Source organism: Polaribacter sp. (assembly GCF_039939415.1).
In the GTDB taxonomy this organism is placed as follows: domain Bacteria; phylum Bacteroidota; class Bacteroidia; order Flavobacteriales; family Flavobacteriaceae; genus Polaribacter.
Genome location: NZ_JBDVJE010000052.1, coordinates 1 through 83,792 on the forward strand (window position 1 = coordinate 1; position 83,792 = coordinate 83,792).

The 83,792-nt window shown below is 28.4% G+C and carries 69 protein-coding genes and 2 tRNA genes; 26 read left to right on the forward strand and 45 right to left on the reverse strand.

Features of this window, described 5'->3' with window-relative positions; all coding sequences use genetic code 11:
* Positions 1–451: 451 nt before the first annotated feature.
* From ABJG40_RS08470 to ABJG40_RS08490, 5 genes are all read right to left on the reverse strand, one after another.
* Positions 452–538: transfer RNA gene (locus ABJG40_RS08470), tRNA-Ser, on the reverse strand.
* On the reverse strand, positions 537–1,061 hold the full coding sequence (gene rimM / locus ABJG40_RS08475; RefSeq protein ID WP_348024155.1) for a ribosome maturation factor RimM: 525 nt from the start codon (positions 1,059–1,061) through the stop codon (positions 537–539). The genes ABJG40_RS08470 and rimM overlap by 2 nt, the downstream gene beginning before the upstream one ends.
* 21 nt (positions 1,062–1,082) lie before the next feature.
* A complete protein-coding gene (locus tag ABJG40_RS08480) occupies positions 1,083–1,619 on the reverse strand; it encodes a 30S ribosomal protein S16 (protein ID WP_348024156.1) in 537 nt (178 codons plus the stop codon).
* Positions 1,620–1,756: 137 nt separating this feature from the next.
* Positions 1,757–4,783, reverse strand: a complete 3,027-nt coding sequence (locus ABJG40_RS08485; protein WP_348024157.1) for a hypothetical protein — start codon at positions 4,781–4,783, stop codon at positions 1,757–1,759.
* 64 nt (positions 4,784–4,847) lie between these two features.
* Positions 4,848–5,597: an outer membrane lipoprotein-sorting protein gene (locus ABJG40_RS08490; RefSeq protein ID WP_348024158.1), complete on the reverse strand. Its 750-nt coding sequence runs from the start codon at positions 5,595–5,597 to the stop codon at positions 4,848–4,850.
* A gap of 393 nt (positions 5,598–5,990) precedes the next feature.
* Here ABJG40_RS08490 and ABJG40_RS08495 point away from each other — a divergent pair, with 393 nt between their 5' ends.
* From ABJG40_RS08495 to ABJG40_RS08520, 6 genes are all read left to right on the forward strand, one after another.
* Positions 5,991–6,437 carry a PA2169 family four-helix-bundle protein gene (locus ABJG40_RS08495; RefSeq protein WP_348024159.1) on the forward strand — a complete coding sequence of 149 codons (447 nt, stop codon included), beginning with the start codon at positions 5,991–5,993 and terminating at the stop codon, positions 6,435–6,437.
* Positions 6,438–6,591: 154 nt separating this feature from the next.
* Complete coding sequence (gene dnaE, locus ABJG40_RS08500) at positions 6,592–10,929, forward strand: DNA polymerase III subunit alpha (protein ID WP_348024160.1); 4,338 nt, start codon at positions 6,592–6,594, stop codon at positions 10,927–10,929.
* Positions 10,930–10,949: 20 nt separating this feature from the next.
* Positions 10,950–12,800, forward strand: a complete 1,851-nt coding sequence (locus tag ABJG40_RS08505; protein ID WP_348024161.1) for a hypothetical protein — start codon at positions 10,950–10,952, stop codon at positions 12,798–12,800.
* A 1-nt stretch (position 12,801) separates the two neighbouring features.
* Entirely contained in the window at positions 12,802–13,485 is a 684-nt protein-coding gene (locus ABJG40_RS08510; protein ID WP_348024162.1) for a hypothetical protein, read from the forward strand.
* Positions 13,486–13,504: 19 nt separating this feature from the next.
* Positions 13,505–14,818: a D-arabinono-1,4-lactone oxidase gene (locus tag ABJG40_RS08515; RefSeq protein WP_348024163.1), complete on the forward strand. Its 1,314-nt coding sequence runs from the start codon at positions 13,505–13,507 to the stop codon at positions 14,816–14,818.
* The gene (locus tag ABJG40_RS08520) at positions 14,818–15,471 is read left to right on the forward strand and encodes an HAD family phosphatase (protein WP_348024164.1); all 654 of its coding nucleotides are present in this window, start codon (positions 14,818–14,820) and stop codon (positions 15,469–15,471) included. The genes ABJG40_RS08515 and ABJG40_RS08520 overlap by 1 nt, the downstream gene beginning before the upstream one ends.
* A gap of 10 nt (positions 15,472–15,481) precedes the next feature.
* On the opposite strand, the gene gldA is transcribed toward ABJG40_RS08520, so the two are convergent.
* The 5 genes from gldA to ABJG40_RS08545 all read right to left on the reverse strand — a co-directional run bounded on the left by gldA (position 15,482) and on the right by ABJG40_RS08545 (position 21,847).
* Positions 15,482–16,378 (reverse strand): gliding motility-associated ABC transporter ATP-binding subunit GldA, encoded by an 897-nt coding sequence (gene gldA / locus ABJG40_RS08525; protein WP_348024165.1) that lies wholly within the window; start codon positions 16,376–16,378, stop codon positions 15,482–15,484.
* Between the two features lie 52 nt (positions 16,379–16,430).
* On the reverse strand, positions 16,431–17,195 hold the full coding sequence (locus ABJG40_RS08530; protein WP_348024166.1) for a hypothetical protein: 765 nt from the start codon (positions 17,193–17,195) through the stop codon (positions 16,431–16,433).
* Positions 17,196–17,314: 119 nt separating this feature from the next.
* Positions 17,315–20,026 carry a TonB-dependent receptor gene (locus tag ABJG40_RS08535; RefSeq protein WP_348024167.1) on the reverse strand — a complete coding sequence of 904 codons (2,712 nt, stop codon included), beginning with the start codon at positions 20,024–20,026 and terminating at the stop codon, positions 17,315–17,317.
* Positions 20,027–20,060: 34 nt separating this feature from the next.
* Entirely contained in the window at positions 20,061–20,915 is an 855-nt protein-coding gene (locus ABJG40_RS08540) for a GLPGLI family protein (protein WP_348024168.1), read from the reverse strand.
* A 113-nt stretch (positions 20,916–21,028) separates the two neighbouring features.
* Positions 21,029–21,847: a GLPGLI family protein gene (locus ABJG40_RS08545; protein WP_348024169.1), complete on the reverse strand. Its 819-nt coding sequence runs from the start codon at positions 21,845–21,847 to the stop codon at positions 21,029–21,031.
* A gap of 118 nt (positions 21,848–21,965) precedes the next feature.
* Here ABJG40_RS08545 and ABJG40_RS08550 point away from each other — a divergent pair, with 118 nt between their 5' ends.
* The 3 genes from ABJG40_RS08550 (at position 21,966) to ABJG40_RS08560 (ending at position 24,982) form a co-directional block, all read left to right on the forward strand.
* Positions 21,966–23,633 (forward strand): HAMP domain-containing sensor histidine kinase, encoded by a 1,668-nt coding sequence (locus ABJG40_RS08550; protein ID WP_348024170.1) that lies wholly within the window; start codon positions 21,966–21,968, stop codon positions 23,631–23,633.
* Entirely contained in the window at positions 23,626–24,303 is a 678-nt protein-coding gene (locus ABJG40_RS08555; RefSeq protein ID WP_348024171.1) for a response regulator transcription factor, read from the forward strand. The genes ABJG40_RS08550 and ABJG40_RS08555 overlap by 8 nt, the downstream gene beginning before the upstream one ends.
* Positions 24,304–24,367: 64 nt before the next feature.
* Entirely contained in the window at positions 24,368–24,982 is a 615-nt protein-coding gene (locus tag ABJG40_RS08560; RefSeq protein WP_348024172.1) for a deoxynucleoside kinase, read from the forward strand.
* 121 nt (positions 24,983–25,103) lie between these two features.
* Here the strand turns inward: ABJG40_RS08560 and ABJG40_RS08565 are convergent, their stop codons facing one another.
* The gene (locus tag ABJG40_RS08565) at positions 25,104–25,292 is read right to left on the reverse strand and encodes a hypothetical protein (protein WP_348024173.1); all 189 of its coding nucleotides are present in this window, start codon (positions 25,290–25,292) and stop codon (positions 25,104–25,106) included.
* Positions 25,293–25,297: 5 nt separating this feature from the next.
* Positions 25,298–25,864: a sigma-70 family RNA polymerase sigma factor gene (locus ABJG40_RS08570; RefSeq protein WP_348024174.1), complete on the reverse strand. Its 567-nt coding sequence runs from the start codon at positions 25,862–25,864 to the stop codon at positions 25,298–25,300.
* Positions 25,865–26,063: 199 nt separating this feature from the next.
* On the opposite strand from ABJG40_RS08570, the gene ABJG40_RS08575 reads away from it, so the two are divergent.
* The 3 genes from ABJG40_RS08575 to ABJG40_RS08585 all read left to right on the forward strand — a co-directional run bounded on the left by ABJG40_RS08575 (position 26,064) and on the right by ABJG40_RS08585 (position 29,276).
* Positions 26,064–26,927 carry an RNA polymerase sigma factor RpoD/SigA gene (locus tag ABJG40_RS08575; protein ID WP_018942691.1) on the forward strand — a complete coding sequence of 288 codons (864 nt, stop codon included), beginning with the start codon at positions 26,064–26,066 and terminating at the stop codon, positions 26,925–26,927.
* 336 nt (positions 26,928–27,263) lie between these two features.
* Complete coding sequence (gene rpe / locus ABJG40_RS08580; RefSeq protein ID WP_348024175.1) at positions 27,264–27,920, forward strand: ribulose-phosphate 3-epimerase; 657 nt, start codon at positions 27,264–27,266, stop codon at positions 27,918–27,920.
* The gene (locus ABJG40_RS08585; protein WP_348024176.1) at positions 27,921–29,276 is read left to right on the forward strand and encodes an exonuclease domain-containing protein; all 1,356 of its coding nucleotides are present in this window, start codon (positions 27,921–27,923) and stop codon (positions 29,274–29,276) included. It begins immediately after the preceding gene.
* 38 nt (positions 29,277–29,314) lie between these two features.
* Here ABJG40_RS08585 and ABJG40_RS08590 read toward each other — a convergent pair whose 3' ends face one another.
* The 3 genes from ABJG40_RS08590 to ABJG40_RS08600 all read right to left on the reverse strand — a co-directional run bounded on the left by ABJG40_RS08590 (position 29,315) and on the right by ABJG40_RS08600 (position 31,984).
* The gene (locus ABJG40_RS08590; RefSeq protein ID WP_348024177.1) at positions 29,315–29,731 is read right to left on the reverse strand and encodes a CBS domain-containing protein; all 417 of its coding nucleotides are present in this window, start codon (positions 29,729–29,731) and stop codon (positions 29,315–29,317) included.
* Positions 29,732–29,826: 95 nt separating this feature from the next.
* Entirely contained in the window at positions 29,827–31,023 is a 1,197-nt protein-coding gene (gene kbl / locus ABJG40_RS08595) for a glycine C-acetyltransferase (RefSeq protein WP_348024178.1), read from the reverse strand.
* A 10-nt stretch (positions 31,024–31,033) separates the two neighbouring features.
* Complete coding sequence (locus ABJG40_RS08600) at positions 31,034–31,984, reverse strand: NAD-dependent epimerase/dehydratase family protein (RefSeq protein ID WP_348024179.1); 951 nt, start codon at positions 31,982–31,984, stop codon at positions 31,034–31,036.
* Between the two features lie 167 nt (positions 31,985–32,151).
* Between ABJG40_RS08600 and ABJG40_RS08605 the strand changes: the two genes are divergently transcribed.
* Positions 32,152–32,613 carry an Lrp/AsnC family transcriptional regulator gene (locus ABJG40_RS08605; RefSeq protein ID WP_348024180.1) on the forward strand — a complete coding sequence of 154 codons (462 nt, stop codon included), beginning with the start codon at positions 32,152–32,154 and terminating at the stop codon, positions 32,611–32,613.
* Between the two features lie 41 nt (positions 32,614–32,654).
* On the opposite strand, the gene ABJG40_RS08610 is transcribed toward ABJG40_RS08605, so the two are convergent.
* From ABJG40_RS08610 to ABJG40_RS08625, 4 genes are all read right to left on the reverse strand, one after another.
* Positions 32,655–32,728, reverse strand: a tRNA-Arg gene (locus tag ABJG40_RS08610).
* 15 nt (positions 32,729–32,743) lie between these two features.
* Positions 32,744–33,193, reverse strand: coding sequence for a GatB/YqeY domain-containing protein (locus ABJG40_RS08615; RefSeq protein WP_348024181.1), 450 nt, complete (start codon positions 33,191–33,193; stop codon positions 32,744–32,746).
* 15 nt (positions 33,194–33,208) lie between these two features.
* A complete protein-coding gene (locus tag ABJG40_RS08620; protein ID WP_348024182.1) occupies positions 33,209–33,658 on the reverse strand; it encodes a retropepsin-like aspartic protease in 450 nt (149 codons plus the stop codon).
* Between the two features lie 53 nt (positions 33,659–33,711).
* Positions 33,712–34,491, reverse strand: coding sequence for an alpha/beta fold hydrolase (locus ABJG40_RS08625; protein WP_348024183.1), 780 nt, complete (start codon positions 34,489–34,491; stop codon positions 33,712–33,714).
* Between the two features lie 696 nt (positions 34,492–35,187).
* Here ABJG40_RS08625 and ABJG40_RS08630 point away from each other — a divergent pair.
* Both ABJG40_RS08630 and ABJG40_RS08635 read left to right on the forward strand, forming a co-directional pair.
* Entirely contained in the window at positions 35,188–37,356 is a 2,169-nt protein-coding gene (locus ABJG40_RS08630) for a sensor histidine kinase (protein WP_348024184.1), read from the forward strand.
* Positions 37,357–38,025 (forward strand): response regulator transcription factor, encoded by a 669-nt coding sequence (locus ABJG40_RS08635; RefSeq protein ID WP_348024185.1) that lies wholly within the window; start codon positions 37,357–37,359, stop codon positions 38,023–38,025.
* Between the two features lie 112 nt (positions 38,026–38,137).
* Here the strand turns inward: ABJG40_RS08635 and nqrF are convergent, their stop codons facing one another.
* The 6 genes from nqrF to ABJG40_RS08665 are packed head-to-tail and all read right to left on the reverse strand — an operon-like array spanning position 38,138 to position 44,143.
* Positions 38,138–39,448 carry an NADH:ubiquinone reductase (Na(+)-transporting) subunit F gene (nqrF, locus tag ABJG40_RS08640; protein ID WP_348024186.1) on the reverse strand — a complete coding sequence of 437 codons (1,311 nt, stop codon included), beginning with the start codon at positions 39,446–39,448 and terminating at the stop codon, positions 38,138–38,140.
* Positions 39,448–40,185 carry an NADH:ubiquinone reductase (Na(+)-transporting) subunit E gene (gene nqrE, locus ABJG40_RS08645; RefSeq protein WP_348024187.1) on the reverse strand — a complete coding sequence of 246 codons (738 nt, stop codon included), beginning with the start codon at positions 40,183–40,185 and terminating at the stop codon, positions 39,448–39,450. The genes nqrF and nqrE overlap by 1 nt, the downstream gene beginning before the upstream one ends.
* 6 nt (positions 40,186–40,191) lie before the next feature.
* Entirely contained in the window at positions 40,192–40,839 is a 648-nt protein-coding gene (locus tag ABJG40_RS08650; RefSeq protein ID WP_348024188.1) for an NADH:ubiquinone reductase (Na(+)-transporting) subunit D, read from the reverse strand.
* Between the two features lies 1 nt (position 40,840).
* Complete coding sequence (locus tag ABJG40_RS08655; RefSeq protein WP_348024189.1) at positions 40,841–41,587, reverse strand: Na(+)-translocating NADH-quinone reductase subunit C; 747 nt, start codon at positions 41,585–41,587, stop codon at positions 40,841–40,843.
* A gap of 2 nt (positions 41,588–41,589) precedes the next feature.
* Complete coding sequence (locus ABJG40_RS08660) at positions 41,590–42,789, reverse strand: NADH:ubiquinone reductase (Na(+)-transporting) subunit B (protein ID WP_348024190.1); 1,200 nt, start codon at positions 42,787–42,789, stop codon at positions 41,590–41,592.
* Between the two features lie 4 nt (positions 42,790–42,793).
* On the reverse strand, positions 42,794–44,143 hold the full coding sequence (locus ABJG40_RS08665; RefSeq protein ID WP_348024191.1) for a Na(+)-translocating NADH-quinone reductase subunit A: 1,350 nt from the start codon (positions 44,141–44,143) through the stop codon (positions 42,794–42,796).
* A gap of 204 nt (positions 44,144–44,347) precedes the next feature.
* Here ABJG40_RS08665 and ABJG40_RS08670 point away from each other — a divergent pair, with 204 nt between their 5' ends.
* The 4 genes from ABJG40_RS08670 (at position 44,348) to ABJG40_RS08685 (ending at position 49,958) form a co-directional block, all read left to right on the forward strand.
* Positions 44,348–45,565 (forward strand): DUF5103 domain-containing protein, encoded by a 1,218-nt coding sequence (locus ABJG40_RS08670; protein ID WP_348024192.1) that lies wholly within the window; start codon positions 44,348–44,350, stop codon positions 45,563–45,565.
* A gap of 49 nt (positions 45,566–45,614) precedes the next feature.
* On the forward strand, positions 45,615–46,001 hold the full coding sequence (apaG, locus tag ABJG40_RS08675; RefSeq protein ID WP_348024193.1) for a Co2+/Mg2+ efflux protein ApaG: 387 nt from the start codon (positions 45,615–45,617) through the stop codon (positions 45,999–46,001).
* 323 nt (positions 46,002–46,324) lie between these two features.
* Positions 46,325–47,122 carry a hypothetical protein gene (locus ABJG40_RS08680; protein ID WP_348024194.1) on the forward strand — a complete coding sequence of 266 codons (798 nt, stop codon included), beginning with the start codon at positions 46,325–46,327 and terminating at the stop codon, positions 47,120–47,122.
* A 163-nt stretch (positions 47,123–47,285) separates the two neighbouring features.
* Complete coding sequence (locus tag ABJG40_RS08685; protein ID WP_348024195.1) at positions 47,286–49,958, forward strand: chondroitinase-B domain-containing protein; 2,673 nt, start codon at positions 47,286–47,288, stop codon at positions 49,956–49,958.
* Between the two features lie 89 nt (positions 49,959–50,047).
* On the opposite strand, the gene ABJG40_RS08690 is transcribed toward ABJG40_RS08685, so the two are convergent.
* Positions 50,048–50,755, reverse strand: coding sequence for an NRDE family protein (locus ABJG40_RS08690; protein WP_348024196.1), 708 nt, complete (start codon positions 50,753–50,755; stop codon positions 50,048–50,050).
* A gap of 152 nt (positions 50,756–50,907) precedes the next feature.
* Between ABJG40_RS08690 and pruA the strand changes: the two genes are divergently transcribed.
* On the forward strand, positions 50,908–52,533 hold the full coding sequence (gene pruA, locus ABJG40_RS08695; protein WP_348024197.1) for an L-glutamate gamma-semialdehyde dehydrogenase: 1,626 nt from the start codon (positions 50,908–50,910) through the stop codon (positions 52,531–52,533).
* 77 nt (positions 52,534–52,610) lie between these two features.
* Here the strand turns inward: pruA and ABJG40_RS08700 are convergent, their stop codons facing one another.
* Positions 52,611–53,294, reverse strand: a complete 684-nt coding sequence (locus tag ABJG40_RS08700; protein ID WP_348024198.1) for a hypothetical protein — start codon at positions 53,292–53,294, stop codon at positions 52,611–52,613.
* Positions 53,291–57,037 (reverse strand): zinc-dependent metalloprotease family protein, encoded by a 3,747-nt coding sequence (locus ABJG40_RS08705; RefSeq protein WP_348024199.1) that lies wholly within the window; start codon positions 57,035–57,037, stop codon positions 53,291–53,293. Before ABJG40_RS08705 ends, ABJG40_RS08700 begins: the two co-directional genes overlap by 4 nt.
* A gap of 71 nt (positions 57,038–57,108) precedes the next feature.
* Between ABJG40_RS08705 and lipB the strand changes: the two genes are divergently transcribed.
* Complete coding sequence (gene lipB, locus ABJG40_RS08710) at positions 57,109–57,816, forward strand: lipoyl(octanoyl) transferase LipB (RefSeq protein WP_348024200.1); 708 nt, start codon at positions 57,109–57,111, stop codon at positions 57,814–57,816.
* Positions 57,817–57,822: 6 nt separating this feature from the next.
* On the opposite strand, the gene ABJG40_RS08715 is transcribed toward lipB, so the two are convergent.
* From ABJG40_RS08715 to ABJG40_RS08725, 3 genes are all read right to left on the reverse strand, one after another.
* Positions 57,823–58,209, reverse strand: a complete 387-nt coding sequence (locus ABJG40_RS08715) for a hypothetical protein (RefSeq protein ID WP_348024201.1) — start codon at positions 58,207–58,209, stop codon at positions 57,823–57,825.
* Positions 58,210–58,261: 52 nt separating this feature from the next.
* Positions 58,262–59,314, reverse strand: coding sequence for a nucleoid-associated protein (locus tag ABJG40_RS08720; RefSeq protein WP_348024202.1), 1,053 nt, complete (start codon positions 59,312–59,314; stop codon positions 58,262–58,264).
* Positions 59,315–59,486: 172 nt separating this feature from the next.
* Positions 59,487–60,086 (reverse strand): ribonuclease HII, encoded by a 600-nt coding sequence (locus tag ABJG40_RS08725; RefSeq protein WP_348024203.1) that lies wholly within the window; start codon positions 60,084–60,086, stop codon positions 59,487–59,489.
* An 83-nt stretch (positions 60,087–60,169) separates the two neighbouring features.
* Here ABJG40_RS08725 and ABJG40_RS08730 point away from each other — a divergent pair, with 83 nt between their 5' ends.
* Together ABJG40_RS08730 and ABJG40_RS08735 are read left to right on the forward strand one after the other, a co-directional pair.
* Positions 60,170–62,143: a putative porin gene (locus tag ABJG40_RS08730; protein WP_348024204.1), complete on the forward strand. Its 1,974-nt coding sequence runs from the start codon at positions 60,170–60,172 to the stop codon at positions 62,141–62,143.
* 27 nt (positions 62,144–62,170) lie between these two features.
* On the forward strand, positions 62,171–62,407 hold the full coding sequence (locus ABJG40_RS08735; RefSeq protein WP_348024205.1) for a hypothetical protein: 237 nt from the start codon (positions 62,171–62,173) through the stop codon (positions 62,405–62,407).
* Between the two features lie 3 nt (positions 62,408–62,410).
* Here the strand turns inward: ABJG40_RS08735 and ABJG40_RS08740 are convergent, their stop codons facing one another.
* The 3 genes from ABJG40_RS08740 to ABJG40_RS08750 all read right to left on the reverse strand — a co-directional run bounded on the left by ABJG40_RS08740 (position 62,411) and on the right by ABJG40_RS08750 (position 65,714).
* Positions 62,411–62,869 (reverse strand): GNAT family N-acetyltransferase, encoded by a 459-nt coding sequence (locus ABJG40_RS08740; RefSeq protein WP_348024206.1) that lies wholly within the window; start codon positions 62,867–62,869, stop codon positions 62,411–62,413.
* Positions 62,869–64,353 carry a Na+/H+ antiporter NhaC gene (nhaC, locus tag ABJG40_RS08745; RefSeq protein ID WP_348024207.1) on the reverse strand — a complete coding sequence of 495 codons (1,485 nt, stop codon included), beginning with the start codon at positions 64,351–64,353 and terminating at the stop codon, positions 62,869–62,871. The genes ABJG40_RS08740 and nhaC overlap by 1 nt, the downstream gene beginning before the upstream one ends.
* 161 nt (positions 64,354–64,514) lie before the next feature.
* Positions 64,515–65,714: an aminotransferase class I/II-fold pyridoxal phosphate-dependent enzyme gene (locus ABJG40_RS08750; protein WP_348024208.1), complete on the reverse strand. Its 1,200-nt coding sequence runs from the start codon at positions 65,712–65,714 to the stop codon at positions 64,515–64,517.
* 156 nt (positions 65,715–65,870) lie between these two features.
* Between ABJG40_RS08750 and ABJG40_RS08755 the strand changes: the two genes are divergently transcribed.
* Together ABJG40_RS08755 and ABJG40_RS08760 are read left to right on the forward strand one after the other, a co-directional pair.
* Positions 65,871–66,329 carry an Lrp/AsnC family transcriptional regulator gene (locus ABJG40_RS08755; RefSeq protein ID WP_348024209.1) on the forward strand — a complete coding sequence of 153 codons (459 nt, stop codon included), beginning with the start codon at positions 65,871–65,873 and terminating at the stop codon, positions 66,327–66,329.
* 14 nt (positions 66,330–66,343) lie between these two features.
* A complete protein-coding gene (locus ABJG40_RS08760) occupies positions 66,344–66,970 on the forward strand; it encodes a CPBP family intramembrane glutamic endopeptidase (protein ID WP_348024210.1) in 627 nt (208 codons plus the stop codon).
* 3 nt (positions 66,971–66,973) lie between these two features.
* Here ABJG40_RS08760 and ABJG40_RS08765 read toward each other — a convergent pair whose 3' ends face one another.
* The 11 genes from ABJG40_RS08765 to ABJG40_RS08815 form a co-directional block, all read right to left on the reverse strand.
* A complete protein-coding gene (locus tag ABJG40_RS08765; RefSeq protein ID WP_348024211.1) occupies positions 66,974–68,932 on the reverse strand; it encodes a DUF3857 and transglutaminase domain-containing protein in 1,959 nt (652 codons plus the stop codon).
* 5 nt (positions 68,933–68,937) lie between these two features.
* Positions 68,938–70,857 carry a DUF3857 domain-containing protein gene (locus tag ABJG40_RS08770; RefSeq protein ID WP_348024212.1) on the reverse strand — a complete coding sequence of 640 codons (1,920 nt, stop codon included), beginning with the start codon at positions 70,855–70,857 and terminating at the stop codon, positions 68,938–68,940.
* A gap of 97 nt (positions 70,858–70,954) precedes the next feature.
* Entirely contained in the window at positions 70,955–71,593 is a 639-nt protein-coding gene (locus tag ABJG40_RS08775; protein ID WP_348024213.1) for a YceI family protein, read from the reverse strand.
* Between the two features lie 116 nt (positions 71,594–71,709).
* Positions 71,710–72,162: a D-aminoacyl-tRNA deacylase gene (gene dtd, locus ABJG40_RS08780; RefSeq protein WP_348024214.1), complete on the reverse strand. Its 453-nt coding sequence runs from the start codon at positions 72,160–72,162 to the stop codon at positions 71,710–71,712.
* Between the two features lie 3 nt (positions 72,163–72,165).
* Entirely contained in the window at positions 72,166–73,131 is a 966-nt protein-coding gene (gene rsgA, locus ABJG40_RS08785; RefSeq protein ID WP_348024215.1) for a ribosome small subunit-dependent GTPase A, read from the reverse strand.
* Positions 73,132–73,340: 209 nt separating this feature from the next.
* Positions 73,341–74,423, reverse strand: coding sequence for a bifunctional 3-deoxy-7-phosphoheptulonate synthase/chorismate mutase type II (locus tag ABJG40_RS08790; RefSeq protein ID WP_348024216.1), 1,083 nt, complete (start codon positions 74,421–74,423; stop codon positions 73,341–73,343).
* 22 nt (positions 74,424–74,445) lie between these two features.
* Entirely contained in the window at positions 74,446–75,297 is an 852-nt protein-coding gene (locus tag ABJG40_RS08795; protein WP_348024217.1) for a prephenate dehydrogenase, read from the reverse strand.
* Positions 75,298–75,300: 3 nt separating this feature from the next.
* Positions 75,301–76,443 carry an aminotransferase class I/II-fold pyridoxal phosphate-dependent enzyme gene (locus ABJG40_RS08800; RefSeq protein WP_348024218.1) on the reverse strand — a complete coding sequence of 381 codons (1,143 nt, stop codon included), beginning with the start codon at positions 76,441–76,443 and terminating at the stop codon, positions 75,301–75,303.
* Between the two features lie 43 nt (positions 76,444–76,486).
* A complete protein-coding gene (locus ABJG40_RS08805; RefSeq protein ID WP_348024219.1) occupies positions 76,487–77,314 on the reverse strand; it encodes a prephenate dehydratase in 828 nt (275 codons plus the stop codon).
* 302 nt (positions 77,315–77,616) lie between these two features.
* Positions 77,617–79,104, reverse strand: coding sequence for an aminotransferase class V-fold PLP-dependent enzyme (locus ABJG40_RS08810; protein WP_348024220.1), 1,488 nt, complete (start codon positions 79,102–79,104; stop codon positions 77,617–77,619).
* Positions 79,105–79,109: 5 nt separating this feature from the next.
* Positions 79,110–81,542 (reverse strand): protein-disulfide reductase DsbD domain-containing protein, encoded by a 2,433-nt coding sequence (locus tag ABJG40_RS08815; protein WP_348024221.1) that lies wholly within the window; start codon positions 81,540–81,542, stop codon positions 79,110–79,112.
* Between the two features lie 380 nt (positions 81,543–81,922).
* Here ABJG40_RS08815 and xerA point away from each other — a divergent pair, with 380 nt between their 5' ends.
* A complete protein-coding gene (xerA, locus tag ABJG40_RS08820; protein WP_348024222.1) occupies positions 81,923–83,074 on the forward strand; it encodes a site-specific tyrosine recombinase/integron integrase in 1,152 nt (383 codons plus the stop codon).
* Positions 83,075–83,792 lie beyond the last annotated feature (718 nt).

The window sequence follows — 83,792 nt, forward strand, 5'->3', positions numbered from 1 at the left end:
ATCTGTAAATGATGTCCTTAAAAACACTTGCCAAATTGAACACTCTAGACATAGATCTTTTGATAATTTCATAACAAATATGATCTCTGGGCTAATTGCATATTCTTTTTTACCTAAAAAACCTTCTATAAAAATCCCGAAGATGTTACCTAATAATGCTATTGCTTAAGTCGAACTCACGTTGTATTTATTATATTACTTGGACTCAATATTAATAAAAGCCTCCAAATACCATATGTAAACATTCCAGGAAGCATTATAGTAACTAATACCCATAAATTCTTTGCTATAGAATCAATCATAATCCCAATATTTTTGAACGCACTCTCAAAGTTAACTCTCTGAAAATCAAAAAAACAAATTAAAACCTATATTTATACAAGAGTATTATAAAACAAAAAAACTTTCAATATTATATTGAAAGTTTTCTAATTATTTATTTTTAATATTGCAGAAAGGAAGGGATTCGAACCCTCGATACCGTTGCCAGTATACTACCTTTCCAGGGTAGCTCTTTCGACCACTCAGACACCTTTCTAAATATACAAAGCTATCAACCCTTCTGGAGCCTCAACTTGTATTACTTTGTTTTCTCTATCTACTTTTTTAATGAAATCATCAACCATAGGAATAAAAATTTCAGTTCCATCTCTGTCAATCTCAAAAAGTGGTTGTGCAGCTTTATCATTAATATGAACAATTTGTCCAACTTCTCCAAAATTAGCATCCACAACAGTAAAACCTATCACTTCATGATAATAAAATTTATCACCAGTTAGTTTAGGCAACATTGTATTTGGTAGATAAACATTACTTTTTAAAATAGCATCTGCTTCTTCTTCAGAATATACATCTTCAAACTGAACACGTAATTGATTTCCTTTATGAAGCGAACTTTTATCAATAAAAAATGGAACCAAATTTGCGCCAAACTCGACGTAAACTGATTCCATATTTTTGTACAACTCAGGTTCATCAGTATCTAATTTGATAATAACTTCACCTTTAAAACTATATTTAGTTACGATTCTGCCTAAATAAAAACAATCTTCTTTACGCATGTGTTCGTAGTAATTTATAATTTACTCTGCTGCTTTTTCTGCTGCCTCATCAATAGTTTCTGCTGCTGCTTCAACTTCTTCAGACGCTTCTTCAGCAACTTCTTCCACAACTGGTTTAGCTGCTTCAATTCTTGCTTCGTTTACTGCTTTTTCTGCTGCTAAAGCTGCTGCTTTTGCTTCAGATTGAGCTTTAGATAATCCAGCTTCTTTATCAGAAATTTTAGCTGCTTTTTCTTCTAACCAAGCTGCAAATTTAGCATCTGCTTGTTCTTGTGTTAAAGCTCCTTTTCTTACACCTCCAGCTAAATGATTCTTTAACATTGCACCTTTATAAGATAAAATGTTTTTTGCAGTATCAGTTGGTTGTGCACCATTTTGTAACCATTCTACAGCTTTATCAACGTTTAAATCAATAATTGCAGGGTTTACATTTGGGTTGTAAGTACCTATTTTTTCTAAGTATCTACCATCTCTTTTTGCACGAGCATCAGCAGCAACTATCCAATAGAAAGGCTTACCTTTTTTTCCGTGTCTTTGTAATCTAATCTTTACAGACATAATTTGTTAATTTTTTAAGGTTCTCGACCTTGATTATTAATAATCTTACCATCTCGTAGTAAGTGGGCGCAAAAGTACTAACTTTTTTTTAATTTTAAACCACTAATATTCTTTAAATTATATAGTATACTCGTTTTTTATTTTTTAAACTCTTCAAAAGTTTTTAATTTTAATTCGTCTAAAAATCTAACCTTCTTTTTAATTTTTGCATAGTCTTTTTTAGCTTGTGTAAAACGTTCATTTATTATTGATAAACTTTCTAATTCAGAACTAGATGGTTTATCATAACTCGTTGCAATTTTACTATATAAATCAGTCATTTTTTCTCTTAACTGAGGTTCAGCAGAACCAACATAATTATCTCCAGTTGTAATGACCAATGTTTTTTTAAGTTTTGTAAGCTTTTCTATAATTTTTCTCTTTTTAAACTCTTTTGATTTTTGTAAAACAGCATCTAATTCATATACCATATATGCTAATTCCTCTATCATGTTATACATTTTCATAGTAGTCTTATGCTTAAATACTCTATTTTCTTTTGTTAATTTAGATTTAGGATCATAAATAAGTTTAATCTTTTGAGTATATGTATCTTTTCCTTTCTTTAAAACAACATTGTAAGCTCCTGCTTCTGCTAAAGGAGATGTAAATCCTCCAAAACTAAATGTTTTTCCTTTGGCTACTTTAGGGTTTTTTAATCTGTAATTCCAATTTACAATATTAATTCCTTTAGATTTTCCTGGTCCTAACTTACTTATAGTTTTTCCATTTTCATCCTGTATCTCCAATGTCATTTTACCAAAAGTATGACGCTTACTTAAATGATATTTAATTTGCGCTGCTCTACTTGGATTTGCCCCAACAAATTGAGTTTCCGCTCCAAAACCTCCAGAGAAACTCCCTTCTTCAAAAATTACTGTAGGTTTTGTTTTAAAAAAGTGAACTTTTTTCTTTAAAACCTCTTTATTTATTTCTCTTAATGGTGAAATATCATCTATAATAATTATTCCTCTACCATGAGTACCCATTACTAAGTCGTTAGTTTTCTTTTGTAAATCAATAAAATGAACAGCTACCGAAGGCATGTTATTCATAAACTTATTCCAGTTTTTCCCCCCATCCATGGTAATGTATAAACCAAACTCTGTTCCTAAAAATAATAAATCTGGATTTACATAATCTTCTTGAATATTTCTTACGAAACCAACAACATCATCAGTAATTATACTTTTCCAAGTTTTACCAAAATCTGTAGTTTTATAAGCGTAAGGCTTCATATCATTCATTGTATGACCATCAAAAACAGCATATGCTGTTCCCTTATTAAAAACACTTGCTTCTATATGATATGTCCAAGTATTTTTTGGTAAATCAGGTATATTCACAGAAGTGTTTACCCAAGTTTTTCCTCCATCTTGAGTAACTTGCACATTTCCATCATCTGTACCCACCCAAATTATATTTTGGTCTAACGTTGACTCTGCAATTGTAAAAATAGTTGTGTGATTTTCTGCACCAGAATTATCCATAGACAATCCTCCAGAACTACTTTGATCTTGTTTTAACGGATCATTTGTTGTTAAATCTGGTGAAATAATTTGCCAAGTATCTCCCATGTCTTCAGATTTATGTAAGAATTGACTTCCCATATAAAAACGATCAGGTTGATGTATACTAATAGCCATAGGAGCATTCCAATTAAAACGTAATTTCGGAAATCCTTTTTGAGGCAAAGGCTGAATTGTTTTTACTCTTTTAGCATCTACATCATATCTCCAAACATTTTCTGCACCTTGCATTTCCGAATAAATAATATTCTTGGTAGGATGTTTTAAAACCCTAAAACCATCACCAGCTCCAATAGAATTCCAATCTCTAGCTTCGATTCCACCAGGAGAAGAAGAAGGTCCATACCAAGAACCATTATCTTGTAAACCTCCATAAACATTATATGGTTCTGCATCATCTACACTTATATGATAAAACTGTGACAGTGGTAAGTTTTCAACTATCTCCATAGTTGTTCCTCCGTTTAAAGAACGATATACACCTCCATCTGTACCTGCATACATTCTATCTGAATCATTAATATCAAAAGTGATATCGTGAATATCACTATGCATATTTCCTAAATTTTTAAATGTTTTTCCACCATCTCTAGAAATCGAACCTGTTAAACCTCCTTTTACAACAACATCAGGGTTTTTTGGATCTACAACAATTCTTGAAAAGTAAAAAGGTCGAACTGTTATACCAAAATCGTTATTTAATTGTTTCCAATTTTTACCTGCATCATCACTTCTATACAATCCTTTTCTTTCGTTTTTTTCTGCTTCAATTACTGTATATAAAATATTAGAATTAGAAGGCGCTACTGCAATTGCCAATCTTCCTAATTTTCCTTTAGGAAAACCATTATGAATTTTATTCCAAGTTGCCCCTCCATCAACAGATTTATATAATGCACTATTTTCTCCTCCAGATTCAAAAGACCATCCTGTTCTCCTAAATTCCCACATAGAAGCATACAAAATATTAGGGTTATTTGGATCCATTGTTAAATCTGCACAACCAGTTTTTTGGTTCGTATATAAAATTTTATTCCAAGTAGCACCTGCATCAACAGACTTGTATACACCTCTCTCTTCACTATCACCCCATAAAGCACCTAAAACTCCTACATAAATTTCTTTTGAATTTTTAGGGTTTACAATAATATTTGCAATATGTTCAGATTTTTCAAAACCAATTCTATTCCAAGAAGATCCACCATCTATAGATTTATACATACCATCTCCAACAGAAATACTGTTTCTTGTCCAAGTTTCTCCAGTACCAACATAAATAACATTATCTGGATTGTTAGGATCTACTTCTACAGCACCAATAGACTGACAATAATCATCAAAAATCGAATTAAAAGTTACTCCTCCATCATTAGATTTCCATACACCTCCACCTGCAGTTCCTGCATAAATAATTCTATTATTTGTTGGATGGTTTTCTAAATCATTAATTCTTCCACTCATTAAGGCAGGGCCAATATGTCTTGCGCTTAAATCTCCAAATAATTGTTTCCCTTTAAAATTATTTTTTTGTTGAGCACTTACTTCCATTTGAAAAGTAAATAGTACAAGTGCTATTAATAAAAGTTGTTTTTTCATACTGTTTGGATTTATTGATTAAAAAAACCTCTAAATAAATTTGAGGTTTTAGTGAAAAATATAATTATTTTTTTTCTTCAGGAAATAAAAATGCTGCTGCATCAACCTTAGGGCTTAACTCTATTTTAGTAATAGTGATTGGTTGTCCTCCTGGTTGTCCTTTTATGCCCTGAGTCATAGAAAAAGGAAAATACAACCCATCAACTTCCTGGTAATCACTCATTATAACCTGAGATATCATTCCTTTTGCTTGACCAGATTTTATTTCTGTTTGTATTGCTATTGGCACATAATTCTCTGTATCAAAGAAATAATAACTAACATCATCTTCTTTTTTACCATCTACAGTAACTGGTTCTTTAGTTAGCTTTATTTTAAAAGTTTCTGCCCCATCAATTGTTTCTTTTCCTAAAAACTCTACTTTATAGCCTTTCTTTTTGTAATCTATAAAAGAATCTGGAAAATCATTCATATTCAATTTCATATTTTCAGTTGCTTCTGCATCGCTTTTCTCTGCTTTCATTGTCATAAAATTATGCCCCCACAAAGTTTCACCATCAAAAACACCTTGCTTAATTTCTTTTCCTTGGAAATTAATAATAGTCATCTGTTTACCATCAGATAATTGATAAATTTCTAATGGAATTTCCATTCCTTGTTGGTTAACACTTGCAGTCATTTTAACTCCAGTAATCTTTTTTAAATTTTCTACTCCTCCAATGTTTTCATAATAAGTAGATAAAATTTCATCTACAGATTGAGCATTTGTAACAAAGCCAAAAAACATAACAGTAACTAATAATATTTTCTTCATTTTTAAACATTTTAAGTAATAATTCTTTTATATGTATGCCAATTTACAAAAATGTTACAGTTTATTTAAATTAATTTTTTTCTAATGTTAGAACAGGCTTTCATTACTCGCTTTTTTTTTAAACTAAATTTAGTTTAGTATCTGCTCAATTTTAAGGTGGAATTAAATTTTTATAAAAGATACTGAAAGTTTCACCACTTGAACTATTAACATCCGCTTTTAATTAAAAAGCAAGCAACTCATGAAATTAGATTCAAATAGCAAATGAGCTAAAATTCAAATCTTTTGCATCAATCAAAAATACTAAACTACTATAGTTTTGTGGTATCAGATAGATGTGAAACAATACGCATCTCAAAATAATCTATTGAAATTTAAAATGAAAACGATACCATGAAGTACACAGAAAAAATTTCGAACAAATTAAACGAATTATTAGAAAAAAATTATGATGCAGAAAAAGGTTATCTTAATTCCGCAGAAAATGTAGATAGTACTACATTAAAAATTTTCTTTAAAAGAAGAGCTTCAGAAAGAAGTCAATTTGCAAAAGATTTAAGAACAGAAATCTTATCTTACGGTCAAATACCAGAAGATAATGGTTCTTTTAAAGGTACAATGCACAGAAATTGGATGTCTTTAAAATCTTTGTTTAGCTCTAACAACGAAGAAGCAATTTTAGAGGAAGCAATTAGAGGAGAAAAAGCAAGTTTTGATGAATATGAGGAAATTTTAAAAGAAGATTCTTTTGCTCCATCAACTAGAAAAATGTTAGAACAACAAAAACAAAAAATACAAGCTGCTATTAATACATTAATTGTAGAAGAAGAATTATCATAAATAGTTGTAATTTAAATACAGTTAATTAATTTAAAGTCAGCCCTTAATTGGGTTGACTTTTTTTTATTTAAAATTCTACTCATTTTATCAATATAATCCTCTGATGTTTTTGTATTTTTAACTTTCCAAATTTATTACCCAAAAAGTCTCTTTTATGTACTTAATTTTTGATACAGAAACTACCGGTTTACCAAAAAGCTGGAATGCTCCAATTACAGATACAGACAACTGGCCTCGATGTATTCAAATTGCATGGCAATTGCATGATGAAATGGGAAATGTATTAGAACACAACGATTTTCTTATACAGCCAGATAATTTTAACATTCCGTACGATGCAGAAAGAATTCACGGAATTTCTACTGAATTAGCAGAAGAAAAAGGAATTTCTTTAGACAAAGGGTTACAACTTTTTAACGAAGCTTTAAAAAAAACCAAATTTATTGTTGGACAAAATGTTGGTTTTGATATTAATATTATGGGATGTGAATTCCATAGATTAGGTGTAGAAAACAATTTAACTACGCTCCCACTTTTAGACACTTGTACAGAAAAAACGGCTACCATGTGTCAAATTCCTGGAGGTCGTGGTGGAAAATTTAAATTACCAACTTTAACAGAATTACACAATCATCTTTTCGGTGTTGGTTTTGGTGAAGCGCATAATGCAACTGCCGATGTTGAAGCTACAACAAGATGTTTTTTAGAGTTAATTCGTTTAAGAGAATTTACCAAAGAACAATTAGATGTTGATGAAGATTATTTTAAAAATTTCTCAGAAGCGAATCCGAAACCAATTCAGGTAATTGGTTTAAAACACATCAATCTAAAACAAGAAAGTAACAAAATTCGTAAACGCCTAGAAAAGTTAAAAGGTGTTGAAGAAACAAAATCTACTTCTGATGGTTTAGCTGAATTAAAAAATGTTCAGTTTGCGCATTTACACAATCACACACAGTTTTCTGTCTTACAATCTACCATGCAAATTGGCAATATTGTAAAAGCTGCAGCTAAAGATAATATGCCAGCAGTTGCCATGACAGACACTGCAAATATGATGGCTTCTTTTCATTTTGTAAATGCCGTTTTAAATCATAATAAGAATGCCGAAACTCCCATGAAACCAATTATTGGTTGTGAGTTTAACGTGTGTGAAGATCATAAAAACAAATCTCAAAAAGACAATGGATATCAAGTTGTTTTGTTAGCAAAAAACAAAAAAGGGTATCATAATTTAGCTAAAATGTCTTCCATTGCTTTTGTAGATGGTTTTTATTATGTACCAAGAATTGATAGAGAAATCATCAAAAAATACAAAGAAGATGTTATTGTTTTAACGGGTAATTTATATGGTGAAGTTCCTAGTAAAATTTTAAATCTCGGAGAAAAACAAGCTGAAGAAGCTTTACTTTGGTGGAAAGAGCAATTTAAAGATGATTTTTATATTGAGTTGATGCGTCATAATCAACAAGATGAAAAAATTGTAAATGAAACTTTATTAAAATTCTCTAAAAAGCACGATATTAAAATTGTTGCCACTAACAATACTTTTTATTTAGAGAAAAAAGACGCAAATGCACACGATATTTTATTGTGTGTAAAAGATGGAGAAAAACAAGCGACACCAAAAGGTAAAGGTCGTGGTTACAGATATGGTTTACCAAATGAGGAATATTATTTCAAATCTTCGGATGAAATGAAAACCTTGTTTGCAGATTTGCCAGAAGCCATCATCAACATACAAGAAATTGTAGATAAAATCGAAATTTTTACGCTTGCAAGAGATGTTTTATTACCTGCTTTTGATATTCCTGATGAATTTAAAGACGTAAAAGACGAAGAAGATGGAGGAAAGCGTGGAGAAAATAATTTCTTAAAACACTTAACTTTTGAAGGTGCTAAAATTCGTTATGGAGAAATAACTGAATCCATTAAAGAACGTTTAGACTTTGAATTATCAGTTATTGAAAAAACGGGATACCCTGGTTATTTCTTAATTGTAGAGGATTTTATTCGCGAGGCAAGAAAAATGGATGTTGCTGTTGGTCCTGGTCGTGGTTCTGCTGCAGGTTCTGTAGTTGCCTATTGTCTTTGGATTACAAATATTGATCCTATTAAATACGATTTACTTTTTGAGCGTTTCTTAAATCCAGAACGTGTTTCCATGCCAGATATCGATATTGATTTTGATGATGAAGGTCGTGGTCGCGTAATGGATTATGTAATTGATAAATATGGCGCAAATCAAGTTGCACAAATTATTACATACGGAACAATGGCAGCAAAATCTTCTATTAGAGATACTGCCAGAGTTTTAGACTTGCCGCTGTTTGAAGCCGATAGAATTGCAAAATTAATTCCGGGAATTAAGTTAAAAAATATTTTTGGAGACGACCCAAAAAGTAAAGGTAAAGTTGATGGTTTACGTGCCGAAGAAAAACAACTTGTAGAAGAATTAAAAAACATGTCTTTCGGTACAGATTTAGTTTCAGAAACGATTAATAAAGCAACTATATTAGAAGGTTCTGTTAGAAACACAGGTATTCATGCCTGTGGTGTAATAATTACTCCTGGTGATATTACCAATTACGTACCTGTTGCTTTGGCAAAAGATTCTGACATGTATGTTACCCAATTTGACAACTCTGTAGTAGAAAATGCAGGTTTGTTAAAAATGGATTTCTTAGGATTAAAAACGCTGACTTTAATTAAAGACACCGTTAAAATTGTAAAAGCAAAACATGGTGTAGAATTAGATCCAGAAAATTTTTCTTTAGAAGATGAAAAAACCTACGAATTGTTTCAAAGAGGAGAAACTGTAGGTGTTTTTCAATATGAATCTCCTGGGATGCAAAAACACATGCGTTCTTTAAAGCCTACTGTTTTTGCAGATTTAATTGCAATGAATGCATTGTACAGACCTGGTCCAATGGAATACATTCCTAGTTTTATCAACAGAAAACACGGTACAGAAGATATTGAGTACGATTTACCTGCCATGGAAGAATATTTGGCAGAAACCTACGGAATTACAGTCTATCAAGAGCAAGTAATGCTTTTATCGCAAAAATTAGCAGATTTCACCAAAGGTGAAGCCGATGTTTTGCGTAAAGCCATGGGTAAAAAACAAATTGCGGTTTTAGATAAAATGAAACCAAAATTTATAGAACAAGCAGGTAAAAATGGTCATGATGAAGAAAAATTAGAAAAAATCTGGAAAGATTGGGAAGCATTTGCTAGTTATGCTTTTAACAAATCGCATTCTACTTGTTATGCTTGGATCGCATACCAAACTGCTTATTTAAAAGCCCATTATCCTGCAGAATATATGGCTTCTGTACTTTCTAATAACATGAATGATATTAAATCTGTTTCATTTTTTATGGAAGAATGCAAACGAATGGGATTAGAAGTTTTAGGTCCTGATTTAAATGAATCGTATTTAAAATTCTCAGTAAATAAAGAAGGTGCTGTTCGTTTTGGAATGGCAGCTGTAAAAGGAGTTGGTGCTGGAGCTGTAAGAGCCATTATTAAAGAAAGAGAAGAAAACGGAAATTATAAATCTATTTTTGATTTAGCAAAACGTGTAGACTTAAGAGCAGCAAACAAGAAATCTTTTGATAGTTTGATAAAAGCAGGTGCTTTTGATTCTTTTACAGACACTCATAGAGCTCAATATTTTGCGACAGATGAAAAAGGTTTGACCTTTTTAGAACGTGCCATGAAATTTGGAAGTAAACATCAAGAGAACCAAAATTCTGCACAAGTTTCTATGTTTGGAGAAGCTTCTACCGTTCAATTTCCAGAACCAGATATTCCAGAATGTGAAACTTGGGGAACTATGGAGCTTTTATCACAAGAAAAAGAAGTAATTGGAATTTATATTTCTGCACACCCATTAGATGATTTTAAAAATGAAATGATGTTTTGCAACGCATCTTTAAAACATTTTAAAGATGATTTATCTAAATATGTGGGTGCAAATTTAACTTTTGCTGCAATTGTTACAGATGTACAACATAGAGTTTCTAAAGCAGGTAAAGGTTGGGCAATGTTTACTATGGAAGATTATGGAGACAGCAATGAATTTAGAATTTTTGGTGAAGATTACCTTAGAATGAAACATTTTTTGGTACCCAATTCATTCTTATATGTTAGAGCAACTATTCAACCTGGTTGGACAAATAAAGATGGTGTTACTGGTGAACCTAGGCTAAAATTTACTGAGTTTAAGCTGTTACATGATATTATGGATGAGTTATGTAAAAAAATAACCATAAAAATGCCATTACAAGAAATAAAAGTAGAAACTATTTTAAATTTAGAAACTATTTTAAAAAATAATCCTGGAAAACAAAGCTTGTACTTTACAGTTTGGGATGCTAAAGAAAAAATTGAAGTAAGTTTACCTAGTAGAAATACCAAAATTAATATTTCTAATGAATTGTTAGCTACTTTAAAAAGTCAGGATATTGATTTTAAGTTGAATTAAATTACATTTGAAAAAAAAATATGAAAAAGCTTTACATTAAACCCCTATTACTTTCTATACTACTTCTTTTTTCTACTTGTGAATATAAATTTTCTGAAGATTTTTTTAATGAAATAGAAATAATAGACCCTTCTATTTCTTTTGTTTTACCTAATTTTTCTAATGGAGAAACATTAACAAAACCAAAATATATAGAATACAATTTTAGTTCTGAAAACAATCCATTAAACGTTATTAATTTTTATATTAATAATGAATTAATCACACAAAGTTATAACGAAAAAGATTCTTTTTTCTTAGATATTTCAAATTTATCAGAAGGAAATCATACTTTAAAAATTGAATTAATTATTAGCTCTAACACTGGAAGTTTAGCTGAATTATCAGGTGGTGAATTTTATATTGCTTCTGATGAGTTTAGTTTTAATGTTAATAAAGATGCTACCCCTTTAATAATTGAATCTGTAGAACATGTAGATGGTTCTATAAAAGTTAATTTTAACCCTTATGAGTTAGTAGATGAAATAGAAGACTCTATTTCACCCTACTTAATTATAGTAAGTGATGGCAGTTATAATAGCATAATGTTATCTAAACAAGATGTTGCAAATGGGTATTATTTAGATACAAATACAATTGGAACAGATATTGAATATAAAACTCTAATTGAAAATTATTATAATAATATTTATAGTGAAACAAAATCTATAAATATACCAGATACTTTTAATTTACAATTTGAATTTATTGACAAAAATAACACAAAAATAACTTGGTCAAAACATGCTTTATATAACAATATAGGTAGTATAGAATTCTTTTTAGATAACTCACATTTTTATTCAACTCTTGATACTAATGGAGGTGAAAAATTATTGACTACTTCTATTAATTTTGGTATAGAAGTAGATTACTCCTTAAATTTTAACTCAAAAAACGGATATTCTTCTAAAAACCTTTATAATAAAATACAAAGAGGTCAAAAATTTGAAATTCCAGAATATTATTCTTACAAAAAATTTGTTTACTTACCTCTGTCAAATAAAATTTATGCTTTATTAATTGAAACAAAACAATATTACCCTGGTAATAATCCTGTAAAAATTATTGAATTTAATCCAGATACTTTTGAGATTATTAATACTACAACAGTAACAACCACAACAAACTATTTTGGAGATTTCACTGTAGATAAAGACGAAAACTTAATCTTAGATTTAAATTCTAAATCTATTGTTTTAGATGGTATTTCTTTATCAATTTTATCTGAACATCATATTTCTGATTATGCAGATAGAGAATATGGAAGCTTAGTTAGATATAGAGAAAACACAATAGTTATAGACAATACACAATCATACAGTACTATAAAAATATACGATGTAATTTCTAAAAAAATGCTCCTATCAGAAACAAAAATAGAATATTTTGGTATTTCTTTAGATGGAGGTTTTTTTAGTTTAAATGATAAAATTTACAAAAAAGAAAATGAAGTGCTAACACAAGTTTATCAAAACCCTACAAATTCAAATATTATTAGTTTTCAAGAAAATCCTCAAAACAATTCAATTTATTTTAATACTTATAATAGTAAATTAAGCAAATTTAATACGCAATCTAACGCAGTAACAGAACTTTCTATTTTTGATGATTTAAACCCAAGGTATTTTAATTATTTACAAGACCAAAACAAGTTTTTAGTTTATACTAAAACTTATGGCTCTGACACAGAGCTCCACATTATTGATGAATTTACACAAGAAAAAAAATCAATTAACCTTTATAATTCACTAATAAACGGGCAAGACTACTTTTATTTTAACAATACACTTATTTCTATAAGGGGTTTTTACTTAAAAGATTATTTTTAATATGAAAAACATAATTATCTTATTTGCATTTATTGTATCAATCAATATATATTCTCAACAAGGAAAAATATTTATTGAAACAAATTACAACACATTTTCTCATTCGAGTTTATCTAATTTTCAACAAGAATTTAAAAATGATTTAGCTCCTATTCAATTAAAAACGGTTGATGATTTCCCTGCTAATATTGGTTTTACTATTGGTTATGAAATTGTAGATTCTAGTACTGCACTTTTTTTAAGTTACAATTCTACTGGAGGAAAATTATCGTATTCTGATTATTCTGGAAATATAAAAATCGAAGAATCACTTAATGCTATTACATTTGGAGCTATCTACTTTTTAAATCTTACAGATAAAAAAGATTTTAGAATTGGATTTAGAGGGTTTTCAATGTTTTCTCAATTAAATTTAAATAGCTTTTCAGAAATTTCTAATAATATCCAACAAGATAATTTCGACTTTCAATCTACTGATCTTGGATTTGGAGCTCAACTAAATTATGAATATCCTTTATCTTTTTTAATCTTAAAAGCAACTATTGGTTTTGATATTACTTTTGGAGGAAAACTAGTATTTAAAGATAATAATGAAGCTTATTTAACAAGCAATTCTAACAACAAAGTTACAACAGGTTGGTCTGGTTTAAGAACAGGTTTAGGAATTATAATACCTATAAATTGATTCTCGATTATAAAAATAAATGAAACAAAATAAAAGCGGAGTTTGGACAAGTTGGAATGAGAATTTATCTTATGATTACAAATCTCTCTATAAGGTATCTACTGAAGAAGAGCTGCAAGAAGTTGTAAAAAATTCTGAAAAAATAAGAGTTTTTGGTAACAAGCAATCTTCTGCAGATATTGCTTCTGGTGTAGAAACATTAATTGATATAAAATCATATAACAAAATACTTTCTTATAACGATTCCGAAAAAACGATTACGGTTCAATCGGGTATTATTTTAGGTGATTTTATAGAAGCTGTAGAAGCAAAAGGTTGGTGTATTCCATGTTTACCAGACATTAACACCATTACAATTGGTGGTGCTTTAGCAACAGGTACACATGGTACAAGTGGTCAATTATTATCAGAATATATTACAAAATGTAACCTTATTTTAGCTGATGGTTCTGTTAAAGAAATAACAGATAAAGATGATTTAATAAATGCTGTTAGAGTTTCTTTAGGTGTTTTAGGAGTTTTATCAACCATAACTTTTAAATGTGAATCTATTTATACTTTACATGTAAAAGAAGGTCCAGAAAACGACAGTGTTTGGTTACCAAAAATTAAAGAACGCTTAAAAAAACACGATTTTTTAAGAATTCTATGGATTCCTCACACAGACAATGGCTACGTAATTACAGGTGATAAAATACACCCTGATAAAGAAATTAATGAAAACTTGGGTGCAGAATTTTTAAAACACCGAAGAAAAGCTTCTAAAATATTATACAAATACACGCATATTTTTCCGTGGTTTACTTCTATTGCAAATAAAATTTTATACAGAGGTTTTTTTAGCGGAACTAAAGAATACAAAGGATCTTTATACCAAGCTACGGTTACAAAATCTAGAGGTTCTACTTTAGAATTAGCAGAATGGACAATTGGTTTAGATGATTTTCCTAAAGTTTTTGAAGAGCTAAAAACAGAAATCAACAAATGGTCTAACAAATCTTTTATACACATTCCTATGGATGTTCGTTTTGTATATAAAGACAACACTTGGTTAAGTTATGCTTACAAAAAAGATGTTGTTACTATGGGTTGTGTTTCTAGAAACGCTACTACTGCAGACACCTATGAAGCATTTAAAAGTATTGAAAAAATATTTTTAAAATACGGAGGAAAACCACATTGGGCAAAACGTTTTATGGCAAAAGATGCCGAACTTACTAAAGTATATAATAAATGGGAAGATTTTAAAACTTTAAGAAGAGAATTAGACCCAACCAACAAATTTCTAAACCCATATTTAACAGAATTATTCAACGAAAAAACATACAATTAATGGAATTACCTAAAGGATTTTTATTTGATTTTGACGGAGTTATAGTAGATAGTTTTAACAGTCATTATTCAGCTTGGAGTTCTGCTTTTAGAGAATTGTTTCATACAGAAATTGCTCCTTTTCCTAAACATCTTTCCGGAAAATCGCCAATGATAATTGCCGAATATTTTTGTAGTGTTATTGGTAAAGAAAAGCAAACTGCAGACTTATATCATTTAAAAGACGATCATTTAGATAAATACTTTACAGTGCCTAAATTATTACCTGGTATTCGTGAAATTACCCAATTTTTATCCGAAGAAAAAATTCCTTATGGAATTGCTAGTAATGCTACAAAACAGTTTTTAAAAAACAGTATTCATCATTTAGATTTAAACTTTACCACCGTTTTTGGGTTACAAGATTACATAAAACCAAAACCTGCACCAGAAGCTTATATTTCTTTAGCAAAAGCATTGGATTTTAAAGAAGAAGAGTTTAAAAATCTTTGGGTTTTTGAAGATAGTTTAACAGGTACTAATGCCGCTAAACTAGCAGGAATGAAGCCTATTGGAATTACAACAAATTATTCTGTAGAAGAACTAAAAGCTGTAGGTAGCATTTTAACATACCCTAGTGTTTTAGATGCTTATCAATATTTAACAAACAACTAATATCTGTAACTTAATCAGATGTTACTTCTCTAAAAAGGGTCTCTAAATTCTTGTTTTCTGTATTTAAACCAAGAATTTTTAGACCGTTTTCTTGTGCAAAATCAAAAATTATTGGTCTCATATCTTTATCACTTTCAAAAGTAATATACCAAGTATTGTCATAGTTATTCTTGTATGAAACTATGTTTGGTAATCTATTAATAAACTGCTCTTCTATCTTATAATCAAAAGTAACAATTATTGTTTGTTGGTTATTTTCTTTCAATTCAGAAAGCTTTTTATCTACCAATAATTCTCCTTTTTTAATAATGATTACTCGATCACAAACAGCCTCAACTTCTTGCATAATATGAGTAGAAAAAAGCACTGTTTTATCTTTACCTAATTCTTTAATCAACTCTCTAATTTCTACTAATTGATTTGGGTCTAAACCAGTTGTTGGTTCATCTAAAATTAAAACGGAAGGATTGTGTAAAATTGCTGCAGCTAAACCTACTCTTTGTTGATATCCTTTAGATAATTGATTGATTTTTTTGTGCGCTTCAACAGTTAAACCAACTTTTTCTATACAAGTTTCTATTTGATTTTTATCAATTTTAAAAATTGATGCTTGAAACTGCAAATACTCTCTAACATACATATCTGCATATAAAGGATTGTGTTCTGGTAAGTATCCTATGGTTTTTTGCGCTTCAATTGGATTTTGTAAAACATCAATTTTATCAACTAAAACATCACCTTCATTAGGTTTTATAAAACCTGTTAGAATTTTCATCATAGTTGATTTTCCTGCGCCATTTGGACCTAAAAAACCTATAATTTGTCCTTTTTCTGCAGAAAAAGACACCTCATTTAATGCTTTTTGAGTATTATATAATTTAGAAACTGATGTAACTTTAATAGACATAGAACAAAAATAGTTTGTTTTAAATTGATAACGAATTTCTACCTAATTTAGTTTAAGATTTAAAAGTGTTTAATCTTATTTTTCTAACATTTTTCATTCTTTTCCAAGCAATTTTATGCCTTTTTTTATAAAAATACAAACATCCTAAGTCTAATCCGAAGTAAAAAAAACTTATTCCACTTGGTGGATTTGCACTTGGTAAAAAAGAAAGATTATTCCATGCAGTTGTTGGCCACCACCAACACTCGTAACTTGTGCCAATAATTTCTAAATATACTACTGCTAAAAACATTGTTAGATAAAACATTCTTTCTCTTGGTTTTTTCATTAATATTAACAAGGTTAAAATTGCTAAAACAAAACCAAAAACATCATTTTTAAAAAATAAAAAATAAGAAGAATATAAAATAATAATGGATGTAAATATTTTTTCTAATAGTTTGGTGTTATTCTTTACATAAGAGGTTTTTGTAAAGTACAAAACACCTGCATAAACCAAAGCATGTCCCATAGGAATGTAATGTGGTATGTTTTCTAATCTGTATGTATACATACCCATACCCAAAGAAAAAGCATACTCTCCTGCAATTGCAATAAGCACTGCATAAACCATTTGTTCTCTTATTCTTTTATTTACTTTAAAGAGTGTAATGCCAAAAATAATTACCATGATTAAGTTTGCCAACCACTGTAAATCTTGATAATTATCTACTACATAAACACTATCAATAAAAAGGCCTATGAAAATATATAAAAATAGAATTCCTAATGTTTTTAAAAATGCGGGAAAAAATATTTTTGTTGTAGAAACACTCATAAATTAAGAAAAGTTGCTTTTTTTTTTACAAATATATTGTTTAAAAATGATAATTATTTGAGAATAAAAAAACCTTTCAATAAAATGAAAGGTTTTTAATATTTAATAGGTATTCTTTATTAAAGTTGATAAATCATTCTTAAAGTTAAGAACCTTGGTTGTATATAATAATCTACAGTATTTACAGAAAAGCTACCAATGCTGGCATTACTTTGAGTTCTAGTATCTAAAATATTTGTTGCTTTTATTTGGTATTCCCATTTGCTATCTTTATTAGTTCTATATATTAAAGAAGCATCCCAAAAATCGAAACTATTTAAAGTATCTGTTCCATCTGATAGACTAGAATATTCATATTCTGTTCTAAATGTTAACTTTTCCCAAATATAGGCATCAAACTGAATTGATGGTGTATTTGTGTACCTTTTTGTATTTCTTTCTCCTAAATCACTGTCTTGTAATCTAAAAGTGTAATTTAAAGTTACGTTTGGTGCTTTTGTAAAGTTTGTTCCAAAACTAGATTTATAAGTTTGTGTAAAACTTTCGTTGTTAGAAACAATGTTGTTTAATTCTTGTGAATATTTACTAAAAGATAAATTTGCATTTACAGATGCTCTATATTTTCTATATGTTTTTTGAAAACGACCACTAAAAGTTAAAGACTCATTAGCAAATTGAGAGTTTTCTGGAGAACGAACACTTACTACACTTCCTGGGCTAAATTGAGCATTTGTAGTAACTTGATCCATTCTTTTATTATAATTAATAAATGCAAAAACATTGGTATAATTAAACATATTAAAACTAAAATAACGAAGATTTACGTTATGAGAAAGTGCATTTTCTAAATATGGATTACCTGAAAAAATTGAATTATAATTATTTAAAACTAGTCCTTTTGCAAACTGATTTACATCTGTAAATTGAGTTTGCATTTTGTAAGTAAAAGAAATATTTTCACTTTGTTTTAAACTAATTCTCATATTAAAATCTGGCAATAATCTAAAGAAATTATCTGTAGTATTTTCTCCAAACTGATCATTCTTTACATTATAAAGATGTGCTGTAAAACCTGGGGTAATTGTAAATTTTCCTGTTTTAAACTGATAATGAGTACCTAAATATAAATCTGTAAACCTATAATCTATATCATTAGAATCTAAGCCACTATTTATTGTTGGTGTAGCATCATATACGGTTTCATTATCTAAACGCTGAAAGATATCTGATTCAAAATTTTGTTTACTATAAATAGTACCAAAAGTTAAGTTGATATTACTTTTATCATTTAATACATTCCAATAATCTAGTTTTGCATCTATTTGATTTGTTTTTACTCTTTTTCCTTGATTAATATCATATCCTGTTTGTAAATCATCTAAACCTAAAGCGTCTCCTGTATCTGAATAACTAACTTTATCTTCTAAAATAGCATTATATAAAGGATCTTCATCTTGTATTAAAGATTGTGCAGAAATCGCAAAGATATTTTTCTCATTTAAAGTATAATAATAGTTTAGGTTTTGACTAACACTAAAAGGTGTTGCTTTTTCTGTTTGTTGAATAACCCCTAAATTAGAAGAGAAAAAATCTTGATCTTTAGCATCATTAGAAGTTCTTGCATAAACATCATACTCTAATTGATTATTTAAATTAGGCTTATAATTAGCACTAAGTTTAAATAAACTTGTTTTGGTGTCTTGTATTGTATTATCTGTTGTAGTTTCATCTGGTATACCTAAACTTGGATCAGTGTATAAAACAGAACTATTTTGCAATGTTTCTACCTTGCTACTACTAAAAATTGCAAATCCACTTAAATCTAAAGTAGGTTTTGGCGAATAACTAAAATTTGTTGCTAATAATTTAGAATCTATAGAATTTGCTCTATTATTTTGAAGCGTTAAAAAACCGATATCATTATTTCCTAAACTGATATTAGTTCCACTATTTGCACTTGGGTTTCTAAAACCTCCAGAAAAATTTCTTGCATCACTTCTATTAAAAACAACCTCTCCAATATTATTTAAGTCTCCAATTACATTTATACTATATTTAGGACTGTAATAAAATAACTTTGGCTGAACAACATATAAAGATTCTCTTTCAGAATTTCCTCCACCAACAGTAATATCTCCAAACCAAAAATTCTTTTTTCCTTTCTTTAATTTTATATTTAAAGCAATATTATCTTCATTGTTTTGTACACCTCTCAATTGACTTACTTCTCCATAATTTTTTAAAACTTCTACTTTATCAATAGCATTTGCAGGTATATTTTTGGTTGCAAGCTTTGTATCTCCATCAAAAAAATCTTTACCATCTACCATTAGTTTTCCAACCGTTTTTCCTTCTACCTCAATTTCTCCATCATCATTTACTTCCATTCCAGGAATTTTCTTCAAAACATCTTCTAATTTTCTTTCAGAACCATTTTTAAAAGAATCTGCATTATAAATAATTGTATCTCCTTTTATGGTTACAGGCATTTTAGACACAATGTTAATTCCGTCTAAAGCATTATCAAAATCTAAGGTTACATTCTTTACAATATCTTCAGACTTAGTTTCTACTTCAAAATCTGCAGATTTCATACCTACATAACTAATCTTAATATTAAAAACTCCGTTTTTATCTAAGTCTAATTTATATCTTCCTTTTGAATCTGTAAAACCATATGAAGCCATTTTTTTTGTTGTTTTATTAATAGCTAAAACATTGGCCATTTCTAATACATCTCCTATACTGTCTTTAACAACACCTGTAAGTTTTACTTGTGCATTAGAAATAATTGTAACCATAAAAATGGTTAGTAATAGTATTTTTTTCATAAATGTAATTTATTATTTTGCTTTTATAATAGCTCTAGTTACGTCTACCTCCACCACCATTTCTTCCTCTACCTTGAAATCTTTCTCTCATTTCTTCCATCTTCTTAGTAATAGTTTCTGTGTATTTTTCTCTTGTTATTTTTTTACCTTTTGTTGGTTGTTTAATTTCTTCTTTCTCAGAAGGATTGATTACAATTTCTGTACATAGTATAGTTGTTCTGCCAGAATTTACTTCTAATATTAAACCTGGTAACCCCCAATATTCTGCAGGACCATTACTAACAGGTATTTGTGGTGTATACCAAGCTGTAATTTCTATTTGTTTTGGTTTTTTATCTTTTTCTGTTTCTTGCTCTTTTTTATTATTATTGTCTCTTCTTCCTCTAAAGTTTGAAAAATCTAATGGATTTACATCTTTCATTAATGTAGCTTTAAAACAAGTATAGTTCCCTATTTGCTTTGTTTCGCTACCTAATTCCCATTTTGGTTGCTCCATTGTATCTGAAATCAAAAACTTTTTACCAAAAAACTCAGTAGCTTCTAAAGCTACTTTATCTTTTGTGTTTTTATACTTTGTACCACCACTAGAAAAGCCACCAAACCTTGGACCTCTTCCTGTAGAAACTGAAGGTGCTGCCAATTTTGCATCTTCTTTATAAATAGATGATGTTTTATTAAAGTCTAGAATAAATGTTTTCTCTAACTGAGATTTCATTCTTTCCATAAATTGTTTTTTTTGAGCTTCAGATATTTGTCTTCCTCCTCTATTTCCAAAGTTTGTCATGTCTATAGTAGTTTTAGACATATAGGTTGCTTTTCCTTGAAAATCTTTTTGGCCAAAAGTTGTAATAGTTATTAAAGCTAATACTAGTGTAAATAATGATTTCATATTGTTTTCTTAAGTTTTTCTATCAATTGTAATTATTAATTACATTAAGACTTAAAACTAAAACAAAGGTTTAATCTAAAATCGTAAAAAAATAGTTAAATTTATTTCTACTATTATCCACCTATATTTATTTCAATCCCTTTACCATCTTTACTTCTAAAACGCTCTAACATTTCTTTTTCTTTCTGCGCACTTATCTCATTGTACTTAACCTGATTTACAATCTTACCTTTTTTGGGTTCTTCAATCTTATTTTTTTCTGAAGGATTAATTACAATTTCTGTACAAACCATTGTTGTTGTTCCGTCATTTATTTCTAAAATTAAACCAGGCAAACCATAAAAAGTACTTGGACCGTTACTAACTGGTATTTGTGGTGTGTACCAAGCAGTGGTATTAATTGTTACTTTTTTCTTTACATTTTCTAATTTTCCATCAATAAGTTCTATCTTGTTTTTATCTATTTCTTTAGAAAAAGTGGCTTTATAACAAGTATAATTACCAATATTTTTTGTTTCTGATGATAGCTGCCAATCATAATTTTGTAAAGAATCTTTTATTAAAAAAGCTTTTCCCATAATTGATGTTTTATTCGCAAATCTTTTTTCTTTAATATTTTTGTAATAAACACTATTTCCTCCAGAGCCAGTATGTATCATTATACCTCCACTTGCTTTTGGTTGAGGTGCATTCAATTTTGCTTCTTGTTTATAGGTTGATGTAGATTTATCAAACTCTAAAACAAATGTCTTTTGATTCATTTTACGCATTCTTTCTTCAATCTGTTTCTTCATTTTATCATTCATTGTAGACTTTCCTCCAAAGCTAATGCTAGACTTTCTGTTTGTTTTATAAATTGCTTTCCCGGTAAACTCTTGTGCATTTACTAAAACAATAAAAAATAAGGCAATTGTAGTTATAATTATTTTCATTCTAAATTTTTTAATTTTATTAGACAAAGATGTAAAACCTTTTTATTTTTTAAAGTTAACGAGTGTTAACGAATGTTAACCAACTGATTTTATAATTTTTACTGATTATCTTTGATGCATGAATACCAAAAAGTACAAGTGGATTTTTTACTTAATAACTGCAACAATTATAAGTACAATTGCGGTTCAGTTCTATTGGAATTATAAAAACTACAAAGAAAACAAGCAACTCCTTGCCAATGAAATTCAATTAAGTTTAGACAATGCTATAGAAGAGTATTTTTCAACTTTGGCAAAAAATGATTTTCTAACCATTATAAAGTCTAACAATAACGACAAAGATGTAAAAGATTCTGTTGACAATTCTTTTAATGCAATAATTAGAAAATTAAATAGTGGTACTGACACTAAAGACCAAGCAAAATTTACCATTAATAGTATTCAAATTTCTTCTGATGAAGATTTTTCTAAAAAAAAGATAGATTCTATAATATTAAACACAAAAGAACTGATAACTAACTTTAATGATAAACAAGATTCTATTATATATAATTTAAAAAGCAAAAAAATAATAGGAGATTTTAACAAACAAGATTCCATTAAATTAACAGAATTTAATACTGGTAAAACTGAATCATTTACCCAATTTATAGATAATGAAAACGGAGTTCATTTTGATGAAAATGGCAAAAAATCTTCTGTAAAATACTACAAAGGAAAAGCTGCTGCAGATAGTTTAAAACTAATTACTAATCTAAAACCAATTTTTATTTCTTTTTTAGACCAATCTTTAGATTACTATAAAATTGATTCTTTAATAGAAAATCAATTAAGCACAAAAGGCATCAACTTAAAAACAAGCTTTTATCATTTAAAAAAAGATACTATTTTTAAAAGAACAAAAGATACTATTTTAGTTGATGAAAATTTTTCTGTAAACTCAAAATCTACTTATTTAAAAGACAATCAAGCATATAAATTATATTACAGCAACCCAAGTTACGAAGCTTTAAAAAGAAGTTTTGGAGGTATTTTTCTATCGTTAATTTTATCTCTTTTAATTATTTCTTGCTTGTTCTATTTGTTAAAAACAATTAATCAACAAAAAGAATTAGCTGCCATAAAAAACGATTTAATTAGCAACATTACACACGAATTTAAAACACCAATTGCCACAGTTTCTACAGCCATAGAAGCTATAGAAAATTTTAATGTTTTAGATGATAAAGAAAAAACAAAAAAATACCTTTCTATGTCATCAATTCAGTTAAAAAAATTACATCAAATGGTAGAAAAATTGCTAGAAACCGCAACTTTAGATAGCGAACAATTACTATTAAAAAAAGAAACTATTGATGTGGTAGAAATGACAGAGAAATTAGTGCATAAACATCAATTACTAGCCAACAAAAAAACGCTTAACTTTTCATCGAACTTACAACCTATTTATTTAAATGTAGATGTTTTTCATTTTGAAAATGTAATTTCTAATCTTATAGATAATGCTGTAAAATATGGTGGAAACACAATAGACATCAATATAAATTCAATTTTAAACTCAACAGAAATAACAATTGCTGATGATGGAAATGGCATTGAAAAAAATCAGCAAGAAAAGATTTTTGATAAATTCTACAGAGTTCCAAAAGGAAATACTCACGATGTAAAAGGTTTTGGAATTGGTTTGTATTATTCTAAAAAAATCATAGAAAAACATACTGGGAGTATTTTTCTTTCTTCGGATAAAAACCAAACCATTTTTAAAATAACCATACCCAATGTCTAAAATAAAAGTACTTTTAGCAGAAGATGAAGCTAGTTTAGGAATGATTGTAAAAGAAAGTTTAGAGACTAGAAATTTTACAGTCTATTTAGCTAAAAATGGTGAAGAAGCTTTTGAAATATATCAAACAGAAAATCCAGATATTTTAGTTTTAGATGTAATGATGCCTTTAAAAGATGGTTTTACATTGGCAAAAGAAATAAGAGAAGATAATAAACATATTCCTATTATTTTTTTAACAGCAAAATCTCAAACTGCAGATGTTTTAGAGGGTTTTAATCATGGTGGAAATGATTATTTAAAAAAACCTTTTTCTATGGAAGAATTAATTATTAGAATTAAATCTCTAGTAAATAGATTTGAATTGAACCCTAATTTTAATGCGATTAAAATTGGTAATTTTTCTTTTAATTACACAAAACAAACTCTTCAATATTCAACAGAAACACTACAACTAACACATAGAGAAGCACAATTACTGTTTTATTTACATGAAAAGAAAAACCAGGTATTAGACAGAACTTATATCTTAAATAAATTATGGGGAAATGATGATTTTTTTAATGCAAGAAGTATGGATGTCTTTATAAGTAAACTTAGAAAAAAATTAAAACAAGATTCTAATATTCAAATTATAAATGTAAGAGGTTTTGGATATAAATTAATCTGCTAACCCATTTCTATCTATTATTTTTACTATTTTAGCAACCCTTTTTAATCTTATTAGAATTTAAAATATGCACGTTGCAATTGCAGGAAACATTGGCGCAGGTAAAACTACGCTAACCAAACTTTTAGCCAAACATTATAAATGGAAACCTCATTTTGAGTCTGTTGATGAAAATCCTTATTTAGATGATTTTTATACAGAAATGGAACGTTGGTCTTTTAATTTACAAGTTTATTTTTTAAACAGTAGATTTCGTCAAATTTTAGAATTAAGAGAATCTGGCAATAAAATAATACAAGACAGAACGATTTATGAAGATGCTCATATTTTTGCACCAAATTTACATGCAATGGGATTGATGACTAATAGAGATTTTAGTAATTACAGTTCTTTATTTGAGTTAATGGAAAATTTAGTAAAACCACCAGATTTATTAATTTATTTACGTGCAGATATTTCTACATTAGTTGGTCAAATTCATAAACGTGGTAGAGATTACGAAAACTCTATAAGTATAGATTATTTAAGTAGATTAAATGAACGTTATGAAGCTTGGATATCTAAATACACAAAAGGAAAATTATTAATTATAGATGTAGACAACTTAGATTTTGTAGACAACCAAGAAGATTTAGGATATATAATAGATAGAATTGATGCTCAAATTAACGGGCTTTTCTAACAAAATAAAAAAGAGTATAAAATTTAAAAGAGACCGTAAATACGGTCTCTTTTTTTGTGATATAAATATCACTAATGATAGATTGTCCCCCAACTCCCTATCAAATATTTATCAAATCAATTTAATTATTTACTTGCTTAGATATTTCTTCGCGTATATAAAAATCAGATAGTGTATTAGGATATTTCATTAAAAACAAATCAGCAATATCAAACGTTTGTCTAATCATGCTAATATCTTCTAATATTTTATTTTTTACAACTTTTGGAACCTCATGGGTAGTGAGAATTTTCTTAAAGGGATTTTTCATTTTTTTTACAGATCATCATATATTTTAATCACTTTAGCCTTTGCTCTTTTAATTCTCATTTTAACTGCACTTTCACCAACTTGTAAAGCTTCCATAATTTCTTTAATTCTCATATCATCTTGATATTTCATTAATAAAATCATTTTTTCATCTGGTTCTAATAAAGTTAAAACTTTTGCTAATTTATCAGACTTTAATTCGAATAAAGTAGCATCATCAATTTCTTCAAAAGCATCATCTTTTATTTGATCTGTAACAACCGTAATTTTTTCTTTCTTCTTATAGGCATTTCTTTGAACATAATTTACACAGAAATTATACGTAAAAGAATATAACCAAGTAGAAAACTTAGAATTACCTTTAAAGGTTCTTAGTTTCACAAATAGCCTAACAAAAACATCATGTGTTAAATCTTCTGCTTCTTCTTTATTTTTAGAAAAACCATAACATTTATTAAAAACAATTTTAGAAAATCTGTCATACAATTCAGCAAATAATTTATCATTATTTGTTTCAATAATTTTAAAGACTAAATCTTCGTCCGTAAGTTTTTTTAATACAAGTGTTTTCAATTTCGGTTATATTTATGACACAAAGAAATATAATAAGTCACATTAAAAAGAAATAAAAAGATTAGTAGTCATTTTAGTTCGTTGAATGGTAAAAAACGAGCTTTAAAAAAAAATATACTTTTTTGTAACATTTACTTAAACTCTTACGTATAATAAAATGTGACATCATATTAATCCTTAAATCTATATAGATAATTAAATGAGACAACTTAAAATTACCAAGCAGGTTACCAATAGAGAAACTGCATCATTAGACAAATATTTACAAGAAATAGGTAAAGTAGACTTAATTACTGCAGATGAAGAAGTAGAATTAGCACAACTAATTAAAGCTGGAGATCAAAGAGCATTAGAAAAGTTAACAAAAGCCAATTTAAGATTTGTGGTTTCTGTAGCAAAACAATACCAAAACCAAGGATTAACTTTACCAGATTTAATTAATGAAGGTAATTTAGGTTTAATTAAAGCAGCAAAACGTTTTGATGAAACTAGAGGTTTTAAATTTATATCATATGCTGTTTGGTGGATTCGTCAATCTATATTACAAGCATTAGCAGAACAATCTAGAATTGTACGTTTACCTTTAAATAAAATTGGTTCTATTAATAAAATTAACAAAATGTACGCTTTCTTAGAACAAGAAAATGAGCGTCCTCCTTCTGCAGAAGAAATTGCTAAGAAATTAGACATGACTGTTAATGACGTAAAAGAATCTATGAAAAACTCTGGACGTCATGTATCTATGGACGCTCCTTTAATTGAAGGTGAAGATTCTAACTTATATGATGTATTAAACTCTGGAGAATCTCCAAACCCAGATAGAGTTTTACTACACGAATCTTTACGTATAGAAATAAACAGAGCTTTAGAAACACTTACTCCAAGAGAAGCAGATGTGGTAAAATTATACTTTGGTTTAGGCGAGCACCAACCAATGACATTAGAAGAAATTGGTGAAACTTTCGATTTAACTCGTGAGCGTGTTCGTCAAATTAAAGAAAAAGCAATCAGAAGATTAAAACACACTTCTAGATCTAAAATATTAATGACATACTTAGGTTAGCAATCTCAGATTGCATTAGGTATATCACTCATGCTTCATAAAAGTATGAAAAACTTAAAACTCTCAAATTTAATTTTGGGAGTTTTTTTTATTTGAAGCTATTTCCTGCTTTCACTACTCGCTTTTTTTATCCTAAAAAGGAATAAAAAAGAGCTCAAACAAACCGTTCAATCAGGGCTAAACCTATTTATATACTTTTTGCTTTACCACAAACACTCTATTTTCTATGTACCTATGTGGTCAAAATTTATTATTATATTTAAGAGATTGCTTCATACCTCACAATAACAATTTAATTACCTTTGCAACCTAAAATAACAACACAATATCTAACTAATGAGTAATTTAATTGCACCTTCAATTTTAGCAGCAGATTTTGCTAACTTACAAAGAGACATAGAAATGGTAAACAATAGTGAAGCAGATTGGTTTCATATTGATATTATGGATGGTGTTTTTGTACCAAACATTTCTTTTGGAATGCCTGTTTTAAAAGCAATTGCAAAACATGCTACAAAAACAATAGATGTACATTTAATGATTGTAAATCCAGATCAGTACATACAAACTTTTGCAGACTTGGGTGCAGATATTCTAACAGTACATTATGAAGCCTGTACTCATTTACACAGAACCATACAAGCAATAAAAGCTACAGGAATGAAAGCAGGTGTTGCGCTAAACCCACATACACCAATTGCAGTTTTAGAAGATATTATTGCAGATTTAGATGTAGTTTGTATTATGAGTGTAAACCCAGGTTTTGGCGGTCAATCTTTCATAGAAAACACCTACAAAAAAGTAGCACAATTAAAGCATTTAATAGATTTTACAAAATCTGAATGTCAAATAGAAATTGATGGAGGTGTTACAAATAAAAATGCAAATAAATTAATTGAAGCTGGAGCAAATGTATTAGTTGCAGGTAGTTATGTTTTTGGAGCAGAAAACCCAACAGAAACAATTGCAGATTTAAAAAATATTATTGCATAATTGCTATATACAGTTATAGACATAGAAACCACAGGAAATGGATATAAAGGTTCTAAAATAACCGAAATATCCATTTTTGTTTTTGATGGAAAAACTGTTATTGATGAGTTTACTACTTTAGTAAACCCAGAGCAAAACTTACCTCCTTTTATTACAAATCTTACAGGCATTACAAATGCCATGGTTAGAAATGCACCAAAGTTTTATGAAATAGCAAAAAAGGTAGAAGAAATTACAAAAGATACTATTTTTGTAGCTCATAATGTAAACTTCGATTACAATATTATTCATGAAGAATTTAAAAATTTAGGGTTCGATTTTAAACGTAAAAAATTATGCACTGTTCGTTTATCAAGAAAAATTATACCTGGTTTAAATTCTTATAGTTTAGGTAATATTTGTACTATAGAAAATATTCCTATAAATGGAAGACACAGAGCAAAAGGAGATGCAGAAGCTACCACAGAATTATTTAAAAGATTGATAGAAAGAGATGATAATTTTACAATCAATTCTTTTTTAAATCCAAAATCTAGACAAGCTACATTACCACCACTTTTAGATAAAAAAGTAGTTGACAATTTACCTGAAACTTTTGGTGTTTACTATTTTAAAAATTTAGCAAAAGAAATTATTTATGTTGGTAAAGCCAACAATATTAAACAACGTGTAATTAGTCATTTTTACGATAAAAAGAAAAAAGAACAAACCATGTGTTTAGAAACTGCAGATATTTCTTACACAGAAACTGGTAGCGAATTATTAGCACTTTTACATGAATCTGCAGAAATAAAACATCTTTATCCTAAATTTAATAGAGCTCAAAGAAGATCTGGAGAAGCTGTTGGTTTATTTTCTTATGAAGATCAAAAAGGAATTATTCATTTAGCTTGGAATCGATTAAAATTGATTTCTAATCCGTTAATAAAATTCTATTCGGTTGCAGAAACTAGAAGCTATTTAGAAATCATTTGTAAAGAGTTTCAACTTTGCCCAAAATATTGTCATTTACAAACCAATGTTTCTAGTTGTTTTCATTATCAAATTAAAGAATGTAAAGGTGTTTGTTGTGATAAAGAATCTATAGAAGATTATAATTTAAGAGTACAAAAAGCAATAAAATCAGTAGGAATTGGAGCTGAAAATTTAGTACTTAAAGAAAAAGGAAGAACAGAAAATGAAATTGGTTTTGCTTTAATTTTAGATGGGGTTTACAAAGGTTTTGGGTATGTAGATACTCATCAATCTCAACAATTAGAAAATCCAGAAGATTATCAATTTTATGTATCACCTAAAAAGGATAACAGAGATATTCAACGAATAATAAATTCATACATAAAGAAAAGAGAGGCCTAACATACCTCTCTTTTACTAACTAACCAATATAAAAACCACTATAATTTCGCGACCAGATATTTTACTAAATCCCTTGTAGTAACTATTCCTACTAACTCAGAATCTTCAACAACTGGTAAAGCGTGAAATCCTTTTTTTGTAAGCAATTCTCCAGCATCTTTTATAGATGTGTAAGGAGGTACTGCAATAATATTTTTTGCCATTACTTGTTCTATAGTAAATGTATTATATACAAAACTATCAATAGATTTTTCATCTTCACTTACATCAGAATAACTAACTCTCTGTAGATCTGTGTAACTCAACATACCTATAATTTCTTTCTCTTTAACTACAGGAATGTGCTTAATTTTTTTTTCGATAAATAATTTCTCTGCAGTCACTAAATTATCGGTAACACATAATGTAACTAAATCTGTTGCCATTATTCTTGATATAGGTTCTTCTTTTCTCATAATCTATGGCTTTAATTATAGTACAAATTTCAACATCTTTTTAGGTTAAAAAGATGATTTTTGTCATCTAATTAAAATAATACTTATTTATTTTTTTAATCTATAACTCCTAAACTTTTCCCCACTTTTTTAAAGGCTTCAATAGCCTTATCTAAATGTTCTTTTGTGTGTGAAGCCGATAATTGAACTCGAATTCTTGCTTTTTCTTTTGGCACTACAGGATAAAAGAAACCAATTACGTAAATCCCTTCTTTTAACAATGCGTTAGCCATGTCTTGAGATAATTTGGCATCATACAACATTACAGGCACAATTGCAGCATCTGCTCCCACTAAATCAAACCCAGCTGCTTCCATATTTGTTCTAAAATATTTTGTATTCTCTTCTAATTTATCACGAAGGGAGGTATCTTTTTCTAATATTTCAAATACCTTTAATGAAGCTCCTATAATGGCTGGTGCTAATGAATTTGAGAACAAATAAGGTCTAGAACGCTGACGAAGCATTTCTATAATTTCTTTTTTACCTGTAGTAAAACCTCCCATTGCTCCTCCTAAAGCTTTACCTAGAGTTCCTGTAATAATATCTACTCTACCTAAAACATTTTTTAGCTCAATAGTTCCTCTTCCTGTTTTTCCTATAAAACCAGAAGCATGGCATTCATCAACCATAACAAGTGCGTCATATTTATCTGCCAAATCACAAATTTTGTCTAATTGAGCCACAACTCCATCCATAGAAAAAACACCATCAGTAACAATAATTTTAAAACGATGATTTTGTTTATTTGCTTCTATAAGATTTGCTTCTAGAGCTTCCATATCATTATTAGCATATCTATAACGTGCGGCTTTACACAAACGTACACCATCTATAATTGATGCGTGATTTAAAGAGTCTGAAATGATAGCATCTTCCTTTGTTAAAAGCGGTTCAAAAACACCTCCGTTAGCATCAAAAGCAGCAGCATATAAAATAGTATCTTCACAATGAAAAAATGAAGCTATTTTTGCTTCTAAATCTTTATGTATATCTTGCGTTCCACAGATAAAACGAACAGAAGACATTCCAAAACCATGCGTATCCATTGTATCTTTCGCTGCTTGAATAACTTCTTTATTATCTGATAATCCTAAATAATTATTTGCACAAAAATTAATCACCTTTTCTCCTGTAGATATTTTAACTTCTACATTTTGTGATGTTGTTATAATACGTTCTTCTTTAAATAAACCATCATTTTTAATGGTTTGAATTTCTTTTTTTAAAACTTCTTTAATATTTCCGTACATACTATTTATTTTAAATGCTTAGTAAGCTATAGTGTTTATTTAATTTTTTAATCATTTCTTTAGACATTGCATCTAAATCATATGCTGGTTTCCAACCCCAATCTTGTTTTGCTTGAGAATCATCAATACTTTTTGGCCATGAATTTGCTATTTCTTGTCTAAAATCTGGCGTATACGTTATTTCAAAATCTGGACAAATACTTTTAATAGACTCATAAATTTGTTTAGGATTAAAACTCATTCCTGACAAGTTGTAAGAAGTTCTTATTTTAATATTTTCTTCTGGCGCATCCATTAACTCTAAAGTTGCCCTAATAGCATCATCCATAAATATCATTGGTAAAGTTGTAGAAGGCTCTAAAAAGCAATCAAAATCTTTATTTTTCACTGCATTATGATAAATACTTACAGCATAATCTGTTGTTCCTCCCCCTGGTAAAGATTGATAACCAATAACCCCTGGATATCTTACTGAACGGATATCTAAACCATATTTTTTATAATAATAATTTGCCCAATTCTCTCCTGCAGCTTTACTCATACCATACACCGTTAATGGCGTTAAATTTGGCGATTGAGGTGTATTTATATATTCTATTTCTTCTCCAAAAACAGCAATAGAACTAGGATAAAAAACTTTTTTTACACCATTTAATCTAGAAGCTTCAAATACGTTAAACAACGTATTCATATTCACATTCCAAGTATTTAAAGGTTCTTCCTCTCCTTTTGCTGATAAAATTGCAACTAAATGGTAAACTTGTGTTATTTTATGTCTAGAAATACAGTTATGAACAGCATCGTAATTTGTAACATTTAAGGTTTCAAAAATACCATCAAAACTATCATTTTTACTGATATCTGAAGCTATTACATTTTCTATTCCGTACTTTTTTTGCAACGCTTTGGTTAATACAACACCTAGTTGACCACTTGCTCCTGTTATTAAAATTTTCTCCATAATAAAGATATATGAGAACAAATTTAAAAATAAGCAAACCAAATCGACCAAAAACACTTCTATTTAAAATAAATTAAGTAATTTTATCTTTATTAAACAAAAATAACAAAAAAAATCACTTTTAACATTATAATTTACACTCATAAAAAGTGAATTTTACTGCGTATATGGATAAACTAGACGAAATTGATCTTAAAATTTTAAGAATTCTTCAAAAAAATTCTAAGCAAACTACTAAAGAAGTTGCAAAAACACTAAATTTAACGGCATCTCCTGTATACGAACGTATAAAACAATTAGAAAATAAAGGATACATAAAAAAATATGTAGCTATACTTAACAAACCTTACTTAAACAAATCTATTACAGCAATTTGCATGGTTTCTTTACGCTATCATAATGAAGGTTTTATCGAAAAATTCGAAAAACAAATTAAAGAGCTTAAAGAAGTTCAGGAATGTTACCATATGGCAGGTAAAGTTGATTTTTTTCTAAAAATAAATTTAGAAAGTTTAGAAGAATATCATGAATTTGTTCGACTTAAATTATCTAAAATTGAAAATATAGGAATTCTAGAAAGCTATTTTGTTTTAAAAGAAATCTTATCTACAACAGAATATGATATATAAAAAAATCACCTAAATATACTTTAGGTGATTTTTATTACTTGTGACTCCAGTAGGATATAAACCTACAACCCTCAGAGCCGAAATCTGATATTCTATTCAGTTGAACTATGGAGCCTTTATTATATTAAACTTACAGTAAATTCTTTTTTACTAATGTAGAAATAGTACCACCATCAGCTTGTCCTGCTAATTCTTTAGAAACAACACCCATTACTTTCCCCATATTTTTCATACCAGAAGCCCCTAATTTACTTATAGTAGCAATAACTACTTTTTCTATTTCTTCTTCTGATAAAGCTTCAGGTAAAAACTGTTCTAAAACGGCTAATTCTGCCAATTCTGGCTCCGCTAAATCCTCTCTTCCTTGTTTTATAAAAATTGCAGCACTATCTTTTCTTTGCTTAACTTGCTTTTGTATTATTTTAATTTCTTGTTCTTCAGATAACTCTTGTTGAACACCTGTTTCTGTTTTTGCTAATAAAAAGGCAGATTTAACAGCTCTTAAAGCTTGTAAAGCAACTGTGTCTTTTGCTTTCATTGCTTCTTTCATTTTATCCATTACTTGTTTTTGCAAACTCATATTTCTATTTTTTAATTATTTCTTTGTTTTTTTTAAATACAAAACATTTTTATTATAATCTATAAATGCTTTTCCTTTTTGTAAAACATCTGCACCTATTATACCATGAACTTCTTTTGCTTTATGTTGAACTAAAGCAGTATTTACATGCCCTAAATTAAATAATACTAAATGACATTTTCTTGTTTGCCAATCTCCAATATTTAAAAAATTATTTTTAGATTGTAATGTTTCCATATCTGTTGCTCCAGCTCCTGCAGCTTTAGTTTCACTTTCTTCAGCATCCAAATTAAAATATTCTATTAAATCTAAACTCACACATGAATTTGAAGCACCAGTATCTAAAATAAATCTACCTTTAACACCATTTATAGTTGCTTTTAACTCCAAGTGATTTGTAGCCATTTTTTTAAGCTTTATTTTGATGTATTTCTTCTTTTTAAAAAACTTATTTAGTCTTTTCATACAATTATTTAGTTCTATAACTCAAAAATACAATTTATAAAATTTAGAAAACACTAACGTTCTAAAATTTCTTTTAGCTTTTCTTTATAAAGAAGGAAATTTCTTAAGTTATGATGTGTTCCTCCATCAATTTCAATGTAAACGTTTGTTTTTAATTTATTCAATTTCAATAAAGATTTAGAGTCTTTAAAGAAGGTTGTATCATCATTATTACCATGAAACATAGTTATTGGTGATGTAATTTTAGGAATATCTAAATCTGATCTAAACTTATACTTCAACAAAAAAGTTGGAATAAATTTAGATTTATATTGAACTGCTTTTTTAAAATTAAAAAAGGGCGCTTCTAAAATAAGTTCTTTAGGTGTATTTAAAGAAGTTATTCTTATTGCAAACGTGCTTCCTAAAGAGTAACCATAAACAATAATATTTTCTTCTTTAAAATTATTTTTTAAATAATCATAAATGGTTGATGCATCAGAATACATATTCTCTTCATGAAAATCGCCTGTACTTTTTCCATAATTCCGATAATCAAAAACTAAAACTTCATAATTATAAGCTAAAAGATAAGAAACTCTATTTCCCCATTTAGTTAAATTTCCTTTATTCCCGTGACAAAATAAAATAACTCCTTTTGGATTTGATAATTTAAAATGAAGCGCATTAATCTCATTGTTATCATCCGTTTTTATAAAAATTTCTTCAAATTTATTTGAAAAACTATATTGATGATTTCTGTTTAACTTTTCATCATTTAGAAAAATAAATCTTTCTTGTAATACATAGAGAACGATACTAAATATAATAATAACAAAAGAAAAATAAATCATTAAAATTATTCTTATTAATTAGCCACAAAGCTAATAAATTATAAAAACAATTACCTAATAACAAACGTTTTATAAAAAAAAGTGAATTTGTAACTCTTTTTTTTACACCTTAAACAGATATATCTTTTACTTTTTGATATTAATTTTTGTAAAAAAGTTCTCCTTACTCTAATTTTTAAGTGGTCTTTACTACAATTAGAACAGCTCATAATTTTATATTTGGTAGCAAATCAATTTAAAGAAAGTTAACATCAACCATTAAGCTTTTAATCCTTTTATAAGCTCTTTTTTTAGTTCCTTTAGAAATTTCAAAAGGTAACAGAATAAAAAGTATAAAAATGTTTAAAATTTGCAGTATTTTTTTCATGATTTACTTTTATTGAAAACAATATTTTAACTTAATAAATAAGTTTCCAAAAAACCGATTCACTTCTGAATCGGTCTATAAAAAAATCTAAATAATAATAATTTTACTTATTTTAAGTGAAACATTTTTATTTGATAATTTCTTTTTTTGGGGGACTATTTAATAATAACACTCAAATTTAAAAAAGAAAAAAAAAAAGAAAAAAAAAATGTCGTGAACTGACTTGTTTTTGTCGTGAATGACATTTTTTATATTAAAATAGAATCAAAAGTAAATAAACTAAAATTACTTTTTTACATTTGATAACATTTCCCCTTAAAATCAACATTTTGAAAAAAATATTTTTTATAATTTTCCTTTCTAATTTATCTCTCTGGTCTCAAGATGAAGCTTTTTTATCTATTAATAAAAAAACAATATCTTCTAGAGAAGGATACTTAATCTCAAATCCTTACCATTCGATTTATGATAACACTGGTTGGCTTTGGATACTAGGTGAAAGTACTTCATATAAAAATAATATTTCTGGTAAAAATACCATTTTACAACGTTTTGATGGTGTAAATTTTTTCTCTTTAAAAATGCCTAATATTTCAGGAAAAAAAGTTAGAAAAGGTTATTTTTTAAAAAATAAAAAAAACATACTTTATTTAAAATTATATTACAAAAAAGCAGAGACGGAATTATTTTTTATTGATACTGAAACCTTAGAAATTAAAGCTGTTGATGAATATAATAATTTAACTAAAAAATACAGACTAACAGAAGAGTACATTGCAAACGATAAAATAAGATTAGTACTTGCAAATGGAAATAAATTGTATAGTGCAGAAATTAATAAGTTAAATATAACATTTAAAGATTCTATCACCATAAAAAAAATAGCTACATCACCAATATTTAAAATAATAAAAGCAACAAAAAAACAAACAATTGTAAGACTGTTAACTGCAGAGAAAACCTATTTATTAGATAAGGATGGAAAAATATCCAAAAAAAATACTGAAGTTACTTTTGTAGATACTAAAGGCAACTATTTTTATCCAAATAAAATTTACAATACATTTAAAGTAAAGGATAAATTTTACCATTATTTTAATAATTATAAAAATCTATTTAAATATAATGTAAGTACTAATCAATTCTTAGAAATACCAAACACAAGTAAAGATTACAAAAAAAACAAATTACTTAGATTTAGTTCTAATTATAAAACTGCTTATTCAAATGAGTTTTTTAAAGATTACAATGAATTTAAATTATACCATTTTAATAATTTTGAAGCAAAACTAATTACCAAAATTAAAACTAAGAAAAAGTCTAATATCCTTTATAATACTATTGATAAAAGTTTACTAATTTTAGATTCTAATATTATAGATATTTATCGAATTCATGAAGATAAGACAAGTGAAAACAATAAAGATAAACAGCCTCAATTTACATCTATTTCTTTTTTTGATCATAAGAATGGGCACTGGAAAACAAATAATTCACCTCGTTTTTTAAACAATGTTAAAACAATAGAACTACCATCTGAATATCGCAGGTTTACTGCAACCATATCCTTTTTAGGGCAAACAATACCAAAGGATGCTCACTTAAGATATCGTTTATTAAATAATAAAAATAGTGATTCAAATTGGTTTTTAACTAATTCTGGAAATAAATTATTATTCGCAAATTTAGCATCTGGCTCATATTTATTACAAATAAAAGCAACAAACAATAAAGGAGAGTTAATAGGAAAAATTGTAGAGTTAAAAGTAATTTCACAAGAAGTATTTTACAAAACTTGGTGGTTTATAACATTACTATTTTTAATTGCATTGGGTATTATTGGTTATGTTTTTTATCAATATAAAATAAAAAGAGACTTAAATACAAAAAATAAAATTGCAGTAAATGAAGCTGAAATTAAAACTACAATGATGTTAGAAATTCATCATAGAATTAAAAACAACCTTCAAATAATTTCTGGCCTTTTGGGCTTGCAAATGGCAAATAGTAACAATGATGAATTAAAATTGAATTTACAAGACAGTCAAAGTAGAATAGAATCTATTGCAGGTATTCATAATATTTTATATCAGTCGAATAATCAATATGATGTTTCTTTAAAAAACAATATTAATAGTATTACTAATTACTACAAAACCTTATTCCCAATAAAAGATATTACTTATAACTTAAATATAGATGCATCTATAATTAGTATAGATAAGGCTACACCTCTTTCTCTCTTATTAAATGAATTGATAAACAACTCTAACAAACATGCTTTTAATAATGTAAAGCATCCAGAAATTACGATCAATTTTAATAAAATTGATGAAGAATACCTACTAGAATATTTTGATAATGGAAATTTTCAAAAAATAGAAAACAGAAAAGAATCTATGGGAATGAAAATAATTGGTATGATGAACAAACAACTAAAAGGAAACCTAAAAATTGAAGATTCAAATGGTTTTAAATTAACCTTATTTTTTTCATAGATGAATCATATAAAAGTTTACATTTTAGAAGACGAAATAATAACACAAGAGTTATTAAAACAAACCTTAGAAAACCTAAATTTTAAAGTTTGTGGAACAGCAACAAATGCAAAAAAAGCATTAGAAGAGATAGAATTTTTAAAACCAGATATTGTTATTTTAGACATAAGAGTAGATGGAAAAGAAACTGGTATATGGCTAGGTAATCAATTAAACGTCCCTTTTATATATTTAACAGCTTTTAATGACGTAAACACTATAAAACAAGCTATTAAAACAACACCAACAAACTACTTAGTAAAACCTTTTAATAATAAAGACTTATTTATTGCAATAGAATTAGCCGTTAGTAAAATAAAAAATGCATCTCAAATTATAATAAAAGAAAAAGATAAAAATATTAAGATTTTAGAAAGTGATATTTTATTTGCAAAAAAGGATGATCATTATCTAACATTATATTTAAAAGATTCTAAAAAATTAATTCGTTCTAGTATTAAAGGTTTTTTAGAACTAGTAAAATCAAATTCATTTATACAGGTACACCGTTCTTTTGTTATTAATAAAAACTATGTTTCTGCATTTAATATTAAAGAAATTATTATAGAAGATAATTGTATTCCTATATCAAAGACATATGCAAAAGCTTTTTTAAAAGAAATTTCTTAAAATATAGTTTCATTTAATGAATTTAGAATTACTTTCTATTGTCATTATAAAAAATAATTATAAAAAAACCGATTCATTTCTGAATCGGTTTAAGTTATCTATAAATTGAAGTCTATCCTCCAAAGTCATCAAAACGGATGTTTTCATCAGCAAGACCAAAATCTTCACCCATTTTCTGAACTGCCTTATTCATTAATGGAGGACCACAAAAATATAGTTCTAAATCTTCTGGTGCTTCATGATGATTTAAGTAGTTTTCAATCACACAATTGTGTATAAATCCTACAAAACCATCTCCTGCTTCATCATTAATATCTTTTTTCTTTGTCCAATTATCTGCTTCTGTTGGATCAGATAACGCTATGTAGAATTTAAAGTTTGGAAAATCTTTTTCTAAAGCTCTAAAGTGTTCGATATAAAATAATTCTGCTTTAGAACGTCCACCATACCAATAAGTAACTTTTCTACCAGTTTTTAAAGTTCTAAATAAGTGATATAAGTGAGAACGCATTGGAGCCATACCAGCACCACCACCTACATAAAGCATTTCTGCATCAGATTCGTTAATAAAGAACTCACCATAAGGACCAGAGATAACACATTTATCACCTTTCTTTAAGTTAAAAATGTAGGAAGATGCAACTCCTGGATTTACATCCATCCATCCACCTTTTGCTCTATCAAAAGGAGGTGTAGCAATACGTACATTTAACATAATTTCTCTACCTTCTGCAGGATAAGAAGCCATAGAATATGCTCTTTCTACAGTTTCAGCATTTTTCATTACTAATGGTCTTAAGTTAAACTTATCCCATTCTGCTTCAAATTTATCAGCAACATCATGTTCTTCTGGATGTGCAGTAATATCCATATCTGCATAGTTTACTTCACAAGCTGGTATTTCAATTTGAATATATCCACCTGCTTTGTATCCCATATCTTCTGGAATTTCTACTACAAACTCTTTAATAAAAGTTGCAACATTATAATTCCTTACTACAACTGCATCCCACTTTTTAATTCCAAAAATTTCTTCTGGAATAGAAATATCCATGTCTTGTTTTACTTTTACCTGACAAGATAAACGTACTCCACTTGCTAATTCTTTACGTGTAAAATGAGGTATTTCTGTTGGTAAAGCTTCTCCTCCTCCAGAATTTACATGACACTCACACTGTATACATGTTCCACCACCACCACAAGCTGATGGTAAAAATATTTTTTCATTTCCTAAAGTAGATAATAAAGATCCACCAGAAGCTACTTCTATTGTTCTTTCTCCATTAATGGTAATCTTTACAGGACCAGAAGGAGAAAGTTTTTGTTTAACAAATAATAACAATGCAACTAATAACAAAGTTATTACTAAGAATGCAGCTACTGTAGCTACAATTGTTCCTAATGTACTTGCCGCTAACATCATTATTTTATAATTTCTTTAGTGTTATTTGCTAATTCTTTTTTTGTCAAATCTTTAGCTTTTACTTCTTTATTCATCTCTTTAACAGCTTCTGTTTTTGGAGCTTCTTTTGCTTCTTCATCACCACCAGTTAACATTCCTCCAAAACTCATAAAACCAATTGCCATTAAACCAGTTACAATAAATGTAATTCCTAATCCTCTTAAAGGAGCAGGTATGTTAGAGTACCTAATTTTTTCGCGAATTGCTGCAATAGCTAATATTGCTAAAAACCAACCAATACCAGATCCTATACCATAAGTTGTTGCTAACCCTAAAGTAGCTATTTCACGAGATTGCATAAATAAAGATCCTCCTAGAATTGCACAGTTTACTGCAATCAATGGTAAGAAAATACCTAATGAATTGTATAATGAAGGTGAGAATTTCTCTACAATAATCTCTACCAATTGAACCATTGTTGCAATTGTTGCAATAAATAGAATAAATGATAAGAAACTTAAATCGTATTCTGCATACTCTTCACCTAACCAAGATAAGGCTCCAGGTTGTAATATATATTGATCTAACAACCAGTTTAAAGGTACAGTTACAGCTAATACAAAGATTACTGCTGCTCCTAAACCTACTGCTGTTGTTACTTTTTTAGATACTGCTAAGTAAGAACACATTCCTAAAAATGTTGCAAATACCATGTTATCTATAAAAATTGACTTGAAAAATAATTCTAAATGTTCCATATCTTTTTAGTTATCTTCAATTAATGCTTCGTTTCTACTACGTTGAATCCAGATGATAATTCCAACCACAATTAATGCCATTGGTGCTAATAGCATAAATCCGTTATTTTCATAACCAATTGCGTATAATCCTGTTTTTTCAATAGGATCGCCTAAAACTTTAAATCCTAATAAAGTACCAGAACCTAACAACTCTCTAAAGAAACCTACTAAGATTAGAATAACTCCATAACCAATTGCATTTCCAATTCCGTCTAAGAAAGATCTCCAAGGTCCGTTTGCTAAAGCAAAAGCTTCAAAACGTCCCATAATAATACAGTTTGTAATAATTAACCCAATAAAGGCTCCTAATGTTTTACTTAATTCGTATTGAAAAGCTTTCAGCACTAAATCAACAATAATTACTAATGTTGCAACAACAATTAACTGTACAATAATTCTAATTTTAGAAGGAATAATGTTTCTCATTAAAGAGATTACTACATTTCCTAAACCTAACACAAACAATACAGAAACTGCCATTACAATAGAAGCTTTTAATTCTGCTGTAATTGCTAATGCAGAACAAATACCTAATACCTGAATTGTAATTGGGTTATTATCTGCAAATGGGTCTGTGATTAATGCTGCGTCTTTTTTTGATAAAAGTCCCATATTAATTTGTTTTTAAAGTGTTAAAGTAAGCTACGTATTTTTTCAACTCAGATTTAATCATTGCTGAAACTCCATCACCAGTAATTGTTGCACCAGCAATAGCATCTACTTCGTTATCAGTTTTATCTTCGTTCTTTGGATCGTTGTTTGATTTAGAGATTGCAATTCCTTTAAAAGATCCATCTTTTAATAAATGTTCACCAATAAAATCATCCATAAAGTAACGTTGTTTAATGTTTGCACCTAAACCTGCTGTTTCTCCTTTATGATCAAAATATGCTCCTTGAACAATCATATTAGCATCCATTGCAACATAACCCCAAACTGCATCCCAAAGACCTTTACCTCTAATTGGAGCGATGTAAAATGTTTTACCACCTTTTTCACCAATAAATAAAGGTAATCTTCTAACATTTCCTTCTTTTGCTAAAGTTTGTTCTTTTTTAAGATCGATTAAATAAGCATTTGCATCTTCAGAAACTTTTGCTCCTTGAATTACTAACTGCTTTTTAATATATTTAGAAAACTCTGCTGCAACTTTATCTTTAGAAACAAAGATTGCACTTGTTTCATCATTTTCGTTTACGCCCATTGCGTATAATATATTCTGTTGCTTTTCTATGCGTTTATTCTCATCAATTGTTGGCTTCAACGCAGATGCGAAAAACGCTAGTATTGCTCCTACTATTATCACCATTCCTGTGGCGAATAATAATGTATATAAATTACTATCTGTTTTTTTAGACATAACTAGGCAGTTTTGGCTTTTAAACGTTTTTTTCTTCTATTTACATTTCCTTGAACCACATAATGGTCTATTGTTGGAGCAAAAACATTCATTAATAAGATTGCTAAAAATACTCCTTCTGGATATGCAGGATTAAATACACGTATCATAATTGATATAAAACCAATTAAGAATCCGTAAATCCACTTACCTTTATTTGTTTGTGATGCTGTTACAGGGTCTGTAGCCATATAAACTGCTCCAAATGCTAAACCACCAATCATTAAGTGTTCCCACCAAACTGTGTTCATTAATCCGTAAAATTTGCTAGATTCTGTAATGATATCTGCTGCTACAATTTGATTAAAAATGAACCCCATTACTGCTGCTCCAATAAAGGTTGAAACGATTATTCTCCAACTACCAATCTTTGTAAAGATTAAGAAAGCGGCTCCTAAAAGGATTAAGAATGTTGATGTTTCTCCTACTGATCCTGGAATAAATCCAAAAAACATATCCCATTGATCATAAATAGGTGTTGTGTTTTGTGCATAACTACCTAAAATAGTTTCTCCAGAAATTGCATCTGCAGTTCCTGTTCTATTTACAGCATCATAAACCCAAACTTTGTCTCCAGACATCCAAGTAGGATATGCAAAGAATAAGAAAGCTCTAATTGTTAAAGCAGGGTTTAAAATGTTCATCCCTGTACCTCCAAAAACTTCTTTACCAATTACAACTCCAAAAATTACTGCTACTGCTAACATCCATAAAGGAGTATCTACAGGAACAATTAAAGGAACTAACATACCTGTTACTAGGTATCCTTCTTCTACTTCATGTCCTTTAATGATAGCGAAAATAAATTCAACCCCAAGACCAACTGCATAAGAAACAATTACTAATGGCAATACTTTTATAATTCCAATCCAAAGATTATCAAACGTAAAAAAGTTAGCTAATACATCTGATCTTAAAGTAGCATCTATTGCTGCATGGTGTTGATACCCTGCATTAAACATTCCAAAAATTAAACAAGGAACTAAAGCCATAATTACCGTATTCATGGTACGCTTTAAATCGTCTGCTGCTTTTATATGAGTTCCTCCGTGAGTAACTTCATTTGGTAAATATAAAAAGGTATGGATTGCGTTAAACGCAGGTGCCATTTTTGTTCCTTTATATTTTTCTTTTAAATTATGTAAATTTTGTTTTAAGCCCATAATCTTATCCTAATTCTTCTCTCATTAAATCTAAACCTTCACGAATTATTTTTTGGTGAGGTTGTTTAGATACACAAATAAATTCTGTTAGTGCAAAATCTTCTGGAGCTACTTCGTAACCTCCTAAAGCTTCCATTTCATCTAAATCTTTATACATAAATGCTTTTAACAATTGCATTGGATAAATATCTAAAGGAAACACATCTTCGTAAGAACCAGTAACAACAAATGCTCTGTGTTCTCCGTTTGTATTTGTATTTAAATCGTATTTTTTCTTTGGTGTTAACCAAGAAAAAGTTAATGCTCTAGATGTAGAAATTTTATTAAAAACAGGAGCTGTCCAACCAAAAAGTTCGTAATCATTTCCTTCTGGAATTGCTGTAACTTGATTGTCATAATATCCTAAGAAATCATCTTCTTTTACTTCTTTTCCAGAAAGTACGTTTCCGCTAATGATTCTAGTATTATCGTTTTCTAAATTACTGGCAGTTATATCAGAAATAGTTGCTCCTGCAATTGCAGTTACATATTGTGGCTTGCTAAATTTAGAACCTGTTAACGCTATTGTTCTTGTTGCATTAAACTTACCAGTTAAAAATAGCTCACCAATAATTACTAAATCTTGTGGAGTTATTACCCAAACAACTTCTCCTTTATTAATAGGATCTATGTTTGCAATTTGTGTGCTTACATTTCCTGAAGGATGTGGTCCTGAAACTTTATGTACTTCTACACCACTTAAATTAGCTAATGGAGAGTTAGAACTTGCCCCAACAGAAACATGTACTTTACCTTCTGTAAGTTTTGTTACAGCCGTAATTGCTGCTTGTAACTCTGCTTCTTTACCCGCTAAAGTATAATCTAAATCTGCTGCTAAAGGTGCGCTTGCATATGCTGAAATAAAGATTGATTTTGGTGCTTGGTTTGGGTTTGCAACAACATCATAAGGACGTTGTTTTACAAATGACCAACAACCTGAAGCAAATAAATGATTCTTTACTTCTTCAGCAGACATTGATGCTGCATCTTTAGTTCCGAAATCTTTATATTCTTGCGTTGAGTCTGCAGAAATTTTAACTGCTAATACTTTTCTTCTTGCTCCACGAATTACCTCAACTACTTTACCAGAAACAGGACTTGGAAATAAAATGCGTTCGTCACTTTTTGAATAAAAAAGTACTTCTCCTGCTTTTACTTCAGTCCCTTCTTTTGCGATAAGTTTAGGTGTAATTCCATGGAAATCTTCTGGCTTAACTGCATAAACACTACTTAAAGAAACAGTAGTTGTTGTTTTTTCTGCACTGCCAACAAGCTTAATATCTAAGCCTTTTTTAATACGAATGTCTTTTGACATAGTAAATTGGAATTGTTAGTTATCTTAAAAAATCATGCAAATTTAGGTTTTTTACTATTTATGACTGATATATTTTAACTTTTATCTTGGATAATTTTTATTATTTATAACAATTCTAAATAATAATTTTGTTAGAAAACGTTATAGTAATAAGTTTTGGCTTAAATATTGATGAATCAAATAAATGTATCCTATTTTTGTAATATGATTAAAAAGTTTTTTATCCCTTTTTTTATCTTCTTTTGCTTAAGTTTTTTTGGGCAAAACATAAAATCTGTTCAATTAAGGCCTTTGCAAGAAAATAGTTTTTCTTCTATTGTTCCTTTAGGTACTGTTTTAAAATTATCTTTTGATGATTTAGATGCAGATAGTAAAGATTATCAGTATAAAATTGAGCACATGAACCATAATTGGGAATCTAGCAGATTGTCTTCAAGTCAATATATAGATGGTTTTGATCAAAATACTATTATTAATGTAACCAACTCATTTAATACTTTTCAAAATTACACACATTATTCTGTTGAAATCCCTAATGTTAATACAATTATTACAAAAAGTGGCAATTACCTTTTATCTGTTTTAAATACTTATGATGAAGTAGTTTTTACAAGACGTTTTGTTTTATATGAGAAAGCAACAACAATTGGGGTTTCTGTAGAAAGAAGCAGAAATACAAAAACATTAAACACACAGCAAACTGTTCAGTTTTCTGTAAATCATTCTAATATTACAATCAACAATCCAAATCAAGAAATTAATGTTGTTATTTTAAAAAACAATAATTGGAATGAGAAAATAGAAAATTTACAACCTACATTTTATAAACCAAATCAACTTCTATACAAATACACCAAAAAAACTAATTTTTGGGGAGGAAATGAATATTTTAACTTTGATAATAAAATTATTAGAAATAGCAGTTTAAATGTAGTTAAAGTAATAAGGAAGGATATTTTTCATCATTACATATATCCTTATAGCTACAATCCTTTTAATAATTACAAATACAATCCTGATATTAATGGACAATTTACAATTAGAACTTTAGAAGCTACCAATAATGAAACTGAAGCAGACTATGCAATGATGCATTTTACATTAGAAGCTGATGAACCTTTTATAAACAAAGAAGTATATATATATGGCGCTTTTAATAATTTTGACATAAATAATGAAAACAATATGCAGTATAATTATAAAGAGAAAGCTTATTTAGGAAGCATCCTTTTAAAACAAGGCTTTTATAATTATACTTTTGCCACTATTGATTCTAAAAATAACGTAAACACAAACGATGTTACTGGGTCTTTTTACGAAACTGAAAACGAATATTGTGTAATTGTTTACTACAAACCTTTCGGCAGTTTTTATGAACGAGTAATTGGAGTTGGCACTGGTTATTACAATCAAAATAGATAAAAAGAAAATCATTTGTCATTTAAAAACAAAAAAACTACATTTACTTTCAATGACAAACCAAATTACAAAAGGCATAAAAGTGTCTGTAGACACAAAATATAATGGTACTAGTTTTAGAAACCAAAAAAGGTTTCATGTCTTTATTTATATCATTACAATAGAAAATAAATCTTCTGAAACCGTTAAACTTACAGATAGGTTTTGGTATATTTTTGATACTTTAAATGAACCAGAAATAGTTAGTGGAGAAGGTGTTGTTGGACAAACACCTATATTAAAACCTAATGACATTTACACTTATAGTTCTGGGTGTTTTATAGAATCAGATATTGGTGCAATGAAAGGATTTTACACTATGATAAATACAGAAACCTTTGAACAATTTAAGGTAATAATACCCATTTTTCAACTTTCAAATTTAGCGATATCAAACTAACTAAATCCAAAAAAAAATTAATAAAAATTAAAGACCCAGCATGTTTAAATTGTGGGCATCCTTTTAGTGGACAAGAAAAATTTTGTCCAGATTGTGGGCAAGCAAACAAAGGCAATAAAATTACATTTCTTAATTTTATTCATGAGATCTTTAATGGCTTTTTTAATTCTGACGCCAAATTTTGGAAAACAATTATACCTCTTTTAATAAGCCCTGGAAAAGTATCTAAAGATTATAAAGCAGGAAAAAGAAGTAGATACTCTAATCCTTTTAGATTCTATATAACAGTGTCTATTCTATTTTTTTTGGTACTAGGTTTATTAATGAGTAAAAATAAATTTGATGAATTAACTAAAAACAGCAAGGAAACAGTTTTAGAAACAGTTAAAAAAGACAAAAACAAAGAAATCACCCAAAGAGAAATAGATTCTATAAAAAAAATTGTTTCCAATAAAATTAATAATTCATTTATACCTATACCTAATTCTGCCAAAAAAAATATTTTAAAAGAAATAGAAAAAGAAACCAAAGACACAACTTCTATTAAATTATCTAATGGAAATAAAATTTCTTTTAACGGTAGCTCTAGAATAGACAAGTTTGTTCAATTTCAAAAAAAATATCCAGACGCTAAAATAGACCATGCACTAGATAGTTTAAATTATGATAAAAACTTTACAAATAGATTTTTATATACCAGAGCTAAGGCAGCAAACTCACTTGTAAAAAAAGAAAATAGAGATAAATTTGTTGGTGAGTTAATTTCTTACGCCTCCATTTCTTTGTTTATATTCTTGCCAATTTTTACTTTATTTTTAAAACTATTTTACATTAGAAGAAAATACACCTATGTAGATCATTTAATATTTGTATTTCATACACAAACAGTTTTATTTATGTTGTTAACTCTGTTTTTAATAATCACACTCTTTATTACTACAGAAAGCTTATGGGTTTTAACACTTTTATTTTTGTTATATCTTTTTTTATCAATGAAAAAATTCTATCAACAAAGTTATTTTAAAACATTTATAAAATTTATAATGCTAAATTTTGTTTATATTTTTTTAGGAATTCTAGGTACAACTATTGTTGGTTTAATTTCTTTTGCGCTGTTTTAGTTGCATTTTAAAAGCACATCAACCTATTAGTAAAACTTATTTTACAAACTTATTGTATAATAAAAAATCATACAACAAACATCTTGTATCCAGTTAATTAATTTTGTATTTTTGGTTTACCAAATTGGTTTACCAAAATTTAAAATAATTAACACTTAATAAAATGAAAAAAAAGTACCTTATTTTAGCAACCCTATTTTTAATAGTTGCTCAAATTTCCATTTCACAAAACAAAACTTACGAAATTGATGACCCAGAAGATTTAAGAAATGTAATTTATAAAGCTGGAGATGTCATTATTTTAAAAAATGGAACTTACACTACAGATGAAAGAATGATTTTTCTTGGTTCTGGTACAGCAGAAAATCCAGTAACTTTTAGAGCAGAAACACCAGGAGGAGTTATTTTTACTGGTGGACCAAGATTAACTATTGGAGGAGAATCTGATGGTAGTGAAATAGCTACAGGAGAATATTTAGTTGTAGATGGTTTTCATTGGAAAGGTGGTGCAGGAGCTAGTAATTTTATCGAATTTAGAAACGGATATGATTATGCACATCACAGTACAATTCAAAACTGTGTAATTGATGGATTGGTGCCAGAAGCAGGTGAATTAGAAGAAGATTTAGCAGATGATCAAATTACAAAACACAGATGGATTGTTTTATACGGAACATACAATAACGTAATTAACTGTTCTTTTTTAAATAAAGTAACAGCTGGTGCAATAATTTTAGGAGAATATTCATATAATGCTTTTCCAAATGTACCAGATGGAGAACCAGAAATTAACAATAGTTGTGCAATTGTAGGGCATACTATAACTAACAATTATTTCTATAATTTTGAAAAACTAACAGAAAAGTACGGAAAAAAAGCAGATGGAAGTGATTTATCTAATGCTGGTGATAGCGAAACAATTCGTATTGGTACTAGTTCATATCAAATGGTAAATAGTAATGTTACAGTAAGTAACAATTACTTTGTACAATCTGATGGTGAAAATGAAATCATTACTAATAAAAGTAAAGGAAATACATATTCTAATAATACTTTTAGAAGATGTAGAGGTTCTTTAGTATTAAGACATGGTTCTTATGCAACAGTAGAAGGAAACTTTTTTATTGGTGAAGATGTTGATGGTACTGGAGGAATTAGAATTACAGATAGTGAGCACACTATTACTAATAACTATATTCAAGATTGTGTTGCAGTAATTAGTAATGCTAAATGGAATAATGGAATCACTTTTATTGGTGGTAGTGCAGATGGAGATGTTCCTTGTACTTCTGATGATGTTTCTAACGGATATCAAAAAACTCAAAATATTAGTGTTGCAAACAATACAATTGTTAATACAAATGCTCCGCTATTTTATAACATAGATAAAGGTTCTACAGACCCAACAGGATCTATAACAAATAACCTAATTTATTTCACTGATACTGACCCAAATTTAACACCAGTTATTTCTGGTGACACAGACACCTCTTATTCTGATATAGGCACTAAATTAACCTATTCTGGAAACGTTTTTACAGGTACAACATTAGGCGCAACAAACGCTGGATTTGCTGAACAAACAGGAATTACAGCTTCTGCTAATGGAGAAATTTTTACTTTTTCTGGTACTGGGTCTGAAGGAAAAGGTGCTAACATAGGTTCTCGTTTACCATATACAGATAGTAATGTTGGTAACGATGGTGTTGGAGCTTGTTTTGTAGATCATCTAGGTAATGCTATTGCAACTCCAACTTGTAACTCAATTGTAATTGTACCAGCAGAAACTTTAAATGTATCTTCTTTAACAATGTTTTCTGCAGATGCTTCTAGTAGTGATGTATCTATTACATCTAATATAAGTTGGACAGCAGCATCTAATGACAGTTGGATTTCTATTGATGTTACTTCTGGTACAGGTGATGAAACTGTTTCTGTTTCTGTATCTAAAAACACAGAAACTACAAACAGAACAGGTACTGTTACTTTTACACAAGTTGCTGGAGGAGATGATATCGTTAGAATTTTATCTGTATCACAAGAAGGAGCAGATTTAACAGACTTATATGATCTTATTAATACAGGAAATGGATTAACTACAGACAAAGTTACTATACATTCTTTCTCTAAAGAAAATTCATCTAAAGATGAAGTAGCAACTAATTCTTTAGATAAAAATCTTGATACAGACTGGACTGCAGAAGATGGTAGTGTACTTACAGGAGATTATAAAGGTGATGGTGAATTTGTAATTTATGATTTAGGAGCTCAAGAACACCTTAATCTAATTCAATTTAATACTACAAGTAAAGGAGATGCATTTGGAATTCAAATTTTAGTATCTACAACAGGTACAGAAGATGGAGACTTTACTAAGGTTTTACCAACTTCTGAAGATTTATTATTTACTGCTACTAATACTACCGATTTTAATCAATATCAAGTAGATGTAGATGCACGTTATGTAAAATTAATTGGTTATGGTAGATTTAATAGTGATGGAAATGAAAGAAAAAGCGCATGGACAGCTATTACAGAAATTGAATTTTACGGACCTTCTTCTTTATCTGTAAATGATTTTACTTCAGTAGAAGATTTAGGAATTGAATTCTATCCAAATCCCGTTAAAAACAATAAATTATTTATAAAAAGAACATCAAACGATTTTAACTCAATTAATATATACTCTGTATTAGGACAAAAAGTTTTAAATCTTAATTTAAGCAACAATCCTATAGAAGAAGTTAACTTATCTTCTTTAAAAACTGGTTTGTATTTTATAGAAATCAGTAATGGAAAACAAAAAGGAATTAAAAAAATTGTAGTTTCAGAATAATTAACTAGAATAATAAATATTAAAAACAGCTACCTAATAATTTAGGTAGCTGTTTTTTTTGCTCAAAAAGATATATGTTATATTATACCTTAAGAATATTGCTGGTTGGTTTCAGATTTTTCTAAAAAATCGATGTAAGAAATTGCAATATTAGAATCTTCTTTAATTACAGAAGTTGTACTAACAGTTTCTACTAAAGAACGTTTCATTTTTAAAGAAACATCTTGAGTTCCTATTGTATCATTTTTATGAAATTTTAAAATTTCTTTTTGATAAAACTTCTTATTTTGAGCTAACCAATTTAAAAACCAATTTTTTCTTAATTGCTTCATTTTGTTAGTATATAAGGTAGAAGAAGACCAAATTTTTGGTTCTTGAGGTAATTTTTGAAAATATTTTTTTAGCCCATCCCAAACTAGTTCATAAGTAACTAATTCAATACTCCAATCAACCAAAATTATAGTAAAAGGTTCAATACCTAAAAAATCAAAATTATTTATAAGAGCAACACCATCTTCTGATGCTAAAATTTTTTTTACAACAACTCCTCTACTCATTCTATAAGAACTCTTCTTTTTATGATTTTTAAACCCACCATTTAACAAACAAACAAGTCTTTTTTTATCACTTAAACCAATCCATGTTCCACCAGATAATTCATCTTTCGGATATGTTAAACCTACACCATTTTCTATATATTTTTTAGGTTTAATTGTATTTCTTAACGGAGTTTCATCTCTGTTAGACGTTAAAATAAAATTATTACAACCTAGAGGCAAATAGGTTACTGTACACATATTCTACTATTATTTATGATAAACTTCATGTTTATCCAAATCTTTTGAATTTAATGCAACAAAAGACATTAAATATCCATCAAATTTATTGAAACAAAAATTGTAACTTTGAAACTCAAAAATAGTCGATAAATTTTAAAAAACATACAAAAATGACAAGAGGATTTTTTAATGTTCCAAAAGCAGTTAATGAACCTGTAAAAGGATATGCTCCTGACTCTAAAGAAAGAGAAGAATTACTAGCAACTTATAAACAAATGTTTAACAGCAATATTGATGTGCCAATGCATATTAATGGAGAAGAAGTTAGAACTGGTAAAACTAAAAACATTACTCCTCCTCATGATCATAAACATATTGTAGGTCAATATCACACAGCAGATAAATCTCATGTAGATACTGCTATTGCTACCGCTTTAGCTGCAAAAGAAGCTTGGGCTAGTGTATCTTGGATGGAAAGAGCTTCTATATTTTTAAAAGCCGCTGAATTATTAGCTGGACCTTATAGAGCTAAAATGAATGCTGCAACTATGATTGCACAATCTAAAAATGTACATCAAGCAGAAATTGATGCTGCTTGTGAAATGATCGATTTCTTCCGTTTTAACGTAGAATATATGACAGATATTTTTAAAGACCAACCAGCATCTGCACCAGGAATTTGGAACAGAGTTGAGTACAGACCTTTAGAAGGATTTGTATATGCTATTTCTCCTTTTAACTTTACATCTATTGCTGCAAACTTACCTGCTGCTGCTGCATTAATGGGTAATGTTGTTGTTTGGAAACCTTCTGATCATCAAGCGTATTCTGCGCAAGTAATTGTCGATTTATTTAAAGAAGCTGGTTTGCCAGATGGGGTTATTAATGTAGTTTATGGAGATCCTGTAATGATTTCTGATACTGTTTTAAGTTCTCCTGATTTCTCTGGATTACATTTTACAGGTTCTACATTTGTATTTAAAGAACTATGGAAACAAATTGGAAACAACATTCACATTTATAAAACATACCCAAGAATTGTTGGAGAAACTGGAGGTAAAGATTTTATTTGGGCACACAACTCTTCTAACCCGTTGCAAGTTGCCACAGCAATTACAAGAGGTTCTTTTGAGTATCAAGGTCAAAAATGCTCTGCAGCTTCTAGAGCTTACATTCCGGCTTCAATGTGGCATGAAGTTAGAAAACACATAATTACTCAAGCTAACGAAATTAAAATGGGTTCTCCAGAAGATCCATCTAACTTTGTAAATGCAGTAATTCATGAAGGTTCTTTTGATAAAATTGCAAGTTATATAGATGCTGCAAAAGCAGACAAAGATGTAGAGGTTATTATTGGAGGAAATTATGATAAGTCTGTAGGATATTTTATAGAGCCAACTGTATTATTAGCAAAATCGCCAACTTACGCTACAATGACAACTGAGTTATTTGGACCAGTAATGACTGTTTTTGTTTATGAAGATGCAGAATGGGAAGCTTCATTAAAGTTAGTAGATGAATCTACAGAATATGCTTTAACAGGAGCCATTTTTTCTACAGATAGATATATTGTTGAAAAAGCATCAAAAGCTTTAGAAAACGCAGCTGGAAACTTTTACATTAATGATAAACCAACAGGAGCTGTTGTTGGACAACAACCTTTTGGAGGTGGAAGAGCCTCTGGAACAAATGATAAAGCTGGTTCTGCACAAAACTTATTGCGTTGGACATCTGTTCGTTTAATCAAAGAAACATTTGTAACACCAACAGATTATAAATATCCTTTTTTAGGATAATAATAAAGATTATTATTACCCTAAAAAGCCTCATCATTTTATTTGATGAGGCTTTTTTTATATCAATTTTAAATTATTTAATTAACAGTAAAACTCCAAATTTGACCAATTGATTTCGCTCCTTTTTCATCAACAACGTTTACTTTCCAATAATATGTTTTCCCTACTTCTGTAGCTACTGTATAAGATTCTGTAGTCAAAGAATCTTCTAATAATGCTGGTGTAGCAGTTTCACTAAAATAAAGTTCATACGTTAACACATCACCAAAATCAGCATCAGAGCCAATCCATTTTAAATCTAACGAATTTACACTAATTACACTATTATCTATAGGCTCAACTATTTCAGATGCAAATGGTGCATAATTTAATATTCCTTCTCCTTTTGTATAAAAAGAAAAAATGTCTGAACTAATTTCTTCGTTATTTTCTGTGTTTAACGCAATCACTTTCCAGTAATAAGCAGTAGCTTTATCTAATGTAACTGTAATTTCAGATTCATTTACCGTACTATTTTCTATAACATCTAAAAGAGTTCTATCTTTTGCTATAATAATCGTATAATTTATAATACTTGTTTCAGATTCAAATGCATCAGCCCAATCAAAAGCAACCGTATTCTCAATACACAAAAAATTATCTGTTGGAAATGATAAATCAAGCAGATTATTTGTTGGAACATTTAACCCTTCTGAACTATTACAACTAAAATTTAGTAAAAAAACACTAGCTATAGCTAGAAAAATTAATATTTTTCTCATTGTTTTATAATTTTAATAGGTTGAGAGTTTTTTATAGACAACTTTAAAATATAAATACCTTTTGCCGCATTAGAAAAAGGAATTGATAAACTATTATCTTCTTTTTTTATTGATTTGTTAAAAATAAGTTTCCCGTTTATATCAAAAACCAAAGCATCTACAAAAGTTTCCTCTACATTAAACGGTACAAGTATTTCTATATCATCTACTACTGGATTTTGTTTTAAATATATATTTCCAATACTAGTTTTAAATGAACCTTCACAATCTTTTATTGTTTTTACTTCTAATGTACCATCCTTTTCTAACAAAACATCAAATACCCTTTCTTCAGAAACAAATACTAACTCTTTATTTAGAAACACTCTATAAGGAGCTGTACCACTTATTATATTAAAAGAGTAATTATTAGCAGTTTTTTTAGCAGCTACTTTTAGTGATATTTGTTCAGATTCAATAATTTTCACTTCAAAACATTGTGTTTTATTTATTTCTTGTGCAGTAACACAAACTTCATAGTTCCCTGGCTCTAAATCTGATAATAAATAATTATCACTTGTTAGTATTTGATCTACATTTGTTGATGGTCCTGTAATAACAAGTTGATAACTTAAATCTTTCTGATTAATACTTAAATTAATTATTCCATCATTTTGATCTACACAAGTTTCAGAGGTAGTTTGAATTATATAACTATTTGCATTTACACCTAATACTTTTATTGTATAATCTTCTGTTTCACCCCATTCAGTTAAATGATCGTCATTACACGCTCCTTCTCCATAACCATCATCTGGGTCTTCGTATTCTATTAAAACCCTCATTCTTGTAGTACCTAGTTGAGCATCATTTGGAATTGTAATCGTAAAAGTTGATGTCCCTTCATTACTTGTATCACTATCCCCATCATTATCAGACTGACCTCCTAAATCATATCTTTCGGTTGTTTTATCAAAAATATAATCCTGATTCCAATCTATAAAAACATAACAATGATCTTGATACCCACCTGTATCAAAAGTGACAGAAATTTCATGAGAATTTCCTCTAAATAAAGTAGTATTTATTGAAGTAAAATCTTCATACCCATCTACAGTATTATTTCCAGAATTGTTATTAATTGTATTAAAAGTCACATTTGTGATATGCTCAGAACCTCCAGATTCATCCGTAAAAGTAGATGTACAATATGAAGGAGTTAAAGTGGTAAAACTAAACACATCTGAAAAAGAACCTTCTCCACAATTATTCTTTGCTTTTACCCTCCAATAATAAATTGTATCTCCCAAAAGACCAGAAACAGCATATGTATTTGTACTAACATTTCCCTTAGAAACTAAGCTTACAAAATCAGCATCTGTAGCTACTTGTACATCATAAGAAACGGCATTTGTATCTGCACTCCATTTTAAACTTTCTGATAAACCAATACCTGTAGCACCATCTGCTGGAGATGTTAATGTAAGTGCACCAAAAGTTGAAGTTGTTAAATTAAAAGTTACATCCAAATTCTGACTTATAGTTGTTGCGATTCCTTTTATATTTATTGTATAATTTTGTGGTGTTGCCCCATCAAAGTTAGAAACTGTCATCTCTACACTTCCATTTGCATTAATTGAATTGGGAGCAAAACTAACACTAGAACCAGAAGGCTGACCTGAAGCTGAAAATAATACTGTCTCTGAAAAACCATTCAAAAAATCTAAATCTAAAACATAACTAGCTGTTTGATTTCCAGAATTACAAACAGATTGTATTCCACTAGTATTGCTCATTAAAAATGTAGGAACTATGGAGCTTATAGTGAAATTTGTGGAATTTACATTATAAAAAATATTATCTGCTGCTTCTATCATTATTCTTGCAGAATTAGTTGCATTATCAGGGATTACAACATCTTCTGTTCCATCATTTGGCGTATTTGCTTTTATTGTTATAGGAAAAGTTACACCTCCATCAATCGATAATTTAATATTTACATTCTGGCAATTAATAGGAGCAACATCTGAAGTTCCTTTATTCCATGTAATAGTTTGTGTAGATCCTGTATCCCAAGATACTGTAGAATTAGGAGCTGATACAACAAATGCTTCAGCATCTGTTACTGTAATTTTAACATCATCTCTAGCAGTACTTCCTCCACCAGCATGATTATCTCTAACCAAAAAAGAAAAGTTTAAGTCTCTCGCAACTGATGGTAAAACTTCCCATTCTGTAGATGTCTCACCAGCAACAATTGTTGCTAATTGTGGCATATATCTATTTGGTGATGTATCTGAAGGCAAAGATCTAAACATTGGACCACCAGAATTAGTTGACAAAGGAGACATTGTTGCTATTTCATTATCTATTTGTTCCCAATTATAAGTTAAACTAGAGGTACCATCTAAATCTGTTGCTGTTCCTTTTAAAACAAAAGGAGTCGATTTGGGAATACTATAATCTGAGCCTGCATTTGCTGTTGGTAAAGTATTATTAGTATCTGTTAATACAGCACAACTTGCAGAAGATTGAATTGTATTCCACATTTCTGCAATACTTACTGCATGAAAATAATCATCACCTTGTTCTTGTACATTTGGAGAACAAATACCAGCATACCCCATTATTGTAGAAGCACTTCCTGGCTCTACAGCTGTTGCATTATTTCTGTAACAAGAATTATTCTGAGTATGGTTTGCTCCAAATTGATGCCCCATTTCATGAGCAACATAATCAATATCATATGCATCTCCTATGGGTTGACTTCTACCTGTAACTCCCTTTGCTTTCTGACCTGTAAGACACACAACTCCTCCACCAGCTATACCATCACCACCAATACTAAAGATATGACCAATGTCGTAATTAGCATTTCCAATTTGTGCATCACAAATTGATTGTACCTCATCAATCATTTTATTTGGGTCTCCATCTGTAATATTATCTGTGGCAGCATCTAAGAAGATTAACTTATCATTATCAGCTACAATTACCATTCTTACAGATAAATCTCTTTCAAAAACACCATTAACTCTTGTCATTGTTGTATTCATTGCCGATAAAACTGCAGCTTTCTTTACTTCATCTGTAGCTGTAGAAGAAACTCCCTGATTTGTTAAATGAAATTGCGCATATTCCCCACTACAAGCTAATGCTAACCTGAATGTTCTTAATTTACCATCATTTGCATTTTTCATTAAATTATTTTGAACAATATTTCTTTTAGAAACTTCTTCTACATGACAAGTAAAATCGTCTTTATTTATTTCTAAATCATTTTTAGCATAAGTAATTAATGTCTTATTGTCTTTTGAATATGGATCTATATATAAAGTTTCTTCTACTCCAGAATAAACTACAGCATGAAAACCATCTGATCCCACACTTATTTTTGCAACTGCTGTAGGATCATCTATTCCTTGTGCAGAATACGATTTAATGGAAGGATATTTTTCTGATAAGGTTTCAGAAAAATTTGATATTTCATTTATTACAAAATTAGAAAACTCTCCTTTTGAGTTTGGAAGTTTTATTGTTCTATATACTGTTTTTGCTTTAGTGTTTACAAAAGAGTTTAAACTTTTTTCATCAATAGAAATTAATTCAAATTTAGAAGGAAAATTTTTCTTCTTATACAACTCACTATCTCTAAAAACAGTAGTATTTCTATCAATTTTCTTTAATAACTCTTGACCATACATACTTTCTTTAGAGGTAAAAAAGGCTATAAAAAATAGTAATAAAAATAATTTAGATTTCATAAAATAGATTTAAAATAGCAATGAATGAGCGTTTCAAATATAAGGAATTAATTATCTTTGTAGTAGAAATTATGAATAGAAACATACTGTTAAAAGACTTATCTGTAAAAGATTATAAAGAAACTTGGGATTATCAAACTGAGTTACTGCAAGAAATTGTTGATGTAAAGATTGATAACCGAAGAAATGAGAAGAAAAATACAACAAAAAATCATTTTTTATTTGTGGAGCATCCTCATGTGTATACATTAGGTAAAAGTGGCGATTTTAGTAATTTATTATTAAATGAAAAGCAACTTGCAGAAAAAGGTGCTACTTTTTACAAAATAAATCGTGGTGGAGATATTACCTATCATGGACCTGGGCAAATTGTTGGCTACCCTATTTTAGATTTAGAAAATTTTTTTACAGATATTCATAAATACTTACGCTTTTTAGAAGAAGTAATTATTTTAACCATTGCAGAATACGGAATAAAAGGTACTAGAAGTGAAGGTGAAACTGGTGTTTGGTTAGATGTTGGAACGCCTTTTGCTCGTAAAATTTGTGCTATGGGTATACGTTCTTCACGTTGGGTAACTATGCATGGTTTTGCTTTAAACGCAAACGTAAATTTGGGCTATTTTGATAATATTATTCCATGTGGAATTAAAGGGAAAGCTGTTACTTCTATGGAAGCTGAATTAAATAGAAAAGTAGATTTAGAAGAGGTGAAATCTAAAGTTTTAAAGCATTTTAAAACACTTTTTGAAGTTGATGAGTTTATTATTAACAACTAAAAACGTTTAAAAAATAGAGTCAAAATCATCAAATTCTTTATCAATAGCTTCTAGAATTGCACCTTTTGTTTTGTGAAACATTTCATCTGTAATTGATGATAATTCTTCTAACGTATTTTCTTTATACAAAAAATACTCATCACTTAAATGTTCAAAAATGCCAATAACTCTATGTTCTGCTAATAATGAGTATTTTTGATTATCATTATATAAGTTAATTTGAAAATATTCTTTTAAATATTTATCCGTTTTCCAATTTATACTCCAATACAAATTGGGTTCATAAAAATGGATATCGAACTCTTTTTCAGGTTTTTCTTTTTTTAATTCATCAATTAATAACACAAAACCATTTGTAATATTTAAAATAAGTTTGTTCTTTTCATTTTGCATATCCTCATTTTAAAATCTAGCTAAAACTATATTTATAAACAACTAAAAAAACTTACTTTTCTTCGTTAAAATATACTTTGTAATATTTCATTTTCTTTTCTTCATCATATCCTCTTTCTAAATATTCTGAAGCTGCTTCTGGAGCATCTACATCTAACTTTATGTTGATGTTGGTATCTAATTTAATTTCTGTTTTTAGTTTGCTTTTTTCTTTCTTTAAAACAACGCCAGAAACATCAAAATTATTTCTAACCAAAACATCATTTAAAGTCTCAAAATGTTTTTTATACTCATCAAACTTTTCTTTATGCTTATCATCTTCAAAAACCTCATCTTTAAAAGTAGCATAATCCACAGCTTCATTTTCTTTAAAATAATCTACCGTGTTTGCTAAGAAATCTGCTTGTTCGTGCATTCCTAATTCTGGCTTAATTACTTCTTCAGAAAATTCTTTACATAGTTCTAAATAGTTCTGTGTATGCGAATTATAATCGTCTGCTAATTTTACAGACAAGAAATTTTTAATCCAATATTGAGCATCGTAATTATTGTTATCTACAGACATCACAACGGTACCTTCTGTATCTGAAGTATTTAAAATTAAGCAACCTTTGTCTATTCTTTTTGTTGAAATTCCTTTTTGAACTACAACATCCCAACTTTCATTATCGTCTAAATACGTTTGAAAGAAATCTACTTTATTTTCAATTTTAAAAACGCCAATAGCTTCTGTTAAAACATCTTTATACTCTATACCTTCTATAAAAACAACAATTACATCTCCAGTTTTTATTTGAGCAGAATTAGATTGCTCGTATAAATGATTTACGATGTTTTTAGAGTATTCTATAAAACTACTTTCTTCTTTAAAAACTTCTGAAGCATAATTATTTAATTCGTTTAAACGAACATCTGCATGATGAGAAAAACGGTAACTCTGCGTTAATGAACCAAATGGTTTTAACAAGAAGCCTTTCATTAAATCGTAACTTTCTTGATCGAAACGAATTAACTCTTCAGAAAAGACATTGCTTCCGCTATTGAATTTATTAGCGACTTTATGTAAAATACATTTGGTAATTTCTGCTCTTGTTTTTTTAATCATTACTTAGAATTTTGGAGCGTAAAAATAGTTGAATTTTTAACTTATTTGATATTATTTCTAAAAGTTTATAAACAAGTTTAGCCCTGATTGAACGGTTTGTTTGAGCTCTTTTTTGTCTTTTTTGACAAAAAAAGCGAGTAGTGAAAGCAGGAAATAGCTTCTAAAAGAAATTTTACAAATCTAATTTGGTTTGTTCTGGCAAGAGTTTAAAGGTTTTTCTGTGATAATCTGTGGCACCAAACTCGCGAATTGCATTTCTGTGTTCTTTGGTTGGATATCCTTTATTTTTTTTCCAATTATACATTGGAAATTCTTGATGAATCTTTGCCATATATTCATCTCTATACGTTTTTGCTAAAACTGAAGCTGCTGCAATGCTCAAATATTTTGCATCTCCTTTTACAATGGTTTTGTGCGGAGTTTCTTTGTAATCGCGAAACTTATTTCCATCTACAATTATAAACTCTGGCTGTGTTTTTAGCATTTCTATAGAACGATGCATGCCGGTTATAGAGGCTTGTAAAACGTTTATTTTATCAACCTCATCTTGCCACACAAAAGAAACGCCAAAAGCAATCGCATTTTCTTCTATAAAAGGACGCAACTCATCTCGTCTTTTTTCAGATAATTGCTTGGAATCGTTTAACAAAGGATGGGTAAAATCTTTAGGCAAAATAACTGCAGCTGCAACTACAGGCCCAGATAAACAGCCTCTACCAGCTTCATCTGTACCTGCTTCTAAAGAAAAACCACTATAATTAGATGCTAACATTTTACAAATTAACAGTTTTCATGATAATTATTAACGATTATTTACGTTAAATTATTTTACATTTGCCATTGCAGAAACAATCTATGAATAAGCAACTTATTTTATTTTTTATTTTATACTTTATTGGGACTTCTAGTTTGTTTTCCCAAAGAGTTTTTGAACAAATAGATAGAGGTTCTTTTGGGAATTCTAGAAATGACACCATTAGTAAAACCGGAGAAATTACTGTAAAGTTATCTGGAAAAACAAAATATACAGATTATAAAATTTTCTCTCATAAAAGAGATACCGCCTATATTGACACTACTTTAACAATACAAAAAGATTATAAATTTAATTATTTAAGAACTGATAATTTTGAATTATTAGGTTTCCATAATCAAGGACAAACTTTTACTAATTTAGGTTATAATTTTAGTAATTTAAAAATTTTACCAGACATTGGTTTTACTGCTAAACAGTTTAGTTATTTAGATATTGATGAAATTAAATATTACGAAGTTCCCACTCCAACCACAGAAATTACTTATAGAACAGGCTTACAACAAGGACAGGTTTTAGATGCTATTTTTACAGTAAATTTTTCTAGAAGATTAAATGTTTCTCTTTCTTACAAAGGGATTCGTTCTTTAGGAGCTTATAGAAGATCTTTAGCAAGTCATGGAAACTTTAGAGGTGCTTTTCATTATAGAGCTAAAAATAATCGATATGAAATACGTGGACATTTAACTTCGCAAGATTTTTTTAATGAAGAAAGTGGTGGACTACCAGAATCTGAAGTTGAAAAATTTACAAGTAATGATGAAGATTATGAAACTAGATCTCGTTTAGATGTTAATTTAACGGATGCAGAAAACCAATTTGAAGGAAGAAGATTGTATTTAGATCATAGCTACAAGTTAATTTCTAGTAAAGATTCTTTAAATAAAAAAGATTTTAGTAATTTAAAAATAGGACACGTTTTAACAAGTGAAACTAAAGAATACAACTTTACTCAAACAACTTCTACTACTGATATTTTTGGTGATATAAACTCTGCAGGTGCCAGTAATAATTTGGCTAAAAATGCTATTACAAATAATGAATTAAATTTAGAGTTTAACTCTAAATATGTGCTTGGAAAAATTAAAGCAAAAATTAATCTTACAAGTTATTCTTACGGATATGACTCCATATTAAATACAAGTAGTACTATTTCTAAAATAAAGTTAGAAGGTAATGCTATTTCTGTTGGAGCTGATTGGAATGCGAAAATAAAGAATTTTCAACTAAATGCTACAGGAAACCTTAGTCCTGGTAGCGGAAGGTTATCTGGAAACTTTTTAAAAGGTGAAGCATCATATAAAAAAGACAGTGTTTTTTCAGTAAAAGGAAGTTTACTAATTAGTTCTAAATCGCCAAATTTCAATACATTGTTACACCAAAGTAAATATGATGATTACAATTGGCAAAATAATTTTAGCAATGTAAATACAAGAGATTTAGGTTTTGACTTCAGTTCTAAATGGATAAATGCTTCTCTTAATTTTACAAATATTGATAACTATGTTTATTTTGATGAAATTAAAATTGGAGAAAACAATACTCCGAAACAATTTGAAAATCAGATTACATATTTAAAAGTAAAAGCAAATAAAGAAATTAAATATTGGAAACTGGCTTTAGACAATACACTTATGTACCAGAATGTTAGTAGTGGAAGTTCTGTATTTAGAGTGCCAGAATTGGTAACAAGAAACACTTTATATTATACAGATTATTGGTTTAAAGGAAAACCAATGTTGGTAAATATTGGTGCTACTTTTAAATATTTTACTAAATATAAAATGAATGCTTACAATCCGTTATTAGCAGAATTCACATTACAAAACACAGAAGAAATTGGTTTTCCTTCTGTAGATGTTTTCTTTAATGCACAAGTAAGAAGAACTCGATTATATTTTAAAATAGAAAATGTAACTTCTAGCTTTACTGAAAAAAATTACTTTTCTGCTCCTAACTACCCTTATAGAGATTTTGTAATTCGCTTTGGATTGGTTTGGAACTGGTTTATATAAAAAAATTAGAGTAAAACATCCCTAGAAATGAAAGAAAAGCTTAAAAAAAATTGGAAACTCTTTTTAATAGCAAGTTTAACTTTAGGCCTTGCTCCTTTTAGAGAACCTCATATTTGGGGTAAAATAAAATGGATTTTAGGCGGAAATGCTTTTTCTGGAGAACATGCAATGAAAGGACAAGATTGGTTTGATGTTTTAATGCATGGAACTCCTTGGGTTTTATTGATAATCTCTGGAGTATTACATCTTTTTAAAAAGAGATAGAACTTACATATTTTCTGGAAACTCTAACTCCATTTCTGGTAAAAACCTACCTGGAACAGAACTTTCTCTTCTAGCAATAACTTTAAATCCTTGTTTTGCATAAAATCCTTCCGCATAAGGATCTGAAAGTACATTTAACACAGCACAACTACCTCCAATACAATATTCTGAAGCATGTTTTAATAAGGCTTTACCAATTCCTTGTTTTATAAATTTAGGGGCAATAAACAAAAAATCTAAAAAACTGGTTCTAATATTTGCTCTATTTAGAATGTAAAATCCTGCAATTTCATCATTAACAAGATATTTACAAACGTTTGATTCTTGAAACATTTTGGGAGTAATGGTTAAATCTTCTTTCCAACTAGCAATCAATTCATCAGAATAACCCCAAAAAGCTTTTGACTTTATTGCAATCTCTGTCAGTTTAGTAGCATCAGAAACTTGTGCAACAACAATCATTATTTTTTAACTAACTGTTTTATTTTAATATTAAAGGCTGCAAAAAGTAACGTAGTAAAAGGACTTAACCAATTAAAAATAGCATAAAAGAAATACTCACTTACACCTACTCCTAAAACTCCAGATTGATAAGCTCCACATGTGTTCCAAGGAATTAAAACAGAAGTTACTGTTCCAGAATCTTCTAAAGTTCTACTTAAATTTTCTGGCGCTAAACCTTTATCTTCATATGCTTTTTTAAACATTTTTCCAGGAACTACAATTGCCAAATATTGATCTGAAGCAGTAATATTTAAGGCTAAACAACTTGCTACTGTACTTGCAAATAAACCAAAAACAGTAGATGCTAAATTTAACAATGCTTTACTTATTCTAGATAATGCACCAATTGCATCCATAATCCCTCCAAAAACCATTGCACAAATTATCAACCAAATAGTACCTAGCATTCCACTCATTCCGCCAGCAGAAAATAAATCATTCAATTCTGCACTTGTAGTTTCTACGGCAGAATCTACTGTAATTGCATTCATAACTCCTTTATAAGCAGAGTTAATAGTTAAACTTTCTGCTCCAGCAACATTCATCACTATTTCTGGTTGTGCAATAATTGCAGTAATTCCTGCTAATAATGTACCAGCTAACAAAGCAATTAATGGTTCTGTCTTTTTTACAATTAAAAAGATTACAAAAACCGGAACTATAAATAACCAAGGAGAAATATTAAAAGCTGCATCTATTGCTGTTAACTTATCTGAAATATCTGGTGTACCTTTTGTTTCTATAGAAAAACCAATAATGATAAAAATTAAAAGAGTTACTAAAATTGTAGGAATAGTTGTAATAGCCATATATTTTATATGCTCAAACAACTCGCCTCCTGCCATTGTTGGTGCTAAATTAGTTGTATCTGAAAGTGGAGACATTTTATCTCCAAAATATGCTCCAGATAAAACTGCTCCTGCTGTCATTCCTGCAGAAATACCTAATGTATTTCCTATACCAATTAAGGCAATACCAACTGTTGCAGAAGTAGTCCAAGAGCTACCAGTGGCAACAGAAATTATAGCACAAATAACTACAGAAGCTGCTAAAAATATGGTTGGATTCAAAATTTGTAATCCATAATAAATCATAGAAGGAATTATTCCACTTATTAACCAAGTTCCTGCTAATGCACCAACCATTAATAAAATTAAAATTGCACCAGTTGTAGATTTTACATTTTCTGCAACTTCTTCTATCATTTGTTTGTAAGAAACTTTATTTCTAAAACCAACAACAGCTGCAACTGCTGCTCCCATTAATAAAATAAATTGGTTACTTCCGCTCAAAGCATCATCTCCATACACAAAAAACACATTGTAAAATAACATACCAATTAAGGCAAAAATAGGAATTAAGGCTTCCCAAATATTTAGCTCTTTATTTTCAATTATGTTTTCATCTTGTGGTTCTCTCGGAGATATATTTTGGCTTTCCATTCTAAAAATTTTCGTTCTGTAATGTTACGATTTTACAAAATGTTATGCAAATCAAATTGGTTGCTTACATTTGCTATTATGGATACTTTAACTCAAATTGTTTTAGGTATTGCTTATGGAGATATAGCTCTAGGTAAAAAAAATTGGAAACAAAGTAAAAATTATAAAACCCCAACTTCTTTCATACAACTTTTCATCATTTTATAAGTTCTTTCTATATCATTATCTAAACCTATAGAAAAACGAACTAATCCATTTGAAAGTCCCATTTCTTCTTGTTCATCTTCTGGTATTTCTGATGACGTAGAAGTTCCTGGTGCAGAAAATAATGTCTTATAGAAACCTAAACTTACAGCTAAATATCCTAAGTTTTTTTCTTGCATCAACTCCATTAAAGCATTTGCTTTTTCTAAAGAACCTGTTTCAATAGTTAACATTCCTCCAAAACCATATTCTAAATTCATCATCGATTTAAAAAGCTCGTGAGAAGGATGTGATTCTAATCCAGGATAAACAGTTTTTAAACCATCTGCTTCGAATTTATTTGCTAAAAAAGCAGCATTATAGCTGTGTTTTTTCATTCGGATATGTAATGTTCTCATATTTTTTAAAATAGATGAAGATCTTAAAGAATCTAAAGAAGAACCTAACAACATACTTGCACCATCTATTACACTTTTTTGAGAATTGATAAAATTGGTACTTGCACAAACAACACCCCCCATAGTATCTGAAGAACCGTTTATAAACTTTGTTAAACTATGTATTACAACATCTGCCCCATATTGTGCAGGAGAAATAGATAATGGCGAAAAAGTATTATCTACGACTAATTTTAGGTTATATTTTTTTGCTAAAAAAGCTAATCCTTTTATATCTGCAACTTCTAACAAAGGATTGCTAACAGTTTCGCAATAAATCATTTTTGTACTTTTTGTAATTGCTGCTTCTACAACGTCTAGTTTTGTAATATCTACAAACGACGTTTTTATACCCATTCTTGGAGTAAAATTCTTTAAAAAAGCATACGTTCCTCCGTAAATAGTTCTACTAGAAACTATATGATCTTCATTACTACAGATTTGTAAAATTGTTGGTGTAATTGCTCCCATTCCAGAACCTGCAACATTTGCACTTTCTGTTCCTTCCATTGCTGCTAAAGCTTCTCCTAAATATAAATTACTTGGTGATGAATGGCGTGAATATAAATAACATCCATCAGAATTTCCTTCAAAAGTATCTAACATTGTTTTTGCTGATAAAAAAGTATATGTTGATGAATCTGATATAGATGGATTTACACCTCCGAATTCGCCAAAGTATTGTAAATCTTGAATATTATCTGCTGGTTTAAATTTCATAATTGATAGCTTTAACAAGTACAAAACAACAACTTAAAAGAAAATATATCAATACTTACATTTTATTATAGATTATTATTCTATCTTTAAAACATAATATAGTTTTTAAAACTAAAAACCTATTGTAAAATATTACTTTTCCGAAAATATTAAATTATGACTTTAGATTCTATTGATAAAAAACTCATCAATTTGCTTCAAAAAGACAGCAAACAAACCACAAAACAACTTTCTATTCAACTTAATTTATCTGTAACTGCTGTCTATGAGCGAATAAAGAAATTAGAAAAACAAGAAATAATTAAAAAGTATGTGGCTCTTATTAATAAAAACAAAATTGAAAAATCTTTTTTAGTCTTTTGTCACATTAAACTCATCAAACATTCTAGAGAATATGTTACAACTTTTGAACGTGAAGTTTTAAAATTAGAAGAAATTACAGAATGTTTCCACGTGAGTGGAGATTATGATTATATTTTAAAAATTTACGTAAAAGATATGGATGCTTACAGAAATTTTATGGTTACAAAACTAACAACAATTGCTTATATAGGAAGTACTCACAGTACTTTTGCAATTGAGGAAGTTAAAAACACAACCGCTATAAATATTTAGTTAACTTTTAAAACATGCAATCTACTCGTATTAAAACCATTGAATTATTAATTATTTTTGTATCTATTCCCATCAGTTTTGCTTTTGATTATTCTCCGATAATAAAATTAGCAATTGGCCTTTTTGGTTTTAGTTATATTCTGTTTATTTTATTAAAAGTTGAAAAAATTAAATTTCGAATTCAGAAAAACATCAATTGGAAAAAATTTTGGCCATCAATCTTTATGAAGTTTCAAGTAATTGCTATAATTACCACTTGCTTTGTTTGGTTTACAAATAAAGAAAGTCTTTTTACAGTTGTTCTAAATAAACCTTTAATGTGGCTAGCAATTCTAATATTCTACTCTTTTTTATCTGTGTATCCGCAAGAAATTATTTACCGAACATTTTTCTTTAAAAGGTATCAAGTTTTGTTTAAAAATGAACATGTTTTTATTCTAATAAATGCCTTAATTTTTTCTTTAGCGCATTTATTGTTTAAAAATACATTAGTATTATTTCTCACGTTTTTGGGTGGAATCCTTTTTGCTATTACCTACAACAAAACAAAATCTACTCTGCTAGTTTCTATAGAACATTCCATTTATGGTTGTTGGTTATTTACTGTAGGAATGGGAAACTTATTAGGTTTCCCATCCTAAAAATTATTCTTTAACCAATACTATTTTCTCAGATTGCTTCTTAACCATTTGTCCATAAAAATCTTTTAATGCTGTATAATATTGTGGTGCAATAATACCATTGTTAAATTGTAATATTGATGTAACACTAATTTTATTACCACTTTGCAATAATTGATATTTAAAAACGCCTAAATTATCTGGCAAACCTATTGCTAATGACTCTGGTAATTTTTCTACTTTATAACCTTCTGGAATACTTATAAAAACTCTATTACTATCTTTCCATGGAGTTGCAAAATCTACTGGAAATTTTCTTTCTTCTAATTTAAAAGGATTGTTATGAGTTGTTAAAAACAACAAAGGTTCTATATAAATTTTTCCGTTTATTTCTTCAATTAAATCTTCACTTAAAAACTTAACATTTCTAACAATAGGAGCACTTATTTTTTCTTTATTTACAACTTTATAATCTTCAACCTCTATGCTATATCTTTCTTCTAATTTGGTTATTAAGCTTTCGTCTTTTACATGATTTTTATTCTTTCTGAAATTTAGAGCACTAAGGTTCATAAATGTTGTTCTAAACAAACCTTCTACCATCATATCATCTGTAATCTTAACCATTAAACTATTACCATCTATAGCGTGTTTGGTTGATGTTAATTTTACCCAAGAAGAAACTCCATCTTTTGTAACTTTTCTTCCATTCCAATTTAAAACCCTTTTTGGTAATAAATTAGGTAAACTAAATGATTCTGTAGCATCTAATAACACATATGTTCCATCATTAAAATCTACCATAGAAATCACATAATTAAACCCATTTAATGTTGGAAATAATGGCACTCCATTTCTTCTTGTACTAACTAAAACTGGGTTTGCTTTTAAACCTGCAGATCGTAACATAGAAGTTAGCATTAAATTAATATCTGCTACATTACCTACTCTTTCTTTATAGGCTTTCTTCACTCCTTTTTCTGTGTACTTATTGTTATTACCATTCCATTTTATTTTGTTTTTTACAAACTGAAAAACGGCAGCAACTTTTTCTTTTTCTGAAGAAATACTTCCAATTACATTCTCTAAATCATTTTTATAATAACTATTTTTATTTAACTCACTTCCAAAACTAGAAGCCTTAAAAATTTGCTTACTAACATCTTCCCATGTATTAGAAAAAGATTTATACTCTCCTTGTAAACTTATAAAATTAATTTCTGTTAATTCAAATTTCATTCCTCCTCTATAATTATAAATACTACTTATATAAGGTTCATCATTTTTTAAAGCAGGAATGTTATCAGCATTAAATGAAAAAACATCTATTCTAAAATTTAAAGTACCAATAGAACCTGTTTTTGAGGTTTTAACCATAGGGATACTATAATAACCTTTAGACCTTTTGTTATACTTATAATACTCAGGTACTTCAACTCTGTATGATAACTTTTTAACAGGTATACCATATTGAAATTGTAAATCATCAATAGAATTGGCATAAGGTGAAACTATTTTATATTTTATTTCTATTACAGTACCAATTTTAATATTTGGCATTGTAATTTTTTTAATACTATAAGATTGGTTTTTCTTTTCTTTAAAGATACTTTTTTTCGATAATTTTTCTTTTTCAACTTTACCATCTACCAAAGAGTATATATATCCTTTTATTGAAGAAACGGCATCTCCTTCACCAACCTCAGGATCATAATAGGCTATAGATTTTGTAGCCATATCAAATCCTTTTTTTGTATAAATTTTAATTCTTTCGTGAATTTCTGTTACAGACTGAAAACCACTATTAGTTACAAAATCATAATATGTTCTTCTACTTCTAAATAAATACGCTGCATCTGCAGTAGAATCTAAAGGATAAAATTTTTCTTCTATTTCTTCTTTTGATACTTTTCCAAATTTATAATCTTGGGCAAAAATTGTAAACTGACATATTAATAGCACTAGTAGGGTTAACTTTTTCATTCTTTTTATTTTTTTATAATAGCAATTCTTAAATTTTCATATTTAGCAATACTTCTTCTAAAACTTCTGTATAATTTGTAATCTTCTTTAGGGTAGATTCCTTCTTTAATTAAAAGTGATTTTTCATACTTAAAAGTAGTAGCATCTAGTTTAGTAAAAGTTACTTTATAAGTTCCAAATTTAGTCGAGAGTGTTTTTTCTGATGGTAAAATAGGTAGTGTATATTCTTTTGGAATTTTAATTGTGTAGGTATCTACATCTTTATATCCTCTAGCAATTTTTAGTGGTAATTTTCTACTTCTATATCTTTTAGGTACATAGCTATTTTTATTAAAAATATTTACTCTAAATAAATATTCTTGATTATTAATAGCCGCATAATTTTTAATCGCAACCTCTACATCTTCTTTAAAAACAACATTTTCTTTATCATTTTCTAAATCTGCTGATAAAACTTCTAGATTGTTATTATAACTCCATACATTAGATTTATACTTTTTAACAAGTTCTTCTTTTGTAAAAGTTTCATAATAATATTTATCATCATATTTTATTCCTTTAGAAGTTGTATTTACCTTTGCCGTTAAACTGCCTTTATTATCTAATTGAATTTCTGCTTTTGTAACTTGTATATTAGTTTCGTTTTTATATGCAGGTGTTCTCTTTATAACACCTCCTTCTGGTGTCATTACTAATACATCTCTATCATCAGTAAAATCTCCTAAATAACCAAATGGCAATGTTTGACTGGTACATTCTAACCAAATATCATTACCGCTATTAGGAATATTTAAAATTACATGATTTCCTTGTGCTAAAGAAGCAAATTCATTTTCAAATGAAACTTTATCATTAGGGTTTGCCTCTACATGAACATAATTAGATTTAACACCTACAACATCTAATAAAGCTTTAGTATAATTAGTTAAACCTTTACAGTCACCATAACTAACTTTATCTACTTTATTTGCCGCAATTGGTTGAATACCTCCAATGCCAACTTGCACACTAATATATCTGGTTTTATCTTGCATATATTTATATACAATTTTTGCTTTTTTTATAGGTTCATCTATACCTTCTACCAAATTTAAAACTTTTAATTTAGTAGCTTCTTCTAAATCTGTTTTACCTGCTAATATTTTATTATTCATCCAAAGTCCTAATTCTTTCCAATTTGAGTAACTTCCTTTTATGCCATCTGTTTGAAAATGATTAGGCACAACCATTAATATTGGCATAAAATTAGAAAAAGAAACACTATTAGCTTCATATTTAACTGCAGGTTGATTATTTAAAATACTATATAATTCATAATCTGAATGTTTACTTTCAATTGGGTAATCAATGAAGTTTTTTTCCTTTTTATTAATTGCAATCTTATTTGTGTTTTTTAGTTTATAACTGCTTTTTTCTACTGAAATATAATACCCAGAAATTGGATACCAACTAGGAATAAAACCTGTAGAAGACGTTTTGTATACAGACTCAAAAACAATGGTGTAAGGATAAGAAACAGGTGTGTAATCTACATATTTTACTCTAGAATCTGAGTATAATGTACCACCATCTACAGCACTTTCATCTAAAAACTTATTTTTAGAATATTTTTTAATTTGGTTTCCAAAAGCATCGTAAATTAAAGCTGATAGTTTAGTTATTTTGGTATCGTTATCATAGCTCTCATAAATATCAGCAAATCTATCTCCTAATTTATTAAGAATAGTAATTACTTCTCTTTTATGAACGGTCATTTCATCAACATTATCAATTGTTATTTCTATTGAATTATCTCTAATTACTGCATTGGCATCTTCTTTTAATTCTATAGGAATTAGAAGTGATGAATAATTATTTTTCTGAGAAAAAATAGAAACAACTAAAAATAAAGCAAGTATAATTGATAGGGATAAATTCTTTTTCATGTTTTTTTAATAGCTAACCAAAGTTAAAAAAAAGAAACTAAAAAAGGGTTAAAAACAATAGTTTTTAACCCTTAATAAAAAGAAAATAATTTCTAAATTATGCTTTTGTTTTCACAACAAAAGACATTTCCATAATATCATCTATAAATTTATCTTTAAGTTCTTTAAAGAAAGATTTTGATTTATATTTTATATTAAAATCTGCTCTATCTACATTAAAACTTTCACTTGTAAAGGTAGTAACACCAGCTTCTGTAGAAATTGTTGCAGGAATTACTATACTTTTTGTTACATCTTTAATTTGTAAATTACCTGTTACAGCTAATTTACCTGCTACTTCTTCTACTTTAGTAATTATAAATTTTGATGTTGGGTATACTGCAACATCAAAGAAATCTGCATTTTTTAAATGACCTTCTATTTTTCCTGCTCCATTAGAACCTTTCATATCAAGATTTGTAATTGTGTTCATATCAATTACAAATTCACCTTTAGTTAACTTACCATTTTCTAGAAGTAAACCTCCACTTTTTAAAGAAACTGTACCATCATGTGCACCTCCTGGTTTTGTCCCTTTCCAATTTAAAACAGAAGCAGTAACATCTACATTATTTAAGCTAACACTTTTAGCTTCTACTTTTACAGCTTCTTTTACTTCTACTTTTTCTTTTTTCTCGCTTTTACACGCAGTTAAAACTGATGCAATTACTACTAGTGATAAAACTATTTTTCTCATTTTATTGTTTGATTTATATTTATTACTATTTTATTTTCCATGGCAAATATATATTATTTGTTTTCCGTGGAAAATATTATTTTTAGTTTTCTGAAAAATTTAACAATTATAAAAAACTATTCTTTTACTTTAGAATCTATAACAATTGTTACAGGTCCGTCATTTAAAAGTTGTACTTTCATATCTGCTCCAAACACACCTGTTTGAACTTTCTTACCAATTTCTTTCTCTAAACTTAAAACAAAATTTTCATACAAAGGTATTGCAATTTCTGGTTTTGCAGCTTTAATATAACTGGGTCTGTTTCCTTTTTTTGTTGATGCTTGAAGTGTAAACTGACTTACTACAACAACCTCTCCATTAATATCTAAAAGAGAGTTGTTCATTACACCATTTTTATCATTAAAAATACGAAGATTAGCAATTTTACGAACCAACCAATTGATATCTTCTTGTGTATCTTCATTTACAATACCTAAAAGAATTAATAATCCTTTTTGAATGTCTGCAACTTTTTTTTGATTGATAGTTACACTTGCTTCTGTAACTTTTTGAATAACAATTTTCATAGTCTACTCATTATCTTCTTCGTTCCAAATATCTGTTCTAAAATGCTCTTTTTCTTCCTCTCCTTCTAAAATTTGCAAGTAGCTTTTATAACGAGACCAAGAAATTTTTTCTGTTTCTAATGCTTCTTTTACAGCGCATTTTGGTTCTTTTAAATGCAAACAATTATTGAATTTACAATGTTGTTTCATTTCAAAAAACTCTGGAAAATAATCTCCTAATTCGTATTTATCTATATCAACAATTCCAAAACCTTTTATACCTGGAGTATCAATAATTCTTGCATCGAAACTTAAATCGAACATTTCTGCAAAAGTAGTTGTATGCTGGCCTTGTTTGTGTTGATCTGAAATTTCTTTTGTTTTTAAATCTAAAGTTGGTTCTACTGCGTTTACCAAAGTAGATTTACCAACACCAGAATGACCAACAAACATAGATGTTTTACCTAACATCTGTTCTTTAATTTTATCTACATTTTTGTTTTCTGTTGCAGAAACTTCAATACAAGTATAACCAATTGCTTCGTAAATATCTTTTAGGTATAAAATTTCTGCTCTTTGTTCTATTTCATAAGAATCTATTTTATTAAAAACTAAAATAGTATCTATTCTATAAGATCTAGTAGACACTAAAAAACGGTCTATAAAAGTGGTAAATGTTGGTGGATTATCTATGGTTATTAAAAGGAAAACTAAATCTAAATTGGCAGCAATTATATGTGTCTGTTTAGATAGATTTACAGATTTACGAACAATAAAGTTTTCTCTATCTAAAATCTTTTTAATAACACCTGTTTCTTCATCTCCTTTTTTTTCTAAATCGAATATAACTTTATCTCCTACTGCAACTGGGTTGGTACTTTTAATACCTTTTATTCTAAATTTCCCTTTTATTCTACATTGATAAAAGATACCTTCTTCAGATTTTACTTGATACCAACTTCCTGTAGATTTGTATACGATTCCTGTCATTAGTACAAAGATGAGAATAAATTACGAATTTGAAATAAAAAATAATCCTTCAAGTTTTAATGCCTGAAGGATTACTAAATATTTAAGAATTATTTTAAGAAGTTTGCAATACGCGTTAAGGATTGAATGGCTTGTTTGAACTCTTTTTTGTTTCTTAAAAACAAAAAAAGTGAGTAATGAAAGCCTGACCTTTAGGTAACGCCCAAAAACTATCCGTTAATAATTTTTTCTTGATGGTTGATAGATTCTTGGTGAATTGCTTTAAACATTTTTAAAACAAACTCTTCACTTAAACCTCTACTACTACCTTCTAACACCATGTTTCCTAAAATCTCGTTCCAACGTCTAGATTGTAAAACAGCTACGTTTTCATCTTTCTTTAATTGACCGATTTTGTCTGCAACTTGCATTCTTTTTCCTAATAACTCAATTAACTGATCATCTACTACGTTAATTTGAGCTCTTAAGTTTTCTAATGGTTCTCTATAACTTGTTGCAGATTCTGTAGTTTTTTTAATTTTTAAGTCTCTCATGATTTGCTTTAAAGTGTCTGGAGTTACTTGTTGTGCAGCATCAGACCATGCATTATCAGGATCAAAATGAGTTTCGATCATTAAACCATCAAAGTTTAAATCTAATGCAACTTGAGAAACATCTTGAATCATTTCTCTGTTTCCTGTAATATGTGATGGATCACAAATTAATGGTAAATCTGGAAATTTGTTTTGGAATTCTATTGCTAATTGCCAGTTTGGGTTGTTTCTGTATTTAGATTTATCATACGTAGAAAATCCTCTGTGAATTGCTCCAAGATTTTTGATTCCTGCAGTATATAATCTTTCGATACCACCTAACCATAAAGCTAAATCTGGATTTACTGGATTTTTTACTAATACAATTTTATCTGTACCTTCTAAAGCATCTGCAATTTCTTGCATGATAAAAGGAGAAACTGTAGAACGTGCACCAATCCATAATAAATCTACATCTTCTTCAATGGCTAATTTACAGTGAGCTGCATTGGCAACTTCTGTACAGGTTTTCATACCTGTTTCTTCTTTTACTTTTTTAAGCCATCCTAAACCTAAAGCGCCAACACCCTCAAAGTTACCTGGTCTCGTTCTTGGTTTCCAAATTCCTGCTCTATAATAGTTTACATCAGAATCTTTTAATTCGTGTGCAATTTTTAAAACCTGTTCTTCGGTTTCTGCACTACAAGGCCCTGCTATTACTAGTGGATGTGCTAAATTCATATCATCCAACCATGTTCTTAATTCTTTTGTATTCTTCATTTTTCTATTAATTGTGGCTTATTTATTTTATGCCGTTTAAAATTTGTTTTATATAATTTGTATTCTCCATTTCTTTAAAAATTTCTGAGAAATCATCTTGTTCCATCAACTCTTTAAAATGTTGTAAATTATTGATGTATTTGTCTAACGTTTCTATTACGTTTTCTTTGTTTTGTTTAAAAATTGGTGTCCACATTGCTGGTGAACTTTTTGCCAAACGAACTGTTGAAGCAAAACCAGAACCTGCCATATCAAAAATATCGCGTTCATTTTTTTCTTTATCTATTACTGTTTTACCTAACATAAATGAACTAATGTGAGATAAGTGCGAAACATACGCAATATGCTTGTCATGAGACACAGGATCCATATATCTAATACGCATTCCAATGGCTCTAAAAAGTTCTAAAGCTTTTTCTTGCAATTTAAAAGTTGTCTTTTCAACTTCACAGATAATGTTCGTTTTCCCAACGTATAAGCCAGAAATGGCTGCTGTGGGGCCAGAATTTTCTGTTCCTGCAATTGGATGACATGCTAAAAAGTTTCTTCTTTTTGGATGATGTTCAACCACCTTACAAATTTCTTCTTTTGTTGAACCAGCATCAATAACCAAACCTGTATCTGATATTTTATCTAAAATTGTTGGTAATAATTTTACAGTTGCATCTACAGGAATTGATACAATTACCAAGTCTGCATTTTCTAGATCGTCTAAAGTTGCTTTTCTATCAATTAATCCTAATTCTAATGCTTTATTTAGAGTTTCATCTTTTCTACTAATTCCGTGAATGATTACTTCTGAATCGTGATTTTTAATATCGATAGCAAAACTACCTCCTATTAAACCAACACCAATCATGTATATATTTTTCATAACTTATAATCTTGATATTGCTTCTTTAATTACATCTGTAGTTACACATAATGAAAAACGTATATATCCTTCTCCTTGAGAACCAAAAATAGTTCCTGGAGTAATAAAAATATTGTTATCATATAAAACAGCATCTGTTACTTCTTCAGATTTTTTTCCTTCAGGAATTTTTGCCCAAACAAATAAACCTGTTGCATTTTTACTGTAAGTTGCGTTTAATTTACCTGCCAATTGCCAGATTAACTTTCTACGTTCTTCGTATATTTTATTTTGATCAGAAAACCAGTCATTTGACAATTGTAATGCTTCTATGGCTCCTTTTTGAATTCCGTAAAACATACCAGAATCCATATTAGATTTTACTTTTAAAATTTCGTTTATATAGGTTGCGTTTCCTAAAACCATACCTACTCGCCAACCAGCCATGTTAAACGTTTTACTTAAAGAATTCAACTCTAAAGCAATGTCTTTTGCGCCTTCTACTTGTAAAATACTGATAGGGTTATCGTTTAAAATAAAACTATAAGGATTGTCATTAATGATTAATATATTATGTTTTTTACCAAAAGCAACTAACTTTTCGAACGTTTCTAATGTTGCGTCTGTACCTGTTGGCATATGAGGATAATTTACCCACATAATTTTTACTTCTGATAAATCTTGTGCTTCTAATTCTTCAAAATTTGGTTGCCAGTTTGTTGCATCACTTAAATTATAAAAAAGTGGTTCTGCGCCTACTAATTTTGTTACTGATGTATATGTTGGATATCCAGGATTTGGAATTAAGACTTTATCACCTTCATTTAAAAAAGCCATAGAAATATGCATAATTCCTTCTTTACTTCCCATTAAAGGCAAAATCTCATTTTCTGGGTTGCTATCTACAGAAAATTTATTCTGATAAAACTCAGAGATTGCCTTCCTTAATTCTGGTAATCCTTGATAAGATTGATATTTATGTGCATTTGCATCATTCAAACTTGCTTGAATTGCTGCTAAAACTTGCGTTGGTGGTTGCAAATCTGGAGATCCAATTCCCATATTAATAATTGGTTTTCCTGCAGCTGCTAAACCTCTAACTTCTCTTAATTTTTTAGAGAAGTAGTATTCTTGAACTGTATCTAATCTTTTGGCTGGTTTAATCATATTGTTTTAAATGAGATCCTGAAATAAATTCAGTATAGCTGCGCTATTTTCTACCGTTTTTATAAGTTCCTAAAATCTTGAATTCTTCTGCCATTATTTCTATAATTGCTTCTGATTTTTTGTAATCTTTATAATCCTCAAAAGTTATGTCTACAAAAAAGGAATATTTCCAAGGTGTTTCTATAACTGGTAATGATTGAATTTTTGTTAAATTCATTTGACAATCGCTCAACACATTTAAAATGGCTGCTAAACTGCCTCTTTTATGATTTAATTGAAATTTTAATGATGCTTTGTTTATTTTATCAATACCATTACTTGGCTCTTCAGTTTGTACAATTACAAATCTTGTTGAATTGTCTTTTATTGTTTGAATTTCATCCTCAAGAACTTCTAAACCAAAAATATCTGCTGCAATTTTTGGTGCAATTGCTGCTATACCAACTAAATTTTCTTTTGCAATTCTTTTTGCTACTTCTGCAGTATCTACATCTTCTACCAATTTAATGTGAGGGTGTTTTTTAAAAAACTCCTTACACTGTAATAACGCCATTGGATGAGACCAAACTTCTTTAATATCTTTAATACCTTGACCTTTTAAAGCCATTAAATGATGGTGAATATTTAAATATTCTTCATTTGTAATATGTAAGTTGTGTTTGTCTAATAAGGCATAATTTGGTATTATAGAACCTGCAATTGTATTTTCTAAAGCCATTACCCCATAATTGGCAGAACCATCTAACAAACTATCTACCAAAACATCAAAAGACATACATTCTTTTAATTGAATGTTGTTTCCGTAAAAGTCTCTAGCTACTTTGTGGTGGTTTGAGCCTTCAGCTCCTTGTATGGCAATAATTTTATTCATTTTTTATCAAAAAAAAAGCCTCGAAGTAAATTCGAGACTTTATATATTTTTAATGTTTCTTAACAACACGATACAAAGTCTCTGCTCTTACTAAAAAAGTAAAAGTAAAAATAGAAACCTGTAAAATTGTTATTTAACATTTTGAATTCTCTTGTTTTGAACAACAAATCTAAAGATTTAATTTACATAAACAAATTATATGTAACTTTTTATATAAGAATTGACATATTATTAAAATTTGTTAAAAATGAAACTTAAACTTTATGAAATTTATTACCCTTAAAGATATTTGAAATCAAATTCTAAATTTGAAACCATTCTTTTACCAACTTTTTTTCTATTGGATCTATAGTTTTATGGCTATAATCATTTTTAATTGCTTCATATTGATAGTCTTTAGACCATTCTTCAATATTATTTGTTAATTCTTTTAGTGAATTACAAATAAAATTTAACTCTTTTGTAGATATTGTTGGGTGTACAGACAAACGAATCCAACCTGGTTTTTCTGTATTACAACCATGTAAAATTTCATCTTTTATTCTATTTGAAGTTTCTTTATCTACATTTAATAAAAAATGTCCATAAGTACCTGCACAAGAACAACCTCCTCTTGTTTGTATTCCAAATCTATCGTTCAATAATTTAACAACCAAGTTGAAATGATATTTTTCAAAATAGAAAGAAAAAATACTTAAACGTTCTTTATGATCTGGAGCTAAAATTTTTACTCCTGGTAAACTTTCTAACGTTTTAAACATTACTTTATTAATCTCTTCTTCCCTGTCTTTTATATTTGTAACACCCATTTTATCTTTTAACTGAATAGAAAGTGCAATTCTAATGGTTTGTAAAAAACCAGGTGTTCCTCCATCTTCTCTTGCTTCAACATCATCTACATAATCATGCTGTCCCCAAGGATTTGTATAACTTACTGTACCTCCTCCTGGATTATCTGGAACCGTATTTTTATATAAACTTTTATTAAAAACTAACACTCCTGAAGTTCCTGGACCTCCTAAAAATTTATGTGGAGAAAAGAAAATTGCATCTAAATACTTATCTTTATTTTCAGGATGCATATTTATATGCACATAAGGTGCACAACATGCAAAATCTACAAAACATAAGCCATTATAACCATGAATTAATTTTGCAATTTCATGATAAGGAGTTTCTATACCTGTTACGTTAGAACAAGATGTTATAGAAACTATTTTTATTTTTCTGTGTTGATGTCTTTGAAAGCATTTTTCAAATTCTTTTAAACATAACAAACCTTCATTATTACAAGGAACAACCTCTACATCTGCAATTGTTTCTAACCACGAAGTTTGATTAGAGTGATGCTCCATATGACTTACAAAAACAATAGGTTTAAGTTCTTCTGGAATAATTGTATGATTCTTTAAGTTTTCTGAAACTTTTAAACCTAAAATTCTTTGAAACTTATTAACAGCACCTGTCATTCCTGTTCCTGTAGTTATTAAAACATCATTATCATTTGCATTTACATGGTGTTTAATAATATTTCTAGCTTCATGATAAGCTAAGGTCATTGCAGCACCAGAAGTAGAAGTTTCTGTGTGTGTATTTGCTACAAAAGGGCCAAATTGATTTAGTAATTTATCTTCTATTGGCGCATACAACCTTCCGCTTGCAGTCCAATCTGTATACACTAATTTTTGTTCTCCGTAAGGAGATTGAAACGTTTGATCTATACCTACAATATTTTTTCTAAATTGATTGAAATACTGTTCTAAATTTAACTCATTCATATCCTTTTGCATTGTAATTATTTTTTAAACTCTTTAAATACTTCTAATCCACATTGTAAAAATTGTGCATACTCGTTTTCATCTGGTGTATAACCAACAGCTTGGTTTAAAATTTTTGTCCCATCAGAATTTAATAAAACGTAGTATGGCTGAGAGTTTGTTTTAAAAAACTGCGTTTGAAAGTTTGCCCATTTATTTCCATAAGTTTCAAGTTTTCTAGTTCCTCCATTTATTCTATTTACTAAAACTTGTTCATTTTCTGGTAATTCTTTTTTATCATCAACATATAAAGAGATTAATACATAATCGTTTCGCAAATAATTATCTATTTTTTGTTTTGGCCAAATATGTTCTTCCATTTTTCTACAGTTAACACATGCGTAGCCTGTAAAATCTAACATAATTGGTTTGTTTACCTTTTTAGCATATGCTATACCAGTTTTTAAATCTTTAAAACAATTTAAATTATTTGGACACTCATTAGGATATATAAAACTGTAACCTACAGGAGGAGCTAAACCACTTAATAAAGTTAAAGGTGTAAATGTTTTTGTTTCTTTATTTACCATAAAACCTGATGCTAAATAAATCACAAAAGAAGCTACTAAAATACCTCCTGCAATTCTTGAAAATGATAGTTTTTTAATTGGTGAATCGTGTGGAAATTTAATTTTACCTAATAAATATAATGCTAAACCTGCAAAAATTAATATCCACAGTAATAAGAAAGGTTCAATTTTAAGCATATTCCAATGTGCCACTAAATCTGCATTTGATAAGAATTTAAATGCCAAAGCTAATTCTAAAAACCCTAAAATTACTTTTGTTGTGTTTAACCAACCTCCAGATTTTGGTAAGGCATTCATCATATTAGGAAACATTGCAAAAAGAGCAAAAGGCAATCCTAAAGAAACTCCAAAACCTGCCATACCTGCAGTAAGTTGCCAAGCGCCACCATCTGCTATTAAAGAACCTGCTAACAATGAACCTAAAATAGGCCCAGTACAAGAAAATGAAACTATGGCTAAAGTTAATGCCATAAAAAATATTCCTACAAAACCTACAGAACTTTCTCCTTGAGTTGTTTTATTTGTCCAGCTTGCTGGTAGTGTTAATTCGTAATATCCAAAGAATGAAAAAGCAAAGAACACAAATATGACAAAGAAGATAATATTTAACCAAATGTTGGTAGATATTTCATTTAAAATGTCTGGATTAACAGAATCGAGTAAATGAAATGGTATACTTAAAATTACATATACCGCAAAAATAAAAAAGCCATATAGTAATGCTTTTGAAACTCCTGAACCTTTATTTTTGCCATTTTTCTTTGTAAAAAAGCTAACCGTTAAAGGAATCATAGGAAAAACACAAGGTGTTAATAAAGCTAATAATCCTCCTAAAAAACCTATTCCAAAAATATTCCAAAGAGATTTTTCTCCTTTTTGTATTTCTGATGAATTACTACTTGTTTCATTTTTGCATTTTTTAGATGCTGACATCAATCCATCAGCATTTATACCATAAAGTAAGTTATTTACAGATTTATTATCTCTATTTTTATTTACGACACTTTCTGTTTTTCCATTTAGAGAAAATGAAAAATCTTCATCAATTTGAATACATTCTGTTTTACAAACCTGCCCAGTTAGATTTAGATTTACTTGAGTTAAATTAGCATCTTTTAACTTTATTCTTTGTTTTAAAATAGCATTTTTTTCAAAATAAGATTCATATACATCAAATGTTTTACTAAACTTTTTTAAGGTATCGCTTTCTATTGCTTTACCTATTAACTCAAATTTATCATCAGTTTTTGATTTTGATATAATTATTGGAAGTGAGCCACCATCTGTAGTGTGTTGAGAATACAAATGCCAATCTTTTTCTATAGCTGCTTTAATAATTATATTATATTCTCTTTCAGAAATTTTTTCAAATGAAGTTTTCCAAGTAATAGGATTTAAAATACCATCTTTGTCATCGAAAATATTATTTGAATTATTAGGGATTGTAAAAACTAAATCTAGTTCTGTTGGCGGTAAACATTTAGTATCATCACAAACCATAAATTCTACAACTCCTTTAATTGTGTTTATGTTTGATGTTGTTTTTATTTTTTGCCTAAAAACTGCTGTCTTTTCGAAAAACTTAATTTTCATTTGAAAAACAGGATCATCTACTGTAACTCCTTTTTCTTCTATATTTTTACCTACAAGAAAAAAATCTTTTTTAGAATCATTAAAATTAAATGTTGTAGGTATTGGCCCGTCTTCTGGAACAGCTTGAGCATATAAATGCCATCCTTCTTCTAGTGTAGCTGTAGAAACTAAGATAAATTCTGAGTCAGAAACTTTTTCAACAGCTGTAGACCATCGAATAGGATCTTCTATTTGTGCAAATAATCCTAAACTAAGTATTAAAAGTATAGAGAAAAAAAATAATTTCATAGTTTTAAGTTTCATTTGAAGAAACAAAATTATTCTTTTTTTATTACTATAAAGGTTAACCCAACTTTTAGTTTTAACGATTACTCTTAAAATTTTCTTAATTTATATACTATTATAATAATGAAAGTAAAAGAATTAATATTTTCTTTCTAAAGAAACTCTTCTTTAAAAAATTAAAAAAACAATTGTATAGTTAATGTAATAAGTTATATAAAATAAAAAATATTAGCTTTAAAAAAACCATTTATAAAAATATTAACATGACTCTAAATATAAAAAAATCTTTAACGCTAATTAAACAAATTTATATTAAAAAAAAGATTTAAACTTCTAATAAATTCTATTTTTTTCTTATATTTAAATGCTATTAAAAAAGAAAAATGGAGAAATTTCCTGAGATATTTATAGAAAAAAAGAATCATAGAAAAGAACCTCAATTACTAATTAAGTTTCAATATAATGACAAACTTGTAGACGTAATGAGAAAAATTGACGGTGCTTTTTGGAGTAAAAATTTAAAATCTTGGTATATATCTGATTCAAAGAATAACTTAAATGTTATTTTAGAAAAATTTAAAAATCTTGCTAAGATTAATATTGAAAACAAAAAAAAATTATTTAAAAGAAATTTAACAGATTTTCAAAAAACATTTTTAAACAACTTTTACCTCTACTTAAAAGGAAAAAGATATAGTAAAAGTACCATACAAACTTACACTTTTTTTGTTGCAGATTTTATAAATTTTCATTCAACCAAATCTCTAGATGAACTCAATAACAAAGATGTTGAATTATTTATTGAAACAGTTTTTATAGAGCGAAATTATTCGATAAGTACTCAAAGACAACTTATAAGTTCTATAAAATTATTTATACTATTTTATCCAACTACAAAAATTAATAATTTAGAATTAGAAAGACCAAAAAAATCTAGGAAACTACCAAGTGTTTTATCTCAAGAAGAAATTTTAGCTATAATAAGTGCAACTCAAAACTTAAAACATAGAGCTATAATTGCACTTATTTATTCTTGTGGATTGAGAATTAGTGAATTAATAAATTTAAAATTAGAAGACTTTTATATTGAAAGAAAACAACTTATCATAAAAAATGGTAAAGGAAGAAAGGATCGATATGTTAGTTTAGCAGATAGTTTTATACCTCTTTTATCTAATTATTATTACTCTTACAAGCCAAAAACATTTTTTGTAGAAGGACAGCAAAAAGGAAAGTACAGTGCAGAAAGTGTTCGACAGTTTTTAAGAAAAAGCTGTAAAAAAGCAAATATAAAAAGAGTAGTAACACCTCACACATTAAGACATAGTTATGCAACTCATTTATTAGAAAATGGTGTAGATATTAGATATATACAATCTTTATTAGGACACGCTAAACCTGAAACAACAATGATTTACACCCATGTTAAAAGAAAAGATTTAATGGAGATTCAAAATCCGTTAGATATTGCATTACAAAAGATTAAAAGAACAGATAATAACAATAAAAAAGTTTTATTATCCCGAAGAATATAAGCAAAAATCAATATATTTGATTGTATATAACCAGTTAGTTTTAATGCAAAAGTCAGCTTACAGAATTTAGGAAATTTAAGTTATTAATTAAAATTCTCTAAAATTAATTGAGGGAAAAAATTGATTAAATTTTTAAAAATATGAATTTTAAAACTTAAATATTTCTACATTAATTTAGTAAAAAAATGAAAAATTGAAGTTTGAGAAAAGTAGAAAATAATTAATTTACTTTAGAAAAATGAAAATGAATTTCTGTGTAGCTTAAAAAATGAATAAAAAATTTCTTTAATTGTTTAAAATATGAGAAAATCGGAGAATAAAAAGGTCTTATAAAAGTTTAAGTCTTATCAAGAAAAAATAGAAGTAAAATAATATAACTTCGAACAAGTAATTTTAAAAACAATATGAATATTAAACTGTATGAAAAAAATAAACTCTTTAATTATATTTAAATTCAAGAAAGTCAGATAAAATTTAGATTTAAAAAATAAAAAATGAAATAAAATCTATTTAAAATCAAAAAAAGTAAATTTATATAGATTTGAAAAATTAAATAAAAAAAGAAATTAAAAATTGTGTGGAAAAGCACTAAAACTAACACCGTGTAAAAAAAATTGCTAGTCAAAGCTAGCTTACGAAAATCCTCGCGGATTTTCTATCTGTGTTTTAATTGTTAACTTAGTGCAACATAACGCAACTTTTAATACACATAAACGTT

What these genes read in the sequence shown, in the direction of transcription:
- rpe (WP_348024175.1), top strand. Translation starts at nt 27,264, where the DNA reads ATGAGTAATTTAATTGCACCTTCAATTTTAGCAGCAGATTTTGCTAAC.
- ABJG40_RS08795 (WP_348024217.1), bottom strand. Translation starts at nt 75,297, where the DNA reads ATGAAAAATATATACATGATTGGTGTTGGTTTAATAGGAGGTAGTTTT.
- ABJG40_RS08535 (WP_348024167.1), bottom strand. Translation starts at nt 20,026, where the DNA reads ATGAAAAAAATACTATTACTAACCATTTTTATGGTTACAATTATTTCT.
- ABJG40_RS08555 (WP_348024171.1), top strand. Translation starts at nt 23,626, where the DNA reads ATGTCTAAAATAAAAGTACTTTTAGCAGAAGATGAAGCTAGTTTAGGA.
- rsgA (WP_348024215.1), bottom strand. Translation starts at nt 73,131, where the DNA reads ATGACAGGAATCGTATACAAATCTACAGGAAGTTGGTATCAAGTAAAA.
- xerA (WP_348024222.1), top strand. Translation starts at nt 81,923, where the DNA reads ATGGAGAAATTTCCTGAGATATTTATAGAAAAAAAGAATCATAGAAAA.
- ABJG40_RS08545 (WP_348024169.1), bottom strand. Translation starts at nt 21,847, where the DNA reads ATGAAAATAATTATAACTACAATTGCCTTATTTTTTATTGTTTTAGTA.
- ABJG40_RS08605 (WP_348024180.1), top strand. Translation starts at nt 32,152, where the DNA reads ATGGATAAACTAGACGAAATTGATCTTAAAATTTTAAGAATTCTTCAA.
- ABJG40_RS08560 (WP_348024172.1), top strand. Translation starts at nt 24,368, where the DNA reads ATGCACGTTGCAATTGCAGGAAACATTGGCGCAGGTAAAACTACGCTA.
- ABJG40_RS08705 (WP_348024199.1), bottom strand. Translation starts at nt 57,037, where the DNA reads ATGAAATCTAAATTATTTTTATTACTATTTTTTATAGCCTTTTTTACC.
- ABJG40_RS08520 (WP_348024164.1), top strand. Translation starts at nt 14,818, where the DNA reads ATGGAATTACCTAAAGGATTTTTATTTGATTTTGACGGAGTTATAGTA.
- pruA (WP_348024197.1), top strand. Translation starts at nt 50,908, where the DNA reads ATGACAAGAGGATTTTTTAATGTTCCAAAAGCAGTTAATGAACCTGTA.
- dnaE (WP_348024160.1), top strand. Translation starts at nt 6,592, where the DNA reads ATGTACTTAATTTTTGATACAGAAACTACCGGTTTACCAAAAAGCTGG.
- ABJG40_RS08800 (WP_348024218.1), bottom strand. Translation starts at nt 76,443, where the DNA reads ATGATTAAACCAGCCAAAAGATTAGATACAGTTCAAGAATACTACTTC.
- ABJG40_RS08665 (WP_348024191.1), bottom strand. Translation starts at nt 44,143, where the DNA reads ATGTCAAAAGACATTCGTATTAAAAAAGGCTTAGATATTAAGCTTGTT.
- ABJG40_RS08765 (WP_348024211.1), bottom strand. Translation starts at nt 68,932, where the DNA reads ATGAAAAAGTTAACCCTACTAGTGCTATTAATATGTCAGTTTACAATT.
- ABJG40_RS08700 (WP_348024198.1), bottom strand. Translation starts at nt 53,294, where the DNA reads ATGAGAAAAATATTAATTTTTCTAGCTATAGCTAGTGTTTTTTTACTA.
- ABJG40_RS08590 (WP_348024177.1), bottom strand. Translation starts at nt 29,731, where the DNA reads ATGAGAAAAGAAGAACCTATATCAAGAATAATGGCAACAGATTTAGTT.
- ABJG40_RS08480 (WP_348024156.1), bottom strand. Translation starts at nt 1,619, where the DNA reads ATGTCTGTAAAGATTAGATTACAAAGACACGGAAAAAAAGGTAAGCCT.
- ABJG40_RS08810 (WP_348024220.1), bottom strand. Translation starts at nt 79,104, where the DNA reads ATGCAAAAGGATATGAATGAGTTAAATTTAGAACAGTATTTCAATCAA.
- ABJG40_RS08685 (WP_348024195.1), top strand. Translation starts at nt 47,286, where the DNA reads ATGAAAAAAAAGTACCTTATTTTAGCAACCCTATTTTTAATAGTTGCT.
- ABJG40_RS08565 (WP_348024173.1), bottom strand. Translation starts at nt 25,292, where the DNA reads ATGAAAAATCCCTTTAAGAAAATTCTCACTACCCATGAGGTTCCAAAA.
- apaG (WP_348024193.1), top strand. Translation starts at nt 45,615, where the DNA reads ATGACAAACCAAATTACAAAAGGCATAAAAGTGTCTGTAGACACAAAA.
- ABJG40_RS08600 (WP_348024179.1), bottom strand. Translation starts at nt 31,984, where the DNA reads ATGGAGAAAATTTTAATAACAGGAGCAAGTGGTCAACTAGGTGTTGTA.
- rimM (WP_348024155.1), bottom strand. Translation starts at nt 1,061, where the DNA reads ATGCGTAAAGAAGATTGTTTTTATTTAGGCAGAATCGTAACTAAATAT.
- ABJG40_RS08725 (WP_348024203.1), bottom strand. Translation starts at nt 60,086, where the DNA reads ATGTTAGCATCTAATTATAGTGGTTTTTCTTTAGAAGCAGGTACAGAT.
- ABJG40_RS08760 (WP_348024210.1), top strand. Translation starts at nt 66,344, where the DNA reads ATGCAATCTACTCGTATTAAAACCATTGAATTATTAATTATTTTTGTA.
- ABJG40_RS08715 (WP_348024201.1), bottom strand. Translation starts at nt 58,209, where the DNA reads ATGCAAAATGAAAAGAACAAACTTATTTTAAATATTACAAATGGTTTT.
- ABJG40_RS08775 (WP_348024213.1), bottom strand. Translation starts at nt 71,593, where the DNA reads ATGAGAAAAATAGTTTTATCACTAGTAGTAATTGCATCAGTTTTAACT.
- lipB (WP_348024200.1), top strand. Translation starts at nt 57,109, where the DNA reads ATGAATAGAAACATACTGTTAAAAGACTTATCTGTAAAAGATTATAAA.
- ABJG40_RS08575 (WP_018942691.1), top strand. Translation starts at nt 26,064, where the DNA reads ATGAGACAACTTAAAATTACCAAGCAGGTTACCAATAGAGAAACTGCA.
- ABJG40_RS08660 (WP_348024190.1), bottom strand. Translation starts at nt 42,789, where the DNA reads ATGGGCTTAAAACAAAATTTACATAATTTAAAAGAAAAATATAAAGGA.
- ABJG40_RS08805 (WP_348024219.1), bottom strand. Translation starts at nt 77,314, where the DNA reads ATGAATAAAATTATTGCCATACAAGGAGCTGAAGGCTCAAACCACCAC.
- ABJG40_RS08735 (WP_348024205.1), top strand. Translation starts at nt 62,171, where the DNA reads ATGAAAGAAAAGCTTAAAAAAAATTGGAAACTCTTTTTAATAGCAAGT.
- ABJG40_RS08670 (WP_348024192.1), top strand. Translation starts at nt 44,348, where the DNA reads ATGATTAAAAAGTTTTTTATCCCTTTTTTTATCTTCTTTTGCTTAAGT.
- ABJG40_RS08650 (WP_348024188.1), bottom strand. Translation starts at nt 40,839, where the DNA reads ATGGGACTTTTATCAAAAAAAGACGCAGCATTAATCACAGACCCATTT.
- ABJG40_RS08740 (WP_348024206.1), bottom strand. Translation starts at nt 62,869, where the DNA reads ATGATTGTTGTTGCACAAGTTTCTGATGCTACTAAACTGACAGAGATT.
- ABJG40_RS08690 (WP_348024196.1), bottom strand. Translation starts at nt 50,755, where the DNA reads ATGTGTACAGTAACCTATTTGCCTCTAGGTTGTAATAATTTTATTTTA.
- ABJG40_RS08625 (WP_348024183.1), bottom strand. Translation starts at nt 34,491, where the DNA reads ATGATTTATTTTTCTTTTGTTATTATTATATTTAGTATCGTTCTCTAT.
- nqrF (WP_348024186.1), bottom strand. Translation starts at nt 39,448, where the DNA reads ATGATGTTAGCGGCAAGTACATTAGGAACAATTGTAGCTACAGTAGCT.
- ABJG40_RS08720 (WP_348024202.1), bottom strand. Translation starts at nt 59,314, where the DNA reads ATGATTAAAAAAACAAGAGCAGAAATTACCAAATGTATTTTACATAAA.
- nqrE (WP_348024187.1), bottom strand. Translation starts at nt 40,185, where the DNA reads ATGGAACATTTAGAATTATTTTTCAAGTCAATTTTTATAGATAACATG.
- ABJG40_RS08490 (WP_348024158.1), bottom strand. Translation starts at nt 5,597, where the DNA reads ATGAAGAAAATATTATTAGTTACTGTTATGTTTTTTGGCTTTGTTACA.
- ABJG40_RS08615 (WP_348024181.1), bottom strand. Translation starts at nt 33,193, where the DNA reads ATGAGTTTGCAAAAACAAGTAATGGATAAAATGAAAGAAGCAATGAAA.
- kbl (WP_348024178.1), bottom strand. Translation starts at nt 31,023, where the DNA reads ATGTACGGAAATATTAAAGAAGTTTTAAAAAAAGAAATTCAAACCATT.
- ABJG40_RS08510 (WP_348024162.1), top strand. Translation starts at nt 12,802, where the DNA reads ATGAAAAACATAATTATCTTATTTGCATTTATTGTATCAATCAATATA.
- ABJG40_RS08540 (WP_348024168.1), bottom strand. Translation starts at nt 20,915, where the DNA reads ATGAAATCATTATTTACACTAGTATTAGCTTTAATAACTATTACAACT.
- ABJG40_RS08730 (WP_348024204.1), top strand. Translation starts at nt 60,170, where the DNA reads ATGAATAAGCAACTTATTTTATTTTTTATTTTATACTTTATTGGGACT.
- ABJG40_RS08505 (WP_348024161.1), top strand. Translation starts at nt 10,950, where the DNA reads ATGAAAAAGCTTTACATTAAACCCCTATTACTTTCTATACTACTTCTT.
- ABJG40_RS08755 (WP_348024209.1), top strand. Translation starts at nt 65,871, where the DNA reads ATGACTTTAGATTCTATTGATAAAAAACTCATCAATTTGCTTCAAAAA.
- ABJG40_RS08550 (WP_348024170.1), top strand. Translation starts at nt 21,966, where the DNA reads ATGAATACCAAAAAGTACAAGTGGATTTTTTACTTAATAACTGCAACA.
- ABJG40_RS08530 (WP_348024166.1), bottom strand. Translation starts at nt 17,195, where the DNA reads ATGAGTGTTTCTACAACAAAAATATTTTTTCCCGCATTTTTAAAAACA.
- ABJG40_RS08515 (WP_348024163.1), top strand. Translation starts at nt 13,505, where the DNA reads ATGAAACAAAATAAAAGCGGAGTTTGGACAAGTTGGAATGAGAATTTA.
- ABJG40_RS08485 (WP_348024157.1), bottom strand. Translation starts at nt 4,783, where the DNA reads ATGAAAAAACAACTTTTATTAATAGCACTTGTACTATTTACTTTTCAA.
- ABJG40_RS08495 (WP_348024159.1), top strand. Translation starts at nt 5,991, where the DNA reads ATGAAGTACACAGAAAAAATTTCGAACAAATTAAACGAATTATTAGAA.
- ABJG40_RS08815 (WP_348024221.1), bottom strand. Translation starts at nt 81,542, where the DNA reads ATGAAATTATTTTTTTTCTCTATACTTTTAATACTTAGTTTAGGATTA.
- ABJG40_RS08770 (WP_348024212.1), bottom strand. Translation starts at nt 70,857, where the DNA reads ATGAAAAAGAATTTATCCCTATCAATTATACTTGCTTTATTTTTAGTT.
- gldA (WP_348024165.1), bottom strand. Translation starts at nt 16,378, where the DNA reads ATGTCTATTAAAGTTACATCAGTTTCTAAATTATATAATACTCAAAAA.
- ABJG40_RS08635 (WP_348024185.1), top strand. Translation starts at nt 37,357, where the DNA reads ATGAATCATATAAAAGTTTACATTTTAGAAGACGAAATAATAACACAA.
- ABJG40_RS08620 (WP_348024182.1), bottom strand. Translation starts at nt 33,658, where the DNA reads ATGAAAAGACTAAATAAGTTTTTTAAAAAGAAGAAATACATCAAAATA.
- nhaC (WP_348024207.1), bottom strand. Translation starts at nt 64,353, where the DNA reads ATGGAAAGCCAAAATATATCTCCGAGAGAACCACAAGATGAAAACATA.
- dtd (WP_348024214.1), bottom strand. Translation starts at nt 72,162, where the DNA reads ATGAAAATTGTTATTCAAAAAGTTACAGAAGCAAGTGTAACTATCAAT.
- ABJG40_RS08750 (WP_348024208.1), bottom strand. Translation starts at nt 65,714, where the DNA reads ATGAAATTTAAACCAGCAGATAATATTCAAGATTTACAATACTTTGGC.
- ABJG40_RS08790 (WP_348024216.1), bottom strand. Translation starts at nt 74,423, where the DNA reads ATGAAGAATACAAAAGAATTAAGAACATGGTTGGATGATATGAATTTA.
- ABJG40_RS08680 (WP_348024194.1), top strand. Translation starts at nt 46,325, where the DNA reads ATGAGTAAAAATAAATTTGATGAATTAACTAAAAACAGCAAGGAAACA.
- ABJG40_RS08655 (WP_348024189.1), bottom strand. Translation starts at nt 41,587, where the DNA reads ATGTCTAAAAAAACAGATAGTAATTTATATACATTATTATTCGCCACA.